Source organism: Bradyrhizobium arachidis, assembly GCF_024758505.1.
In the GTDB taxonomy this organism is placed as follows: domain Bacteria; phylum Pseudomonadota; class Alphaproteobacteria; order Rhizobiales; family Xanthobacteraceae; genus Bradyrhizobium; species Bradyrhizobium manausense_C.
In genome coordinates, this window is record NZ_CP077970.1 from 6479481 (window position 1) to 6593916 (window position 114436).

At 64.3% G+C, this 114436-nt stretch carries 106 protein-coding genes and 3 pseudogenes (2 of these 109 only partly in view); 43 read left to right on the forward strand and 66 right to left on the reverse strand.

Features of this window, described 5'->3' with window-relative positions; all coding sequences use genetic code 11:
• The 4 genes from KUF59_RS29920 to ltnD all read right to left on the reverse strand — a co-directional run.
• A protein-coding gene (locus KUF59_RS29920) for a methyl-accepting chemotaxis protein (protein ID WP_212455783.1) crosses the window boundary here: on the reverse strand, positions 1 to 271 show its beginning. It extends 1421 nt beyond the left edge of the window; only the first 271 of its 1692 coding nucleotides appear in the window; its start codon is at positions 269 to 271; its stop codon lies off the left edge, out of view.
• Positions 272 to 439: 168 nt separating this feature from the next.
• Complete coding sequence (otnK, locus tag KUF59_RS29925) at positions 440 to 1717, reverse strand: 3-oxo-tetronate kinase (protein ID WP_212455784.1); 1278 nt, start codon at positions 1715 to 1717, stop codon at positions 440 to 442.
• A complete protein-coding gene (gene otnI / locus KUF59_RS29930) occupies positions 1714 to 2496 on the reverse strand; it encodes a 2-oxo-tetronate isomerase (protein WP_212455785.1) in 783 nt (260 codons plus the stop codon). The genes otnK and otnI overlap by 4 nt, the downstream gene beginning before the upstream one ends.
• 16 nt (positions 2497 to 2512) lie before the next feature.
• On the reverse strand, positions 2513 to 3430 hold the full coding sequence (ltnD, locus tag KUF59_RS29935; protein ID WP_212455786.1) for an L-threonate dehydrogenase: 918 nt from the start codon (positions 3428 to 3430) through the stop codon (positions 2513 to 2515).
• 121 nt (positions 3431 to 3551) lie between these two features.
• Here ltnD and otnC point away from each other — a divergent pair, with 121 nt between their 5' ends.
• Positions 3552 to 4214, forward strand: coding sequence for a 3-oxo-tetronate 4-phosphate decarboxylase (otnC, locus tag KUF59_RS29940; protein ID WP_212455787.1), 663 nt, complete (start codon positions 3552 to 3554; stop codon positions 4212 to 4214).
• A 259-nt stretch (positions 4215 to 4473) separates the two neighbouring features.
• On the opposite strand, the gene KUF59_RS29945 is transcribed toward otnC, so the two are convergent.
• From KUF59_RS29945 to KUF59_RS29970, 6 genes are all read right to left on the reverse strand, one after another.
• Positions 4474 to 5178 carry an ABC transporter ATP-binding protein gene (locus KUF59_RS29945; RefSeq protein WP_212455788.1) on the reverse strand — a complete coding sequence of 235 codons (705 nt, stop codon included), beginning with the start codon at positions 5176 to 5178 and terminating at the stop codon, positions 4474 to 4476.
• Complete coding sequence (locus KUF59_RS29950; protein ID WP_212455789.1) at positions 5162 to 5893, reverse strand: ABC transporter ATP-binding protein; 732 nt, start codon at positions 5891 to 5893, stop codon at positions 5162 to 5164. The genes KUF59_RS29945 and KUF59_RS29950 overlap by 17 nt, the downstream gene beginning before the upstream one ends.
• Positions 5890 to 6867, reverse strand: coding sequence for a branched-chain amino acid ABC transporter permease (locus KUF59_RS29955; RefSeq protein WP_212455790.1), 978 nt, complete (start codon positions 6865 to 6867; stop codon positions 5890 to 5892). The genes KUF59_RS29950 and KUF59_RS29955 overlap by 4 nt, the downstream gene beginning before the upstream one ends.
• Before the next feature lies 1 nt (position 6868).
• On the reverse strand, positions 6869 to 7702 hold the full coding sequence (locus KUF59_RS29960) for a branched-chain amino acid ABC transporter permease (RefSeq protein WP_249140043.1): 834 nt from the start codon (positions 7700 to 7702) through the stop codon (positions 6869 to 6871).
• Between the two features lie 77 nt (positions 7703 to 7779).
• Positions 7780 to 9024 (reverse strand): ABC transporter substrate-binding protein, encoded by a 1245-nt coding sequence (locus KUF59_RS29965; protein ID WP_212455792.1) that lies wholly within the window; start codon positions 9022 to 9024, stop codon positions 7780 to 7782.
• Between the two features lie 85 nt (positions 9025 to 9109).
• Positions 9110 to 9925: a putative hydro-lyase gene (locus tag KUF59_RS29970; protein ID WP_212455793.1), complete on the reverse strand. Its 816-nt coding sequence runs from the start codon at positions 9923 to 9925 to the stop codon at positions 9110 to 9112.
• Positions 9926 to 10044: 119 nt separating this feature from the next.
• On the opposite strand from KUF59_RS29970, the gene KUF59_RS29975 reads away from it, so the two are divergent.
• From KUF59_RS29975 to KUF59_RS29990, 4 genes are all read left to right on the forward strand, one after another.
• A complete protein-coding gene (locus KUF59_RS29975; protein WP_212455794.1) occupies positions 10045 to 10962 on the forward strand; it encodes a LysR family transcriptional regulator in 918 nt (305 codons plus the stop codon).
• 116 nt (positions 10963 to 11078) lie between these two features.
• Positions 11079 to 12329 carry a Zn-dependent hydrolase gene (locus tag KUF59_RS29980; RefSeq protein ID WP_212455795.1) on the forward strand — a complete coding sequence of 417 codons (1251 nt, stop codon included), beginning with the start codon at positions 11079 to 11081 and terminating at the stop codon, positions 12327 to 12329.
• A 12-nt stretch (positions 12330 to 12341) separates the two neighbouring features.
• Positions 12342 to 13253 carry an NAD(P)-dependent oxidoreductase gene (locus tag KUF59_RS29985; RefSeq protein WP_212455796.1) on the forward strand — a complete coding sequence of 304 codons (912 nt, stop codon included), beginning with the start codon at positions 12342 to 12344 and terminating at the stop codon, positions 13251 to 13253.
• A 65-nt stretch (positions 13254 to 13318) separates the two neighbouring features.
• Positions 13319 to 13966, forward strand: a complete 648-nt coding sequence (locus KUF59_RS29990; protein ID WP_212455797.1) for a suppressor of fused domain protein — start codon at positions 13319 to 13321, stop codon at positions 13964 to 13966.
• Positions 13967 to 14143: 177 nt separating this feature from the next.
• On the opposite strand, the gene KUF59_RS29995 is transcribed toward KUF59_RS29990, so the two are convergent.
• The gene (locus tag KUF59_RS29995; protein ID WP_212455798.1) at positions 14144 to 15217 is read right to left on the reverse strand and encodes a tartrate dehydrogenase; all 1074 of its coding nucleotides are present in this window, start codon (positions 15215 to 15217) and stop codon (positions 14144 to 14146) included.
• Positions 15218 to 15383: 166 nt separating this feature from the next.
• Between KUF59_RS29995 and KUF59_RS30000 the strand changes: the two genes are divergently transcribed.
• Together KUF59_RS30000 and KUF59_RS30005 are read left to right on the forward strand one after the other, a co-directional pair.
• Positions 15384 to 16160 carry an SDR family oxidoreductase gene (locus KUF59_RS30000; protein ID WP_212455799.1) on the forward strand — a complete coding sequence of 259 codons (777 nt, stop codon included), beginning with the start codon at positions 15384 to 15386 and terminating at the stop codon, positions 16158 to 16160.
• Positions 16161 to 16310: 150 nt separating this feature from the next.
• The gene (locus tag KUF59_RS30005; RefSeq protein WP_212455800.1) at positions 16311 to 17732 is read left to right on the forward strand and encodes an amidase; all 1422 of its coding nucleotides are present in this window, start codon (positions 16311 to 16313) and stop codon (positions 17730 to 17732) included.
• 8 nt (positions 17733 to 17740) lie between these two features.
• On the opposite strand, the gene KUF59_RS30010 is transcribed toward KUF59_RS30005, so the two are convergent.
• The 3 genes from KUF59_RS30010 to KUF59_RS30020 all read right to left on the reverse strand — a co-directional run bounded on the left by KUF59_RS30010 (position 17741) and on the right by KUF59_RS30020 (position 21576).
• The gene (locus KUF59_RS30010; protein WP_212455801.1) at positions 17741 to 19171 is read right to left on the reverse strand and encodes an extracellular catalytic domain type 2 short-chain-length polyhydroxyalkanoate depolymerase; all 1431 of its coding nucleotides are present in this window, start codon (positions 19169 to 19171) and stop codon (positions 17741 to 17743) included.
• Between the two features lie 100 nt (positions 19172 to 19271).
• A complete protein-coding gene (locus KUF59_RS30015; RefSeq protein ID WP_212455802.1) occupies positions 19272 to 20372 on the reverse strand; it encodes an amino acid ABC transporter permease in 1101 nt (366 codons plus the stop codon).
• 1 nt (position 20373) lies between these two features.
• Positions 20374 to 21576 carry an amino acid ABC transporter permease gene (locus KUF59_RS30020; protein ID WP_212455803.1) on the reverse strand — a complete coding sequence of 401 codons (1203 nt, stop codon included), beginning with the start codon at positions 21574 to 21576 and terminating at the stop codon, positions 20374 to 20376.
• Positions 21577 to 21672: 96 nt separating this feature from the next.
• On the opposite strand from KUF59_RS30020, the gene KUF59_RS30025 reads away from it, so the two are divergent.
• Genes KUF59_RS30025 through KUF59_RS30040 form a run of 4 tightly spaced genes read left to right on the forward strand, consistent with a single transcriptional unit; the run spans position 21673 to position 25620 of the window.
• On the forward strand, positions 21673 to 22545 hold the full coding sequence (locus KUF59_RS30025; RefSeq protein WP_212455804.1) for a MurR/RpiR family transcriptional regulator: 873 nt from the start codon (positions 21673 to 21675) through the stop codon (positions 22543 to 22545).
• Positions 22546 to 22563: 18 nt separating this feature from the next.
• Entirely contained in the window at positions 22564 to 23913 is a 1350-nt protein-coding gene (locus tag KUF59_RS30030; protein WP_212456015.1) for an aspartate aminotransferase family protein, read from the forward strand.
• Between the two features lie 12 nt (positions 23914 to 23925).
• Positions 23926 to 24936, forward strand: coding sequence for an amino acid ABC transporter substrate-binding protein (locus KUF59_RS30035; protein WP_212455805.1), 1011 nt, complete (start codon positions 23926 to 23928; stop codon positions 24934 to 24936).
• A gap of 51 nt (positions 24937 to 24987) precedes the next feature.
• Complete coding sequence (locus KUF59_RS30040; protein WP_212455806.1) at positions 24988 to 25620, forward strand: aspartate/glutamate racemase family protein; 633 nt, start codon at positions 24988 to 24990, stop codon at positions 25618 to 25620.
• Here the strand turns inward: KUF59_RS30040 and KUF59_RS30045 are convergent.
• Positions 25617 to 26264 (reverse strand): TetR/AcrR family transcriptional regulator, encoded by a 648-nt coding sequence (locus KUF59_RS30045; protein ID WP_212455807.1) that lies wholly within the window; start codon positions 26262 to 26264, stop codon positions 25617 to 25619. The two genes, KUF59_RS30040 and KUF59_RS30045, sit on opposite strands and share 4 nt — an antisense overlap.
• A gap of 163 nt (positions 26265 to 26427) precedes the next feature.
• Here KUF59_RS30045 and KUF59_RS30050 point away from each other — a divergent pair, with 163 nt between their 5' ends.
• The 4 genes from KUF59_RS30050 to KUF59_RS30065 all read left to right on the forward strand — a co-directional run bounded on the left by KUF59_RS30050 (position 26428) and on the right by KUF59_RS30065 (position 29899).
• Positions 26428 to 26637: a ferredoxin gene (locus tag KUF59_RS30050; protein WP_212402241.1), complete on the forward strand. Its 210-nt coding sequence runs from the start codon at positions 26428 to 26430 to the stop codon at positions 26635 to 26637.
• Between the two features lie 64 nt (positions 26638 to 26701).
• Positions 26702 to 27919, forward strand: a complete 1218-nt coding sequence (locus KUF59_RS30055) for a cytochrome P450 (protein ID WP_212455808.1) — start codon at positions 26702 to 26704, stop codon at positions 27917 to 27919.
• A gap of 68 nt (positions 27920 to 27987) precedes the next feature.
• On the forward strand, positions 27988 to 28653 hold the full coding sequence (locus KUF59_RS30060) for a sulfite oxidase-like oxidoreductase (protein WP_258767289.1): 666 nt from the start codon (positions 27988 to 27990) through the stop codon (positions 28651 to 28653).
• Positions 28654 to 28675: 22 nt separating this feature from the next.
• On the forward strand, positions 28676 to 29899 hold the full coding sequence (locus KUF59_RS30065; RefSeq protein WP_212455810.1) for a bifunctional alpha/beta hydrolase/OsmC family protein: 1224 nt from the start codon (positions 28676 to 28678) through the stop codon (positions 29897 to 29899).
• Between the two features lie 10 nt (positions 29900 to 29909).
• Here KUF59_RS30065 and pdxR read toward each other — a convergent pair.
• Positions 29910 to 31339, reverse strand: a pseudogene (gene pdxR, locus KUF59_RS30070) (MocR-like pyridoxine biosynthesis transcription factor PdxR).
• Positions 31340 to 31440: 101 nt separating this feature from the next.
• Here pdxR and KUF59_RS30075 point away from each other — a divergent pair.
• Positions 31441 to 32247: pseudogene (locus KUF59_RS30075) on the forward strand (DMT family transporter); the annotation flags it as partial.
• A gap of 86 nt (positions 32248 to 32333) precedes the next feature.
• Here the strand turns inward: KUF59_RS30075 and KUF59_RS30080 are convergent.
• The 16 genes from KUF59_RS30080 to KUF59_RS30155 form a co-directional block, all read right to left on the reverse strand.
• Entirely contained in the window at positions 32334 to 33392 is a 1059-nt protein-coding gene (locus KUF59_RS30080; RefSeq protein ID WP_212456016.1) for a YeeE/YedE family protein, read from the reverse strand.
• Between the two features lie 12 nt (positions 33393 to 33404).
• Positions 33405 to 34409: a quinone oxidoreductase family protein gene (locus tag KUF59_RS30085; protein ID WP_212455811.1), complete on the reverse strand. Its 1005-nt coding sequence runs from the start codon at positions 34407 to 34409 to the stop codon at positions 33405 to 33407.
• Between the two features lie 63 nt (positions 34410 to 34472).
• Entirely contained in the window at positions 34473 to 35804 is a 1332-nt protein-coding gene (gene paaK, locus KUF59_RS30090) for a phenylacetate--CoA ligase PaaK (RefSeq protein WP_212455812.1), read from the reverse strand.
• Between the two features lie 41 nt (positions 35805 to 35845).
• On the reverse strand, positions 35846 to 36304 hold the full coding sequence (gene paaI / locus KUF59_RS30095) for a hydroxyphenylacetyl-CoA thioesterase PaaI (RefSeq protein ID WP_212455813.1): 459 nt from the start codon (positions 36302 to 36304) through the stop codon (positions 35846 to 35848).
• Between the two features lie 101 nt (positions 36305 to 36405).
• On the reverse strand, positions 36406 to 37488 hold the full coding sequence (gene paaE / locus KUF59_RS30100; RefSeq protein ID WP_212455814.1) for a 1,2-phenylacetyl-CoA epoxidase subunit PaaE: 1083 nt from the start codon (positions 37486 to 37488) through the stop codon (positions 36406 to 36408).
• A gap of 2 nt (positions 37489 to 37490) precedes the next feature.
• Positions 37491 to 37988: a 1,2-phenylacetyl-CoA epoxidase subunit PaaD gene (paaD, locus tag KUF59_RS30105; RefSeq protein ID WP_212455815.1), complete on the reverse strand. Its 498-nt coding sequence runs from the start codon at positions 37986 to 37988 to the stop codon at positions 37491 to 37493.
• Positions 37982 to 38758 carry a 1,2-phenylacetyl-CoA epoxidase subunit PaaC gene (paaC, locus tag KUF59_RS30110; protein WP_212455816.1) on the reverse strand — a complete coding sequence of 259 codons (777 nt, stop codon included), beginning with the start codon at positions 38756 to 38758 and terminating at the stop codon, positions 37982 to 37984. Before paaC ends, paaD begins: the two co-directional genes overlap by 7 nt.
• Entirely contained in the window at positions 38758 to 39045 is a 288-nt protein-coding gene (gene paaB, locus KUF59_RS30115) for a 1,2-phenylacetyl-CoA epoxidase subunit PaaB (protein ID WP_212455817.1), read from the reverse strand. The genes paaC and paaB overlap by 1 nt, the downstream gene beginning before the upstream one ends.
• Positions 39046 to 39056: 11 nt before the next feature.
• The gene (gene paaA, locus KUF59_RS30120; RefSeq protein ID WP_212455818.1) at positions 39057 to 40049 is read right to left on the reverse strand and encodes a 1,2-phenylacetyl-CoA epoxidase subunit PaaA; all 993 of its coding nucleotides are present in this window, start codon (positions 40047 to 40049) and stop codon (positions 39057 to 39059) included.
• A 77-nt stretch (positions 40050 to 40126) separates the two neighbouring features.
• A complete protein-coding gene (gene paaX, locus KUF59_RS30125) occupies positions 40127 to 40993 on the reverse strand; it encodes a phenylacetic acid degradation operon negative regulatory protein PaaX (protein ID WP_212455819.1) in 867 nt (288 codons plus the stop codon).
• 121 nt (positions 40994 to 41114) lie between these two features.
• Positions 41115 to 41885: an esterase/lipase family protein gene (locus tag KUF59_RS30130; RefSeq protein ID WP_212455820.1), complete on the reverse strand. Its 771-nt coding sequence runs from the start codon at positions 41883 to 41885 to the stop codon at positions 41115 to 41117.
• A gap of 194 nt (positions 41886 to 42079) precedes the next feature.
• Complete coding sequence (locus tag KUF59_RS30135) at positions 42080 to 43366, reverse strand: DUF445 domain-containing protein (protein WP_212455821.1); 1287 nt, start codon at positions 43364 to 43366, stop codon at positions 42080 to 42082.
• 178 nt (positions 43367 to 43544) lie between these two features.
• Complete coding sequence (locus KUF59_RS30140) at positions 43545 to 44000, reverse strand: phasin (protein WP_212402226.1); 456 nt, start codon at positions 43998 to 44000, stop codon at positions 43545 to 43547.
• Between the two features lie 219 nt (positions 44001 to 44219).
• Entirely contained in the window at positions 44220 to 44813 is a 594-nt protein-coding gene (locus KUF59_RS30145; protein WP_212455822.1) for a GNAT family N-acetyltransferase, read from the reverse strand.
• The gene (locus tag KUF59_RS30150; protein ID WP_212455823.1) at positions 44810 to 45892 is read right to left on the reverse strand and encodes a PHA/PHB synthase family protein; all 1083 of its coding nucleotides are present in this window, start codon (positions 45890 to 45892) and stop codon (positions 44810 to 44812) included. Before KUF59_RS30150 ends, KUF59_RS30145 begins: the two co-directional genes overlap by 4 nt.
• Entirely contained in the window at positions 45889 to 46272 is a 384-nt protein-coding gene (locus tag KUF59_RS30155; RefSeq protein WP_212455824.1) for a hypothetical protein, read from the reverse strand. Before KUF59_RS30155 ends, KUF59_RS30150 begins: the two co-directional genes overlap by 4 nt.
• A 190-nt stretch (positions 46273 to 46462) precedes the next feature.
• Between KUF59_RS30155 and KUF59_RS30160 the strand changes: the two genes are divergently transcribed.
• A complete protein-coding gene (locus KUF59_RS30160) occupies positions 46463 to 47383 on the forward strand; it encodes an alpha/beta fold hydrolase (RefSeq protein ID WP_212455825.1) in 921 nt (306 codons plus the stop codon).
• Between the two features lie 128 nt (positions 47384 to 47511).
• Positions 47512 to 47967, forward strand: a complete 456-nt coding sequence (locus KUF59_RS30165) for a nuclear transport factor 2 family protein (RefSeq protein WP_212455826.1) — start codon at positions 47512 to 47514, stop codon at positions 47965 to 47967.
• A gap of 21 nt (positions 47968 to 47988) precedes the next feature.
• Here KUF59_RS30165 and KUF59_RS30170 read toward each other — a convergent pair whose 3' ends face one another.
• The 6 genes from KUF59_RS30170 to KUF59_RS30195 all read right to left on the reverse strand — a co-directional run bounded on the left by KUF59_RS30170 (position 47989) and on the right by KUF59_RS30195 (position 55853).
• Positions 47989 to 48663, reverse strand: a complete 675-nt coding sequence (locus KUF59_RS30170) for a spermidine synthase (RefSeq protein WP_212455827.1) — start codon at positions 48661 to 48663, stop codon at positions 47989 to 47991.
• Between the two features lie 158 nt (positions 48664 to 48821).
• Positions 48822 to 52058, reverse strand: coding sequence for a bifunctional cytochrome P450/NADPH--P450 reductase (locus tag KUF59_RS30175; protein WP_212455828.1), 3237 nt, complete (start codon positions 52056 to 52058; stop codon positions 48822 to 48824).
• Positions 52059 to 52183: 125 nt separating this feature from the next.
• Positions 52184 to 53179: an alpha/beta fold hydrolase gene (locus tag KUF59_RS30180; RefSeq protein ID WP_212455829.1), complete on the reverse strand. Its 996-nt coding sequence runs from the start codon at positions 53177 to 53179 to the stop codon at positions 52184 to 52186.
• Between the two features lie 18 nt (positions 53180 to 53197).
• Complete coding sequence (locus tag KUF59_RS30185) at positions 53198 to 54748, reverse strand: wax ester/triacylglycerol synthase family O-acyltransferase (protein ID WP_258767290.1); 1551 nt, start codon at positions 54746 to 54748, stop codon at positions 53198 to 53200.
• A 47-nt stretch (positions 54749 to 54795) separates the two neighbouring features.
• Positions 54796 to 55596: an esterase/lipase family protein gene (locus KUF59_RS30190; RefSeq protein WP_212455831.1), complete on the reverse strand. Its 801-nt coding sequence runs from the start codon at positions 55594 to 55596 to the stop codon at positions 54796 to 54798.
• A complete protein-coding gene (locus KUF59_RS30195) occupies positions 55596 to 55853 on the reverse strand; it encodes a DUF6489 family protein (RefSeq protein WP_140981208.1) in 258 nt (85 codons plus the stop codon). Before KUF59_RS30195 ends, KUF59_RS30190 begins: the two co-directional genes overlap by 1 nt.
• Positions 55854 to 56245: 392 nt before the next feature.
• On the opposite strand from KUF59_RS30195, the gene KUF59_RS30200 reads away from it, so the two are divergent.
• From KUF59_RS30200 to KUF59_RS30260, 13 genes are all read left to right on the forward strand, one after another.
• Positions 56246 to 57841 (forward strand): ABC transporter substrate-binding protein, encoded by a 1596-nt coding sequence (locus tag KUF59_RS30200; protein ID WP_212455832.1) that lies wholly within the window; start codon positions 56246 to 56248, stop codon positions 57839 to 57841.
• Positions 57842 to 57942: 101 nt separating this feature from the next.
• On the forward strand, positions 57943 to 58923 hold the full coding sequence (locus tag KUF59_RS30205) for an ABC transporter permease (protein WP_212455833.1): 981 nt from the start codon (positions 57943 to 57945) through the stop codon (positions 58921 to 58923).
• Positions 58924 to 58934: 11 nt separating this feature from the next.
• A complete protein-coding gene (locus KUF59_RS30210) occupies positions 58935 to 59906 on the forward strand; it encodes an ABC transporter permease (RefSeq protein ID WP_212455834.1) in 972 nt (323 codons plus the stop codon).
• Between the two features lie 13 nt (positions 59907 to 59919).
• The gene (locus KUF59_RS30215; RefSeq protein ID WP_212455835.1) at positions 59920 to 60906 is read left to right on the forward strand and encodes an ABC transporter ATP-binding protein; all 987 of its coding nucleotides are present in this window, start codon (positions 59920 to 59922) and stop codon (positions 60904 to 60906) included.
• Positions 60903 to 61892, forward strand: coding sequence for an ABC transporter ATP-binding protein (locus tag KUF59_RS30220; protein WP_212455836.1), 990 nt, complete (start codon positions 60903 to 60905; stop codon positions 61890 to 61892). Before KUF59_RS30215 ends, KUF59_RS30220 begins: the two co-directional genes overlap by 4 nt.
• A gap of 88 nt (positions 61893 to 61980) precedes the next feature.
• Positions 61981 to 63783, forward strand: a complete 1803-nt coding sequence (locus KUF59_RS30225) for a gamma-glutamyltransferase family protein (RefSeq protein WP_212455837.1) — start codon at positions 61981 to 61983, stop codon at positions 63781 to 63783.
• A gap of 12 nt (positions 63784 to 63795) precedes the next feature.
• Positions 63796 to 64506: a DUF1028 domain-containing protein gene (locus KUF59_RS30230; protein ID WP_212455838.1), complete on the forward strand. Its 711-nt coding sequence runs from the start codon at positions 63796 to 63798 to the stop codon at positions 64504 to 64506.
• Positions 64503 to 65492, forward strand: a complete 990-nt coding sequence (locus KUF59_RS30235; protein WP_212455839.1) for an ABC transporter ATP-binding protein — start codon at positions 64503 to 64505, stop codon at positions 65490 to 65492. Before KUF59_RS30230 ends, KUF59_RS30235 begins: the two co-directional genes overlap by 4 nt.
• Positions 65492 to 66598: an ABC transporter ATP-binding protein gene (locus KUF59_RS30240; protein ID WP_212455840.1), complete on the forward strand. Its 1107-nt coding sequence runs from the start codon at positions 65492 to 65494 to the stop codon at positions 66596 to 66598. Before KUF59_RS30235 ends, KUF59_RS30240 begins: the two co-directional genes overlap by 1 nt.
• A gap of 22 nt (positions 66599 to 66620) precedes the next feature.
• A complete protein-coding gene (locus KUF59_RS30245) occupies positions 66621 to 68132 on the forward strand; it encodes an ABC transporter substrate-binding protein (RefSeq protein ID WP_212455841.1) in 1512 nt (503 codons plus the stop codon).
• Between the two features lie 145 nt (positions 68133 to 68277).
• On the forward strand, positions 68278 to 69219 hold the full coding sequence (locus KUF59_RS30250) for an ABC transporter permease (protein WP_212455842.1): 942 nt from the start codon (positions 68278 to 68280) through the stop codon (positions 69217 to 69219).
• Between the two features lie 3 nt (positions 69220 to 69222).
• A complete protein-coding gene (locus tag KUF59_RS30255; protein WP_212455843.1) occupies positions 69223 to 70110 on the forward strand; it encodes an ABC transporter permease in 888 nt (295 codons plus the stop codon).
• A gap of 402 nt (positions 70111 to 70512) precedes the next feature.
• Positions 70513 to 70848: a PilZ domain-containing protein gene (locus KUF59_RS30260; RefSeq protein WP_212455844.1), complete on the forward strand. Its 336-nt coding sequence runs from the start codon at positions 70513 to 70515 to the stop codon at positions 70846 to 70848.
• A gap of 159 nt (positions 70849 to 71007) precedes the next feature.
• Here the strand turns inward: KUF59_RS30260 and cnbZ are convergent, their stop codons facing one another.
• The 8 genes from cnbZ to KUF59_RS30300 form a co-directional block, all read right to left on the reverse strand.
• Entirely contained in the window at positions 71008 to 71751 is a 744-nt protein-coding gene (gene cnbZ / locus KUF59_RS30265; protein ID WP_212455845.1) for a 2-amino-5-chloromuconate deaminase CnbZ, read from the reverse strand.
• Positions 71752 to 71761: 10 nt separating this feature from the next.
• On the reverse strand, positions 71762 to 73012 hold the full coding sequence (locus KUF59_RS30270) for an adenylate/guanylate cyclase domain-containing protein (RefSeq protein ID WP_212455846.1): 1251 nt from the start codon (positions 73010 to 73012) through the stop codon (positions 71762 to 71764).
• The gene (locus KUF59_RS30275; protein ID WP_212455847.1) at positions 73009 to 73398 is read right to left on the reverse strand and encodes a response regulator; all 390 of its coding nucleotides are present in this window, start codon (positions 73396 to 73398) and stop codon (positions 73009 to 73011) included. Before KUF59_RS30275 ends, KUF59_RS30270 begins: the two co-directional genes overlap by 4 nt.
• Positions 73395 to 76100, reverse strand: coding sequence for an ATP-binding protein (locus KUF59_RS30280; RefSeq protein ID WP_212455848.1), 2706 nt, complete (start codon positions 76098 to 76100; stop codon positions 73395 to 73397). Before KUF59_RS30280 ends, KUF59_RS30275 begins: the two co-directional genes overlap by 4 nt.
• Positions 76101 to 76267: 167 nt before the next feature.
• Complete coding sequence (locus KUF59_RS30285) at positions 76268 to 79363, reverse strand: MexW/MexI family multidrug efflux RND transporter permease subunit (protein WP_212456018.1); 3096 nt, start codon at positions 79361 to 79363, stop codon at positions 76268 to 76270.
• A 75-nt stretch (positions 79364 to 79438) separates the two neighbouring features.
• Positions 79439 to 80629 (reverse strand): efflux RND transporter periplasmic adaptor subunit, encoded by a 1191-nt coding sequence (locus KUF59_RS30290; protein WP_212455849.1) that lies wholly within the window; start codon positions 80627 to 80629, stop codon positions 79439 to 79441.
• Between the two features lies 1 nt (position 80630).
• Positions 80631 to 81317, reverse strand: a complete 687-nt coding sequence (locus KUF59_RS30295; RefSeq protein ID WP_249139992.1) for a TetR/AcrR family transcriptional regulator — start codon at positions 81315 to 81317, stop codon at positions 80631 to 80633.
• Positions 81318 to 81415: 98 nt separating this feature from the next.
• On the reverse strand, positions 81416 to 82084 hold the full coding sequence (locus KUF59_RS30300; protein WP_212455851.1) for a GntR family transcriptional regulator: 669 nt from the start codon (positions 82082 to 82084) through the stop codon (positions 81416 to 81418).
• A 102-nt stretch (positions 82085 to 82186) separates the two neighbouring features.
• Between KUF59_RS30300 and KUF59_RS30305 the strand changes: the two genes are divergently transcribed.
• Entirely contained in the window at positions 82187 to 83176 is a 990-nt protein-coding gene (locus KUF59_RS30305; RefSeq protein WP_212455852.1) for a DMT family transporter, read from the forward strand.
• Between the two features lie 67 nt (positions 83177 to 83243).
• Here the strand turns inward: KUF59_RS30305 and KUF59_RS30310 are convergent, their stop codons facing one another.
• A complete protein-coding gene (locus KUF59_RS30310; RefSeq protein ID WP_212455853.1) occupies positions 83244 to 83834 on the reverse strand; it encodes a thiamine pyrophosphate-dependent enzyme in 591 nt (196 codons plus the stop codon).
• Entirely contained in the window at positions 83831 to 84364 is a 534-nt protein-coding gene (locus KUF59_RS30315; RefSeq protein WP_212455854.1) for a phosphonopyruvate decarboxylase, read from the reverse strand. Before KUF59_RS30315 ends, KUF59_RS30310 begins: the two co-directional genes overlap by 4 nt.
• Positions 84365 to 84468: 104 nt before the next feature.
• Here KUF59_RS30315 and KUF59_RS30320 point away from each other — a divergent pair, with 104 nt between their 5' ends.
• From KUF59_RS30320 to KUF59_RS30330, 3 genes are all read left to right on the forward strand, one after another.
• A complete protein-coding gene (locus KUF59_RS30320) occupies positions 84469 to 85689 on the forward strand; it encodes a cytochrome P450 (protein WP_258767292.1) in 1221 nt (406 codons plus the stop codon).
• Between the two features lie 30 nt (positions 85690 to 85719).
• A complete protein-coding gene (rocD, locus tag KUF59_RS30325; RefSeq protein ID WP_258767293.1) occupies positions 85720 to 86937 on the forward strand; it encodes an ornithine--oxo-acid transaminase in 1218 nt (405 codons plus the stop codon).
• 509 nt (positions 86938 to 87446) lie between these two features.
• On the forward strand, positions 87447 to 88973 hold the full coding sequence (locus tag KUF59_RS30330; RefSeq protein ID WP_258770040.1) for a Spy/CpxP family protein refolding chaperone: 1527 nt from the start codon (positions 87447 to 87449) through the stop codon (positions 88971 to 88973).
• A gap of 18 nt (positions 88974 to 88991) precedes the next feature.
• Here the strand turns inward: KUF59_RS30330 and KUF59_RS30335 are convergent.
• A pseudogene (locus KUF59_RS30335) lies at positions 88992 to 89197 on the reverse strand (sugar phosphate isomerase/epimerase); the annotation flags it as partial.
• A 241-nt stretch (positions 89198 to 89438) separates the two neighbouring features.
• On the opposite strand from KUF59_RS30335, the gene KUF59_RS30340 reads away from it, so the two are divergent.
• A complete protein-coding gene (locus tag KUF59_RS30340; protein WP_212455858.1) occupies positions 89439 to 89639 on the forward strand; it encodes a hypothetical protein in 201 nt (66 codons plus the stop codon).
• Between the two features lie 60 nt (positions 89640 to 89699).
• Entirely contained in the window at positions 89700 to 91853 is a 2154-nt protein-coding gene (locus KUF59_RS30345) for a B12-binding domain-containing radical SAM protein (protein ID WP_212455859.1), read from the forward strand.
• A gap of 90 nt (positions 91854 to 91943) precedes the next feature.
• Here the strand turns inward: KUF59_RS30345 and KUF59_RS30350 are convergent, their stop codons facing one another.
• The 10 genes from KUF59_RS30350 to KUF59_RS30395 all read right to left on the reverse strand — a co-directional run bounded on the left by KUF59_RS30350 (position 91944) and on the right by KUF59_RS30395 (position 101688).
• Positions 91944 to 92384, reverse strand: a complete 441-nt coding sequence (locus KUF59_RS30350; protein WP_212455860.1) for a retropepsin-like aspartic protease family protein — start codon at positions 92382 to 92384, stop codon at positions 91944 to 91946.
• A 21-nt stretch (positions 92385 to 92405) separates the two neighbouring features.
• Positions 92406 to 93269 (reverse strand): sugar phosphate isomerase/epimerase family protein, encoded by an 864-nt coding sequence (locus tag KUF59_RS30355; RefSeq protein WP_212455861.1) that lies wholly within the window; start codon positions 93267 to 93269, stop codon positions 92406 to 92408.
• Positions 93269 to 94459: a dihydrodipicolinate synthase family protein gene (locus tag KUF59_RS30360; RefSeq protein ID WP_212455862.1), complete on the reverse strand. Its 1191-nt coding sequence runs from the start codon at positions 94457 to 94459 to the stop codon at positions 93269 to 93271. Before KUF59_RS30360 ends, KUF59_RS30355 begins: the two co-directional genes overlap by 1 nt.
• A gap of 12 nt (positions 94460 to 94471) precedes the next feature.
• Positions 94472 to 95623 (reverse strand): Gfo/Idh/MocA family protein, encoded by a 1152-nt coding sequence (locus KUF59_RS30365; RefSeq protein ID WP_212455863.1) that lies wholly within the window; start codon positions 95621 to 95623, stop codon positions 94472 to 94474.
• Positions 95620 to 97029, reverse strand: coding sequence for an enolase-like domain-containing protein (locus KUF59_RS30370; protein ID WP_212455864.1), 1410 nt, complete (start codon positions 97027 to 97029; stop codon positions 95620 to 95622). The genes KUF59_RS30365 and KUF59_RS30370 overlap by 4 nt, the downstream gene beginning before the upstream one ends.
• A 7-nt stretch (positions 97030 to 97036) precedes the next feature.
• A complete protein-coding gene (locus KUF59_RS30375; protein WP_212455865.1) occupies positions 97037 to 97885 on the reverse strand; it encodes an ABC transporter ATP-binding protein in 849 nt (282 codons plus the stop codon).
• Positions 97882 to 98862: an ABC transporter substrate-binding protein gene (locus KUF59_RS30380; protein ID WP_408918039.1), complete on the reverse strand. Its 981-nt coding sequence runs from the start codon at positions 98860 to 98862 to the stop codon at positions 97882 to 97884. The genes KUF59_RS30375 and KUF59_RS30380 overlap by 4 nt, the downstream gene beginning before the upstream one ends.
• Before the next feature lie 69 nt (positions 98863 to 98931).
• A complete protein-coding gene (locus tag KUF59_RS30385) occupies positions 98932 to 99741 on the reverse strand; it encodes an ABC transporter permease (protein WP_212455866.1) in 810 nt (269 codons plus the stop codon).
• Positions 99742 to 100062: 321 nt separating this feature from the next.
• Complete coding sequence (locus KUF59_RS30390; RefSeq protein ID WP_212455867.1) at positions 100063 to 100770, reverse strand: TetR/AcrR family transcriptional regulator; 708 nt, start codon at positions 100768 to 100770, stop codon at positions 100063 to 100065.
• 69 nt (positions 100771 to 100839) lie between these two features.
• Positions 100840 to 101688: a VOC family protein gene (locus KUF59_RS30395; RefSeq protein ID WP_212455868.1), complete on the reverse strand. Its 849-nt coding sequence runs from the start codon at positions 101686 to 101688 to the stop codon at positions 100840 to 100842.
• Positions 101689 to 101905: 217 nt separating this feature from the next.
• On the opposite strand from KUF59_RS30395, the gene KUF59_RS30400 reads away from it, so the two are divergent.
• Together KUF59_RS30400 and rbsK are read left to right on the forward strand one after the other, a co-directional pair.
• The gene (locus tag KUF59_RS30400) at positions 101906 to 102799 is read left to right on the forward strand and encodes a sugar kinase (protein WP_212455869.1); all 894 of its coding nucleotides are present in this window, start codon (positions 101906 to 101908) and stop codon (positions 102797 to 102799) included.
• 18 nt (positions 102800 to 102817) lie between these two features.
• Complete coding sequence (rbsK, locus tag KUF59_RS30405; RefSeq protein WP_258767294.1) at positions 102818 to 103726, forward strand: ribokinase; 909 nt, start codon at positions 102818 to 102820, stop codon at positions 103724 to 103726.
• A gap of 79 nt (positions 103727 to 103805) precedes the next feature.
• Here rbsK and KUF59_RS30410 read toward each other — a convergent pair whose 3' ends face one another.
• Positions 103806 to 105026 carry an NAD(P)/FAD-dependent oxidoreductase gene (locus KUF59_RS30410; protein ID WP_212455871.1) on the reverse strand — a complete coding sequence of 407 codons (1221 nt, stop codon included), beginning with the start codon at positions 105024 to 105026 and terminating at the stop codon, positions 103806 to 103808.
• 234 nt (positions 105027 to 105260) lie between these two features.
• Here KUF59_RS30410 and KUF59_RS30415 point away from each other — a divergent pair, with 234 nt between their 5' ends.
• Both KUF59_RS30415 and KUF59_RS30420 read left to right on the forward strand, forming a co-directional pair.
• Positions 105261 to 106052, forward strand: a complete 792-nt coding sequence (locus tag KUF59_RS30415) for an enoyl-CoA hydratase/isomerase family protein (protein ID WP_212455872.1) — start codon at positions 105261 to 105263, stop codon at positions 106050 to 106052.
• Positions 106049 to 106630, forward strand: a complete 582-nt coding sequence (locus KUF59_RS30420) for a histidine phosphatase family protein (protein ID WP_212455873.1) — start codon at positions 106049 to 106051, stop codon at positions 106628 to 106630. The genes KUF59_RS30415 and KUF59_RS30420 overlap by 4 nt, the downstream gene beginning before the upstream one ends.
• Here KUF59_RS30420 and KUF59_RS30425 read toward each other — a convergent pair.
• The 4 genes from KUF59_RS30425 to KUF59_RS30440 form a co-directional block, all read right to left on the reverse strand.
• Positions 106623 to 107963 carry a TRAP transporter large permease gene (locus KUF59_RS30425; protein WP_212455874.1) on the reverse strand — a complete coding sequence of 447 codons (1341 nt, stop codon included), beginning with the start codon at positions 107961 to 107963 and terminating at the stop codon, positions 106623 to 106625. The two genes, KUF59_RS30420 and KUF59_RS30425, sit on opposite strands and share 8 nt — an antisense overlap.
• A complete protein-coding gene (locus KUF59_RS30430) occupies positions 107960 to 108544 on the reverse strand; it encodes a TRAP transporter small permease (RefSeq protein ID WP_212455875.1) in 585 nt (194 codons plus the stop codon). Before KUF59_RS30430 ends, KUF59_RS30425 begins: the two co-directional genes overlap by 4 nt.
• A 134-nt stretch (positions 108545 to 108678) precedes the next feature.
• Positions 108679 to 109686, reverse strand: a complete 1008-nt coding sequence (locus KUF59_RS30435) for a TRAP transporter substrate-binding protein (protein WP_258767295.1) — start codon at positions 109684 to 109686, stop codon at positions 108679 to 108681.
• Positions 109687 to 109749: 63 nt separating this feature from the next.
• Positions 109750 to 111456, reverse strand: a complete 1707-nt coding sequence (locus tag KUF59_RS30440) for an IlvD/Edd family dehydratase (RefSeq protein ID WP_212455877.1) — start codon at positions 111454 to 111456, stop codon at positions 109750 to 109752.
• A 186-nt stretch (positions 111457 to 111642) separates the two neighbouring features.
• On the opposite strand from KUF59_RS30440, the gene KUF59_RS30445 reads away from it, so the two are divergent.
• Both KUF59_RS30445 and KUF59_RS30450 read left to right on the forward strand, forming a co-directional pair.
• On the forward strand, positions 111643 to 112329 hold the full coding sequence (locus tag KUF59_RS30445) for a GntR family transcriptional regulator (protein WP_212455878.1): 687 nt from the start codon (positions 111643 to 111645) through the stop codon (positions 112327 to 112329).
• Between the two features lie 111 nt (positions 112330 to 112440).
• Positions 112441 to 112872, forward strand: coding sequence for a hypothetical protein (locus KUF59_RS30450; protein WP_212455879.1), 432 nt, complete (start codon positions 112441 to 112443; stop codon positions 112870 to 112872).
• Positions 112873 to 112970: 98 nt separating this feature from the next.
• Here the strand turns inward: KUF59_RS30450 and KUF59_RS30455 are convergent, their stop codons facing one another.
• Positions 112971 to 114059, reverse strand: a complete 1089-nt coding sequence (locus tag KUF59_RS30455; RefSeq protein WP_212455880.1) for a TRAP transporter substrate-binding protein — start codon at positions 114057 to 114059, stop codon at positions 112971 to 112973.
• Between the two features lie 119 nt (positions 114060 to 114178).
• Positions 114179 to 114436: the 3' portion of an NAD-dependent epimerase/dehydratase family protein gene (locus KUF59_RS30460; RefSeq protein ID WP_212455881.1), read on the reverse strand. Its footprint extends 567 nt past the window's final position; the window shows 258 of its 825 coding nt (coding positions 568–825); its start codon lies off the right edge, out of view; the stop codon is at positions 114179 to 114181.

Below are 114436 nucleotides of genomic sequence, written 5' to 3' on the forward strand. Positions count from 1 at the left end.
GGACGGTGCCGCCGGTCTTCTCGTTCGCGAGCTTGTCGTCAAGGTTCTCGGCCAGCATGTGCTGACGGACCACGTTGCGATAGGTGATGACGGCTGCACGGAGCTCGCCGAGCACCCGCACGCTGGGCATCCAGTTCGTGGTGATGTCGACGGTGTTGGCATTGATGGCCCGCATCTTCATGACGGCGAGCAGGCCCATGCCGGTCATCGCAACCAGCAGAAACGCCACGACGCTGATGATCTTGGCGCGGATCGAAATTTTGGCGAACATTATCGAAGTCTCATTATGCTGGCGCGGCTGCGCATCCGGGGATCTACCTATCAACCACAGGGAGTACCGCCGACATCGTGCACCAAAGCATCTGAGCAGATGTTAACTACGACTCCGTACGAGTACGGAACCCGAAAGAGATAAATAAGGACCTAAAGAGCCCTGCGCTCAGCGCATGAGCCCAAGCGCGTCGGTGAAAAACTCCGGTCCGCCGAAATTGCCTGATTTCAGGGCAAGCAACATGGGACCTTCTTCGGCACCGACCGCACGCAGCACCGGGACTCCCGCAGCGATCTCCGCGCCGACAAGGAAGCCGGGAATCTTCAGACGGTCGACGACGGCCCCCGAGGTCTCGCCGCCGGCAACGACCAGTCGGCGCACGCCCGACTGCACCAGGCCTTCGGCGATGTCGGCCATGGTCTGCTCGATCGCATGGCCGGCAGCGTCACGGCCGTAGCGCGACTGGACGGCGGCGACCGCCTCTGGCGTCGCGCTCGACGCAATGAGCAGCGGGCCGTCGGCAAGTCGCGGCCTCGCCCAGGCCAGTGCGCGCTGCGCTTCGTCCTTATCCTTAAAAATACGGATCGGATCGAGATGTAACACCGGCATGACACGCTCGGCATTCGCCATCTGCTGCAGGGTCGCCTGCGAGCAGCTTCCGGCGAGACATGCAGCCGGTCCGCCCACCGGCACGCCGGCGTCCGCACCTGACGCGTTCGAGGTCACCTTGCCGGAGGAGACCAGCGCGCGCGCGAGGCCAAGCCCGATGCCGGAGGCGCCGACCGACAGCCGATGCGCACCGGCGACGAGGCCGATGGTCTCGAGGTCGCGGTCGAACACCGCGTCAATCACGGCGGCGCCGATGCCCTTGGCTGCAAGTTCGGACAACCGCGCGCGGACGGCCTCAGTGCCGCGCGTCACGGTCGCGAGGTCGACGAGGCCGACCTTGGTCCTGCTCTGGCGCGCCAGCACGCGCACCAGATTGGAATCGTGCATCGGGTTGAGCGGATGGTTCTTCAGCGGGCTCTCATTGAGCGGCACGGCGCCGACGAAGAGGTTGCCCTGGTAGACGGTGCGCCCGGTCTCCGGGAAGGCCGGCGTCACCAGCACGATTGCCTCGCCGCAATCGTCGCGCAGCGCGTCCATGACAGGGCCGATATTGCCGGCGTCGGTGGAATCGAAGGTGGAGCAGATCTTGAACAGCACGTGCGAGGCGCCGCGGCCACGCAGCCACTTTTCCGCGGCACGCGAGCGCGTTACCGCAAGCCCCGCCTCGATCGAGCGGCTCTTCAGCGACACCACGACCGCATCAACCTCGGGAAGGGCAAGGTCGTCGGCGGGCACGCCGATGGTCTGCACGGTACGAAGGCCTGCCCGCGTCAGCGTGTTGGCGAGATCGGAGGCGCCGGTATAGTCGTCGGCGATGCAACCCAGCGCGAGTGTCACGACTTTGCTCCAGCGTAAGGCTTGAACCAGGCGAGACCGTCGGTGGTCTTGCCGCGCGGATTGTATTCGCAGCCGACGAAGCCGGAATAGCCGAGCCGGTCGAGCTCGGCGAACAGGAACGGATAGTTCAGCTCTTCGCCATCAGGCTCATTGCGCGAGGGGATGCTGGCGATCTGGATGTGGCCGATGATCGGCATCATCTCGCGCAGGTGCATGGTCACGTCGCCATGGATGATCTGGCAGTGATAGATGTCGAACTGGAGCTTCAGGTTCGGAATCTTCAACTCTTCGATCAGGCCGCGCGCGAACAGGAAGTCGTTGAGGAAGTAGCCGGGCACGTTGCGCGGATTGATCGGCTCGATCACGACGTCGAGACCGTGGGGTGCGAAGAACTCCGCGGTCCAGGCGACCGACTTGTAGAACTGCTCCACCGCGAGACGATCGCTGCGACTGGCCATGCCGGCCATCAAATGCAGGCGCTTGACGCCGGTCGCCTTCGCATAAGGAAGCGCCGTCTCGAGGCTGCGCTTGAGATCGTCGAAGCGCGCGGGGAGAGCCGCAAAGCCTTTTTCGCCGGCGTTCCAGTCGCCGGGCGGCAGGTTGAACAGCGCCTGCGTCAGGCCATTGCGCTTGAGGCGCGCGCCGACCTCGTCGGCCGGGTGCTCGTAGGGAAACAGGAATTCGACCGCGGTGAAGCCGGCCTTCGCCGCAGCGTCAAAGCGGTCGAGGAACGGCACCTCGGTGAACATCATCGAGAGATTTGCGGCAAAGCGCGGCATTGGGCTTTTCCTTTTCTTATTTCTCGCCGGGCAGTTTTACGCCGGTGACCTGCGCATACATGCGCGCGACCGATGCGTCGTCGTCGCGGCCCATGCCGGCGGCTGCAGTCATCAGGAACATCTGCAAGGCGGCAGCAGAGACTGGCACAGGAAAGCGCGCCGATCGCGCCATGTCCTGGATGATGCCGAGGTCTTTGACAAAGATTTCGACCGCGCTGCGCGGCGTGTAGTCGCCGTCGAGCACATGCGGCATCCGATTCTCGAACATCCAGGAATTGCCGGCGGAGGCCGTGATCACCTCATAAACCTTGCGGATATCGAGGCCCTGCTTGGCCGCAAAGGCTATCGCTTCCGACGCGGCAGCGATGTGCACGCCGGCCAGCAACTGGTTGATCATCTTGAAGGCTGCGCCCTGACCGGCGGCATCGCCGAGCTCGTAGAGCTTTGCCGCCATCGCGTCGAGCGCGGGACGCGCCTTGGCAAAGGCCGCCGGGCTGCCGGAAGCGAGGATCGTCAGTTCGCCCTGGGCTGCGCGCTGGGCGCCGCCGGAGATCGGCGCATCGAGATAATGCCGGCCGGTGGCCTCGAGCTGCTTTGCGAGGCGCCGTGCCACGTCGGGGTCCATGGTCGCGGACGAAATGAACACGCTGTCCTTGGGCATGGTCTCGGCTGCGCCGTCCTTGCCGAACAGGATCCCTTCGGTCTGCGCGGCATTGACCACCACGCTGACGACGATGTCGGCGCCCTTGGCCGCCTCCGCCGGCGTTTTGGCGCCCGCGCCGCCGTCCTTGACGAAGCGTGCGACCGCGTCAGCGGAGACGTCGCAGCCGGTCACGGCGTGGCCGGCGCGCTTCAGCGAGGTCGCCATGCCAAATCCCATCGAGCCGAGCCCGACGACGGCGATACGCTGCGTGTTTGACGTGGAGGCAGACATGAACACTTATCCCTTGGAACATTCCCTTACCGGCCGATCTGGGGCGGCCTCTCGACCCGAATAACACGGCTTGGCCGCGCTGCCAAAGCATGAGACAAGGCGGCAACAGGATAAGCCCGCCATGAGCAGCGAGACACGACTTCGCGACGATATCTGCCGTTTCGGGCGCTCGCTGTTCGAGCGCGGGTTGACGCCCGGCTCCTCCGGCAACATCAGCGTGAAATTGGAGGACGGCTGGCTGGTGACGCCGACCAACGCCTCGCTGGGTTTCCTCGATCCGGCACGGCTGTCGCGGCTCGACGAGACCGGACGCCTCGTCTCCGGCGACGCCCCGACCAAGGAGGTGCCGCTGCACACCGCGCTCTACGATACCCGCGGATCGGCGCGAGCGATCGTGCACCTGCACTCGACCCATTCGGTTGCGCTCTCGATGCTCCCGGAGATCGATCCCACCGCCGCGCTGCCGCCGATGACCGCCTACTACATGATGAAATGCGCGCCGACCGCGCTCGTGCCCTACTACCGTCCCGGCGATCCCGCGGTGGCGGATGCGATCAAGGGACTGGCCGGGAAATATTCGTCCGTGCTGCTCGCCAATCACGGCCCGGTGGTCGCCGGCGATACGCTGGAGGCGGCCGTGTTCGCGACGGAGGAGCTGGAGGAGACGGCGAAGCTGTACCTGCTGCTGCGCGGACTGAACCCGCGATATCTGTCGCCGGAGCAGGTGAAGGATCTGGTGAAGACGTTTGGGCTGACGCTGCCGGAGCATGACGACCACCACTAGAGTCGGCGTGTGATGGGCGGACTTTGTCCCCTCACCCACCGCGGTCATTCCCCGCGAAAGCGGGGAATCCAGTACGCCGCGGCCTCTCCGTATCCCTTCACTGCCTCTGGAATACTGGATCGCCCGCCTTCGCGGGCGATGACACCGCAAAAGTGGCACGCCTGTACCCTGATCTCGTCATTCCGAGCGCAGCGAAGCAATCCAGAGTCTTTCCGCGGTCACAGTCTGGATTGCTTCGCTGCGCTCGCAATGACAGCGCCTACAGCCCCAGATACGCCTTGCGCACGTCCGGGTTGGTCCTGATCTCAGCGGCCCGGCCCTGCATCAGCACGCGGCCGGTTTGCAGGATGTAGGCGCGGTCGGCGATCTCGAGGCATTCGGCCATGCGCTGCTCGACGATCAGCACGGTCATGCCGGCGTCGCGGATGCGCTTCACGGCCTGAAAAATCTCGTCGACGAGCTTTGGCATGATGCCTTGCGAGGGCTCGTCGAGCATCAACAGGCGCGGGCGCGTCATCAGAGCTCTGCCGATGGCGAGCATCTGCTGCTCGCCTCCGGACAGCGTCTCGGCGCGCTGCTCCAGGCGTTCGGACAGGCGCGGAAACAGCTTGAAGACGAGGTCGAGCGGTCCCTCGCGATCCGCCTCGCCGCGATAGAGATAGCTGCCGAGCCTGAGATTGTCGTGCACCGAGAGGCGCGGAAACAGGCGGCGGTTCTCCGGCACATAGGCGATGCCGGTCGCAGTGACCAGGTGCTGCGCCATGCCGACCAGTTGCTTGCCATCGAACGTCACGGTGCCCGAGCGCGGACGCTCGGCGCCGGCAATCGATTTGAGCAGCGTCGACTTGCCCGCGCCGTTGGCGCCGGCCACGCAGACGATCTCGCCCTTGGCAACGTCGATCGACACGGCGGAGATCGCGACCAGGCCCTGATAGGCGGTGGTGACTTCATGCACCCTGAGCATGACGATCTCCCAGATAAGCGCTGATCACCTTGGGGTCGCGGACGACGTCGGCAGGCTTGCCCTCGACCAAAACCTTGCCGAGATCGAGCACGATGGCGCGATCGACCAGCGGCATCACGATCTCCATGACGTGCTCGACCATCAGCACGGTGACGCCGGTGTCGCGCACCTTGCGCACGAGCTCGACGCCGGTCTGCGCCTCGGTCGGCGTGAGGCCGGTGAGGACTTCGTCGAGCAGCAGGAGTTTTGGCTCGGTCGCGAGCGCACGGGCGACTTCGAGGCGGCGCTTTTCCGCGGGCACGAGATCGCTTGCGAGCACGTCGGCGCGCCCCGCAAGGCCAGTGAATTCCAGCACCTCATGCGCCTTGCGGCGTGCCTCGCGCATCACGGTGGTTCGCACCAGCGCACCGACGATGACGTTGTCGATGACGGTCATGGTCTCAAAGCTCTTCACTACCTGGAAGGTGCGTCCCACGCCGCGCACGCAGCGCTCGGCGGCCGGCATGCGGGTGACGTCGACGCCATCGAACCAGATCGTGCCTTGCGTCGGCGGCAGCACGCCGGCAATGAGATTGAACAGCGTCGACTTGCCGGCGCCGTTGGGGCCGATCAGGCCGACGATCTCGCCGCGCCCGACCGAGATCGAGACGTCGGAGTTGGCGACGAGGCCGCCGAAGCGCTGCCAGACGCCGCGGGTTTCCAGCAGTGCGGTCATCGCGTGGCCTCCTTGCGACGCGAGAACAGGCCGATCAGACCTTCCGGGCGCGCCAGCGCGATCAGGATGATCAGCATGCCGTAGACGATGAGATCGACGCCGCGACCGGAGCCGCCGATATAGGAGCGCGTCAGCTCGGTGAGCGGAATCAGGATCACCGCGCCGAGCAGCGGCCCCCACAGCGTGCCGATGCCACCCAGCACCGCCGGCAACGCCATCAGCAGCGAGAACTGGAAGCCCATCACGCTGACTGGATCGATATAGGAAACATACATGGCATAGAAGCTGCCGCCGACCGAGACCAGGAAGGCAGAGACAGCCGCAGCCCCCATCTTGGAATCGAACACGACCACGCCGAGGCTCTGGGCTGCATCGGGATTGTCCTTCACCGCGCGCCACCAATAGCCCCATTTGGAATCTTCCAGCCACCAGGTGACGAACCAGGCGACGCAGGCGAGCGCCAGCGCGAAATAGAAGTACGGCAGCTTCGAGCGAGCAAACTGGAATTTCAGCCAGCTGTCGCCGCGCACGGGCATCTCGATGCCGAGGGCTGCGCCCGCCCATTCCCAGTTCTGGATCAGCAGCAATCCGATCTCGGCGATCACAATGGTGGCGATCGCAAAGTAGTGGCCGCCAAGACGGAAGCAGGGATAGCCGAGCGCCATTGCGATCAAGGCCGAGATGACGCCGCCGGCGAGCATGCCGAACCAGGGCGGCACGCCGAACTTCATGAACAGGAGCGTGGTGGTATAGGCGCCCAGGCCGAAATAGAGGGCGTGCCCGAGCGATATCTGCCCGCAATAGCCGGACAGGATGTTCCAGCTCTGCGACAGCGCCCCGAACATCAGCGTCAGAATCATGATGTTCTGGATGTTCGGATTCTTGACGAACAACGGCACCAGCGCCGCGGCGACCGCAAGGCAAGCCGCAACGAGGAGATCGCGGCGACGCCGCTCTGTGAAGCTCTTGTCCATCTCACATCGATCCGAACAGGCCGCGTGGCCGGATGAAGACCACGAGGAGATAGACGGCATAGATGCCGACCGACTTCAATGATGGAGGCAGCACGAGCGCAGTGGTGGCCTCGACGAGACCGACGACGATGCCGCCGGCGAAGGCGCCGAACACGCTGCCGAAGCCGCCGAGCGCCACCGTGACATAGGCGATCAGTGCAAAGGAGGCGCCGACGTCGGGATAGATGTAGAAGAACGTCGCCATGATTGCGCCGGCCAACCCGACCAGCGCGCCGCCAATGCCCCAGCCGAGCGCGAACACGCGGTTCTTGTCGATACCGACGAGGGCCACCGCACCGGGATCCTCGCGGGTCGCTTCCAGCGCACGGCCGAAATCGGTGCGGTTGATGAAGAGGTAGAGCCCGCCGAACGCGGCGATCGCGACCAGCGCGCCGAAGAGCTGCGGCTGCGGCAGGAATATACCGACGACCGATACCGTCTTGCCGCCGAGCCATGAGTTGGGGACGCTGCGATAGTCGGCCGTGAAGAACAGCTGTGCCAGTCCGCGCATCACGATCGCGAGGCCAAAGGTCGCGAAGATCTGCACCATGCCGACATTGGCCTTGGCACGCATCGCAAACCGCACGATCACGAGATAGACGGCCGCCCCCAGAACAAACAGGGCGGCGGCAGCCAGTGGCGCCGACAGCAGCGGATCGATCGCGAAGAACGTGAACAGGAAGAACGTCACGTACATCGCGAGCATCAGGAATTCGCCATGGGCGAAGTTGACGACGTCCATCAGGCCGAAGATCAAGGCCAGGCCGACGGCGATCAGTCCGTAGAGCAGCCCCATCAGGAGGCCGCTCGCTAGACTCTGGATAATGGTTTCGGCTGTCACGTTGCTTCGTCCCCCGCCCGCAACCTGATCGCTTACTTCATCGGCCAGATCGCATCGGCCACCGCCGCCTGCGACGGGAAGATGGTGACGAACTTGCCGCCGACATATTGCAGCAGCACCGGATCGGCATCGTTGTTCTGGCCCATCTCGTCGAACTTGACACGCTTCCAGGGCATGATGGTCTGCTCGCCCGACATCTCGGTCGCCGCCAGCGCGTCACGGATCTTCTCGCCGTCGGTGGATTTGGCGCGGTTGATGGCGTCCGCCATGATGATCATAGCCATGAACTGCCGCGAGGTGTTGTCGTTGAGGTCCTTGCCCGACTTCGCCTTGAACAGATCGTTGATCTTGCCGACCATCGGCCGCTTAGCGGCGAGATCGAGCGAGAAGCTGCCGCGGGTGATCGCACCCTCGAGCTTGTCGCCAACCGCGTCGTAGAGCGCCTTCTCGGAGAAGCCGGCGGCCTGCGCCACGATGGCGTTCGGCTTATAGCCGAGCTCGGCCATGGTCTTGACCAGCAGGATGCCGTCGGTGGTGTAGCTCGAAGGCATCAGCACGTCCGCATTGGCGGCCTTGAGCTGCTGCACCTCGGCCGAAAGCGACGGCGAGTTGGCGCGGTACTTGATGTCGGAAACGATCTTGTAGCCGCGCTCGGCGGCGAGCTTGGTCTGCGCGTTGGCGGAGTCGGTGCCGAAGATGGTGTCTTCGTGGAACAGCGCCAGCGTGTTGGCCTTGGCACCCTTCTTCTTCATCGCGTCGAGGAAGTCGAACATCCCGGCCGAGAACATCTCGTCATGCGGCGAGGCGCGGAAATAATACTTCAGACCGCGGCGATGCAGGCTCGGCGAGGAGTTGTCCGCCGACATGAACGGAATCTGATAGCGTTCGCAGATCTGGCTGATCGTGACTGCGACCGCGCTTTGATAGGAGCCGAGGATGGCGCTGACCTTTTCCTGCGTGATCAGGCGCTCGGCTTCAGCGCGCCCCTTTTGCGGGTCGCCCTGGGTGTCGGCATAGACGATACGGATCTTGGCACCCCCGAGGCCGGGCAGACCCACGCCCTTGGCGAGCGGAAGATCGAAGTCCTGGTCATTGTTGATGATGTCGATCGCGGTCTCGAACGCACGCTGCGCATCGACACCCACCTGCGCGCCGGAGCCCGACAACGGATAGGTCGCACCGATCACCACTTCGGAGGTCTGCGCGCGCGCCGCCAGCGGCATCAGCGCGGCGGTGGCTGTGGCTCCGAGCAAAAGATCGCGGCGAGTGATCGTCATGGCAGTCCCCCTGTTACAATTTCGGCTCATCGATGGAGCGATTGACGCGTACGGTAAAGCCTGAAGAAGCAGCATACGCTGCCCACTAAATCACGGCCATGTTCCGGTTCTTGAGATCCGTCACCAGCATCAGCCCCGGCGAATGCGTGATCGCGAACGGAAGTTTTGCGGCGTTGATCACCGATTGCGGCGTAACACCGCAGGCCCAGAACACCGGGATCTCGTCCTCGGCAACCGGCACCGGATCGCCGTAGTCGGGTTTTGCGATCTCCTTGATGCCGATGAGATGGGGATGGCCGAGATGCACGGGTGCGCCATGCACGGCCGGATAGCGCGAGGTGATCTGTATCGCGCGGATCGCATCCGCCGGCTTGAACGGACGCATCGACACCACCATGGGACCCGCGAACGGACCGGATGCGGAACACGCGATGTTGGTGCGGTACATCGGCACGCGGACATTGTGCTCGATGTGGCGGATCGGCATGCCCTCGTCGAGCAGCGCTTCTTCAAAGGAGAATGAGCAGCCGAGCACGAAGGTCACGAGATCGTCGCGCCAGTAGCTGGTCACGTCGGTCGGCTCGTCCACGACCTCGCCGTCGCGCCAGACGCGATAGCGCGGCACGTCGGTGCGGATGTCGAGGCCGGCGCCAAGTGCCGGTATGTGCGGGCTGCCGACATCGGACATGCCGATGATCGGGCACGGCTTTGGATTGAGCTGGCAGAAGCGGTGAAAGGCGCTGGCGTATTTTTCGGGGAGGATCGCGAGGTTACCCTGCACGAAGCCGGGGGCGATGCCGGCGGTGGAGGCGACCAATCCGCCGCGGTAGGCGAGGCGCGCCTCGCAGCTCGGAAGGGTGTCGGTTGTTTCAGTTTGCTGCGCTGCCACCAAAACAGTCATCTGTTCGACCTGCCTATAATCTCGACAAGGACAGCCAACACCAGGCGTGCTATAAAGTCTAATCTTCCTTTCTAATATAGATCGATAAATTCTGTTTATCGATCGGAAAAATCGTTCCAATGCTGGACTTCAGGTCGATCGAGACGTTCCTCTGGGTTGTGAAGCTGGGCAGCTTCCGCGGCGCCGCCCAAAGGCTCAACACCACCCAGCCGGCGATCTCCCAGCGCATCGCCCAGCTCGAACGCGAGATGGGCGTCAAGCTTCTCAACCGCGATCATCGTGTCGCATCGCCGACGCCGAGCGGACGGCAGATGATGGTCTATGCCGAGAAGCTGATCGGCCTGCGCGCGGAGATGATCGCAGAGATAGGCGATGCCTCCGCGATGCGCGGCGTGATGCGGCTCGGCGTCGCCGAAACCATTGTGCACACCTGGCTGCCGCGGCTCGTGAAGAGCGTGAACGAGATCTATCCGAACCTGTCGCTCGAGATCGAGGTCGACATCACGCCGAACCTGACGCAGCGCCTGCTGGCGCAGGAGATCGAGCTCGCCTTCGTGGTCGGGCCGCTGTCGGCCTCCGGCGTGCACAATCGCGCACTGGCAGATTATCCGATCGGTTTTCTCGCAAGCCCCTCCCTTGGGCTCGGCAACGGCCCAGTGACCAGGCACGACCTCGCGCGGTTTCCCATCATCACCTTTCCGCGCAAGACCCGGCCCTACGAAGTCGTGCGCGAGGTATTCGACCGGCCCGAGCTGCCGCCGATCCGCCTGCATGCGAGCGCGTCGCTCGCGACCGTCATCCACATGGCGGTCGAAGGCCTCGGCATCGCCGTCATCCCGGCGGCGATCGTCGAGAAGGAGCTCGCCGACGGCCGGCTTCAGCTCCTCAACACCGATTTGAAGATCGCACCCCTCACCTTCACCGCGAGCTGGCTCGCCTCGCCCGACGTCGTCGCGATCGAGCGCGTCGCCAATCTCGCAGGGCAAATCGCGCAGGGCAGTGCCGCGGTTGACGCGGCGGCGGCGGCGCGTCATTGAACGAGTGCCGGACCTTCTTCGTCATTCCGGGGCTCGCGTAGCGAGAACCCGGAATCTCGAGATTCCGGGTTCGCCCTTCGGGCGCCCCGGAATGACAGCTGAAAATGGACTGACGCATGAGCCGAGCCGCCACGAATCTGCAAATCGATTCCGCCCGCCTCTGGGGCTCCATCCACGAGACCGCGCAATTCGGCGCGACACAAAAGGGCGGCGTGCGGCGGCTGACGCTGAGCGCCGAGGACAAGCAGGTCCGTGACTGGTTCCGCAAGGCGTGCCTGGATGCAGGACTCGAGGTCCACGTCGATGCGCTTGGCTCGATGTTCGGCCTGCGCGAGGGCCGCGACATGTCGAAGCCGCCAGTGGGCATCGGCTCGCATCTCGATACGCAGCCGACCGGCGGCAAATACGACGGCATTTTGGGAACGCTCGGCGCGCTCGAGGTCATCCGCACGCTGAACGACGCCGGCATCGAGACCGAGGCGCCGATCTGCGTCGTCAACTGGACCAATGAGGAAGGCTCGCGCTTCGCACCTGCGATGATGGCGTCGGCCGCCTATGTCGGCGATTTCACCACCGACGACATTTTGTCGCGCAAGGACGCCGAGGGCATCACGGTCGGCCAGGCGCTCGACGGGATCGGCTATCGCGGCGACAAGCCGGTCGGCTTCCAGAAATTAGGTTGCTTCGTCGAACTGCATATCGAGCAGGGGCCGATTCTGGAGGCGGAGGAAAAGACCATCGGCGTCGTCGATTCCGGCCAGGGCGTGCTCTGGTACGACGGCCACATCACCGGCTTTGAAAGCCATGCCGGCTCGACTCCGATGCCGCTGCGCCGCGATGCGCTGGCAACCCTGTCGGAGATCGTGCTGGCGATGGAGAAAATCGCCAGCAAGCACGGACCGAAAGCGGTCGGCACCATCGGCGAAGCCGTGATCGCAAGCCCCTCGCGCAATGTCATTCCCGGCGAGATCGCCTTCACCGTCGACACCCGCAGCGCTGACGACACCATTTTGAACGCGCTCGATCGTGACCTGCGTGCGGCCGTTGCCGAGATCGCCGCGCGCCGCAAGGTCGAGGTGAAGCTCGATCTGGTCTGGCGCAAGCCGCCGACGCATTTCGACCCAAAGCTGATCGCGGCCGTGGAGAACGCGGCGAACACACTCGGCTATTCCAGCCGTCGCATCACCTCCGGCGCCGGCCACGACGCCTGCAATCTCAATACTGTCATGCCGGCGGCGATGGTGTTCGTGCCCTGCAAGGACGGCATCAGCCACAACGAGCTGGAGGATGCGACGCAGGCCGACTGCACCGCCGGCACCAACGTGTTGATGCATACCGTGCTGGCGCTCGCCGGCGTAGCATCGTGAGGGAGAAGCGCCATGCGCGGAGTGTTCGTCGACGCCAACGAGTCCCTCGCCGTGATCATGGAGCGGCTGGAAAAGCCCGGCGATCCCAAGGTGCGCATTCACCGCGACCCCGACATCAAGCCGGAGCAATATCCTGAAATCCTCGACGGCGCCGAGATCGCGATCGTAGATCACACCGCGCTGCCAACCGAGGTTGCGAAGAAGTGCACAGGCCTGAAGCACGTGGTGTTCCTCGGCACCGGCGCGCGCAGCTACATGAACCCCGAAGAGCTCGCCGACCTCGGGATCTCCGTGCATCTGATCAAGGGCTATGGCGACACGGCGGTCGCCGAATCCGCAATCGCGCTGATGTGGGCCTCGGCACGGGTGATCGCGATGATGGATCGCGAGATGCGCGCCGGGAACTGGTTGCGCGAGGACGGCATGCAGCTCACCGGCAAGACGCTCGGCCTCGTCGGCTTCGGTGGCATCGCCGCAGAGGTCGCACGCATCGCCTCCGGCAGCGGCATGAAGGTAATCGCCTGGAACCGTTCACCGAAGAGTTTTCCTGGCGTCGAGTTCACCGATCTCGACACGGTGCTGGCCAAGAGCGACGTCGTGTCGCTGCACCTGCTGCTCAACGACGATACCCGCGGCATGATCACGCGCGAGAAGATCGCAGCGATGAAGCCCGGCGTCATCCTCGTCAACACCGCGCGCGCCGCGATCGTCGACGAGAAGGCGATGATCGACGCGCTGAAGTCAGGCCACATCCGCCACGCCGGCCTCGACGTCTTCAACACCGAGCCGCTGCCGGCCGATCACGAGCTGACGCGGATTCCGAACGTCACGCTGTCGGCGCACTCGGCCTTCCGCACGCCGGAAGCGAGCGAGAACTTGATCGAGGCAGCGCTGGTGCATTGCCGGCGGATCGTGAAGGGGTAGAGCCGATTTGAACCGGACGGCGTGACCTCGCGACTATCGGGAACGTGCCCATCCCCGAGGTTCACATGCTGTCCCGTCTCACCCGATTCCTGTCCGGCTCGAGCGAGCCCACGCAATCGGCAAATTCCTATCAACAACGGCTCGCCATCTATGAGCAGGAGCTTGGCGAGCCCGAGCACAGTTTTGCGGACACGGGCGAGCTCCGCATTGACATCCACGCCTACGGCCGCGATTTCGTGCCGGACTGCGAAGAGGGCTCGGATGAGGGCTACGTTCTTCTGACCAACGGCATGAGCGAACGGCGAATGCCGCCGACGGACCGCGCCGACAAGATCAAGTCCCGCGCCGAACTGATGTGGTACGTCCGCGACCCGACGCAGGAGATTTGCACCAATCTGCGCTGGCTCGCACGCCTTCCCTTCATCGATAGCAAGAGCTTCGCTTTCGGCGACCGAGTGCCGTTGCCGACGCCGCCTCTCATTGGCTCGGAGTTCAGGACCTTCCTGTTCCTCACGCCGATCATCGGACCCGATCAGCGCACCGCGGAGGCGCTCACGATCGGTGGCGATGAGGTCGAGATTCTCACTGTCAATTTGATCTCCGACCGCGAGCTTGATTTCATCAAGACGCATGGCCTCGATGATTTCCTCGATCTTCTCGATGAGAATGACTACCCGCCGATCTTCGATCCGAAGCGGAAATCTTACGTCTGAACTCTCGATGTCGTCCCGGACAAGCGCGCCCAAAGCGCGCGCAGATCCGGGACCCATAACCACAGGACATGGTTATGCGAAGACTCGTGGTTGCCGGCTCGCTCCACAACATCTCCCTGGGGCTATGGGTCCCGGCCTTCGCCGGGACGACAAGGGAGCAAGTTGCACCAGCCTCCCCTAATCCACCATCTCCGCCACCGCCTTGCCGCAGGCCGTCGTGTCGGCGTTGCCGCCGAGATCCTTGGTACGCAGCGTGCGTTCGGCCAGCGTGCGCTCGATCGCGTCGACGATCGACTTGCCGGCTGCCTTCTCGCCGAGATGCTCGAACATCATCGCGCCCGACCAGATCATGCCGATCGGGTTGGCAATTCCCTGCCCCGCGATATCGGGCGCGGAGCCGTGCACCGGCTCGAACACCGACGGGAAATTCCGCTCGGGGTTGATGTTGCCCGACGGCGCGATGCCGATGGTGCCGGTGCAGGCCGGGCCGAGATCGGAGAGGATGTCGCCGAACAGGTTCGAGCCGACCACGACGTCGAACCAGTCCGGATGCAGCACGAAGTTCGCCGTGAGAATATCGATGTGGTACTTGTCCCACTTCACGCCCGGGAACTTCTTTGCCATCGCCTCCACGCGCTCATCCCAATAGGGCATGGTGATCGAGATGCCGTTCGATTTCGTCGCCGAGGTCAAATGCTTCTTCGGCCGCGACTGCGCGAGGTCGAAGGCGAATTTCAGGATGCGGTCGACGCCGACGCGGGTCATCACCGTCTGCTGCGTCACGAATTCGCGGTCGGTGTCCGGGAACATGCGCCCACCGACGGATGAATACTCGCCCTCGGTGTTCTCGCGCACCACCCAGAAATCGATATCGCCGGGCTTGCGGTTCGCCAGCGGCGACGGCACGCCGGGCATCAGGCGCACCGGGCGCAAATTGACGTACTGGTCGAACTCGCGGCGGAACTTGATCAGCGAGCCCCACAGCGAGACATGATCCGGGATCTTTGCCGGCCATCCGACCGCGCCAAAGTAGATCGCGTCGTGCTTGCCGATCTTGTCCTTCCAGTCATCGGGCATCATCTGCCCGTGCTTCTCGTAATAGTCCCAGGACGAGAAGTCGAAATGGTCGAAATGCACGGAAACGCCGTGTTTCTTCGCCGCCACCTCCAGCACGCGCAGACCCTCCGGCATCACTTCCTTGCCGATGCCGTCGCCGGGAATGACTGCAATCCGGTATTGCTTCTTGCTCATCGCGAAAATCCTGGTTGTGGGCGGGGCGGACCTTGCGGCCTGCGCCGCTTCTCCTGCAATGGACCAAACGCGCCGGCAGCGCAACGCTGCACTGCAATGTTGACCGTGGCGGCTTTGCCTGCCTACTGATTTCATCCAGTTCCTTCAACCGGCCCGAGTCATCCCCATGGATCTGCATCTGCGTGGCAAGCGCGTCCTGATCACGGGCGCGTCAAAGGGCATCGGCGCCGCAGCCGCCGAGGCGTTTGCCGAGGAAGGCTGCCATCTCCTGCTCGCGGCCCGCAGTGGCGACCAGTTGAAGGCGCTCTGCGAGCGGCTGCGATCCGCCCACCAGATCGACGCCGCCGCAAGCGTGGTGGACCTCCGCAAGAGCGAGGACATTGCGCGGCTCGCGAAGGAAGCGGCCGACATCGACATCCTCGTCAACAATGCCGGCGACATACCCGGCGGCTCGATCGACAAGATCGACGAGGCGACCTGGCGCCACGCCTGGGAGCTCAAGGTGTTCGGCTACATCAACCTCACCCGCATGATCTATGCGCAGATGAAAGCGCGCGGCCGCGGCGTCATCGTCAACGACATTGGCGCGGCCGGCGAAAAGTTCGACGCCAACTATGTCTGCGGCAGCGCCGGCAACGCCGCGCTGATGGCGTTCACCCGCGCGCTCGGCGGAAAGAGCCTCGCCGACAACATCCGCGTGGTCGGCATCAATCCGGGCCCGGTCGGCACCGACCGCCACGTCACACTGCTGAAGACCCGCGCAAAACATCAGTTCGGCGACGAGAACCGCTACAAGGAATTTCAGAAGGGCCTGCCGCTCGGCCGTCCTGCGCATGCGCGCGAGATCGGCGACCTGATGGCGTTTTTGGCGTCGGATCGTTCCGGCTACACGTCGGGGGTGATCTATACGGTCGATGGCGGCATCAGCGCCGGATGGGGATAGATCCGGCGCCGATTATGACCACGCTGCACGCCCCACACACCGTCATTGCGAGCGCAGCGAAGCAATCCAGAGTCCCTCCGCGGATACATTTCTGGATTGCTTCGCTGCGCTCGCAATGACGGAGCCTAGAGCAAATACAGGAGTACAGAATTGTCAGCTCAAGACCTGATCCGCGAAACCGCCTGCACCGTCGTTGAAAAACTTCGCTCCGGCGACGTCACGCCGCTCGAGCTGCTCGATGTCGTGGAAAAGCGCATCGGTGAAGTCGACGGCCAAGTGAATGCATTGCCGATCCTCTGCTTCGATCGCGCGCGAGCCAATGCCAAGACGCTGATGCAGAAGCCGGCCGGGGCGCGCGGACTGCTCGCAGGGCTCCCGGTGCCGATCAAGGACCTGACCGACGTCGCCGGTGTGCTCAACACGCAGGGCTCGCCAATCTTCAAGGATAACGTTCCCGCCCGCTCCGACATCCTGGTCGAAAATCTCGAAGGCAATGGCGCGGTCGTTTACGCCAAGTCGAACACGCCGGAATTCGGCGCCGGTGCCAACACGTTCAACGAGGTGTTTGGCGCGACTCTCAATCCTTGGGACATTTCGAAGTCGGCGGCGGGTTCCTCCGGCGGTGCTGCCGTGGCGCTTGCTACCGGCATGGCCTGGCTCGCGCACGGCTCCGACATGGGCGGCAGCTTGCGCAGCCCCGCAAGTTTTTGCGGCATCGTCGGCATGCGGCCCAGCATCGGTCGCGTCGCGCACACGCCCGCCGCCGGGATCGATCGCAATCTCGGGCAGCAGGGACCGATGGCGCGCAATGTCGAGGACCTTGCGCTCCTGCTCGACGCCATGAGCGGCGATTACGCGGCCGATCCGCTGTCGCTGCCCTCCCCGGCAACCTCGTTCCTGTCGGCGGCGCGCTCCGGCCACAAGCCGAGGCGCATCGCCTATTCGCCCAATCTCGGCATCACGCCCGTGGATCCAGAGGTCGTCGCCATCACCCGCAAGGCCGCCGAGCGGTTTGCCGAGCTTGGCGTGATCGTCGAGGAAGCGCATCCGGATCTGCGCGAGGCGCACGAATGCTTCCATGTACTGCGCGCGCTCGACTTTGCGATGAGCAAGGCAAAGCTGCTGCGTGAGAAGCGCGATCTATTGAAACCCGAGGTGATCTGGAACATCGAGGAAGGGCTAAAGCTCACCGTCGACCAGATCACGCGCGCCGAGGCGCAGCGCGTCGCGATGACTGCGCGGACCGTCGAGTTCTTCAAGACGTATGACCTCCTCCTGACGCCGACGACCATCGTGCCGCCGTTCCCGATCGAGAACCGCTACGTCGCGGAATGTGCCGGCAAGCGGTTCGAGAACTACGTCGAATGGCTCGGCATCGTCTATGCGCTCACGCTGGTCTGCTGTCCCGTGCTGTCGCTACCCTGTGGCTTCACCGCGTCCGGCCTGCCGGTCGGCGTGCAGATCGTGGCCGCGCCGCGCGGCGATGCGCAGGTGCTCGCCGGCGCGAAGATGCTGGAAGACATTTTGGGCCTGCGCGGCACGACGCCGATCGATCCCAAGGTGAAGAAGTAGGCTGCTCGCTATCGTGCAATCGGGCACGAGCCCGGGTTGTTGCAGCGAGGCGGCGGCGACTGCGTGGTGCCGATCGCATCCTCGGAGCTTGGCCCCTCCGTTCCATTGAGGATGGCCGAAACGCGCCAGCGATACGTCGTTTGCGGCGTCAGGCCGGACTCCGCAAAGCTCGCGCCCGTGACGTCGCCGATCTTCTGGAACGCGCCGTCGGGCCCCGCGCGCGAAACCCGATAGGTCGTGACGCCAGCAACCGGAGACCATGCGAGATCGACGCCGGTATCCGAGGTATCGATCACCGTGAGCCACTGCGGCACCGACAAGGACGGCTCGGTTGCATTTGCGGGCGCCGCAGCGCCGGCCGTGAGCGCATCAAGCATGGCCTTGATCGCCCTGATCTGCGCCCCGGACTTCGTCACGTAGCTGTCTTCATGGTCGACATAGCTCCACCAATCCCAGCAGGCCTGCGGGTTGCCGGGCGCGAATGGACTGGTCTTGGTCTGCGGATACAGAATGATCAGGCGGTTGGTATCGGCCCACGCATTGTAGCCGGCCTCGTCGACGAACCTGCGCCCGATATCGCCGACATCCTGCTTGCAGCCATGGAGCGCGACATGGACGCGACATGGAGCACCCTGCTCGCAATCCTGCGGTATGAACACATAGCCGGTGTCGCCCAAGCTCAGCGCGTCCGGCAGATGCGGCTTGGTATAGAGCGATTGATCAAAACTCTTCACCGAGCCGGCAAGCTGCGCCGGATTTGGCCGGTTCAATCGGCCGTAGATGTGTTGCAGGATGATGCCCGCCTGATCGTAACCGCACTGATCGATATAGGGCTCGGTGTTGGCCTTGCAGTCGTTAAGGCCGGGAGCGCCTTCCTTCGTCACGACGAAGGAGTGACCCGCACCGAGCGCGGTCTGATAGAAGAGATTGCCGCGATTGGCTGCACCCAGATAGTGGCGATAGAAATCAGCCGCGGCGTCGGTCGCGGCCTTGTCCACGATCGCGTCGTTATAGCCGTGGAAGAGATAGATCTTTTGCCGGCCCAGATTGCTGAGCGCATCGATCTCGCCGGCCGCCGCCTTTGCATCGGCCTTTGCCGTGAAGTCGCGCAGATCCAGATCAGACGCCGGCCCTTTCATGCAGGCACCCGTGGCCCGCCAGATCGGCCCCCAGTACCCGGTGACGGCGTCGAGCGCGTCCGCCTTCGCGCACCAATAAGGACCGCCCGCGACCACGCCGACGCCGCTGATGACCGATGACCAGGCCGTACCGAACTGAACGGCCATGAAGGCGCCGGACGAGATCCCCGAAATCGAGCTCTCGCCGATCGGCGCGTGATAGCCGCGCAGACCCGCGGGCTCAGCGGCAAGCGGCGACACATCGATCGCCGCAGCAACGATCAGAGCGACAATGTAACGCCGCCAAACGGCCGCGCGCATGACAACCTCGCCAGATCTTGCGTGGTATCAACCTCTGGTATTACAGCCCAAGATCAGCAATCAGGGCAAGCACAAACAAGCGGCACGATGCGACGAACTGTCATCGTCCCGTCGTCTGCGCCTCCAGGCTGCGGCTGTAGCGCGACATCGCGAAGCAGAAGGCGAAATAGATCATCGCGACGAAGATATAGACCTCGACCGAGAACTGCTGCCAGCCGGGATCGATGATCGCGGTCTTGGCCGTGGTGAGCAGGTCGAAGATGCCGATGATCAGGACGAGGCTGGTGTCCTTGAAGAAGGCGATGAAGGTGTTGACCAGCGGCGGGATGACGTGGCGGATCGCCTGCGGCAGGATGATCAGGCGGTGCTTGCGCCAGTAGGACAGCCCCAGCGCGTCGCCGGCCTCGTATTGTCCGCGCGGCACGGCCTGGAGGCCGCCGCGGATCACTTCGGCAAGATAGGCACCGGCGAACAGGATGATCGCGATCTGCGCCCGCAACAGCTTGTCGATGTTGAATCCACCCGGCATGAACAGCGGAAACATCACGCTCGCCATGAACAGGAGGCTGACCAGCGGCACGCCGCGGATCAGCTCGACATAGAGCACGCTGAGCGAACGGATCGCGGGTAGTTTTGAGCGCCGGCCAAGCGCCACGAGGATGCCCAGCGGGAAACCGAACGCGAGGCCAAACGTCGCGAGGATCAGCGTCACCGGCAGGCCGCCCCAGCGGTCCTGCGAGACGAAGGACAGGCCGAAGACGCCGCCCCACATCAGCACGCTGATCGCGGCCAGTGCGGCGATCCAGAGATAGATCAGCTCGCGCCGCCACCAGGAGCGGCGGGTCGAGATGTAGTAGAGTGCAATGAACAGCAGCACCGCCAGCGCCGGCCGCCACTGCTCGTCGAACGGATAGGTGCCGAACAGGATGAAGCGGTACTTTTCAGGGATCACGGCCCAGCAGGCGCCGACCCCGCGCACGGCGCGGCAGGCGCTGGAATCGTTGCCGGGCACGAGCCAGACCGCGTTCGCGATGCCCCATTGGACGAAACTCACCAGCGCCTTCACCAGCACGGCGCCCAGCACCACCGTGATGATGCCGTTCGGGATCGACGAGAACAAATTGGCGCGAACCCAGCGGATCGCGGGATTGCCGGCTTGCGGACGGCGGGCGGCGCGGGGTTCGTCAGTGATCGCGGCCATCTCAGCGCTCCACCAGCGCGATACGCGCATTGTACCAGTTCATGAAGAAGCTGATGCCGAGGCTGATGGTGAGAAACACCGCCATGATCAGCGCGATCGCCTCGATCGCCTGCCCGGTCTGGTTCAGCGTGGTGTTGGCGATCGACACCACGTCCTGATAGCCGATTGCAACAGCGAGCGACGAGTTCTTGGTCAGATTGAGGTACTGACTCGTCATCGGCGGCACGATGACGCGCAGCGCCTGCGGCAAGATGATCTGCCTCAGCATGAAGCTGCGCTTGAGGCCGAGCGCGTTGGCGGCGTCCCACTGCCCGCGCGGCACGGCCTGAATGCCGCTGCGCACGATCTCGGCGATGAAGGCCGAGGTGTAGGTGACGAGCGCGATCAGCAGCGCAAAATATTCCGGCGCGAGCGTCATGCCGCCGACGAAGTTGAAGCCGCGAAGTTCTGGCCAGGCGACGGACCAGGATACGCCCAGCGCCCATGAGACCAGCCCCGGCAGCAGGACGATGAAGCCGACCCCATAAGGCCAGGCGGGTCGCGGCCGGCCGTCACGCATCTGCTGCGCGATCAGATAGCGGCGCACCAAATAGAACGCGACGCAGCCGACCGCGGCCGTGCCGAGCACCCAAAGCTGCCCCTCGCCGACCGGGATCGACGGCAGGATCAAGCCGCGATTGGAGAGGAAGACGCCTTCGATCGGCCGCCACGCCGCGCGCGCCGCCGGCAACGCCTGCATCAGCACATACCAGAACAACAATTGCAGCAGCAGCGGAATGTCGCGCAGCACTTCGACATAGACGGCGGCGATGCGCGACAGCAACCAATTGGCCGACAGCCGCGAAATGCCGACGATCGTGCCCAGGATGGTCGCCAACACGATGCCGATCACGGCGACACGCAAGGTGTTGGTGACGCCGACCACGAAGGCCCAGAGATACGTGTTCTGCGGGCTATAGGAGAGCAGGCTGTCGGCGATCGGCATGCCGGCCTCGCGACCGAGGAAGGCGAAGCCGGTGGTAATGCGGCGGGCGGAGAGATTGGTGACCGTGTTGGACCAGAGGAAGGCGATGATCGCGACCGCGATGCCGACGACCAGGACCTGCCAGAACAGGCCTTTCAACTCACGGCTTCCGAGGGCGAAAGAGAAGCGCCGGCGCGGCGCCGGTCTTGAGCCATCGGTGGTTGGGCTATCGGTCGTCACGGCACAAATGTCCTCTCGCTGAAATAAAAGGAGCGATGTCCGGCGAAGCGCGCATCAACTGTTGCACCAAACCCGGATACGTGCAACAAATGTTTCATGGCCGAGCCCGCGAAATCCTCGCCCTTGAGCGAACTCCGGATTGCATTGCCATCGCTCCCCCTGCGCTTGCAGGAGGTCGGGCGGTTTGTCGCAGCCAATGATTACGACGCCACCACCCGCTCAATGCGCGATCTCGCCGCCGAAGCCGGCGCCGATCCCGCGGCGTTCACGCGGCTTGCAAAGGCGATCGGCTATTCCGGCTGGGACGAATTGCGGGCGGCGCTGACCGAAGCGCGCCGGCCGTCGCAGGCCGCGCCCTTCTCCGGCCGTGCAAAGATCCGGCGCCACGGCCCCCATGCCGACATCGCACTCGTTACCGACAAGCTCGACGCCGAAGCGGCCGGCCTTCCGCGCATCTCCGCGCCTTCCATCGTGAACGCCGCCAAGGCGCTGCATGCGGCGAAGCGGATCTGGATCACCGGCTTCCGGAGCTGCCGCAGCGTTGCGGAGCTGCTCAATTACGAATTGCGGCTGTTTCGCCCCGGTGAAGTACAGCTCGTTGGTGGCTCCGGCCCTGACGACCTCGACACCGGCGCCTTCTGCCCCGGCGAGGCCGTCGTGGTGATCGGCTTCACGCCCTACACCCATGCGAGCGTCCGGGTCGCGCAGGCCGCGCATCGCTCCGGCGCCACGCTGATCTCGATTGCCGACACGGTGACTGCACCGATGGCCGAGGGTGCGGACCACGTGCTGCTGTTCGAGGCGGCGGCCTCGCCCGGCTTCTTCCCGAGCCTCACCGGCGCGATCGCGATCGCGCAGTCGCTCGCGGCTGTGACGTTCTCACTCGGCGGCGCGGCGTCGAAAAAACGCCTCCAGCAAACCGAGGCGCGGCTCGCCGTCACCTCGACTTACGTCTCAGAGAAAGGTTGACCCATGGCCACTAGCGAAATGGGCACTCGCAAGAGCCGCGTGCTGCACCGCTCGTTGCGTGAGACGCCGCCCAAGGCGATCGGCGGCGAAGGCGTCTATCTCATCGCCGAGGGCGGGCGGCGCGTCATCGATGCGTCCGGCGGCGCGGCCGTTTCCTGCCTCGGCCATCAGCATCCCCGCGTGATCGAGGCGATGGCAAAGCAGGCATCGACATTGGCCTATGCGCACACCGCCTTCTTCTCGTCGGAGCCCGCGGAAGAACTCGCCGAGCGGCTGGTCGGCCATGAGCCCGGCGGCCTCGCCTACGCTTATTTCGTCAGCGGCGGCTCGGAAGCGATCGAGGCCAGCATCAAGCTGGCACGGCAGTATTTCATCGAGCGCGGCGAGCCGCAGCGCCAGCACTTCATCGCGCGGCGGCAGAGCTATCACGGCAACACGCTCGGTGCGCTCTCAGCCGGCGGCAACGCCTGGCGCCGCGAACCCTATGCGCCGCTGCTTTCGGCCGCCTTCAGCCATGTGACACCGGCTTTTGCCTATCACGAGAAGCGCGACAATGAGTCTGACGCGACGTTCGTGGCGAGGCTCGCGGCGGAGCTCGAGGCCGAATTCCAGCGGCTCGGTCCCGACACGGTCGCGGCGTTCCTCGCCGAGCCAGTCGTCGGCGCGACCGCCGGCTGTGTTCCAGCGCCGGAAGGCTACTTCAAGGCCGTCCGCGAGATCTGCAACCGCCACGGCGCGCTGCTCATCCTCGACGAAGTCATGTGCGGCATGGGCCGCACCGGCACGATGCACGCCTGGGAGCAGGAAGGCGTCGCGCCGGACATCCAGGCGATCGCAAAAGGCCTTGGCGGCGGCTACCAGCCGATCGGCGCGATGCTCGCGAGCGGCAAAATCATCGATACGATCCGCGAGCGATCAGGCGCGTTCCAGCACGGCCACACCTATCTCGCGCATCCACTGGCCTGCGCCGCGGCACTCGCCGTGCAGAACGTGATCCGCGAGGACAATCTGCTCGACCAGATCAAGGCGCGCGGCAGGCAGCTCGAGCAACGGCTCACCGAGCGCTTCGGCAATCACCGCCATATCGGCGACATCAGGGGCCGCGGGCTGTTCTGGGCGATCGAGCTCGTCGCCGATCGCGCAACGAAAACGCCGTTCGATCCCGCGCTCAAGCTCCATCAGAAGATCAAGGCATCAGCGTTTGCCGACGGCCTCGGATGCTATCCCGGCGGCGGCACCGTCGACGGACGCCGTGGCGACCACGTGCTGCTGGCGCCGCCCTATATCGCCTCGGCCGCCGAGATCGACCTGATCGTCGAAAAACTCGGCACGGCCGTCGACAGCGTATTGCGAAGTGTCAATCAGTGAGGGGAGAGTAAGATGAACAGAGTGATTATCGCCGCGGGCCTGCTCGCGGCATCGACGAGCCTGGTGTCGGCCGCAACGCTCGACACCGTCAAGCAGCGCGGCACGCTGGTGTGCGGCGTCAGCGCCGGCTTTGCCGGTTTCTCCGCGCCGGACTCGCAAGGCAATTACAAGGGCCTCGACGTCGACTATTGCCGCGCGCTCGCCGCCGGCGTGCTCGGCGACCCCAGCAAGGTGCGCTACGTCTCCCTGACCGCGCAGAACCGTTTCACGGCGCTGCAGTCCGGCGAGATCGACGTGCTCTACCGCAACTCGACGCAGACCTATCTGCGCGGTGTGACGCTGGGCCTGCGGCAAGGTCCGGTCAACTTCTACGACGGCCAGGGATTTGTCGTGAAGAAGGACCTCGGCGTGAAGGAGCTGAAGGACCTCAAGGGCGCCACCGTCTGCGTTGCGCAAGGTACCACCCATGAGGTGACGCTCGGCGACTACGGCCGCGCCAACGGCATCGACTGGAAGCCGCTGGTGTTCGACCGCGTCGACACCATGTACCAGACCTTCTTCGGCGGCCGCTGCGATGCCATGACCCAGGACGCCTCCGCGCTTGCGGGCGCCGTCACCACCGCTGCGCCGAACCCGGCCGATTACGTCGTGCTGCCGCAGACCATCAGCAAGGAGCCGCTCGGCCCCTTCACCCGCAACGGCGACGAGGTCTGGAGTGACATCATCACCTGGTTGCACTACGGACTGATCGAGGCGGAAGAGCTCGGCGTCACCCAGGCCAATGTCGATGAAATGGCGAAGTCACAGACACCCGCGATCCAGCGCCTGCTCGGCGCCTCCGGCGATCTCGGCTCACGGCTTGGCCTCGACAACAAATGGCTGGTCACGGCCATCAAGTCCGGCGGCAATTACGGCGAGATCTACGAACGCAATGTCGGCAAGGCCAGCCCGCTTAAGCTTGACCGCGGCCTCAACGGCCTCTGGAGCAAGGGCGGGTTGATGTACGCGATCCCGTTCAAGTAAGCGACTTAAGCTCCCTCTCCCCACACACGGGGAGAGGGAGAAGAGATAGCCATGCGCATTACGCTGATCCACGCCCTGAAGCACTCCATCTCGCCGATCGAGGCTGCGTTCGCGCTAGGCTGGCCGGACGTGCGGCTCATGAACCTGCTCGACGACAGCCTGTCGGCGGATCTTGCGCGTGACAGCAAATTGAACGATGCCATGACCGAGCGCTTCCTCGCGCTCGGCGATTACGCGGCCGCAACCGGGGCCGACGCGATTCTGTTCACGTGTTCTGCCTTCGGCCCCTGCATCGAGGCGGTTGCGCGCGCGCATGCGCCGATGCCGGTGCTAAAGCCCAATGAAGCCATGATCGAGCAGGCGGTGACGATGGGCAAACGGATTGGCCTGCTCTCGACCTTCCCGCCGACGCTCGCCTCGATGCCGCCGGAGTTTCCGGCCTCGGTCGAGATCGTGCCCAAGCTTGCCGAAGGCGCGCTTGCCGCGCTCGATCGCGGCGATCGTGCGACGCACGACCAGCTGATCGCGGAAGCCTCGCGCGACCTGCGCGACTGCGACGTCATCGCGCTCGCACAGTTCAGCATCGCATCAACCGCGCCGCTGGTGGCGGAAGCCACCGGCAAGCCTGTTGTCACGACGCCGGACAGCGCGGTCGCGAAATTGAAGAGGCTGCTGAAGGCCTAAGCGCCCGCCTTGTCGCGCCGCCGCGCGTCCTTGATGGCGGCATCGAGCGCGACCTTGGTCTCGGTCACAAAATCCTCGACAAGTTCCGCGCGCGTGGTGTGCGCGGCCTCGCCGGTCAGCATCCCCTGCTCGGCCAGCATCACCACGCCATGGAGCGCGGCCCAGATCTTGTACGCGTGCCGCTCGCGCAGATAACCGACGGCCGGTGCCTCCAGCGCTTCGATGACCAGTGCAAAGGTTTCGCTCGTGGCCTTGTGCAGCTCGCTGCCCTTTGCGGCGCAGGACACCGTGCGCGAGGCGAACATCAACCGATAGATGCCGTTACGGCGCAGGCCGAAGTCCAGCGTCGCCTGCGCAAGCAGCGACAGCTTTGACTGCTTCGACGGCTTCGCCATTGCCTCGCGCATCACGGATGTGAACTGCCGAAAAGCCTCCGCCGTCACCGCCGCGAGCAGCGCCTCGCGGTCGGCAAAGTGCCGGTACGGCGCCGGCTGCGACACGCCGAGTTCCCTGGCCAGCGCCTTGATGCTGATGGCTTCCGGCCCGCCCTGCTCGGCCTCGCGCAAGGCGGCCTTGATCAGAGCGTCGCGGAGATCGCCATGATGGTAGGTGTTTTGCGGCTTGCGGGCGAGTTGTGACGGCATGTTGCAGGGCAATCTATAAGTTTGCCCTTGACAGGGAAAGCCCGGCAATAATGTAATATACTATAACTTAGAACCTGCGGCGCAGACTGCAGACATAATCCAATCGAGGAACGCACCCTGGCCCCTGGCGGCCCCGCGTGCATACGACCGAGGAAACGCTGCAATGGCAGAACGACTGAGGGTTCACGTCGATCCCGACAAATGTCAGGGCCACGCCCGCTGCAAGGCGCTGGCGCCTGAGCTGTTCGAACTCGACGAGTATGGCAACGCCCATGAAGTCGGCGATGGCACCGTGCCCGCCGGCCTCGAGGACAAGGCCTGGCTTGCCAAATCCAACTGCCCGGAAATCGCAATTGAAGTGACTGAGGAATAGGCGTCCGGCGCCTGTCCGCGTGCGTGCTTTGGCCTGAACTCACCCTTCAGAGGAATTTGCAGAGATGTCCGACGTCAGCACTCCGACCGACCATCCGCCGGTGACCGACTGGGTCAACGATTTCGACCACACCGATCCCCGGTGGACCGAAAACCCTTTCCCGATCTGGGATGAGTTGCGCGCCGCAAGTCCGGTCGTGCGGACCGAGCGCTTTCTCGGCTGCTACCTGCCGACGACCTATGAGGCCGTGCGCGAGATCGCCAACGACACCGACCACTTTTCCTCCCGCCGCGTCATCGTCCGCGACGTCCGCCCGGAAGTGGCGCGAAATGCCGCACCGCCGATCACCTCGGATCCGCCCGAGCACAAGCCGGCCAAGCAATTGCTGCTGCCGCCCTTCACGCCAGATGCGATGAAGAAGCTGGAGCCGCGGGTCCGCGCCATCTGCAACGAGCTGATCGACGGTTTTATCGCCGACGGCAAGGTCGATGCAGCCGCGCGCTACACCAAATACATTCCGGTGCAGGCGATCGCGCACATGCTCGGCATCCCCGAGAGCGACAGCGATCTCTTCATCAACTGGATCCACATGATCCTGGAGCTCGGCATCAGGGACGAGAGCAAGCTGGTGCAGGCCGTTCAGGAGATGAGCGGCTACTTTGCGGGCCATGTCGAGGCACGCAAGGCGAAGCCGACCGACGACCTGATCTCCTACCTGATGAACGCGCGCGACAAGAACGGCCAGCCGCTCGAGGAGTCCCACGTGCTGGGCTCGCTCCGGCTGCTCTTGATCGCCGGCATCGACACCACCTGGAGTGCGATCGGGTCTTCGCTCTGGCACCTCGCCAAAACGCCGGCGGATCGCGAGCGCCTGCTGGCCGAGCCGGAATTGATTCCGACCGCGGTCGAGGAGCTGCTGCGCGCCTATGCGCCGGTGACGATGGCGCGCGAGGTGATGAAGGAGACGACGATCTCCGGCTGCCCCGTCAAGCCGGGCAACATGGTGCTGCTGTCCTTCCCGGCCGCCAACCGCGACCCAAAGATGTTTCCGAACGCCGACAAGGTCGTGATCGACCGCCGGGAGAACCGCCACGCCGCCTTCGGCCTCGGCATCCATCGCTGCGTCGGTTCCAACCTGGCGCGCATGGAGATGCAGGTCGCGATCGAAGAATGGCTGAAGCGGATTCCCGATTTCAGGCTCGACCCGGCCGGGTCAGTAACGTGGTCGCAGGGAACCGTTCGCGGCCCCCGCCAGTTGCCGGTCCTGTTCGGGAAGGCCTGAACGTTCGCCTCGCTTCATGCTAGCATGCGTGGCACCGCCGATGGCGGCGCCAACGCGGTGCATGAGAGATGGCCGACGACAACGATCTCCCGCCTGAAAGCAAGCTGACGCGCACCAAGGAGAAATGGGCGCGCGAGGGCCGCTTCCTCACCGGCAAAATCAGCCGCCCGGAAGATCGGCGCCTGCCGCCCGGCCAGCATTTGACCAGGGACTGGCCGGTGCTCGATCTCGGCGTCGTGCCGCCGGTGTCGCGCGAGCGCTGGCGGCTCGACGTCTACGGCGCGATCGACAACCCGGTGTTCTGGACCTTTGCCGAATTCTCCGCGCAGCCGCAGGTGCATTTCACCTCAGACGTCCATTGCGTGACGACCTGGTCGCGCTACGACAACCAATGGCAGGGGCTCGCGACCGGCGAGCTGCTCGCCGCCTGCCAGCCGCGTGACGATGCCCGCTTCGTCGTGCTGCATTCCTACGACGGCTACACGACAAACGTCGCGCTGGAGGATTTTGCGGCCGAGGACGCCCTGCTCGCTCATAGCTGGTCGGGCGAGCCGCTCTCGGACGAACATGGCGGCCCCGTACGGCTCGTCGTCCCGCATCTCTACTTCTGGAAGAGCGCCAAATGGCTGCAGGCAATCGAATTCCTGACCGAGGACGCACCCGGCTATTGGGAAGTCCGCGGCTATCATAACCGCGGCGATCCCTGGGCCGAGCAGCGCTACTCCGGGGACTGATCGAGATCAAACGGGGGTGACCATGGCGACGGAACGCTTTCAATTCGCGGGCGAAGGCGGCCATCAACTTGCCGCCGCACTGGAATTGCCGGATGGCGAGCCCACGGCCTATGCGCTGTTCGCGCACTGCTTCACCTGCGGCAAGGACACGCTCGCGGCCAAGCGCATCACGGTTGCGCTGGCGGCCCGGGGCATCGCCGTGCTGCGTTTCGATTTCACGGGGCTCGGCTCCAGCGAGGGCGAGTTCGCCAACTCGACGTTCTCCTCGAACGTCTCGGATCTCGTCCGCGCCGCCGATCATTTGCGCGCGACGCGCAAGGCACCGGCGATCCTGATCGGACACAGCCTCGGCGGCGCGGCGATTCTGGCGGCGGCCGGAAAGATTCCGGAGGCCAAGGCGGTCGCCACCATTGCGGCTCCCTCCGATCCCGCGCACGTCACTGGCCTGTTCAGGGAGCATCTCGACAATATTCGTCAGCAAGGCGAGGTCGAAGTGTCGCTTGCGGGCCGGCCGTTCCGGATCAGGCGCGAATTCCTCGACGACATCGTCGAGCATGAGCTGATGAAGGACGTCACCGGCCTGCACAAGGCGCTGTTGGTGATGCACTCGCCGGTCGACGACACCGTCGGCATCGACAATGCGACAAAGATCTTCGTGTCAGCCAAGCATCCAAAGAGTTTTGTGTCGCTGGACCATGCGGACCACTTGTTGAGCAAGCCCCGAGACGCCCTGTATGCCGCCGATGTCATCGCGGCCTGGGCCGGCCGTTACGTCGAACCTGCCGCGTCGCCAAAGGCGATGGATCTCGGTGAGGCGCCGCGCCAGGTCGTCGTGCAGGAGACACGCAAGAGCAAGTTCAACCAGATGATCGCGGTCGGACCGCATCGGCTGGTGGCGGACGAGCCGGTTGCGGCCGGCGGCGAGGATGCCGGCCCGGGCCCCTATGATTTCCTGCTCGCCGGGCTCGGCGCCTGCACCTCCATGACCATGCGGCTCTATGCCGACCGAAAATCCCTGCCGCTCGACCGCGTCACCGTCACGCTGAAGCACAGCAAGATCTACGCAAAGGATTGCGAGGAGTGCGAGACGCGCGATGGCATGCTTGACCAGATCGATCGGGTGATCGCGATGGACGGCAATCTCGACGCCGAGCAGCGCAAGAAGCTGATGGAGATCGCCGACAAGTGTCCGGTGCACCGGACGCTGACGTCGGAGATCCGGATCGTGACCAAGGCCGTAGACTAGCGCTCTTGCGCTAGAAGCACGACGCCATCGTCCGCACCGCTGTAGTAATCTCGTTTTCGCGCCAGGCCGCAAAACCGAGCAGCAGGCCGTGATCACGTGGACGATCGAGCGACAGGCTGGACAAGGCGCGCGTTTCAACGCCCGCCTCGATCAGCCGTTTGACTGCCGGCTGATCGGCATGACCGCGCTTGAGGCGTGCGACGAGCTGGATGCCGCCGGCGGGCACTTCGACCGAGAGTAGCTCGCCAAGATGGCGCTGCAGTCCCCGACGAGGTGATCGCGACGCGCGTGATAGAGCCGGCGCATCCGTCGCAGATGTGCGAGGAAATGCCCGTCGGCAATGAACTCGGCCAGCGCCTCCTGGATGTGGCTGGCGGCGATCAGGCCGATGTGCCGCTGTGCGATCTCCATGATGCCGACCAGTTGCGGCGGCACGACGAGGTAGCCGAGCCGGATATCCGAGGTCATCGCCTTCGAAAACGTTCCGACGTAGAACACGCGGCCATGGGCATCGAGCCCCTGCAAGGCCGGCACCGGCCGGCTGTCATAGTGAAACTCGCCATCGTAATCGTCCTCCACGATCCAGGTTTTGCCAGGCCTGCTCAGGCTCAGAAACGCAGTGCGGCGGGCCAGCGACATCAGCCGTCCGGTCGGGTGCTGGTGCGACGGCGTCATGAAGATCAGCGTCGGCGCTGCCAGTCCCGCAACCTGCCGCATACCCTGCTCGTCCAGCCTCATGCCAGTCAGGCGCGCGCCGGACGCGCGGAAGGCGGCAGCGGCGCCGGGATAGCCGGGATCCTCGACCCAGACGTCGTCGCCGGCCGTAACGACCACAGCCGCGATCAAGGTCAGCGCGGCCTGCGCACTCGGCAGGATCATGATCTGGTCTGCCGTGGCGCGGACACCCCTGCTGGTTGCCAGGTAATGCGCAAGCGCCTCGCGCAGGCGCGTCCGGTTGACCGGGCCGAGCTCACGTTTGGCTGCACGCACGGCGCTCCGGCGCAGACAGCGCGCCCAGACCTCGTTCGGAAATTCCCTGAAATCGCCGTGCCCCGGACGCAAGGGCCTTAGCGGGGCCTGATAGGACATCGGCCAATCCGACTGTTTGAGCCTCGAAGCCCAGGGTGAGAGCCGCGGCTTGCCGAAGCGCACGCCCGGCGTGCCGGCACCCGCCCCTCTGATGCGTTCGCCGCCATCGACCATGACCACCGGCCGGCGACCATGTGACGCTTCGAGATATCCCTCTGCAGCGAGCTGCTCGAACGCATAAGTGACGGTGTTGCGCGACACGCCGAGATCACTTGCAAGCCGACGGCTCGACGGAAGCACGCGGCCTTTGCCGAGCCGGCCGGTCGCGATCAGGCTTCGGAGCTGGCTCGTCAGTTGCGCCACCAGCCCCTCGTCGTCGGACCGCTTCAGGTCGATCAGGGCTGAAATCACCGCCTCGGAAACTGGCACCTCATTCCTTTCCAATCTGGCACTTTTTCAGGTGCCATTCGAGATGTTATCCGCGAGATCGGACCGCTTCAAGGACCTCCGAGATGAACTCCCTATCACCCCGCGCGGCCGTCGGCCTGTTCCTCATCGTCGTGCTGGCCTGGGGTGTGAACTGGTCGGTGACGAAGCAACTGGTGCAATTCGTCCCGCCCCTGTGGACCGCGGCGATCCGGAGCTGGATTGCACTGGTCGGCCTCACGGTGATCCTTGGACTGAGCAATAATCTGGTCATCCCGGAGCGGCGCGACATACCCGTGGTCATGAGCGTGGCGCTGCTGCACATGACGCTGTTCTCGACTCTGGTCGCGGCCGGCCTGCGCTTCCTGCCAGCGAGCAAAGGCATCGTGCTCGGGTACACCACACCGCTCTGGGTTGCGCTGGCCGCGCCTCTGCTTGGCAAGGACGTGCTGACGGCACCAAAGCTCGCCGGCGCCCTGCTCGGACTGATCGGGCTTGCCGTGATCCTGAACCCGGGATCGATCGACTGGACCAATGCGAACGTCGTGCTCGGCGCCGGCATGGTGATTCTGGCTGCGATCGCCTGGGCGGCGAACATCATCTATATCCGTTCGCATCGCTGGGTGGCGTCCCCACTCCAACTGCTGATCTGGCAGGTGCTCGTCGCAACGATCGTGCTGTCAGGATCGGCGGCGATCGCGGATGGCCTGCCGCACGTCGACTTGTCGCGGAAGCTCGTGTTGCTGTTCTTGTACTCCGGCCTGATCGGAACGGCGCTGGCCTACTGGGCAATGTCGATGGTCAACAAGAGCATCTCGGCGCTGACGACCTCGCTCGGCACCACCGCGACGCCGATCATCGGCATCGCCAGTGCTGCGATCCTGCTCGGCGAACCGATCGACTCCAGTCTTGCCGTCGCGGCCGGATTGATCGTCGTCGGCATCGGCCTTGCGACGCTCGGCGATCGGCTCTCGCGCGGTCAGGCCATCGCGAGCGGCTGGACTCGAAGCGCTCCGCGCAGGCCTGCGGTGGTGCCGAGCAGAATGCCGGCAACCGCGACAAGAGAGGCCAGCGACAGCGTCGAGAGGCCTGTGAGTCCCTGCCCGATCGAGCAGCCAAAGGCCATCACACCACCGATGCCCATCAGCGCGGCGCCGCCGGCCGAGCGCAGCATGTGCCGCGGCGAAGAATAGCCTTCGAGATGGAAGCGGCCCGTTGCGAGTGCCGTCACCAGACTGCCGGCAAATACGCCCGCGACGGTCGCAATACCGAAATTGAGTGTCAGTCCCGTCGACAGCATGGCGTACTGCAACGCGTCGGCTATCGGCGCGATGAAGGTGAGCGATGTCAACGGCACCGGGTTGAAGTCGTCGGCGCCGAGATAGCCGGTGACGTACCAGCCGCCGGCGACCAGAAGCCCGACCACGACGCCCGCCGCGATCTGTCCCGCTGACCGGCGGAAGCCGCCATGCGCGAACGCGAAGATGGCCAGGAGGCCCGCGACGACCAGCGCGGCAAGCGTCCGCGCGACGGCGTCGCTAAGGCCAAGCGCCGACACCAGCGCCGGCAGCGAATTCGCTGACATCGTGGTCTGCGACGACGACACCATGGCGATCCGTGCCGGGGCGATCAGGCCCTTCAGCGTCATCTGCGCGGCAATGGCGAGCACTATCACGACAACGAACGAGCGGAGATTGCCGCGACCGAGCAACACCAGCGCGCGCGAGCCGCAGCCATTCGACAGCACCATGCCGTAGCCGAACAGGAGACCGCCGAGGAACAACACCGGCACCGAGAAGGTCGATTGCAGGTAGATCGACTTGGCGACATCGACCAGGCCGCTACCGGCAAGAAGCTGGCTGGCGGCAATCGCAACTGCAATTGCCAGCGCATAGGTGCGCATGAGGCGGCCGTCGCCTTCGGCGAGGACGCCGCGCATGCTGCTCATCAGGCAAAAGCCGCTCAAGAGGCCTACTGCACCGTAGACAAGGCCGATGGCAAGGCCTGCGAGGACGACGAGTTGAGCGGTGGTTTCCATCATGGCGATGCGTTACGGCCGCAGGATCACGCGGTCCCGCGACGAACCGGCGACGGCAACATACGCTTCTTTGGCACGGTCCAGCGAATAGATCGCGTTTGCCTTGATCGGGAACGGCTTCAGATGCCCGCTGGCAAAGCCCGGCCCGAGATCGCGGAGCACAGCGCCGGTTGCCGTCGACGACAGCCCGAGCGTGTCGATGCCGACATAAGTGTGCTGTCCCCGGTAGAATTCGAGGATGTTGAACTGCACGATACGGTCGATCGCTGCGATCAAAATCTGCCGGCCGCGCAAGGCGAGCGACTTGTGCGCGGCCTGGAAATAGGGATCGCCGACGGTATTGAACACGATGTCCGCGCCCTTGCCGGACGTCAGTTCGCGCACGCGTGTGGCAATGTCGGTCGCGGAAGCATCGATCACTTCGATCGTCGCGTTGCTGTGACCTTCGTAGGCCTCGGCCTTGCGCACCACGCCGATGACGCGCGCGCCCTGCCAGGTCGCGATCTGCACGGCGGCCTGTCCGACCTTGCCGTTGACGCCCATGACAAGCACGGTCTCGCCCGCCTTCGGCACGCCGGCGCGGCGAAAACCTTCCATGGCGGTCACGAAAGGCACGCCGATCCCGGCGGCTTCCTCCCAGGAGATGGATGCCGGCTTCTCGACCACCGCGTCCGCCTCGACGACGAGATGCGTCGCATGGGTGCCGTCGCGGCGGATGCCGAGATCGCCGGACGAGCCGAACACCTCGCGTCCGATCGTACCGGCCGGGCCGTCGATGACCACGCCGGCATAGTCACGGCCCGGCGTGCGCGGGAATACGGCGTAGGGCATCAGCCCTGTCGCGGCCTTCACGTCGGAAGGATTGACGGCGGCGGCCTTCACCTCGATCAGGAGGTCGCTGGACCCACGCGCGAGCTCGTGCTGCTCGACGCTGGGTGCCAGCGCCGCGGCATTTTCGGCCTTGGCATTGAGGCGCACGCAGCGCGCTTCAACGGACTTAGTTTCGGTTCCTGACATCGGAAGGCCCGCTCTCTCTCGCGGGCCTTGTCGCCTTTGGGACCGGTCAAGTCAATCCGTGCTCTACTCCTTGGGCCGCTTGTCGAACAGCCTCTTGGCCTTGCCGAGCGAGCGCTCCAGCGTGGCGGGCGCAACCACTTTCACCTTGGATGAGATCCCGATCGTATTCTTGATGTGGGTCGAGATCCGGTCGGCATGGTCCACGAGTCCGCGGCCGTCCCAGCTCTCGGGCCGCGCCTCGGCGATGATGGTCAGCTCGTCCATGCGGCCTTCCCGCGTCAGTTCGAGGATGAAGTGGCCCCCGCACCAGTCGGTCGCGAGCAGCACCTCCTCGATCTGGGTCGGGAACAGGTTGACGCCGCGCAGGATGATCATGTCGTCGGAGCGGCCCGTCACCTTCTCCATGCGCCGCATGCCGGGTCGCGCCGTGCCCGGCAACAACCGCGTCAGGTCGCGGGTGCGATAGCGAATGACGGGGAAGGCTTCCTTGGTTAGCGAGGTGAAGACCAGCTCGCCCTTCTCGCCGTCGGGCAGCACGGCGCCGGTCTCGGGGTCGATTACTTCAGGATAGAAATGGTCCTCCCAGATGTGCAAACCGTCCTTGGTCTCGATGCACTCCTGCGCGACGCCGGGGCCGATCACCTCGGAGAGACCGTAGATGTCGGTCGCATCCATGTCGAAGGCATCCTCGATCTCGCCGCGCATCGCGTTGGTCCAGGGCTCGGCGCCGAAGATGCCCACTTTGAGCGAGCACTGCCGCGGGTCGAGCTTCTGCCGCTTGAACTCGTCGAGGATCGCCAGCATGTAGCTCGGCGTCACCGTGATGATGTCGGGGCGAAAATCGTTGATGAGCTGCACCTGCCGCTCGGTCATGCCGCCGGAGATCGGCACGACAGTGCAGCCAAGCTTTTCAGCGCCGTAGTGCACACCGAGACCACCGGTGAACAGGCCATAGCCATAGGCATTGTGGATGATCATGCCGGTGCGGCCACCAGCGGCACGGATCGAGCGCGCCATCACTTCCGACCAGGTGTCGATGTCGCGTTGGGTATAGCCGACCACGATTGGCTTGCCCGTCGTGCCCGACGATGCGTGTACCCGCACCAGTTTTTCGCGCGGGACCGCAAACATGCTGAAGGGATAGTTGTCCCGCAGATCCGTCTTCACCGTAAACGGAAACTTCGCGAGATCGGACAGCTCCTTGAAATCGGACGGGTGCACGCCGGCGTTGTCAAAAGCCTTCCGATAATGCGCGACGTTGTCGTAGGCGTGTTTCAGCGACCAGGCGAGGCGCTGCGTCTGCAACGTCCGCATCTCGTCGCGGGATGCGCGCTCATGTGCGTCCATCTCGGCGCTATAGGTGCCGCCGCCTGCCTTGAGCCTGGTCAGAGCCATCTGCGTTTCCCCACATCTGTTTTCTTGATGCTTTTCTTGGCTTAGTCTTTTTGATCTTGCGCCGGCGGCAGCCACGTGCCCGGTATGACACGCGAATGCCCGCGGAATTCGGCTATGACGGTGTCACCGACCGTGACGCGCACGTCATAGATGCCGGAGCGGCCGCCGCGGGTAATCTCGCGCGCTGTGGCGACGAGCCGGTCGCCGAGCCTGCCCGGCCTGATGAAGGTGATCTGCCCTTGTGCGGCGACCACACGCTCATTGTGCGAGTTGCAGGCAAACGCAAAGGCGGAATCGGCCAGCGTGAAGATGAAGCCGCCATGCGCAATGCGCTGGCCATTCACCATGTCCGGCCGCACCGTCATCGCCAGTGTCGCATGGCCCGGACCGATCTCGACGATCTCTATGCCGAGGCCCTTGGAGGCATCGTCCTCGGCCCACATCGCGTCAGCACAGGCGCGAGCGACATCTTCAGGCGACAAGGCTGCTTTGACGTTCACGCGTCTCTCCCGGCTGGATCTTTTCGCATGATGTTCTGCCGCCCGATCGATTGAGTCAAATAATGCGACGCATTTGCATCATGGGAGCCTGATCCGCCCTCTCAGACATGATCATAGTCGACCACGACCCGCTCGGACGAAGGCTTGGCCTGGCAGGTGAGGACGAAGCCGGCCTCCAGCTCCCACGGCTCCAGCGAATAATTGATGTCCATCGGCGCTTCACCCTCGACGAGCTTGGCCCGGCAGGTCGAGCACATCCCGCCCTTGCAGGCGAAGGGCAGATCGACGCCGGCACGCAACGCGGCATCGAGGATCGCCTCTCCTTCCGCGACCGGAACCTCGCGGCGCTTGCCGTCGATGATCAGCGATGCCACTGCCTTCGGCGGCGCGTCGGGAGCAACCACCTTCTTCGGCCGCGGCTTGCCGCCGAACTCGGAGACGAACCGCTCGACATGGATGCGGTCCTCGGCGATGCCGAGTTCGCGGCAGGTCGTCTCGATCTCATCGCTCATGCCGAGCGGACCGCAAACGTACACGTGGTCGACGCTCTCGGCCGGCACCAACGAGCGCAGCAGCACCCTCACCTTCTCACCGTCCAGCCGCCCGTGCAGGATCGGGATGTCCTGATCCTCACCGGAGATGACGTGGAATATCGAGAGGCGATCGATGAAGCGGTCCTTCAATTCCTCCAGCGCTTCGAGGAACATGATGTTGGCGCTCGCGCGATTGCCATAGAACAGGAAGAAGCGGCTCTTCGGCTCCCGCGCCAGCACGCCCTTGACGATCGACAGGATCGGCGTGATGCCGGATCCGGCGGCAAAGCCCACATGGGTGCGCGGCGTTTCCGTCGCCGGGATCACGCCAAAGCGGCCGGTCGGCGTCATCACGTCGAGTTCGTCGCCGCATTTCAGCTCGTCCGCGGCCCAGCTCGAGAATGCGCCGCCGTCGACCTTCTTCACGGCGATGCGCATCTCGCCATCATCGGGGCCGGAGCAGATCGAATAGGAGCGCCGCACCTCCTCGCCATCGAGCATCGTGCGCAGCGTGAGATACTGGCCCGGCGCAAAGCCGTAATCGTTCGCAAGCTCCGCCGGGACAGCAAAGGTCATCGACACCGCGTCGGACGCCTCGCGGCGGAGATCGCTGACGGAAAGGCGATGAAAGCGGGGAGCGGCTGCTGACATGGTCAATGACACTTGAAGTAGTCGAAGGGTTCGCGGCAGGACTTGCAGCGCCACAGCGCCTTGCAGGAGGTCGAGCCGAATTCAGACAGGAGCTCGGTGTCTGCGGCGCCGCATTGCGGACAGGCCACGCTCTGCTCGCCGAACAGCGCGCGACGCGAATTCGAGGCCTGTGGTGGCGCGATGCCATAATCCCGCAGCTTGCGACGGCCCTCTTCGCTCATCCAGTCGGTTGTCCAGGCCGGCGACAACACGGTGCGGACCCTCGGCTGGCGAAAGCCAGCGCGCTCCAGCGCAAGCTCGATCTCGAGCGCGATCATGTTCATGGCCGGACAGCCGGAATAGGTCGGGGTAATCGCGACCTCGACCCGGTCGCCCGCGAGCGCGACGTCGCGGAGCACGCCAAGGTCGGCGATGGTCAGCACCGGGATTTCGGGATCGACGACGCTCGCCGCCGCGTCCCAGGCGCGCTGACGCAGGTCGCTGTCTGTTACGGTCACCATGTCTGCCCCGGGAACGTGCGCTGCATCGATTGCAGCTCGCTCAGGAGATGGCCGAGATGCTCGCTGTGCCGGCCGAAGCGGCCACCCTGCTGCATCCAGTTGTTCTGCGGCAGCGTGAGCGTCGCCTCTGTCACCACGCTCGTGATCGTCTTCAGCCAGCGCTCGCGCAACGGGGCCGGATCGATCGCAATTCCGGCGTCGATCAGGCCGCGCTCGCTATCGTCGACCGCAAACATCTCGCCGGTGAAGGCCCAGAGCTGATCGATCGCGGTTTGTGCGCGGGCATGGCTTTCCTCAGTGCCGTCACCGAGACGGATGATCCATTCCGAAGCGTGGCGAAGGTGGTAGGCGCTCTCCTTTTCCGACTTGGCGGCGACAGCGGCGAGCGTCGCGTCGCTCGACGTCATCATCGCGCGCCAAAAAAGATCGGCGAAGGCCGAGTAGAAGAACTGCCGCACCAGGGTCTGCGCAAAATCGCCATTGGGCTGCTCGACCAGAAGCAGATTGCGGTACTGCCGCACGTCGCGCAAATAGGCGAACTTGTCCTCGTCGTTGTCCTTGCCCTCCGTCTTGGCCGCATAGCTATAAAGCTCGCGCGCCTGGCCGATCAGGTCGAGCGCGATGTTGGAGAGCGCCATGTCTTCTTCCAGCATCGGCGCGTGCCCGCACCATTCCGACAGCCTGTGACCAAGGATCAGCGCATCGTCGGCGCGGCGCAGTGTGTAGAGCACCAGCGGTGCTTCGGAGACCTGGATGTTGGCGACGGACATCACATGTGCCCCACTTCTTCGGGCACGTCGTAGAAGGTCGGATGCCGGTAGACCTTGGATTCCGCCGGCTCGAACATCATGCCCTTTTCGGCGGGATCGCTGGCGGTGATCACGGTCGACGGCACGACCCAGATCGAGAGGCCCTCGCCGCGGCGGGTGTAGATGTCGCGCGCGGCTTGCAGCGCCATGGTCGCATCGCTCGCATGCAGCGAGCCGACATGCTTGTGCGCGAGCCCGTTGCGGCTGCGAATGAAGACTTCCCACAAGGGCGTATTCGGCGTGGCCATTATGATTTCCTCTATTCGGCGGCTTGCGCGGTCTGACGATGCGCGCGCTTGGCCGCATAAGCGGCGGCGGCTTCGCGCACCCAGGCGCCTTCGTCATGCGCCTTGCGTCGTGCGGCGACGCGGTCGCGGTTGCAGGGGCCGTTGCCGGCAAGCACCTGCTTGAACTCGGTCCAGTCGATCTCGCTGTAGCGCCAATGGCCCTCGGCATCCTGCGTCATGCCGGGATCGGGAATGGTGAGGCCCAGATATTGCGCCTGCGGCACAGTGGCATCGACGAATTTTTGGCGCAGCTCATCATTGGAGAAGCGCTTGATCTTCCACTTCGCCGAGGTGTCGCTGTGCTGGCTTGCGGCATCGGGCGGGCCGAACATCATCAGCACCGGCCACCACCAGCGGTTGAGCGCGTCCTGCGCCATCGCCTTCTGCTCGTCGGAGCCGCGGCACAGCGTCAGCATGATCTCGTAGCCCTGGCGCTGGTGGAACGATTCCTCCTTGCAAACGCGGATCATCGCGCGCGCATAGGGGCCGTAGGAGCAGCGGCACAGCGGGATCTGGTTCATGATCGCGGCGCCGTCGACCAGCCAGCCGATGGTGCCGATGTCAGCCCAGGTCAGCGTCGGATAGTTGAAGATCGAGGAGTATTTTGCCTTGCCTGCGAGCATGGCGTCGACCAGCTCTTCGCGCGAGGTGCCGAGCGTCTCGGCGGCGGCATAGAGATAGAGCCCGTGGCCGCATTCGTCCTGCACCTTGGCAAGCAGCGCGGCCTTGCGGCGCAGCGACGGCGCGCGCGTAATCCAGTTGCCCTCAGGCAGCATGCCGACGATTTCGGAATGAGCGTGCTGGGAGATCTGCCGGGTCAGCGTCTTGCGATAGGCCGCCGGCATCCAGTCGTTCGGCTCGATGCGCTCCTCGGCATCGATGCGCGCCTGGAAACGAGCCGCTTGTGCCGCGTCCTCGAGGTTGCGGTCATCCGCCTCGGCCGTGTTGAGCGCCTGGGTGTACATGCGCGTCCTCCCGATTTATTGGGAGCCAATATATAACAAGAATCTATCGATGCAATATATTTCTGTAACATAAAAATTCAGATATCAAAGCGGCGTTCCAGCACCTTGCGCGCCGGCGGCAGCGGTCCCTTCTCATTGGTTCCGTGGCTATCAAGCCATTGTTCCGACGGCACAAGCAGCGCGCGATAGATCTCGCCGCAGAGCGCGCGGGCCGCCCTGCCTGGCCAATCCGCCGGCAGCAGGCTCTCCGGCAACAGGGGATCGCGCAGCACGACGCGGCGGTAATAGTGGATCAGGAGGATGCGTGCGGTGAAGGCGTCAGCATCAGAGAGAGCCGTCCCGCGACCGATCGCGGCGCGGAGCGGCTCGAACATCTTCATGAATTTTTGATAGGCGTCCGCCGTGCGATCGAGCGGCCAGCTCGCGCTGAGCAGGCGCCGGCCGCTGTCGTCCTCGGCGGAGACTTCGAGCCGGATCGCGCCCGCAGCTTCGTCCGGCACGGGCACGCCCGACGGCGCAACCCACACGCCGGGCAGCGGACTGCCAAAACCTGCATTGCGCAGCGCCTCGCGCGAGACGTCGCGGTCTTCGCCATTGCCGATCAGCAGCAGTTCGAAGCGCCCGGTCCAGTCGGATGGCGGCGGATCGTAGATATGGCGCGTGGCGGCCTCAAACGTCTGGTGCCCCTTCTCGGCGAGGCGATAGAAAGAGTTACGGCCGACTTTTTCGCGCGTCAGCCAGCCGTCGGCCGCGAGCCGTGACATCGCCGTGCGCACGACACCGCTGTCGATGTCGAGGCCGGCGAAGAATTCGAGCAGCGTGCCCAGCCACACCGAGCCGCCGCGCGGAACGATGGCATCGCCGAACAGGGTGATGACGATGGAGCCGGTGCGCGACGGCTCGCGCTTGAGCTGGTCGATGATGCGGGACAGCGGATGCGCCATGGACGAGGCATAGCGCGATTTGCGCTGATGCCAAAGCCGGGCTCCACAGCCTCTTTTCACTCTCCTCGCATCCGCCTTCTCTAAAGCTTCGGCGGACAAGGGCGGGGAGAGGCGAAGAAAGCTAGCGATGCGGGTTCAGGTACACCATGCTGCGCCAGCCGCTGCGATCAAACGGCTGCCACTCGCCTTCGTCCTGTGCGAGACGGTCGGCGACCGCATAGACGACGGCAGGGTGATGGCCCATGCCGCAATGGCTGCTTTCGACCTCGATGCTCTCGGTCTGCGCCGAGGTCTTTTCCATGCAGCCCTGCCAGGCACAGACGCCATCAGTGCGGCTGAAAATAGCGGTGGTGGGCACCGGCGGCGGCTCGGCGAGCGCGCCACCGAACCGCGGATCCTCCTCGTCGGCCTTGCGACCGCTCGCCCACTCATAGACGCGCCACGCGTTCGTCGAGCGCGGATCGCCGGCAAAGGGGCTACCGAGCGTGATCACCTGACGCACGCGCTCCGGCATCATCTTGGCGAGCTGACGCGCATAGAGACCGCCGAGGCTCCAGCCGACCAGGCTGACTTTGCGGCCGTGGGTGTCGTTGAGCTCGTGGACGAGATCGACCATCGCGTGCTGCACGCCCGGACGAAGGCCGTAGTTGCGGCCCTGGCGCCAGCCGCTGACGGCATAGCCCTTGCCTTTGAGGAAGCTGCGCAGCGGCCGTGTCGACATGTCGGAGGCAACGAGGCCCGGCAGCACCAGCACCGGATGGCCGTCACCGCGCGGCGCCAGCGAGAGCAGCGGCAGCGCGCCGAGGAATGCACCCAGCTCGTGAATCGCCCGCCCCTCCAGAAACATCAGGGTGCGGGACGGCGGACGCAGGGTCTGGGCAGTAGCGGTCATCAAGGTTTCCTCTGGAGAAGCCACCGGCCGCGAATCGGGACCGGCATATGGGTGAGAATTCCAATACGCCGGCTTCTTGATCGTTCCGCAGCGCAACATGAATCAGCTAGGCGGCCGGTTCCCGACATTCAAGCGGGTGAGGCCCAAGGCCACAATAGGCCCAGGCGTTAATGCTAACGTCCGTGACGTAATAGTCACAGCATACGAAGCAGGAATTCTACGGAGTAAAGCGCCAGTCCCGCGAGCCCACCGATCAGCGAACCGTTGAAGCGGATGTATTGCAGGTCGCGGCCGATGTTGATTTCGATCAGCGAAATCAACTGCGTCATATTCCACGATTTCACCTGATCGGAGATGAAGGTCGAGACGCCGCTCTTCTGGTCGGCGATGAAGCTGCGCAGCACCGCCACCAGCCCCTTGTTGATCTCGCCGCGCAGTTCGGCATCGCCAGCGAGTGCCTCGCCGGCCGCGACGAACATGCCCGCGAGATGATGCTGCAGCACCTGCGTTTCGCCGGACGCGCTGCGCTCGATGAAGGCGCGCGTGTTGGACCACACCGTGCGGGCGAGATCGGCGAGCTCCGGCCGTGCCAGCAGATCGCGCTTCAGGCCGTCAATGCGATTGATGTAGGTCGGGTCGGTGCCGAGCCGGTCGACGAAGCTCAGCACCATCCGATCGAACTCGCCGCGGAACGGATGTTTGGGATCGCTCTGCACCTCCTCGAAGAAGGCGGTCGCCGACGCCACGATCTTGTTCACCAGGAATTTGTCAGCGCGGTAGAACCGCAGCAGGGTCGGCAGCTCCGCGCGGATCTTTTCGCGGATCATCGCCATCGTCTCCGCGCCCGTCAGCGTGTCGTGCATCACGCGCAGGAGATCGTCGAACAGCACCTGATGCCGCCCCTCCTCCACGAAACCACGCAACGTGCCGGCGGCGAGCGGCGCGAGATCGATCGACTGGAGCTGTGACGACATGCGGCGGATGATGAAGGTCATCAGCCCGGAGGTCTCGGTCGCTGACACCGCCTCCGGCAACAGGCGCAGCGCAAAGCGCGCGAGGTCGTCGCTGCGCTTGCGGTCGCGCAGCCAGTCGGCGACGAAGGAGCCGAAGTCGATCTGCCTCAGCTTGGCTTCGACTGGGGCCGCTTCCAGAAAATGCACCTCGATGAACTCGCCGAGTTTTTCGGCGATGCGCTGCTGATTGCTCTGGATAATCGCGGTATGGGGGATCGGCAGGCCCAGCGGCCGCTTGAACAGCGCGACAACCGCATACCAGTCGGCGAGCCCGCCGATGGTCGCGGCTTCCGCAAACGCCGCGATGAAGCCGAACACCGGATGCACGTTCAACAGCCATTTTGCGACCACGAACAGCGCTAGCGTCGAGGCCAGCACCAGGGTTGCCAGCGCCTTCACGCGTCGCAGTTCCGCCGCGCGTTGCGCGTCGCCGGGCGTGTCGAAGATGAAGCTGGCGGGTGGGGTCATGACGTAAGCAGATTATCCGTCATTCCGGGGCGATGCGAAGCATCGAACCCGGAATCTCGAGATTCCGGGTTCGCCTCTTCGAGGCGCCCCGGAATGACTGGGAGAGCACGGCACAAAAAACAAGGCCCGCCGAAGCGGGCCCTGAAATCACAGTTTCAACTCAACTCACGCAACGCGATCAGGCGGTCTTGTTGTAGACCTTCGCAAAATTGTCCTGAGCGGACTTCGCGCTGTTGGCGGCGAGCTTGCCGAGATAGTCGGTGGTCGCCTTGGCGCGCGAGACGAACACTTCGCCACGGGCACGGAGCAGGTCCGACTGGATCTGGACGGCTTCGTTGAGCGACTTCGCGGAAGCGAGCTTCTCGATGCCGGCGAAGAACGCCTCGGCGTCCTGGAAGATCGCCTGCTGGATGTTGCGGCTGATCTTGCCCGCCTCGGTGACGGACTCCGTCGCCGCGTTCTCGATGGCGGCGGTCACCCGCTCGGAGCCAGCGAACACTTCGGCAGCGCGATCCTTCGCGGTGTTGGCGGTCTTCTTGACGAACTCGCGGGCAGCCTCCGGAACTTCCAGGTTCTGGATGTTCTTCAGGGCGTCCTTGATGCCGTCGAAAGCAGAATTGGTTTCAGTCGTCATGGGGTCTCTCCATCCTCATTGGGTTGAGCTATGGGCTCACCCCGTCCGGATTGGCCCGGGGCACCCCCTATATGGCACGGTTAATGGTGCGTCGCAACAATCGTGTTGCGTTGCGATATCACGAAATCGTGAACAGCCTTAACGGCAGGCAGGATGCTGCCTCGGTAGCCGATCGGGAACCCAGCGCGGCCAGCCGGCCCGAGTGCTGGACGGCGCTTTTCAGTGCTGGACGGCGCCTGGCAGCCCATAGGCCTCCATCTGGGCCTGGACCTGCGCGATGTTGTGCCCGAGTACGACGATGTCGTGGGTCTTGCCGTCGACGTCCCGGACATGGTCCCTCAACAGCGCCTCGGCCTTGAAGCCGAGGCTCTCGAACAGCGCGATCGCCGCCTGCTGGTCGACCGTCATCTGGACCGACAGCTTTTCCAGGCCGGCGCCAAGGGCCAGCGCAAACGTCTCCTGCGAGAGCGCCCGCCCGACCCCCTTCCCGCGCACGTCGAGCGAAACCACCATGCGGATCTCGCCGACATGCGGCGACCAGGAATGCGGATCGCGCACCAGCGTGCCGCAGCCCACGACCGTGCCGCCCCTAACGGCGAGCAGGCTCGTGATCGCGCCGCGCTCGATCTCCTTGACCCAGGCCGACAGCACTTTTGGCTGGCTGATGTTGCGCGGCAGGAACAGGAGATCGTGGGTCGGCAGCGCCTTGCCGAAGGCCAGCACCGCAGGCTCGTCTGGCGGTGACATCAGGCGGATCTCGATATCGCCAGCCTCGGTCTTGACGTGACGCGGATAGGAACGCGCTTCGCTCATGTCGATCTCTTTCCCAACCAGGAGTCCAGTTTCGGCCACAGCCGCTTGATGGCATTGGCGCCGGCGACAAGGGAGACGTGACCGCCTTTCAGCATCACCTCTTCCTTATCCGTCGATCCGATCTTGGTGATCAGATGTTTTGCCGCGTCATACGGCACGATGTGATCGTGCTCGGCCACCGCGTGCAAAATCGGCACCTTGATATTATCGAGCTTCGCCGCGCGCCCGCCCACCGACATGCTGTCGTTGAACAGCTTGTTGTCCCACATCAGGTCCTTGGTGATGGCGCGGAAATACTCGCCCGCGAGCGGCAGCGTGTCGGTCGCCCAACGGTCGAACATCCGGTACGACTTCACGAACTCGTCGTTCCAGATGTTCTCCCACAACTGGATCTGGCTGACGGTGCGAGAAGCCGGGCGCAGCATCTCGAAGGACGACAAAATCATCTCCGGCGGCACGTTGCCGACGCTGTCGACGAGGCGGTCGACGTCGAAATAGCGACGGTCGGAGAAATTGGAGAACAGCTTCATCTCGCGAAAGTCGATCGGCGTGGTGAAGCAGATCAAATTCTTCATCGGCCCGTCGTTGAAGATCGAGCCGTAGAGCAGCGAGAGCACACCGCCGAAACAATAGCCGATGACGGAGACGTCCGTCTCGCCGGAATCCTGCTGCACCCGGCGCACACAATCCGGGATGAAGTCGAGGACATAGTCCTCCATGCGCAGGCTCTTCTCCTCCGGGCGGGGCGCGGTCCAGTCCAGCATGTAGACGTCGTAGCCGCGCTTGAGCAAGAATTCGATAAAACTCTGGCCGGGCACGAGGTCGAGGATGTAGCCGCGGTTGGTGGTCGCCATCACGATCAATACCGGAATGCGGTAGACTTCGTCGGACTGCGGCCGGTAGTGATAGAGGCTCATCGTGCCGCGCGAATGCAGCACGTCCTTCGGCGTCGATCCGAGCGTCGGGCCCGAGGTCGAGAAATATTCGACGCCCTTGATGCTGCGCTGGATCGCGCGCTGTACCTCGGACTGGATGCGTTCCGGGATCGATGCGAAATCCAGCGTGGTCGATGCGTTCATTTCTGCTCTCCACCCTCGGACGGTGGACGCTTGGTGCGCGGCGGCCGCGGCGTGGTGTCGGTGCCCTGCGCCACGCCGGCACTCGCGACCATCTGGCTCAGCATCGATTTGATCTCGCCGATCTGGCCTTCGATGGATTGCAGCCGTTCTGCCAGGCTTGTGACCTGCTCGCGGCTCGGCAGGTTCATCGTGACGAGGTACTTCTCCATGAGCTCGCCGAGCTGCTTCTGAGCACCTGCAGCAACGCCTCCCACGCGGTTCATCGCCTGCGAGAATTCTGGCGAGGCCATGGCTTTGTTGGCGAAGGAGTTGAAGCCCTGCTCCATCTCGCCAACCATTTTTTGCCACATGGCAACGGGGTCGTTGATCTTGTCGGTCATCGGCGTCCTCCACTCACGAGGGCTTTTGGGATGCCCTTCTTTTTCCGCCATACGACACCGTTGCGGCGAGCCGGTCAACCCGGGAGAAGCGGCGGCGATAAGCGGCTCCATGTCGCGCGCGAGGCTTCTTTGCGGCGGCAAACCATGCGATAGAACGGAGGTCGTCCAACCGGTTTCCAAGGAGCGGTCCGTGAACGCCTCTGCCCATCAACCGCCGCAGATCGCGCGCGCCAACGGCATCGACATCTGCTACGAGATTTTCGGCGATGCGAATGCCGAGCCGCTGCTGCTGATCATGGGTCTCGGCGCCCAGATGATCCATTGGGATGATGCGTTCTGCGAAAAGCTCGCCGCACGCGGCTTTCGTGTGATCCGCTTCGACAATCGCGACATCGGCAAGTCCAGCCACATGACCGGCGGCAAGCGGCTGACGCCGTTCGAGCTGCTAAAGCTCCGGTTCCTCAAAATTCCGGTGGCAGCGACCTACAAGCTCATCGACATGGCGAAGGACACGGTCGGGCTGATGGATGCGCTCGGCATCAAGTCCGCGCATCTGGTCGGCGCCTCCATGGGCGGCATGATCGCGCAGGAGGTGACGCTATCGTTCCCGCAGCGCGTGCGCTCGCTCACCTCGATCATGTCGACCACGGGCAATCCGCGCGTGCCGCCGCCGACGCGGGAGGCGGCCGCGATGCTGATGGCACCCCCGCCGCGCAGCAAGGAAGAATATATCGAGCGCTTCGGCAGGACCTGGAAGGTGCTGCGCGTCGGAAGCTTTCCGGAAGAAGAAGCCCTCGATCCCGGCCGTGCCGAGCGCACCTTCGCCCGCGGCCTCAACCCCGCCGGGGTCGGCCGCCAGTTGCGTGCGGTGCTGGCCTCAGGCAGCCGCAAAGAGCGTCTGCACAAGGTGACCGCGCCGACGCTGGTGATTCACGGCACCGTCGATCCGCTGGTGCGCCCCGAAGGCGGCAAGGACACCGCGGCCTCGATCCCGAACGCAAAGCTGTTGATGATCGACGGCATGGGCCACGCGCTGCCGGCGCGCTTCTGGCCCGAGATCATCGGCGCGATCGACGAGCACGCCCATCGCGCGGCGGCGAAGGCGGCGTAGATCGACGCAGGCGGTCTCCTCACGGTGACCATGTGAGCTGCCGGTTACTCTCTTAACGTAAGCCGGTGCGAAAGCTATACAGGCCTCCCTCAATCGCAAGAAAGAGACTGCGGCCTCTCGGAGCTCACATGCATCTCATCGTCCGGCCGGCCGCCATGATTGCCGCTTCAATGCTCATGCTGTCCGGCGCCGCGATAGCCGCCAGCGCGCAAGAAGAGGCCAATCGCAAAACCGTGCTTGCCTTCTACGAGAAGGGGCTCAACCAGAAGGACGCGGATGCAGCCCTCGCCCATGTCGGCGACCGCTACGTCCAGCACAATCCGAACGCCGCCGATGGTCCCGACGGCTTCCGCAAATTCATCGGCTTCCTGCGCGAGAAATTTCCGAACTCGCACGGCGAGATCAAGCGTAGCTTCGTGGATGGCGACTATGTCATCCTGCACGTTCACGCGGTTCGCGAGCCCGGCACCAGGGGCAACGCGATCGTCGACATTTTCAAGCTGGAGAATGGCAAGATCGTCGAACACTGGGACGTCGTTCAGCCCATCCCCGAAAATCCGGCGAACAACAACACGATGTTCTGACGGGCGCGTTGGGCGACCACGTCAGGTCTTCGTCGCGATCCAGATCACGTGCCGGGCGCCGCCGCCTCGTCCGGTGGCGCGGACGGCGACTTCGTTGACGTCAAATCCGGCCTGTTGAAGCCGTCTCGTGAATTTCGGATGCGGGCCGGACGACCAGACGGCAAGGACCCCGCCGCGCCGCAACGCGGTGTGCGCAATTCTCAGTCCAGCGACGTCGTACAGCGCGTCGTTAGTCCTGCGGGTGAGACCTTCCGGGCCGTTGTCGACGTCGAGCAGGATGGCGTCAAATGTGAGCGGATGCCTTTCGATGACCCGTGCGACGTCGGCTTCACGAATCTCGACGCGGGGATCGTCCAGGCTGTCGCCAAAAATCTCCGCCATCGGCTCCCGTGCCCAGGCGACGACCTCGGGAACCAGCTCGGCCACCACGATCTTCGCCTGCTTCCCCAGCACGCCGAGCGCAGCACGGAGCGTAAAGCCCATGCCTAGGCCACCGATCAACACGCGCGGCTTAGCGACCTTCTCGATCTTCTTCGCTGCGAGCGTGGCGAGCGCCACTTCCGAGCCCGACAGACGGCTGTTCATCAGCTCGTTGGTCCCGAGCTTGATGGAGAACTCCTTGCCGCGACGCATCAGGCGGAGTTCGTCCTTGGTGCCGGGAATGCGCGCGGTGCCGAGTTTGAGCCAGGGAATCATGACACGCGTTCTAGCACGGCAGAGATTCGTAGGGTGGTTAGCCGAAGGCGTAACCCACCTCTTTGCTATCCGCGTCGACAGAAGCGGCGGGTTACGCCGCGCGGCCTGCGCTTCGCGCAGCCGCTCAGCTAACCCACCCTAGGAACCGCAATCCGCGGTCAGCCGCCGGCCCAGACGTCGAGCACGTAGCGGTTCTTCGCGCCGAGATCCTCGATCCAGCGGGCACCGGCGGCGGCATCGCTGCCGGTCTTCTCGCGATAGATCGCGACAAGCGCCGCCTTCACGTCCGGCTCCATCTTGCCGCCATCGCCGCAGACATAGATGATCGCGCCTTGCTCGATCAGGGACCAGACCTTGTCCTTCTGCGCGGCGAGCACATGCTGCACATAGGTCTTCGGTCCGTCGGCACGCGAGAAGGCCGTAAAGAGCTCGGTGATGCCGCCGGCCGCCAGCGACTTCAGCTCATCCGCGTAAAGAAAATCCTGATCAGGATGGCGGCAGCCGAAGAACAGCATCGCGGGCCCAAGCGTGGCACCCTTCGCCTTGCGCGCGGCACGCTCCTGGAGGAAGCCGCGGAACGGCGCCAGCCCCGTGCCCGGCCCGATCATGATGATCGGCACGGAGGAATCGTCCGGCAGGCGGAAGCCCGCCTTGGTCTCGCGCACGATGGCATAGATGGTGTCGCCGACCCGGCGATCGCACAGATAGTTCGAGCAGATGCCCTTGTAGGTGCCGCGGCCGGACGCCGCCGGCCCCTCGACAACACCAACGGTGACGCTGCAACGCGCGGGGTCCACCGAGGGTGAGGACGAGATCGAATAATAGCGCGGCGCCAGTAGCGACAGCATTTCCAGATAGGCATGGAACGGCAATTCGCAGGCCGGATATTCCAGCAGCAGGTCGAGCACCGATTTTCGCTTGGCGAGAATCCCGCTGCGATAGCGCTCGCTCGCCTCCGCATCGTCGCCGACGAAGGCGAGAAGTTTTGGCTTGGTCACGGGGCAGCGGGTGTGCTCCGACATGATCTGGATCTGCTTGCGGGTCGCGACCTGCTGGAGCTCGACGAAGTCGGTCAGGAGCTGGCCGACCGAGACGGTCTCGCCGACCGGCAATTGCGCGCGCCTCCCCTCGGCAACCCCGAGCCTGATCTGGTCGGCGGGCAGGAAGCCGAAGCGGCGGGCGACCGCATCGACCAGTGCAGGATCGTTGCGCGGCACGACGCTGAGGTGGTCGCCGACGCGATAGGTCACGCCCGGCGGCAACTGCACCTCGATGTGACGGGTTGAGCGCTCCGACGGGTTGGGACCTTCCTTGTTCTGGAGCTCGTCATTTGCGAGGAGCTTCATCGCCGCTGTGCCGCCGAGTGCCGCGATCGCATTGACCGCACCGGGCGCGACCGGCTCGACCTTGTAAAGCGGCTCGTCGTCTGCGCTGCGGCTGAAATTCGCGGCCAGCCCGAACTCCTTCATCGCCGCTGGCGCAACCGAGGCAAACCACTTCTCGAACTGGCCGTCGAGATCGCTGCGCGCATCGCCCTCACCGCGCGCATGGACGCTGCGCGCGCCGTGGGCGGCGAGTTGCTCGTCGATGAAGCGCGGCACGGATTGATAGGTCGCCGCCCAGTCGCTGTTGCCGCAGCCGAACACGGCATAGCGCACCTTTGCAAAGGCGTCCTTCGGCAGCTCGCCATGCAGCGACTTCACGAACTGCGTGGCATTGTCTGGCGGCGCGCCGTTGTAGGAGGCGCAGAAGATCAGCACGCCGCCCTCCGTCGGCAGCTTGCCGACATGATTGTCGAGCGGCGCGAGCTTGCTGGCGAAGCCGTTGACCTGTGCGAGGTCGGCGACGCGCGCTGCCATTTCCTCGGCGGTGCCGAGATTGGAGCCGTAAAGCACGAGCAGCGGCGTGTTGTGGCCCGGACGCGCGGTGGCGCGCGGCGTGGCCGCGCCTGTGCTCACTGTGGCCGCCGCCGGTCCCGCATAGGTGCCGCGCTCGCGGTCGGCGCGCGGGCGAACCTTGATCTTGAAGCCTTCCGGCTTCATCGTCAGCGTTTCCTTCAGATGCATCTGGTAACGCTGATGATCGACCAGCTTGAAACGCTGGAGGATCATGCCGAGCGCGAGTGCGGCCTCGTGCATGGCAAAACCGCGACCGATGCAGGCGCGCTGGCCGTTGCCGAAGGGTTTCCAGGCGTTGACCGGACGCTTTGCCTCCGCCTCGCGGCTAAAGTTCTCGGGATCGAAATTGTCGGGGTTCGGGCCCCAGACGCTGGGGTCGCGGTGCAGCGCCGTCACCAGGATCGTCGTGAAGGTGCCCTTCCTGAGCTTGTACTTGCCGCCGCCGATCGTCTCGTCCTTCAACGGCGAGATGCCATAGGCTGGCGCCGGCGGCCACAGCCGCAGCGCCTCCTTCAGGATCTGGGTGATGTATGTGAGCTGCGTCACCTGCTGATAGGTCGGCCGGGCATCGACATTCGGACCGAAGACGCGGTCGACCTCGTCATAGGCCTTCTTCAGGATATCCGGATGCTTGAGCAGCGCGTAGAGCGTGTAGGACAACAGCCCGCTGGTGGTCTCGTGGCCCGCAATCAGGAAGGTGTTGATCTGGTAGCGGATGTTAATGTCGTCGAGCTGCTCGCCGGTCGAGCGGTCGACGCCGGTCATCATGGCGGCCAGCATGTCCTTCTTGTCGTCGATCGCCTCCGCGTTCTTGCGGCGCTCGGCGATGATCTCGTCCACCATCTTATTCATGAAGGCGACGTCTTCGGCAAGCGTCTTGCGGCGCTTCTGCATCCAGATCTGCTCGAACGGCAGGCCGCGCGTCATCATGATGGTTTCGAGCGAGCGCACCAGCGACTCGACGAAGGGATGGTAGTCGGTCCGGTAGAACGAGTTGAAGCGGTAGTCGAAGCCGCACAGGCCGATGGTGTCGAGCGTCAGCGCGGTCATGTCATGGACGACGTCGATCTCGTCGTCGGCATTGAGCCGCTCCCATTTCTTGACGAGCTGCTCGGCGATATCGATCATGCTCGGGTGATAGGACTGCATGGCGCGGTTGCCGAACGGCTGCAGCAGGATGTTGTGCGCCTTGCTCCAGTTCGGCTCGTTGGTATCGGCCGTGAACAACCCGTCGCCGCCGACCGCGCGCACGCGCCGCAGCGCACCGCGCACCGCCTTGTCGAACCGCTTCTCGTCGGAGAGCTCGTCGACGAGGTCATGGCCGGAGACGATGACGAGCGGCGCGCCCATCATGTCGAGCCAGAAGATCGGCCCCAGCTCTTTGGCAAGCCGCGTCAGGTGCTGCACCGGTGCCGCCGAATCCAGCGACAGCATGTTGCCGACCACCGGCTTGGTGGGCGGATGCGGAATCGGGTTCAAACGATTCTTGGATGACATTGACCTGCGTATCCCCCTGCCTCGTTATTCAACGTCGTCATTGCGAGCGTAGCGAAGCAATCCAGAAATGTATCCGCGGTCGCAGATCTGGATTGCTTCGTCGCTTCGCTCCTCGCAATGACGAATTACCCGAACCGCCTTCTACGCCATTCGATCAGCTTGGCGCTGACCTCCTCCGGCTTTTCCTGCTGCGTCCAATGGCCGCTGTCCTTGACCAGATACTTCTCCAGGTCCGGCACGAGCCTCTCCATGCCGTCGGCTGCGGACGGCGGCAGCACGGCGTCGTTCTCGGCCATGATCATCAGCGAAGGCACGTGGACGTGATGGTCCAGTCCCGCCGAGCGCAGCCAGTTGCGGGTGAAGTTGCGGTACCAGTTGATGCCGCCGGTAAAGCCGGTCTTCGTGAAGGTGTCGACAAACACCTTCTTCTCCTCCGCCGACAGGATTGGCGTGCGCGGATCATGCTTCGCGTCGTAGTTCGCTATCATCTGCGGAAACGCCAGGTTGATCCGGGCCGAAGCGCCAATGCCGGCAATCGGCTCTTCCTCCGGCGCATCCGCAGGGCGCGCGACCGGTTTGCGCATGAACGCATCAAATGTCTGCTCGACGCGGCTGCCGAAAATCCGGTCGGGCGCACGCCCCGGATCCTGGAATTGGACAATGTACATGTGATCGCCGAAGCGCTGGCGGAACAGCGCGATCGGATCTGCCGGCGCGCGGTCCCAATGCGGCGTGTTGACGCCGACGACGCCGGCGACGCGTGCGGGATGCCGCAGCGGCATCTGCCAGACGACGAAGCCGCCCCAGTCGTGGCCAACGAAGATTGCCTTGTCGATTCCGAGCTGGTCGAGCAGGCCGACGAGATCGCCGGTCAGATGTTCGAGGTCGTAGTCCTCGACCGTATCAGGCCGGTCGGTCGCACCATAGCCGCGCTGATCGGGCGCGATCACGCGGATGCCGGCCTCGCTCAGCGCCTTGATCTGGTAACGCCAGGAGAAGGCGAGCTCCGGCCAGCCGTGGCAGAGCACCATCGGCGGCTTGTCGGTCTGCGGGCCAGCCTCGTAATAGCCCATGCGGATTCCGTTCGTCTGCACGAACTTGAGCGGCGGCATTTCAATCATCGCAAACGTCCTGACTTCCTATTCGGCGGCGCCCTTGATGTCGGCTGCCGGCGGGTCGTAGGCCGCCTCCAGCGCGGCGAACTCCTCCGGCAGCATGTCGCACATCACCTGCACATGCGGGATGATGTTGGCGCCGACGATGAAACCGAAATCGAGCTGATCGCGATAGCTCTGCACGGTGATGTTGAGCGCCTGACCGTGGGTCGAGATCGACACCGGGAAGATGTGCAACAGCTCCGCGCCCGCGGCATACAGCGTCTGCCGCGGCCCCGGCACGTTGGAGACCGTGATGTTCGCGGCCGGCGGCAGCACGTCCGACAGGTTGGAGCGGCTGTAGAGCAGAGCCAGGATCTGAACCATGATCGGCGCGCCGAGCATCGAGATATTGGAGACCTGCGGCATCAGCGCGCGCAGCGGATGCGACATCTCCTTGGACTTGGTCGACTGCGCGATGATCGCCTCCAGTCGCGCCTTGGGATCGTCGATATTGGTGGCGATCGAGCAGATCATGCCGAACACCTGGTTGTTGGCTTCGGTGTTGCCCTCCTCGCGCAGCGAGATCGGCACCGCCGCGGTCAGCGACTTCGGCGGCAGCGTGCCATATTGCTTGAGGTAGCGCCGGACCACGCCGGAGGCGAGCGCCAGCACGACGTCGTTGAGCTTGCCGCCGGCCCGCTTGGCGAGCGCCTTCGAGCGCGACAGCGAGATCGAGACACCGGCAAAGCTGCGTTCGGACGAGATCGTCTTGTTGAGAATGGTCGGCGGCGACACCATGCTCGCGAGGCTCTCGCGCGAATTGGGATCAGCGACCTTGCCGAGCACGTCCGAGACGCTCTTGAGCACCGTCGGGATGTTGCCGGCGAAGCGCACCGCGCTCTCGATCTGGTACATCGCATTGTCGAACAGGATCGAGCCGATGTCGCTCTTGCCGGTGCGCGGCAGTTGCAGATTTTTCGCCGCCGCCGACGCGTCGAGCGGCTGGCTGAAAAGCTGCTGGTAGGAATCGAGCAGATTGGCCGCGATGTCGCGCGGCTCCTGTCCGGTCTTGGCGCCGGCCGTCGGCGGTTCGACCGTCCGGGGGATCGGCGAGATGTCGTAGATCATGCTGGTCAGCGCCGCACCGGCACCGCCGTCGATGGCGGCATGGTGCATCTTGGAATAGAGGCCGACCTCGTTGTTCTTCATGCCCTCGAACACGTAGAACTCCCAGAGCGGGCGGGCACGGTTCAAGAGCTTTGCATGCATCCAGCCGACGATGCGCTCGAGCGTGGCGCGGTCGCGCGGCGCCGGAAGGCTGGCACGGAAGATGTGGCGGTCGATGTCGAACTGGTCGTCCTCGACCCAGGAGGGATGATCTATGTCAAGCGGCGCCTTTTCCGGCCGCGCCTTCAGGATCGGCGCGATGTGCAAGCGCGAGACGATCATCGCCTTGAAGTCTTCGAAGAAGTCGCCCTTGTAGTCGTCGGGTAGGCGGAAGATCGCCATGCTTCCGACATGCATCGGCATTTCCGGCGTTTCCAGATACAGAAATGACGCGTCCAGTGACGACAGCTTCTTACCGTCAGCCATAGTTCCCTCCCGAAAAATCTCAATGGGCGCCTTTCCGGCGCCTCTTCTCAAGCCGGTACTGTAGGGTCCGGCGGGGCATATGCAATGGCAAACGGGCCCGCCCGGTCAAATGGCCAGAACTCCCCCTCGGGCTGGGCCAGACGATCGGCCACCGCCCAGAGCGCCGCCGGGTTGACGCCGAGGCCGATATGGCTGGCGAACAGCACTTCGATGTTCTCGGCCCGCTCCGATGGATGCAACAGGCAGGTACGCCAGTTCACGATGCCGTCGCTGCGGGAATAGATCGAGCTGCACGGCACCGGCAATTCGCCGGCGATCGCGTCGCGCAGCTCGACATAGTCGTCGACCCGCTCGCCCGACAGCGCTTCGTAGAGCCGCGTCGCATTGGTCGCCCGCACGTCGTTGGCAAAGGGGCTGCCGAGCGTGACGACGTAGCGAACCATGTCGGGCGCCTGGAGCGCGAGGTCGCGGGCATAGACGCCGCCGAGGCTCCATCCGATCAGGCTGACCTTGCGCCCCGTCTCCTGATGGATCTCGGCAAGACGGGCCCGCAGCGCGTCACGGATACGCGCAAGCCCGCCGAGGTTGCGGCCCATCCGCCAGGCATGGGCGTCATAGCCGAGCTCACGGAGATAGCGGCGGATCGGCACCATCGAAAGATCGCTGGCGAGGAAGCCGGGCAGCGCCAGCACGGGATGACCGTCACCCCGCGGCGCGCGCATCAGCAATGGCGACAGAACGAGGCTGGCATTGAGCTCGAACAGCCCCCGCGCCTCCGCAAGCATGAGGCCGAGGCTCGGCGGACGAAGCCGGCTCGAGGCCCGCGCTTCGTGTGAGTCCGACGGCATTATTTCTTCTTGTCGCTGCTGCGCGTCCCGCCCAGGCCCGCCATGGTGATGAACATGTCCTGGAACCGTTCGGCGAGTTTTGGATCGAACGTGAACCAGCTCTGCAGCAGCGATTCAGGCGAGACCTTATCGATGTTGGACATCATCTGCTGCTGCAGCTTGTCCATCACGGCGGTCTGCATCGGCATCACATCGGGCAGGCCGAAGAACTGACGCGCCTCGAGGGGGGTGCAGTCGATTTCGATGTTAACCTTCATGTCCCCTCCAAAAGCGGATTCGAGCGGCGTGACACAGTATCACCGCGAGTTGTGGTGCGACGCAAGCGACCTGATGCCGGCCGCAGGCGGCCCTCCCCCCAATTGCCGGATATGGTCAATCAAATCGTGCCCTCCGGCATGTGCCACCCAACCGGTGATCGATGGCCGGCAGCGTCGCTCCCACCCCTTCATTCCGCACGGCGAAAGTCGAATGTCGCGCGCTCGGCTCTGCCTCTAAACCTTACAGGTCAGCATTGCTGCACAGCGGCGCAAGTTGGTGCGTTCCTTGCTGGAATCGCGCTTGCACGGGTCGAGAACTCTGGGCAACATGGATTAATCAGCTCCGCCGACAACCAAAAATCACCGGCGTAGCAGAGCGGAGAAGGTCAAGAATGTCAGTCGGTCGAAGTGTGTTTGCGGCGACGCTCGCCGGTATGCTTGCGTTGACGGTTTCGCCGGCGTCCAGCCAGACGCTGCGCTATGCCAACCAGGGTGACCTGAAGTCGCTCGATCCCTATACCCTCAACGAGAGCACCACCCACGCCCATCTCGGCCACGTCTATCAAGGCCTCACCGCGCGCGACAAGGACCTCAAGATCATTCCGGCGCTGGCAGAGAGCTGGGAAACTCCGGAGCCGACCCGCTGGCGCTTCCATTTGCGCAAGGGCGTGAAATTCCACAACGGCGACCCCTTCACCGCCGACGACGTCGTCTTCTCGGCCGACCGCGTCCGCAAGAAGGGCTCAAATATGCAGACGCGCCTTGCGGCCGACGTCAAGGTCGTCAAGGTCGACGACTACACCGTCGATTTCGTCCTGCCCTCGCCCAATCCCATCCTGCATAATGCGTGGGACGTCTGGTACATCATGGACAAGAAATGGGCCGAGGAGAACAACGTCGTCGATCCGACGCCGGTGGCGGCGACCACGCCGAGCTACGCCTCGCTGCACGAGAACGGCACCGGTCCCTTCACCATCGAAAGCCATCAGCCCGGCGTGAAGACGGTGTTCAAGGCCAACCCCAATTACTGGGGCAAGGTCGAAGGTAACCTGAAGGAGATCATCTTCACCCCGATCTCCTCCGATGCCACCCGCGTCGCCGCGCTGCTCTCGGGCGAAGTCGACGTCATCGAGCCGGTGCCGATCCAGGACATCTCCCGCGTCGATTCAAGCCCGAACGCCCAGGTGCTGAAGGGGCCTGAGCTGCGCACCATTTTCATCGGCTTCGATCAGGTCCGCGACGAGTTGCTCTACTCCAACGTCAAGGGCAAGAACCCGTTCAAGGACGTCCGCGTCCGCGAAGCCTTCTACAAGGCGATCGATATCGAGCTGATCAAGACGCGCGTGATGCGCGGTCTGTCGACGCCGTCGGCGCTGATGATCGCGCCCGAACTGTTCGCACTATCCAAGAGCTTCACGCGCCCGAAATTCGATCCTGATGGAGCCAAGAAGCTGCTGACCGAAGCCGGCTATCCCGACGGCTTCGAGGTCACCATGGACTGCCCGAACGACCGCTACGTCAACGACGCCGCGATCTGCCAGGCCGTGGTCGGCATGCTCGCCCGCATCGGCGTCAAGATCAATCTCCTGGCACAGCCCAAGGCGCAGTATTTCGCCAAGGTGCTGAAGCAAGGCAACTACCAGACCTCGTTCTTCCTGCTGGGCTGGACGCCAAGCACGATGGATTCCCACAACGTGCTCAATGACATCATGGGCTGCCGCGACGATGCGAAATCCTCGCGGGGCGAGGCCAATCTCGGCGGCTACTGCAACAAGGAGTTCGACGCCATCACCGACAAGGTGCTCGTCGAAACCGACACCGAGAAGCGCAACCAGCTGATCAAGGAGGCCTACGCGATCGGCATCAAGGACTGGTCCTACATCCCGCTGCACCAGCAGGCACTGGCCTGGGGCGTATCGAAAAAGGTCAACCTGCCGCAACGTGCCGACAATCTGGTCATGTTCCATTGGGCGACAAAGAAGGATTAGCGTCAGTTGAACACAGGGTCCCGGCAGCGTCAGGCTTCCGGGACCTTTCCTTTTCCGGCTGACAAAGACGTCGCCAGACACATTCAAGGAAAGTGGAAGGAATGCTCGCTTTCACTCTTCGCCGCGCCGTCCAGGCCATCGGCGTCATGTTCGCCGTCGGCATCATCGCGTTCTCGATGTTCCGCTTCGCCGGCGACCCCGTCAACCAGATCGTCTCGATCGACACGTCGGCGGCCGAACGCGAAGTCGTGCGCAAGTCGCTCGGCCTCGATGATCCGGTGCCGGTGCAGTTCGTGCGCTATTTCGCCGATGCCGCGCAATTCAAGTTCGGCGTCTCCTATCAGTTCCGCCAGCCGGTCGCGACGCTGTTGATGGAGCGTATGCCGGCGACGCTGGAACTGGCAGTCTGCGCGACCGTATTTGCAATGGTGCTCGGCATCCTGATGGGCGTCTATTCGGCGCTCAAGCGCGACACCGTGCTCGCCAAACTATTCCAGGCCGTTTCGCTGATCGGCATCTCGCTGCCGACCTTCCTGATCGGCATCCTCCTGATCTATCTGTTCGCGGTGACATTGGGCTGGTTGCCCTCGTTTGGCCGCGGCGAGGTGATCAAGCTCGGCTGGTGGACCACCGGCCTGCTCACGCTGTCGGGCCTGAAGGCGCTGATCATGCCCTCGATCACGCTCGGCCTGTTCCAAATGACCCTGATCATGCGGCTCGTGCGCGCGGAGATGCTGGAAGTGCTGCGGACCGACTATATCCGCTTCGCCCGCGCAAGGGGGCTGACCACCCGCGCCGTCCATTTCGGCCACGCGCTGAAGAACACCCTCATTCCCGTGATCACGGTGGCCGGACTTCAGTTTGGCTCGGTTATTGCATTTTCGATCATCACCGAAACCGTGTTCCAATGGCCGGGCATGGGACTTCTGTTCGTGCAGGCCGTGCAAAACGTCGATATCCCGATTATGGCCGCCTACCTGCTGATGGTTTCGCTCATCTTCGTCACCATCAATCTGGTGGTCGACATCCTCTACACCGTGGTCGATCCGCGCCTGCGCTCGACCGTCGGCCGCGCCGCATAAGGCAGCCCTGCATGTCCGACGCCATCGCCTCCAATTCCGACAAGCCGAACGCGCTGCCGACGCATGCCGCCCGCGGCTGGCTCAGCCGCGCGCTCGACAGCGACATCTTCCATTCGTTCCGCCGCTCCAAGCTGACCATGGTGGCAGCGGCCATCACCGTGCTGTTCTTCCTGCTCGCGATCTTTGCATCCGCGCTCGCGGTGCAGAACCCGTTCGATCCGGCGCAGCTGCAATTGATGAACTCGCGGATCTCACCGCTCTGGACCGCCGACGGCCAGAGCCCGTTCCTGCTCGGCACCGACGAGCAGGGCCGCGACGTGTTCTCCGCCATCCTCTACGGGCTGCGTATCTCGCTCGCCGTCGGCGTGGCCGGCGTGATCTTCGCCGGCGCGCTCGGCATCGCGCTCGGCCTGATCGCCGGGTATTTCGGAGGCGCGGTCGACGGCGTGATCATGCGGATCGCCGACGTGCAACTCACCTTCCCCGCGATCCTGATCGCGCTGCTGGTCAATGGCATCGCAAAATCGATCCTCGGCAACAGGCTGGATGCCAACAGCATGCTGGTGGTGCTGGTGATCTCGATCGGGCTGAGCTTCTGGGTGGGGTATGCCCGGACGGTGCGCGGCTCCGTGATGGTCGAGAAGAACAAGGACTACGTGGCAGCCGCGCAGCTGATCGGCCTGCCCGCACCGAAGATCATGGTGCGGCATGTCCTGCCGAACACGATGGGCCCGATCCTGGTCATCGCCACGATCAACCTCGCGCTTGCCATCATCACCGAGGCGACCCTGTCCTTCCTAGGCGTCGGCCTGCCCGACACAATGCCCTCGCTCGGCACTCTGATCCGGATCGGCAACAACTATCTGTTCGCCGGCGAATGGTGGATCGTCGCTTTCCCTGGCCTGGCGCTCGCCGCCTTGATCCTCTCCATCAACCTGCTCGGCGACTGGCTGCGCGACGCGCTCAATCCCAAACTCCGATGAAGTTGCCTCGCTCATGACCGACACCGTTCTCTCCGTGCGCAATCTTCAGGTCGAGTTCGCCTCGCGCCGCGGCACGCTGCGCGCCATCGACGGCGTTTCCTTCGACATCGCCAAGGGCGAGGTGCTGGGCGTGGTCGGCGAATCCGGCGCCGGCAAGTCCGTGACCGGGCTAGCGGTCATCGGTCTGATCGATCCGCCCGGCCGCATCGCCGGCGGCGAAATCCATCTGTCGGGCCGGCGTATCGACAATCTGCCGCCGGAAGAGATGCGGCGCGTGCGCGGAAAGCGCATCGGCATGATTTTTCAGGATCCGCTGACCTCGCTCAATCCGCTGTATCGGGTCGGCGACCAGATCGTGGAGACAATCCGCACCCATCTCAGCCTGTCCGAAACGGCCGCGCGCCGCCGCGCCATCGACCTGCTCGCCGAGGTCGGCATCCCCGCGCCGGAAAAACGCATTGACGGCTATCCGCACGAATTCTCCGGCGGCATGCGCCAGCGCGTCGTCATCGCGCTTGCGATCTGCGCCGAGCCCGAGCTGATCATCGCCGACGAGCCGACCACCGCGCTCGACGTCTCCGTGCAGGCGCAGATCATCTCACTGATCAAGCGTCTGGGCCGCGACCACGGCACCGCCGTGATGCTCGTGACCCACGACATGGGGGTGATCGCGGAAACCTCCGACCGCGTCGCGGTGATGTATGCCGGGCGTGTCGCCGAGATCGGCCCGGTGCAGGACGTCGTGAGGAATCCGCTGCACCCCTATGCCAAGGGCCTGATGGGCGCGATCCCGACGCTCGCGGGCGAGGACAAGCGGCTCGTACAGATTCCCGGCTCAATGCCACGCCTGTCGGCGATTCCGCGCGGCTGCTCCTTCAATCCGCGCTGCGCCTTTGCCTTCGACCGCTGCCGGGTCGATCGCCCCGAGCCGCTGCGCCAGGGCACGCAATCCGTCGCCTGCCATCTCTATGACACGGCACCCGCGGAGAACGCGGCATGAGCGCACCCTTCGTCCGGGCCAAAGACCTGCGCCGCGTCTTCGACGTCTCAAAACCGTGGCTCAACCGCGTGCTGGAAGGCGGGCATCTCGAATATCTCAAGGCCGTGGACGGCGTCACCTTCGAGATCAGGAAGGGCGAGACGTTTGCGCTGGTCGGCGAGTCCGGCTCCGGCAAGACCACGGTGGCGCGGATGATCGTCGGGCTGCTGCCGCCGAGTTCGGGCGAAGTGCTGATCGACGGCGTCTCGATGACTGATCCGAAACAGGCCCCCGCGCGACGGCGCCTGCGCCGTCGCATCCAGATGATTTTCCAGGACCCCTATGCGAGCCTCAATCCGCGCTTCCGGGTCGACGCCATTATCGCCGAGCCGATCCGCGCCTTCGACCTGATCCAGGGCGAGCGCGACATCCAGGCCCGCGTGGGCGAACTGCTGAGCCTCGTCGGACTGCATCCCGACGACCGGCTCAAATATCCGCATGAGTTCTCCGGCGGTCAGCGCCAGCGTATCGCGATCGCGCGCGCGCTGGCGTCCGACGCCGAGTTCATCGTCTGTGACGAGCCGACCTCGGCGCTCGACGTCTCCGTGCAGGCTCAGATCCTGAACCTGATGCGCGATCTTCAGGACAAGTTCGGCCTTACCTACATGTTCATCAGCCACAACCTCGCCGTGGTCAGGCACATGGCGAGCCGCGTCGGTGTGATGTATCTCGGCCGGATCGTCGAGATCGCCGAGGGGCGCGAATTGTTCGCCAGTCCCCGCATGCCCTACACCAAGATGCTGTTGGGGGCGGTGCCTGATCTGGCAATGTCCGGCCGGCAGCGCATCCCCGTGAAGGGCGAGATCCCGAACCCGATCGATCCGCCGCCCGGCTGCGCCTTCAATCCGCGCTGCCCGCTGGCCTTCGACCTCTGCCGCAAGGAGGCGCCAAGGCTGATCGACGGCGTCGCCTGCCATGCCGTCAACACCGCGCCGGTCCCGGCGTGACGCGCCCGTGCCATGCTTTGGGAACAATTGGCAGCAGGCTCCGCCTGTGATCAATTGCGCGCGCCGAAATTAAGAAAAGCGAACTGACATGGCCAATATCAATCCCGATCCTTTCACGACCCGGCCCGAGATCGAGGGCACGTTCGGGGTCGTCGCCTCCACGCACTGGATCGCCACGGCTGTTGGCATGGGCATTCTGGAAAAAGGCGGCAACGCTTTCGATGCCGGTGTCGCGACCGCCTTCACGTTGCAGGTGGTCGAGCCGCATCTGAACGGCCCTGGTGGCGACGTGCCTGTTATCGTGCATGACGTCAAACGCGGCCGCACCGAGGTGATTTGCGGCCAGGGTCCGGCGCCGGCCCGCGCCACCATCGCGCATTACAGGAGCGAGGGGCTCGACATGGTGCCCGGCACCGGGCTGTTAGCTGCCTGCGTCCCCGGCACCTTCGAATCCTGGATGATGCTTCTGCGCGACTACGGCACGCTGCGCCTGCGCGATGTGCTGGAGCCCGCGATATCATACGCGCGCGACGGCTACCCGCTGGTCGAGCGCGCCAGCGCCACCATCCAGACCGTCGAGCAATTGTTCCGAAAATATTGGCCGACCTCGGCCGCGGTCTATCTGCCCAATGGCGAAGTGCCCAAGCCCGGCACGCTCTTCACCAACAAGACGCTCTCTGAGACCTATGCACGCATCCTCGAGGAAGCCGAGAGCGGAGGCGGCAGCCGTGACGCCGAGATCGAGCGCGCGCGAAAAGCCTGGTCGCAGGGTTTTGTGGCCGAAGCCATCGACAAGTTCTGCCGCACCCAGGAGGTGATGGACGTCAGCGGCTCACCGCACCGCGGCGTGCTCTCCGCCGACGACATGGCGCGCTGGCAGCCGACGGTCGAGGCACCCCTCACCTACGACTACGGCCGCTACACCGTGTGCAAGGCCGGCGTCTGGAGCCAGGGCCCGGTGACGCTGCAACAGCTCGCGCTGCTCAAGGGCTTTGCGCTCGACGGGCTCGACCCCACGGGAGCCGAGTTCATCCATCTCCAGATCGAATGCGCAAAACTCGCCTTTGCCGATCGCGAGAAGTTTTACGGCGATCCAAATTTCAGCGAAATCCCGATCACGACGTTGCTGTCGGATGCATATAACGACGAACGCCGCAAGCTCGTCACCGACAAGGCATCGCTCGAATTCCGTCCCGGCTCCGTCGAGGGCTTTGGCGGCGTGGTCAAGCTGCGCCGCGCCGAAGGGCAACGCGAAGCGGTCGGCGCGCTCGGCGCCGGCGAACCCACGGTCGGCCGTTTCGGCGAGGTGCGCGGCGACACCGTGCATTTCGATATCATCGACAAGGCGGGCAACATGGTCTCGTCGACGCCGTCGGGCGGTTGGCTGCAATCCTCGCCCGTCATTCCCGAACTCGGCTTTTGTCTCGGCAGCCGGGCGCAGATGTTCTGGCTCGATGAAGGCCATCCGGGAGCGCTCGCACCCGGCAAACGGCCGCGCACCACGCTCTCGCCGACCATGGCGCTGCGCGACGGCGAGCCATATCTGGCCTGGGGCTCGCCGGGCGGGGACCAGCAGGACCAGTGGATCACGCAGTTCTTCCTGCGCCACGTCCACTGCAACCTCAATCTCCAGGAATCGATCGACGCGCCGGCCTGGCACTCCGAGCATTTCCCGATCTCGTTCTGGCCGCGTACGGCTCGCCCCGGCGTGCTCGTGGTCGAGAACCGCGTGCCCAAGGCGACGATCGAGACCCTGCGCGCACGCGGGCACATCGTCGAGGTCGGCCCCGACTGGTCGGAGGGCCGCCTGACCGCAGCCTCGCGCGTCGGCGTGCGCCGTCGTGCCGCCGCCAATCCGCGCGGCATGCAGGGCTACGCGGCAGGACGCTAACGGACAAACGCTATGACCTGGTCGATCATCGCGAGAGACAGCAGGACAGGCCAGCTCGGCATCGCGGTCGCGACCAAATTCTTTGCCGTCGGCGCGCGCGTGCCGTTCATCGCCGCGGGCCTCGGCGCCATCGCGACGCAAGCCTTCGTCAACCCCTATTACGGCATCGACGGCGTCAAACTGTTGCGCGAAGGCCTGAACGCGCAGGATGTTCTCGCCGCGTTGCTCGCAACCGATGACGGCCGCGAAAGCCGGCAGATCCACATCATGGACGCCAGCGGCGCAATTGCTGCACATACGGGGCGCGACTGCACAGAATGGTGCGGCCATCTCTCGGGCAGCGGCTTCTCCATCGCCGGCAACATGCTCGCGGGTCCCGACGTCCTCGACGAGACGGCCAAGACGTACATTGCCAACGACAGCCTGCCCTTCCCGCGCCGCCTGCTCGCGGCGATGCGCGGTGGCGAAGCGGCCGGCGGCGACAAGCGCGGCAAGCAATCGGCCGCACTCCTGATCCATGGCGAGGAGGAGTGGTCGGCGCTCGACCTGCGCGCCGACGACCATCCCGATCCGCTCGCCGAGCTCGAACGCCTCGAGCAGGTCAGCCACGAGCTCTGGGTCCACTTCCGAAGCTCACTGCCGACGCGACAGAATCCGGCCGGAAGCACCGACCGCAGCGTCATCGACGCCCGCATCGCCGCGGCGCGCACAGAACAATCATGACGGCCGGACCGCTGATCGAGATCGAGGGCCTGCGCGTCCGCTTCCACGGCGACGATGGCCGCGTCACTCACGCGGTCGACACCATCGACCTCAGCGTCGCCAATGGCGCGACGCTCGGCATCGTCGGCGAATCCGGCTGCGGCAAGAGCGTGACGTCACTCGCGATCATGGGGCTGCTGCCGAAGACGAGCGCGGAGGTCACAGGCAGCATCCGCTTTGACGGCTTTGACCTGCTGCAGGCACCCGACCAAACCCTGCGCGACCTGCGCGGCAATCGGCTCGCCATGATTTTTCAGGAGCCGATGACCTCGCTCAATCCGAGTTTTACCGTCGGTGACCAGATCGTCGAGACGATCCTTCGCCACCGCGGCGGCTCACGGCGCAGCGCGCGAGAGCGCGCAATCGAGCTGTTGCGCCGGGTCCATATCCCCTCGCCCGAGCGGCGAATCGACGAATATCCGCACAAGCTCTCCGGCGGCATGCGCCAGCGCGTGATGATCGCGATGGCGCTGGCCTGCGATCCGCGCCTGTTGATCGCGGACGAGCCGACCACGGCGCTCGACGTCACGCTCCAGGCGCAGATCCTGGAGCTGATGCGCGAGTTGAAGGCGGCGAGCGGCGCCGCCATCATTCTCATCACCCACGATCTCGGGGTCGTCGCCGAGGTCTGCGACGAGGTCGCGGTGATGTATGCCGGCGAGATCGTGGAGCGCGCGCCGGTGGATGAGCTGTTCGCAGCGCCTCAGCATCCCTACACGGTCGGCCTGCTCGGTTCGATCCCACGGCTCGACCATCGTGCCGAGCAGCTTGCGACCATCGAAGGCATGGTGCCGAACATGGCGCAGCCGCCAACGGGCTGCCGTTTTGCCGCGCGCTGCCCGTTCGCGCTGGAAGCTTGCACCAAGGCGCCACCACCGCTCGCCGACGTCAGCTCCGGCCATCTGTCGCGCTGCATCCGCGCGCCGCTCGAACGTCTGGTGTCGTGATGGCGCTGCTCGATGTCGAGGGCCTGGTCAAGCACTTCGTCGCCGAACGCTCCCTGCTCGGCCGCCCACGCGCGCATGTCAAAGCCGTCGACGGCGTGAGTTTTTCGCTTCAATCCGGCAAGACGCTGGCGCTGGTCGGCGAGTCCGGCTGCGGCAAGTCGACCGTCAGCCGCCTGGTGCTGCGTCTGATCGAGCCGGACGCCGGCTCAATCCGCTTCGACGGCCGCGATCTGCTTGCACTCGATGCCGGCGCGCTGCGTGCATTCCGCCGCCAGGCGCAGATCATCTTTCAGGACCCTTATGCCTCGCTCAACCCGCGCATGACCGTCGGCCAGATCTTGACCGAGCCGCTTGCCCTGCACGATCTCCTGCCGGCCGCGCAGCGTCGCCAGCGCGTCGAGGAGCTGTTGCGGCTGGTAGGGCTCGAGCCGCGGCTGGCGCGGCGCTATCCGCATGAATTCTCCGGCGGCCAGCGCCAGCGCATCGCGATTGCCCGCGCGCTCGCGGTCGAGCCAAAGCTGATCATCTGTGACGAGCCGGTCTCGGCGCTCGACGTCTCCATCCGCTCGCAAATCCTGAACCTGCTGCGTGAGCTCCAGGACAGGCTCGGCCTTGCCTATATTTTCGTCTCGCATGACCTCGCGGTGGTCAAGCACATCGCCGACCGCGTCGCGGTGATGAATCTCGGGCGCATCGTCGAGACGGCGGAGGCCGACGCGCTGTTCGCTTCCCCGCGCCATCCCTACAGCCGCGCGCTGCTGTCCGCGATCCCATTGCCTCAACCGCAAGCCAAGCGCAGCACGATTTTGCTTCAGGGCGAGATGCCGAGCGCGCTCAATCCGCCCTCGGGCTGCCGCTTCCACACCCGCTGCCCCTTCGTGGTCGACCGCTGCCGCGGCGAGGAGCCAATGCTCGTCGCCGACAGCACCGGTCACGCCGCCGCCTGCCATCGGGTCGCGGAACTGCCGCCGCCCGGCGCGATCCTCCCAAAAGGCGGCGGGTTCTCGCCCGCGCTTGCAAAATTGGTCGCGGCTTTCAGCCAAAAGACGGAAGGCGCTGAGGCCTCCGGGGTTGGTATACAAGGTGCAACGCCACCCGCGACGTAGCGGAAGCTAAGGGGACTGTCCGATGAAACACTTTCGCCTCGCCGCCACGGCCGCCGCATTGTTGCTGTCACTTGGTGCGGCCGGCCAAGCCCAGACCACGCTCCGCATCGGGCTCGCGGAAGACCCCGACATCCTCGATCCCACAATGGCGCGCACCTATGTCGGCCGCATCGTGTTCTCGTCGTTCTGCGACAAGCTGTTCGACATCGACGAGAAGCTCAACATCGTGCCGCAGCTCGCGCTGTCGAGCGAGACCGACGACGACGGCAAGGCCCTGGTCATCAAGCTCCGCCCCGGCGTGAAATTCCACGACGGCGAGCCGTTCAACGCGGAAGCCGCAAAGTTCTCGATTGAAAGGCACCTCACCTTCCCCGGCTCGTTCCGCAAGCCTGAGCTCGCCTCGGTCGATCGTGTCGAGGTGATCGATCCCCTCACCGTCAGGCTGGTGCTGAAGTCGCCGTTCTCGCCGCTGCTCGCGCAACTCACCGACCGCGCCGGAATGATGGTATCGCCGAAGGCCGCGAAGGAAGCCGGCGACAAGTTCGGGCTGCGTCCGGTCTGCGCCGGTCCCTACAAATTCGTCGAGCGGGTCCAGCAGGACCGCATCGTATTCGAGAAGTTTTCCGACTACTGGAACAAGGACAACGTCTTCATCGACCGCATCGTGTTCCAGCCGATCGTCGATGCCACGGTGCGGCTCGCCAATTTGAAGTCCGGCGGGCTCGACCTGATCGAGCGCGTGCTGGCCACCGACCTCAAGGAGGTACGGTCGGACTCCCGGTTGAAGGTCGCGACGGCGATCGAACTCGGCTATCAGGGCGTCACGCTCAATATCGGCAAGGACAAGGCCAAGGGCCCACTCAGCCAGTCCGCCAAGGTGCGGCAGGCGCTCGATCTTGCGATCGACCGCGACGCCATCAACCAGGTCGTGTTCAACGGCGAATTCCAGACCGGCAATCAATGGGTCAATCCTGATCATCCCTACTACCAAAAGGCCTTCCCCGTTCGGGCCCGCGACGTAGCGAAGGCCAAGGCGCTGTTGAAGGAAGCGGGCGTCACGCCGCCGGTCAGTGTCGACTTCCTGGTGTCGAAGGGCGCCGAGACCGAAACGCCAGCGCAGGTGATCCAGTCGATGGCATCAGAAGCCGGCTTCGACATGAAGATCCGCGTCACCGAGTTCGCGACCGGCCTGAAGCAGGCCGAGGCCGGCGACTTTCAGGCCTATATGCTGGCCTGGAGCGGCCGCGTCGATCCGGACGGCAATTCGTTTATCTTCCTGCACAGCAATGCTCCGCAGAACTACAGCGCGTGGAACAATGCGGAGGCCGACAAGGCGCTCCAGGAGGCGCGGCTCGTCACCGACCCTGTCAAGCGCAAGGCAACCTATGAGACATTGGCAAAGCTGGTGCAGGAGGAGGAGCCGCTCCTCTACCTCTACCATCGCCGCATCATCATCGCGCACAGCACGAAGCTCGAAGGCTACAGGCAGATGCCGGACGGGCTGGTGCGCGTCATCGGGCTGAAGCTGAAGTGACGAACGCGGCGAAGATTTCGTGTCCCGGATGCGATGCAGCGCGTCAGCGGTGCATTGCTGATCCGGGACCCATTGCAGTTACCTGGGTCCCGGTTCTGCGGCGCATCGTTGCACGCTGCGCCGCGCCCGGGACACGAGCGGCATCATGCTGAACTTCCTCGCCCGCCGCCTTGCGCAGATCGTGCCGACGCTGTTCTTCGTGTCGGTGCTGATCTTTTCGCTCCAGCAACTCTTGCCGGGCGATCCGGCGCTGGTGATGGCGGGTGAGGAGCGCGACCCGGCCGTGATCGAGCAGATCCGCCGTCAATACCGGCTCGATCAGCCGGTGCCCGTGCAGTACGTCTATTGGGTCAAGGGCGTGCTATCAGGCGATTTCGGGGAATCGCTGCGCAACAAGATGGCGGTGCGCGATCTGATTGCGCAAAAGCTGCCGGTGACGTTGCAGCTTGCCTCGATGGCGATTTTGATCGCCTTCTTCATCGGCATTCCCGCCGGGATCATATCCGCGGTCAAGAAAGGCTCGGCCTGGGACTGGGGCGCGAACCTGTTCGCGCTGTGGGGCATCTCGACGCCGAACTTCTGGCTCGGCATCATGCTGATCTTCCTGTTCTCGATCGAGCTCGGCTGGCTGCCGGCGTCGGGCTATGTTCCGCCCACCGAAAACTGGCGCGCGAGCCTTGCCGCCACCATCATGCCCGCCTTCGTGCTCGGCAACGCCATCGCCGCGATCCTGATGCGGCACACGCGCAGCGCGATGCTGCAGGTGCTGGAGAGCGACTACGTCCGCACCGCCCGCGCAAAAGGCCTGTTGGAGCGCACAGTCATCCTCAAGCACGCCATGCGCAACGCGCTGACGCCCGTCATCACGCTCGGCGCGCTGGAACTGGGAACGCTGCTGTCCGGCGCCGTCCTCACCGAGCAGATTTTTTCCATTCCCGGTTTTGGCAAGCTGATCGTCGATGCCGTCTTCAACCGCGACTATGCGGTGGTGCAGGGCGTGGTGCTGGTCACGGCGACCATCTACATCACGCTCAATCTGATCGCCGACATCGCCTACATCCTCGTCAATCCACGGCTGCGGGGCTAGGCCATGACCGACGCCGCACTGTCAGCCGCCCCCACCATCGACATCCACGAGTTGGAGAGCCCGGCGCGCCGGGCGCGGCGGCGCCTGTTCAAGCGCAAGGCCGCAGTGCTGGGGCTCGTGGTGCTCACGGCCTTCATCCTGCTTGCGCTGCTGGCGCCGTTGATCGTGCCTTACGACCCGATCGCGACGAGCTGGGGCCTGGTCCGCAAGTCGCCGACGGCGTCGCACTGGTTCGGCACCGACGAACTCGGCCGCGACATTTTGAGCCGCGTCGTCTATGGCGCGCGCGCTTCGCTGCTCGCTGGCGCCATTTCGGTCGCGATCGCGCTCGGCATCGGCGTGCCGCTCGGCCTGCTCGCCGGCTATCGCGGCGGCTTCACCGATGCGCTGATCAGCCGGATCACCGATGCGATGCTGGCCTGCCCGTTCCTGATCCTGGCAATTGCGCTTGCCGCATTCCTGGGACCGAGCCTCGGCAACGCCATGATCGCGATCGGCATCTCGGCAACGCCGATCTTCATCCGCCTCACCCGTGGCCAGGTGCTGAGCGTCAAGGCCGAGGACTATGTCGAAGCGGCGCGTGCGCTCGGAAATCCGCCCTGGCGGATTGCGCTCTCCCACATCCTGCCGAACATTCTCCCCGCACTCCTGGTGCAGGCGACGCTGTCGATCGCGGCCGCGATCATCGCGGAAGCCGCGCTATCGTTCCTCGGCCTCGGCCAGCAACCGCCGGCGCCATCCTGGGGCAGCATGCTCAACGCCGCACAGCGCTTCCTCACCCAGGCGCCATGGATGGCGATCTGGCCGGGCCTTGCGATCTTCCTGGTGGTGCTGTCGCTCAACCTGCTCGGCGACGGCCTGCGCGACGCGCTCGACCCGCGGCAGCGCTAAAGCGCGTGGTGGATTTGGGTCCGGCCATGGGCTTCCGGGGCCGGACAACAAAAATGTCGAAAACAACCCCATGCACAGTAGCCGGTTCGCCGGCACGAATGATTGCGGATTTTACGAAAATAACTTGACACGTCCGGCAAATCGCTATCGTGGTGAGGTCGACCTCCCGCTTCGAAAGCACGAACGTCCGTTTGAAAGGTCGGCGTCAAGCGTCCGAATTAACCACCAACTCCGATCCAATTTTAATAAGACAATAATACTGCTTGTTAGCCTAAGCCGCACAGATCAACGTTGCGGCTGTTTTCCGGGCGTCGGCGGGACCGGGAAACTGACTTCGTAAAGCGCGATCGCAATCGCTGCGGTCGTTCGATGGAGTTGCCTTCCCATTTGGAGCATCTCGCCATGATCGAACGTCGTGCAATGAAGCGCATACCGATCAACCGGGCGGCGCTGCTGTCATTTGATGAAATTCGTGGGACTCATCCATGCATGGTGCGCGATATCAGCGCCTTGGGGGCCTGCATCTCCGCGCCGTACTATATATTTGCCAACGAATTTGTGCTGTCGTTCGACGGCCATTCCGGAATCTTCATCTGCCGCGTCGTGTGGAAGAAGGAGACGCTTTGCGGCGTTTCCTTCCTCCTGCGTCGTCGCGCGCCGAAATTGGCGAACGATTCCGGCGAGCCCACAAATGTGGTGCGACTTGATCGCCAGATTGGGTGCCGCGGGCGTCGTTAGCTTAGAAGAGTCGGCATAACTCCTTGCGCACGCCGACGGGGCGATCGAATAGGCCCGGCCCACTTCCGGTGTTGGCCCCAAGGCCGACATGCGGCCATGTCGGCTTCAAGGTCGCCTTCTAAGAGCAAAGCGGACGCGACGAACTTATGAGTACACACCCTAGATCACCGCTTCCCGCACCACGCGCCGGCAATCCATCTCGTATTCGAGATCGACCACCGGCGGCCGCGCAAAGTGCCAGGTCAGGCCGGAGCGCAGCGCGCCGCGACGGACCAGCTCGTCGGCGAGCGCATGATGGAAGTCGCGGATCGAATAGGCCTGGACGCCGGTGGCGTCTTTCCAGCCAAAGCCGAACGCCGCCATGCGGTTTTCCATCTGCGACGTCGTGAAGCGCACCTTCTCCTTGATCGCATCAGGGCTCAGGTCGCGATAGCGCACGGTGCGCTCGACATAGCTGCCAGCCCCCTCGCGCGCCTCGGCCCCGCCAGCAATCACGAAGGTCGGTGTGCTGGAGCGCGAGGGCCGCGTGAAGGAGAATGCGTAGAACGACGGTTCGCTCGGCGGGTCGAGCTCGGGGCAAACATTGCTGCGCGCCACCGGATTGGTGGTGCCGTCAAAGATGCCCCATTCCGACAGCGTCTTGACGTAGTGCAGGTTGAAGGCGCGAAAGCCTTCTTCGGTGAACGCGGCCGGCGAGCGCAGCTCGCAGGCACAGAACGCCGTCAGCGGCCGCCCCGCCTCCTGGATGAATTTTGCCGCTCGTGCAAAGCCCTCGGCGAGCGGCAGCCAGCGGTCGAAGCGGACGCGCTCGATTTCGTAGCCGGGATCGGCGCACGCGCCAGCCGAATATTGGAATACCGAGGGGATGAAGCGATAATTGCCGGCCGTAAACTCGCGCGTCATTTCCAATTCCCTATTCCAGTTGCATACGGACGCCCTTGGCGCCGTTGAGCAGGCGCTTCAGATGGAAGCCGGCCAGTGCATCGTCGGCATGCATGCCGACCAGCGCGGCAAATGCGGGCATGGCGGCCACGTCGCCGGATTCCAGCTTGGCGAAAGCTTCCGAATATTGCGCCGTCGCGGGTGCATCGAACTTCTCGGCCTTCAATGGCTCGAACGCCCGCAGGGGCTCGCTGCGGCCGCGCAGGACGAGATCGCCGACGGGACGGCCGCGGAAATTTTCAGCCCCCTTCGCGATGCTGGCGCTGACGCAGATGCGGGTGCCCAGGTGCTTGTTCGCGGCTTCGAGCCGCGCGGCCGTGTTCACGGTATCGCCATAGGCCGTGTAATCGAAGAAGCGGTTGCCGCCGAAATTGCCGACCAGCGCGGGCCCGGCATGCGCCCCGATCCGGGTCGCGCCAAAGTCCACGCCCTTGGCCTTCCAGCGCTCGCGAAAGCCCTCGGCCCAGGCGTCGAGGTCGTGCGCGCAGGCAACCGCCCGCGTCGCAAAGTCCGGCTGATCGCCGGGCGCGTTGAACAGCACCTGGATCGCATCGCCGATGATCTTGGCGACGGTGCCTTCGTGCTCGAACACGATCTCGGTCATCCCGCCGACATATTCGTTGAGCAACTCGCCGAGCGTCTCTGGCGCCGCGCTTTCGACCAGCGTCGTGAAGCCGGTGATGTCGGTGAAGATGGTGGCGATCTCACGCCACTGCACCTCCATGCCGTTGCTCTCCCCGTGCGAGGCAAGGCGCTTGGCGATCTCAGGCGAGAAATAGCGCGACAGCGAGGCATGCGCCCGCTCGGCCTCCGCCTGGCGCCGCCGCGCCTCGCGCAGCATCTCGACATGGCGGATGGTCTTCTGGATCGTGGTCTCCAGGTCGGCAAAATCGATCGGCTTGGTCAGGAAGTCGAACGCACCGCGGTTCATGGCGGTGCGGATGTTGCTCATGTCGCCATAAGCCGAGACGATGATGGTCGACTTCTTGTCCTCGGCCTCCTGCAGCTTCGCAAGCAGGGACAATCCGTCCATCCGCGGCATGTTGATGTCGGAGACGACCATGTCGACATGCGGATGCTCCGCGATCGACTCCAGTGCCTCGACGCCGTCATGCGCAAATACGAAGCTGACGACGCCGTCGCGAATCTGCCTGCGGAATTTCTGGAGCACCAGCGCCTCCAGATCCGGCTCGTCGTCGACAACGAGGATGGTCGCGGTCATGCGGCTTGCCCGAGCCTCGAGTCGATCTCCTGCCGCAGCAGGGCGAAGTCGATCGGCTTTGTGAGGAGCCCGTCGGCGCCGCGCTCGATCGCCTTTTTGCGCGTCTCGGCGTCGCCATAGGCGGTGATCATGATGACGGGAACGTCCGGCCGCTCGGCGCGCACTTTTGGCAGCATCTCGAGCCCGCTCATGCCGGGCATGTTGATGTCGGACAGAATCAGGACCAGCGAGGGGTCGCGGACATCAGTTGCGCGCTCGATCGCCGCCGGCGCGGAGGGCGCGAACTCCATCTGGAATCGACCCGAACGCAGGTCCCGCCGAAACTGCTGTCGGAACAGCGTTTCAACGTCCGGCTCGTCGTCGACGACGAGGATGTAAACGTTCAATTCCTGCCTCCGGTATTGCCTTGTGCCGCCAGCATGCGCGGCAGCGTAATGATGAATTCGGTAAATGCACCCGGCTCGGTCTTCACCTCGATCGTACCGCCGTGCTGTTTCACGACGATGTCGTGGCTCATGGAGAGCCCGAGCCCCGTCCCCTCGCCCGCCGGTTTGGTGGTGAAGAACGGATTGAACATCTTCTCCTTCACCTCGGGCGGGATGCCGGTGCCGTTGTCGCGGATCCTGATCTCGACCTTGTTGCCGAGGCTTTTGGTCGACGCGCTCAGGGTCGGCTCAAAACCGCTGGCTTCGTGCTGCTTGCGCTTGGTCGCAGCATAGAAGCCGTTCGAGATCAGATTGAGGAATACGCGGGTGATCTCCTGCGGATAGATGTCGAGCATGCCCGCCGCCGGATCCAAATCGCGCTTGAGCGTAATGTTGAAGCCCGACTTTTCGGCGCGCGCGCCGTGATAGGCGAGATTGAGGCTTTCCTCGACGATCGCGTTGATATCGGCCTCGCGGTGCTCGCCCGAGCCTTCGCGCGAATGTAGCAGCATGTTCTTGACGATGGAGTCGGCACGCTTGCCGTGCTGCACGACCTTCTCGAGGTTGCCCTTGAGCATGTGGGTGAGTTCGTCGACCTCCTCCTTGGTCTTGTCGTCGAGCTTTGCCGCCTCCAGCACCTCGTGGAGTTCGTCGATCAGCTCGGTCGATACGGACGAGAAATTGTTGACGAAGTTCAGCGGGTTCTTGATCTCGTGAGCGATGCCGGCGGTGAGCTGTCCGAGGGAGGCGAGCTTCTCGGTCTGGATCAGGCGGTCCTGCGCGGTGCGCAAGTCGTCGAGTGATTGCGACAGCTCGGTCGTGCGCTCGCGCAGTTCATTCAGCAGCCGTGTATTCTCAATGGCGATGACGGCCTGATTGGCGAAGTTGGCGACCAACTCGATCTGCTTATCTGTAAAGCGCCTTACTTCTTGTCGAAAAATCGTGATCGAGCCGACCAACTGATCTTCCTTGAGCATGGGCACAATCACCAACGTGCGGGCGCCAGCAAGATCAGCGAGTGCACGGACGTTTGGATGACCGTCAAGGTAAGGCGGTTCCGTTCTAAGATCTTCGATCTGAACAGTTTGCCGCGTTCTTTCGACGACACTAAGTCCACTCTCCGGATGCGGCCGGATGAGCTTGTAGAGCTGGGTTTCGATGTATTCCCGTGGAGCGTTGTAAAGCGCGACCGTGCGAAAGCCGCCATCCTGGTACAACGTCATCGTCCCAAACTTTGCTCCGCAAATGCGGGTCGCATTTTCCAGCATCTTGTCAAAAACGGGAGTAAGTTCGCCGGCTGATGAGCTGATCGTCTCCAAAACCTCGGACGTTGCTGTTTGCTGCTGCAGGGACTCGGTGAGCTCCGCCGTGCGCTGCTCGACCTTCTTTTCCAGGTTGGCATAGGATTCCTGCAGCCGCGCGCCCATGTCGTTGAACTGATTGGCGAGCCCTTCGAGCTCGTCCCCCGTCTTGATCGAGATGCGCTGGGAGAAGTCGCCGCCGCCGATGCGCTCGGCGCCGGTGCGCAGCGCCTGGATCGGGCCGACCATGCGCCGCGCCAAGAAGATGCCGGCGAGCACGGCGAAGATCGACGCCGCAAGCAGCACGATGGCAAGCCGCTGCAGCGAGGCATAGAGCGAGGCATAGGCTTCCTCGACCGGCAATTCCACGAACATGGTCCAGCCGAGCGGCGCGATAGGGGCGGACGCGGTCAGCACCTCTTGGCCCTGGATGTTCAGCGACCCCTGCAGGGAGTCCGCGCTGCCGTCCGTCGTCGCAACCCGCGGCGGTGTTGGCAGCGGCGTTGCGCGCCCCCCGGAAGCGGTCTGCGCCGCTTGCGCTGCGGCTGCCTCCTCTGCCTGCGCCGCAATCGCTGCCTGCAAGGCCAACGCCGCCTGCACCTGAACCAGCCTGGACATGTCGGTGTTGCGCAGCACCAGGCTGATATCGGGATGCGCGATCAGGCGCCCCTCCGGCCCCACCACATAGGCATGGCCGTGCTCGCCGACCTTGATCTGGGAGACGACGTCCCAGATCAGCTTGAGATTCACCTCTGCAATGCTGACGCCGGCGTCCTTGCGCGTGCCCGCCAGCGCCAGAGTCATATAGGGCTCGGACTCCCGGCGGAAATAGACCGGACCGTAGTAAACCTTGCGGGCGACCGCCTCGGCGAATTTCGGATCCTTCGAGAAGTCGGCGCCACTATCGATGACATCCATGGCAAGGCGCGAGACGCGCAGCCGCTCCTTGCCGCTCGAATCGACCTGGGCGAGTTCCGTGATCGCCGGCACCTGGCGCAACAGCCTCAGCGCGTCGAACCGGCGCTGCTCGAGCGAGCCGGCCGACCAGGGGAGCTGCGTGGTCCAGCCGAGCTGGCTCTCGATCTCCTTGACGAACTGACCGATCTTGGCGGCGGCCGCCTCGGCCTGCTCGTGCTGGATCCGGATCAGCGCGGCCTTGTGCTCGCGATAATAGAAGAAAACCTCGAAGATGCCGTTGGCGAGCAGCGCCACGGCCACGACAGCCACGAACAGGGCGACATATTTGGCGAACAGGCGGGTGCGGATCCGCGGCCCCGCCCCAACCCCGGACGCATCGCTGCCCGGCGCCGCCTCAGGCAGCGCCCCGGCCCGGGGCGTGTCGGGGTGGAGGGACATGCTCATGCCCCCGAATCTAGCAAGAAGGCCGAAGCTTGTCTCTTGCAGGCCGGGCGAAAAGAACGACTTGGAGGCTGTCGCAGCGCGGAATCGCGGTCTCGCCGACCCGGTATGAAAAAGGGCGGCAACGGGATTAACCGTTACCGCCCTCCATATTCGGTTGGCTGTCGCCGTCAGGTCGGCCGCAGCGCCTTGTCTCCGATGTCCACGGCGTCGATCTGCCTGTTTCGCTCGGAATCCAGCTTGGCCCGGTGATCGGTCGCGAGCACCACATAGACGGCCGGCAGCACGAACAGCGTGAACAGCGTGCCGATCGACATGCCGGCGACGACCACGAGACCGATCGAGAAGCGACTGGCCGCGCCGGCGCCGGTCGCGGTCAGCAGCGGAATCAGGCCGGTGACCATCGCAGCCGTCGTCATCAGGATCGGCCGCAGACGAATGCGCGCCGACATTTCGATGGCCGAACGGCGATCCAGCCGCTCATTGACCTGGAGCTCGTTGGCGAACTCCACCATCAGGATGCCGTGCTTGGTGATCAGGCCGACCAGGGTCAACAGACCGACCTGGGTGTAGATGTTCATGGTGGCCATGCCGAAGAACAGCGGGATCAAGGCGCCGACGATTGCCATCGGCACCGAGATCATGATCACGAACGGGTCACGCAGACTCTCGAACTGCGCCGCCAGCACCAGGAAGATGATGATCAGCGCGAAACCAAAGGTGATCGCGAGTTGGTTACCCTCCTGGACGTACTGCCTGGAGTCAGCGAGATAGTCGTGGCTGAAGCCCTGCGGCAGCTTCTTGGCCTCGCTTTCGAGGAAGTCGACCGCGGCGCCGACGGTCACGCCGGGCATCGGCACGGCCGAGAAGGTCGCCGAGTTCAGCTGGTTGTAGTGCGTCAACGAATTCGGAGCGGTCGAGGTCTCGATCGACACCACCGTCGACAGCGGCAGCTGCTGGCCGGTGTTGGTCGCCACATAGTAGCTACCAAGCGCCTCCGGCGAGAGCCGTTTATCGCGCGGCACCTGAGGAATGACTTGATACGAACGACCTTCAAGGTTGAAGCGGTTGATGTAATTGCCGCCGCCCAGGACCGCGAGCGCGCTGCCGATGTTCTGCATGTTGATGCCAAGATCCTGCGCCTTGGCACGGTCGACCTTCACGGTCACCATCGGCTGATTGAAGGCAAGATCACTGTCCGAGACGATGAACATGCCGCTCTTGCGTGCGGCGGCCTTCAGCTTCTCCATCTGCTCATAGACGGCCTGGAAGCCGGCGGTCGAATTGATCACCATCTGCACCGGCAGGCCGCCCGGCCCACCCGGTAGTGCCGGCAGGTTGAAGGCGAACGCCTGCACGCCCTCGATCTTGCTGATCTCTCCCTGCACCAGCGGCTTCAACTGGATCGAGGACCGCTTGCGCTCATCCCACGGCTTGAGCAGCATGCCAGCGATGCCGCCCTGCGGCCCGTTGATGCCGTTGAGCACGAAACGCAAGTCGGTTTCCGGGAATTTCTGGAACGCCTTGTCGAGCTTGTCGCCATAGAAGTCGACATAATCGATGTTGGCGTATTTCGGCGCCTTGGTCACCGCGAACACGATGCCCTGGTCCTCGTCGGGCGCGAGCTCCTTCGAGGTGTGCATGTAAAGGAAGCCGACGAGGCCGAGGATCGTCACCGCGAACAGTCCCGTGATGGCCTTGTAGTCGAGCGAGCGGTCGAGTTTGCGGCCGTACCAGCGCGTCAGGGCGCCGAACACCCTGTTCACCAGCTTTGCAAACCGGCCCTCTTCCGCGTTCTTCAGCAGCATCGAGCACATCATCGGCGACAGCGTCAGCGCGATCACGCCGGACACGATCACCGAGCCCGCCAGGGTGAAGGCGAATTCGCGGAACAGCGAACCGGTGAGACCGCCGAGGAAGCCGATCGGCGCGTACACCGCCGCAAGCGTGATGGTCATCGAGATGACGGGACCGACGATTTCGCGCGCGCCCTCCAATGCGGATTGCACCGGCGACTTGCCCTCCTCCAGATGGCGGTGGATGTTCTCCACCACGACGATGGCGTCGTCGACCACGAGGCCGATCGCGAGCACCATCGCGAGAAGTGTCAGCAGATTGAAGCTGAAGCCCAGCGCCAGCATCATCGTGCAGACGCCGATCATCGACAGCGGAATGGTGACGACGGGGATGATGACCGAGCGGAACGAGGCCAGGAACAGGAAGATGACCACGATGACGATGATCACGGCTTCGCCGAGCGTCTTCTCCACCTCGTCGATCGAGGACTGGATGAACTTGGTCGAGTCGTAGGCGACCTTCATCTTCATCGACGGCGGCAGATTGCGCTCGAGCTCGGGGAACAGCGCGCGCACGCCCTTGACCAGCGTCAGCGGGTTGCCTTGCGGGGTCGCCTGTACGCCGATGAAGATGGCGTGCTCGCCGTTGAAGGCGACGCTGGCGTCCGTGCTTTGCGCGGCAAGTTCGACGGTTGCGATGTCCTCCATCCGCACGAAGCCGCCGTCCTTGGCCTTGACGATCATCTTCTTGAACTGATTGACGTCGGTGAGACCCGTGTTCGTCGTGATGTTCGAGACGATGAGATAGCCCTTGGTCTGGCCCGCCGCCGACTGGAAGTTGTTGGTGGCGATCGCGGCCGCCACATCGGCCGGCGACACATTGCGGCCGGCCATCTTCACGGGATCAAGCCACAGCCGCATCGCGAAGGTCTGGCCACCGAGGATGTCGGCCGAGGCGACGCCGTCGACGGTCGACAGCACCGGCTGCACCACGCGCGTCAGATAGTCCGAGATCGCCGAGCCCGACAGCTCCTCCGAGGAGAAGCCGAGATACATCACAGCCGTGGTCTGGCCGGTCGTCTTGGTCACGATCGGATCGTTCGATTCCTTCGGGATCAGGTATTTGACCGAGTTCGTCTTGGCGAGAACTTCGGTGAGCGCCTGGTTCGGATCAAAATTCAGCTTGATGTAGACCTGGATCGTCGAGGTGCCCTGCACCGACGACGAGGTGATGTAGTCGACACCCTCGGCGGACGCGACCGCCTGCTCGATCGGCGTGGTGATGAAGCCCTGGATCAGGTCCGCGGAGGCACCGGGATAGACGGTCGTGATGTTGATGACCGTGTTCGACAATTTTGGATATTGCCGGATCGGCAGCACCATTGCCGCGCGCAAGCCGATCAGCAGGATCAGCAGGCTGACGACGACCGACAGGACCGGGCGTTTGATGAAAATATCGGTAAATGCCATCGCGGCGATCTCGAATTCGTTGGCTTGAGAGGCATGATCCGGCCCGTGCCGGATCATGCTGCGTCTAGCGCGTTGTCAGTAGCGCGGCGGTTGCGCCGGGATGGGCGGAGCCGGATCGGTCGAAATCGACACGGCCGAGCCCGATTGCAGCTTGAGCTGACCGACGGCGACGACCTTGTCGCCCGGCTTCAAGCCCTTGAGAATCTCGGCGCGTCCATCGACCCGGTTGCCGGTCTGCACGAAGGTGCGCACCGCACTTAAGGTGGTCTTGCCGTCCTCTTCCTTCTTCTCGGTGATCAGGAAGACCGAGTCGCCGTACAGCGTGTAGTCGACCGACGTCTCCGGAACGGTGATGACCGGCGGCTTCTCCGGCAGCACGACCGTGGTGGTCACGAACATGCCGGGCTTCAGGATCTTCTCCGGATTGGCGATCGTGGCCTGGACGCGGATGTTACGCGTGTCGCTCGCGATCTGCGGCTCGATGGTGGTGATCCTGCCCTCGAAGACGCGGCCCGGATAGGCGTCGACCTTCAGACGGACGGTCTGTCCGACCTTGAGCTGACCGGAATCCTTTTCCGTCACGGTGAAGTTGGCCCACAGCTCCGAGAGATCGGTGAGAGAGACGATCGCCGTGCCCGCGGTGAGATACTGGCCGACCTCGACCTTGCGGACGCCGAGATCGCCCTCGAACGGAGCGCGCACCAGCTTCTGCGAGATCAGCGCCTCGGTCTTGGCGATGCCGGCCTGCGCCTGGTCGTACGACGCCTGCGCCTGGTCGACGGTCGCCTGCGGTCCGAACTGCCGCGAGGCGAGCTGCTTGGCACGCTCGAGCGACAGCGCGGCGACGGTCGACTGCGCCTTGAAGTTGGCAAGGTCGCCCTGCTCCGGCGCGTCGAAGAGCTGCACCAGCGGCATTCCCGCGGTGACATGCGCGCCCGGCTCGAACTTGATCTCGGTGACGCGGCCGTTGACGTCGGCGGTGACGTTGACCTGGTGGACGGCGGCGAGTTCGCCGACCGCGGTCAACAGGTTCGGCACCATCTCGGACTTCGCCTCGGCAACGCTGACGGCCACCGGCGGTGGCTTGTTGTTGGCGAAGAACTGCTTGATCATCTGGCCGCGGAAGGAATTGAACCAGACGAGTCCGCCCACGAGTGCGCCAAGCAGCACGCCGACAATCAAGAACCAGCGCACCGGCTTGACCGGACGCTGCGGCGCCTTGTCGATCGGTTCGCCCGATATTTTGTGTTCTGCCACGATGTTCATCTCATGCACTTTCTGCAATCGCCGTGTTGCCGGCACCCGGCGCCAAAACGCGGTCCAGATGCGAAGCAATTGCGGCGTCGTTAAGTCCGATACCTCTCAGGAGAAACTCACAGAGCTGACGTTCGAGATCGTTCGTCGTGCCGTAGGAGAGACACGGCGTCGCCGGCAACCTGGTCAGCGCGGCCGTCATCACGGCGTGATGCGCGAACCAGAACAGATTGAGCGGATCGCTGGCGCGAGGCGTCGCGTCACCGGCCGCAACCGCGCGCTCCAGCGATGCCACGAACACCGCCCCGATCAGTTTTTCGATCTTGGCATAGAGCAGACGGGCGAATTCGCCATCGTCCAGATGGCTGGTGACCATCAGCCGGAGGCGCTGCGCCTCCTCCTGATCCGGCCCGTCGGCGATCTGCACGAAGTGCTCGACCATGCCGCGGATCAGTTCGACGAGGGTCGCGGTCGACGGCTCGCGCTCGAGCAGATCCGTCAATGCGGGATCCGCCTCGCACTCCTCGGAGAGGATCTCGGCATAGAGCGCAGCCTTGGACGGGAAATGCTTGAACAGCAGCGCCTCGGAAATGGCAGCCGCGGCCGCCACGCTCTTGGTCGTGGTGCCGGTATAACCATGCCGTGCAAAGCAACGTTTTGCGGCACCGAGGATGAGTTGCCTCCTCAGGTCGCTCGTCATACGCAATGAGCTCATGTTAGTGAGTAAGCACTCACCCACGCAAAAGTCAAGCACTATGTTGCAGCGCAACCTAAATGCGCTGCAAATTCAGCGGGATATCAACGCGCTCCGACGATCGCGAAACCGCGGGCGCGCAGGCCCCGCCGATCCGCATCCAGCGACCGGAGCAGCCGATCCCTGGTATCACGGACATGCGCGCCAGCTTCGCGGGCCGCCTCATCCGGCTGCCTGTTCCGGATGAAGCCGAGGATGCGCCGGTGCTCGGCGAAGGCCTGCTCGCGGGATGCCTCGGTCCAGACCTCCAGCCAGCGGGCGCGCGAGAGCCTGGTCATCACCCCCTCGATCGCGCCGGCGAGAAACTTGTTGCCGCTGAGTCGGGCAATCTCGACATGGAAGTCGGTCCCGATCTTGTGCCACTCCTCGCGCGGCACATCGGGCCGGCAGGCATTGAGCATCTCCTCGACGGCGTCGAGATCGGCTGGCGCTGCGCGCTCGCAGGCCAGCCTCACGGCCGTCACCTCGAGCGGTTCGCGGTATTCGGAAAGCGCCTGGATTTCGCCGAGGTCGATCGGGGCAACGGCCCAATTCCGGCCGTCACGCTGCACCAGCCCCTCGCCCTCCAGCCGCGCCAGCGCCGCCCGGATCGGCGTGCGGGAGCTTTCGAATCGGCCCTCCAGCCAGCGCTCGCTCAGGCGCTCGCCAGGACCAAGGTCCAGCGAGAGGATCATGTCCCGAAGCTGATCGTGGATCAGCAGCATTTGCGACATGACAGGAACTCCCGAATTGTGCGCCCTGCTTTGGTATCCCAATTTGGTATCCCAATCAACACATTCATGGTATCCCAATTTGGTATTCCGGAGGAGGCAAGCATGACAGCGGCGACCGACCATGAAGAGGCGCCCGCCTCTGCCGAGACCGCCACGCGCCCGACATCCGCCAGCTACAGCCTCGTTGGCGTGGCACTGGCGGCGATTGCCGCGGTCGCGTTCTCGCTGCGCGCGATTTTCGTCAAGCTGGCCTATGAGGACATGAGCGACCCCGTGACGCTGCTGGCGTTGCGGATGATCTTCTCACTGCCGTTTTTGGCAGTCGCAGCAGTGATCCACCGCCGCTCTGCGCCGGCCAGGACATCACTCACGGCGCCGCTCACGCGACGCGATGCGCTGGCCCTCACCGCGCTCGGTTTCGTCGGCTATTATCTGTCGAGCTTCCTCGATATGGCCGGACTGCAATTCGTGGGCGCCGGAATCGGCCGCCTGCTGATCTTCCTGTATCCGACCATCGTCGTGATCATCTCTGCACTCGTGCTGGACAAGCGCATATCGCAACGGGAAGTCGTTGCGCTTCTGATCACCTATGCCGGCGTTGCACTGGTGCTCTCGGCCCAGTTCAACAGGCCGAGCGAGAATTTCTGGCTCGGAGCGGGGCTCGTGATGTCGAGCGCCATCACCTTCTCGATCTATCTCGTGGGCAGCGGCGAAGTCGTAACAAGACTTGGGCCGATCCGCTTCACGGCTTACGCGACCGCTGCCGCCAGCGTGTTCTGCATCATGCAATTCCTGTTGCTGCGTCCCCTCAGCGCGCTTGCGTTGCCGCTACGCGTCTACGAACTTGCGCTGGCGATGGCGTTGTTCTCGACGGTCATGCCGCTGTTCATGATGGCAGAAGCGTTGCGCCGCATCGGTGCGAGCAGGGTCGCGATGGTCAGCGCGCTCGGGCCCGCCGCGACGGTCGTCTCCGGCTACCTTGGCCTCGACGAGCGGATGACATGGCTCCAGACGATCGGCGGCGTCCTGATCGTCTCGGGTGTGTTGATCGTTGCCGCTCACGTGCGCCGGATGGACCGGAAGCAGCGCTAATCGCGCCTTAGCTTTTTTTGAGCATGATCTTTTCGGAAAACCGCCGTACACTTCTCCGGATCATGCTCTAGATCGGCGCAAAGCCGAGATCGCTGCGCATGCGGTTGACGATGTAGGTGCCGTCCCGCGTGGGCAGGATGCGTTCCACCTCGGCGCTGTCGACCTTCACATTGGCAAAGCGCGGCCCGGCCACGACGTCGTGGACGGATTTTGCGAACGCCTCGACCTCGGCCATGGTCGAGATGCTGCGGCTGTCCGCGATGCCGCAGGATTTTGCCACGCCGACGAGATCGGCGGCCGCGGAGGTGTGGCTGGTCTGCCCGCCGGTCTCGCCATAGCGTTCATTGTCGAGCACGAGGATAGAGAGGTTGGCCGGCTTTTGCAGGCCGATAGTGGCAAAGCTGCCCAGGCCCATCAGCATCTCGCCGTCCCCGGTGATGACCAGCACCGGCAGCTTCGGCTGCGCCAATGCCAGCCCCAGGCCGATCATGGCGGCGCCACCCATGCCGCCCCAGAGGTAGAAGTTGCGGGCGTGGTCGCCGGCGGCGCAGATGTCGTTGGTCGATGCGCCGAGGCCGCCGATCGCAACCACGTCCTTGCGGTTCGCAAGCAATGCGGAGACGACCTCGCGGCGGTTGAGGAGATTGGCCTTGCTCATTTGGTGAAAACCTTGGCGCCGATCAGGCGCTGGGACAACAGGACGGCGGTCGGGGTCAGCGCGTTGTAGGCTTGCGCGGCGGCGGCCTGCAGCACGTCGGGCACCTCCTGCGCATTCGATGCGCGCAATACCTGGACGCCGGACAGTTCGAAGACGCCCCGCGTAGTCGAGCCCATCGGCACCTGCCAGGGATTGAACTCGCCCCACTCGCCGCGCATGGTGACGAGTGTCAGGAAGGGAAAGCGCAGGATCGGGATCAGCGACAGCATGTTGATGCAATTGCCGACGCCGCTCGACTGCATCAGCAAGACGCCGCGCTGTCCGCCGGCCCAGGCGCCGGCCATTAGCGCTATGCCCTCCTCCTCGGTTGTCAGCGGAATGCCGCGCATGGTGGAGGAACCCAGCACACGCTGGATAAGCCTGGAATGCCCGGCGTCTGGCACGTAAGGCACCTGACGGACCTCGAAGCGCTCAAGCGTGGAGTAGATCGCCTCCGGCCAGTCGGAAGATGTTTTGCTATCAGCGAGCATGGGCCTTTCCAGAGAAGAATGCGAGCGGCAGCGGACTGTAACGCGCAACCACCTTTCCGGAAGACGAAAAACGGCATATCAGTTTTCGAAAAGAGAATGGCAGCATGACAGGAAACGCACGCGACCTCGCCGCCCGCTTCGATCTCGAGAAGCTGACGCCGGAATTCTACGACGATCCCTATCCGACTTATCGTGCACTGCGGGAGAACGAGCCGGTCAAGCGGCTGCCGAACGGCACGGTGTTCCTCACCCGTTACGACGATCTCGTCACGACCTACAAGAACACGAAGTCGTTCAGCTCCGACAAGAAGAAGGAGTTTGCGCCGAAATACGGCGACACCCTGCTCTACGAGCACCACACCACGAGTCTGGTCTTCAACGATCCGCCGGCGCACACCCGCGCGCGACGCCTGATCATGGGCGCATTGTCGCCGCGCGCCATCGCAGGGATGGAGCCCGACCTCATCAAGCTGATCGACAGCCTGCTCGACGGGATCGCCGCCAAGGGCGCTTGCGAGCTCATCGACGATTTTGCCGCCTCGATTCCCATCGAGGTGATCGGCAATCTGCTCGACGTCCCCCATGACGAGCGCACGCCGCTGCGTGATTGGTCGCTGGCGATTCTTGGTGCGCTCGAGCCGGTCGTGTCGACGAAGGCCGCCACGCGCGGCAACAAGGCTCTCAAAGACTTTCTCGCCTATCTCCAGACGCTGGTCGAACGCCGGCGCGAGAGGCCCGGCAATCCGGAACGTGACGTGCTCACCCGCCTGATCCAGGGCGAGGAGAATGGCGAGCGACTGACCGAGAAGGAGCTGCTGCACAATTGCATCTTCCTGCTCAACGCCGGCCACGAGACCACCACCAATCTGATCGGCAACGGCCTCGTCACGCTCCAGAAGAATCCCGAGCAGAAGCAGCGGCTGATCGATAACCCCGACCTGATCAAGACGGCGGTCGAGGAGATGCTGCGCTATGAAAGCTCGAACCAGCTCGGCAACCGCATGACCACCGAGCGGATCGAGCTCGGCGGCGTGATGCTTGATGCCGGCACCTCGATCACACTCTGCATTGGAGCTGCCAACCGCGACCCGGCGCAATTTCCGGACCCTGAAACCTTCGACATCGCGCGCACGCCGAACCGGCACCTCGCCTTTGCCACCGGCGCGCACCAATGCGCCGGCATGGCGCTGGCGCGTCTCGAAGGCGCCATCGCGATCTCCCGCTTCCTGGCGCGCTTCCCGAACTATGCGCTAAGCGGCCGGCCCGTGCGCGGCGGCCGCGTCCGCTTCCGCGGATTTTTGAGCGTGCCGTGCATTATCGGCTAATATGCCTGAGATAAGCTGGAGTGACGAAAGATGAGTAGTCCGCCAGTCGCCGATTTCATCGCGAGGGAAGCGCGCTTCGGCGCCCGCAACTACGAACCGCTCGGCGTCGTCCTGTCGCGCGGCGAAGGCGTCTTCGTGTGGGATACCCAGGGCAATCGCTATCTGGATTGCCTCTCCGCCTATTCGGCCATCAACCAGGGCCACTGCCACCCCAAGATTCTGGCCGCGATGATCGAACAGGCAGGCCGGTTGACGCTGACCTCGCGTGCATTCCACAACGACCAACTCGCCCCGTTCTACGAGCAGATCGCGGAACTGACCGGGTCCCACAAGGTGCTGCCGATGAACAGCGGCGCCGAGGCAGTGGAGAGCGCCATCAAGTCCGTGCGCAAATGGGGTTATGAGGTGAAGGGAGTGCCCGACGGGCAAGCCGAGATCATCGTCTGCGCCAACAATTTCCACGGACGCACTCTTGGCATCGTCGGCTTCTCGACCGACCCGGCAACGCGCGAGCATTTCGGGCCATTCGCGCCGGGCTTCAGGATCATTCCGTTCGGCGATGCCGCAGCACTGGAGCAGGCGATCACGCCGAACACCGTTGCCTTCCTGGTCGAGCCGATCCAGGGCGAGGCCGGCGTCATCATTCCACCAGCGGGCTATTTCACTGGGGTACGCGAGCTATGCACCGCGCACGACGTGATGCTGATCCTCGACGAGATCCAGACCGGGCTCGGCCGCACCGGCAAGCTGCTTGCGGAACAGCATGAAGGCATCGAGGCCGATGTGACACTGCTCGGCAAGGCGCTGTCCGGCGGTTTCTATCCCGTCTCGGCCGTGCTTTCGAACAACGAGGTCCTCGGCACGCTGAAGCCTGGCCAGCACGGCTCGACATTCGGCGGCAACCCGCTCGCCTGTGCAGTGGCGCGGGCGGCACTCCGCGTGCTCGTCGAAGAAGGGATGATCGAGAACGCTGCGGTGCAGGGTGAGCGTTTTCTGGAAGGCTTGAGGAGCATCCGCGCCAACACGGTCCGCGAGGTGCGCGGACGCGGGCTGATGCTGGCGGTCGAGCTTCATCCTGAGGCCGGCCGCGCACGTCGCTACTGCGAGGCGCTGCAAGCCAAGGGCATCCTCGCCAAGGATACCCATGAGCACACGATCCGCATCGCCCCGCCGCTGGTCATCACCAGCGACCAGGTCGACTGGGCGCTGGAACGGCTCGCCACCACGCTGACGCAGGATTTCGCCTAAGGCTGCCTGCGTCGGAAGACCGCAATGCCGGCCGCGGTCGACCACGAACGATTCCGGTACTCGCGCGTTGACAATTGCGGGCGACTGGGACGAGCGGAGCCGCAATCATGCTTCCGCGTGACGTTTGCCTTTCGGCCTTTTTGGTCGGTGTTGCGGTGCTGGCAGTGAGCGCCGGCGCGTCCGCCCAAGGACCTGGAAAAGGTGGACCGCCGGGGCCAGCCGCGGCTCGGCCGGCAGCACCACCTGCAATGGCCCGTCCGGCGGCACCACCAGCGATGGCGCGCCCCGCCGCACCGCCAGCGATGGCGCCGCGCCCAATGCCGCAGGTCGCTGCTCCGCCGCCACGTCCGGCACCGCACATCGCCGCACCGCCGCCGCGAGCAACCCCGCACGTGGCGGCGCCGCGGCCTGAAATCCCTCGGGCGCCGACGGCTCCGCAACGTCCGGCCGTGACGCCACGGCAGCCGCCCGATATCGCCGCCCCCTCACGCCCAAGCGCACCGCCGGCCGTGAGCGAGCGGGCGGGGCCGCGCGAGGGGCTTTCGCGCCAATCGGCGGAACGCCAGGGCCGCGTCGACCGCTTGCAGCAGCGCGTGCAGCAACTGCAGTCGCAAAAGCCGGAAGGCCCGCGTGCGCAACGCGAGCAACAACGGTTGCTGCAGTCGCAGAGTCGTCTGCTTGGGCGTGAGCAGCATGTGCAACAGCGCCAGCAGCAGATCGAGCAACGCCAGCGCGAGACGCTGTCGCGCCAGACCACGGAGCGCCAGACCCGCATCGATCGCTTGCAGCAGCGCGTGCAGCAACTCCAGTCACAGAAGCCGGAAGGCGCACGGGCACAACACGAGCAGCAGCGGATGCTCCAGACGCAGAACCGCTTGCTCGCGCGGGAGCAGCGCGCACAGCAAGGTGACCTGGCGCGCCAGCAGCGGTTGGGCGTGCAGGGTCCGGCTGCGCGAGCCACCGCCGCGGCCGCCGCCATGCAGGCCGCCGAGCGCGGGCGATTTGCGGCGCGCTTCCGCGAGCAGGCTGCGGTGCAAACGCAGCCGGCACTCGTCACCCGCCAGAGCGGCTGGGCTCCGCGGCAGGCCTGGCGGCACCGCCATCCCGCAGCCTTCGTGGCGTGGCTTGGGCCGGTGTTCTGGCCGTATGCCTATTCCGACATCTTTGATTACACGTTCTGGTCCTATGCCTACGAGCCCGGCTATTGGGCGTACGCGTACGACGACTTCGTCGACACCGTGTTCTGGGGTTATGACAGCCCCTACTCAGCCTATGCCAGCATCAACCCGCACGACTATCCGCAAGCCGGCGGCGGCTACCGGGCGCGCCAACGCGCCGGCGTGAGTTCGCAGATGCCGGGGCAATTGTGCGGCGATCCGGACAAGGGCGTCACCGCGTGGCCGCTCGCCGATATTGAGCGGGCGGTGCGGCCGACGCCCGAGCAACGCGCGTTGCTCGACGAGTTGAGGGCCGCCGCTGCAAGGGCTGCCGATGTGTTCAAGGACTCCTGCCCGGAGACTTATGCGCTGACACCGCCTGGCCGCCTGCGGGCGATGATGAACCGCGTCAACGCGACGCTGGAAGCGGTCAAGATCGTGCGACCGGCCCTGGAGAATTTCTACAACTCGCTCAATGATGAGCAGCAGGCCAGCTTCAACGCACTCGGCCCCAATGTCGGCGAGCGCTCGCCGCAGCAGCAGGAGGCCAGCGCCGAGGGCTGCGGCGATCCGAAGTCCAGCCTGACCCAACTGCCGATCGAGAGGATCGACACCGTGCTCCATCCCGCGGGCAAGCAGAAGGAAGCGCTTGACCGCCTGGGCGAGGCGACGGCGAAGGGCGTTGAGGGGCTGCAGGCGGCCTGTCCGAACGACGTGCCACTGACGCCGGTCGGCCGGCTGGAGGCGATGCAGCGCCGGCTCGAGGCCATGCTGAGCGCTGCGAAGTTGGTCGAGCCCACCCTGGACGAGTTCTATGCAACGCTGAGCAGCGAGCAGAAGGCGCGCTTCAACACGCTGCAACGGGTCGCGAGCCCGTGAAAGCAGCGCGTGTAGAACCTACACCATCGTGCGATGCCGTTCGATGCAGGTCCGCAGCACCTCATCCATCGGCCGGCCCCACCAGTCGTTAAAGAATTCTCGATCTCCGAATAACCGGAATTGCCTTGCGCCTCGACGGCGGCGCGCGCCGATTTGATGTCGATCACGCCGTCACCCGTCAGGCCACGGTCGTTGAGGATGTCCTTCGACAGGACAAGCCAGTCGGAACGCCAGCAGGCCGCCGCTCGCGCAACAGTTGCAAAACTGCGACAAAGTTGACAATTCTATACAACACAACCTATTGTTGACGAACTCCGGCAGCAGGCTTATAAAGCCGGCTCGCGATATTTGCGACACTGCGACTTCGATAGGTCATTGCGCTTTCGCTCATACCGGCACCCTGAGATTGCGATCCTGCCGGACCGTTGACGAAAGATCTCTCCCAACCCGGCGAGGAGGCATCCTATGGCAGCAGCCAAAAATACCGAGCATAAGGTCGTTTTGACGATTCCCGATATCGGGCTGAGCAAGGCTCAGATCAATTCACTCAAAAAGAATTTCAAGAACGAGGTCGTCACTCACCTCGGCGGTGCCGAGGCTCTGGCACGACGCCGCATCGTCGTGGTGGTCGTCGTCGTGATCGTCTTCCAGCGAGCGAAAGTCTGACGGGTTGCGAACCGGCGCGCTGGCGTCCAGCACCGCCCGCAACGTCGAAGGCGGCGAGCCATGATGCATGATCGATCGGTGGCGCTTGCTCAGGCGGATCATCCGGTGCCGCGCGCTCATCGCGGCGGCGCGCTGAAGATGTGCCTGGTCGGTCCGCCGACCGTGACCGACTTCGAGGATCCCGAGGTCGCGGAAAGCGAAGCCATCCGTCTCATCGCCGAGCACGCCCCGATCGGCGTGCTCAGCCTTGCCGCGGTTCTCGAACGGCACGGTGTGGCGCCGCAGATCGTCGACCTCAACCGGCTCTACTACGCCTATTTGCGCGCACCCGGCGAGGCGGCTGCGAAGCCCGACTTTTGCTCCTACGTTGCCGCGGAGCTCGACAAGCTCGACTTCGACGTCCTCGGCTTCAGCTCGATCTGCAGCAGCTATCCGCTGACCATCCGCATCGCGCAGGACATGAAGCGGCGGCGCCCGGACGTTCCCATCATCTTCGGCGGCCCGCAGGCGTCCGTCGTCGACGTGCCGACCATGCAAGCCTATCCATTCGTCGATTTCGTCGTCCGCGGCGAGGCAGAAGAGACGCTGCCAGCCTTGATCAAGACCATCGCGGCGGGTGCGTCGCCTGCCGGCATACAAGGCCTCACCTATCGCGACGGCGACAGGCTGGTGCGCGCGCCAAACGCGCCGATCATCGCCGACCTCGACGCGATCCCGCTTCCCGCCTTCCACCTCTATCCCGAGTTGAAGGACTGCCACTACGTCCCCCTCGAGCTCGGGCGCGGCTGTCCGTTCGCCTGCACCTTCTGTTCGACCAATGACTTCTTCCGGCGCAAGTTCCGCCTCAAGTCACCCGAGAAAGTCATCGAGCAGATGCGGCAGGTCCGCGACGTCTACGGCATCACCACCTTCGACCTGATCCATGACATGTTCACCGTCGACCGCAAGCGTGTCATCGCGTTCTGCGAGGCCGTGATCGCGACGGGCGAGACATTCTACTGGAATTGCAGCGCCCGCACCGACTGCATCGACGACGACATGATCGCGACCATGGCGCGCGCCGGCTGCAAGGCGATCTTCTTCGGGATCGAGACCGGGTCGGCGCGCCTGCAAAAAATCGTCAAGAAGAACATCGACCTCAATGAAGCCACGGCGCGCCTCGTGGCCACGGATGGCAATCAGATCACGACCGCCGTCTCGCTGATCACCGGCTTCCCCGATGAGACCATGGAGGACTTACGCGACACCGTGCACTTCTTCGTGGACTCGCTGCGGTTCGATTTCGCCGAGCCCCAGCTTCACATCCTTGCGCCGCTGGCCGAGACGCCGCTGGAATCCCGTTTCCGCAGCCAGTTGGTGTTTGACGACATCCTCTCCGACATGTCGCACCAGGGCTGGCGCCAGGATCCGGTCGACCGTGAGATGATCCAGCAGCATCTCGACATCTTCCCCAACTTCTACTCGATCCCGACGCCAGCGCTCGATCGCGCCTATTTGCGCGAGTTGCGCGACTTCCTGCTGAATGGCTCCGCCCGGTTCCGGTGGCTCCTCGTTGCCTTGCACCAGGATTCCGGTGACGTGACGAAAGCGTTCGAGGCCTTTCGCAACTGGTATGCGGCAACTCCCGACAAGGGGCCGCGACCCGGCCTGCAGGAGAGCCGCTACTACGCCTCGATCACGTTCCGGGACGACTTCTTCGAATTCGTGCGCGACGTCTACGCCCCGCGCCTCGCCCGCACGCCGCGCGTGCTGCATTCGATCATGGACTATGAGCGCGCGCTGATCGCCGAAACGCCATTGCCCGCGGACACTGCGATCGACGGCCACGATGTCTCCGACATCACGCTGGTGCCAAAACTCGTCGACGGTGTCGTGCTTACCGAATGCGCCGCCGACTATCAGCGCATCATCCGCTGCCTGCGGCGCAAGGGCGATTTGCGCCGCATTCCCCGGAAGCCAGCGACCATCGCCACCCGCCAGCACGCCGACAAGCGGCTCGACGTGGTCTTGCTCAGCCCGCTCTCGGCGCAACTGCTCAAGCTCTGCGACGGCGAGCGGGCCATCTCCGAGATTGCGACCCGGCTCGTCCCGGCCAGCCGGTCGATGGCAAATATCCCGACCGACAAGGTCTGCATGTTCGGGCTCGAGGTGCTGCGGCAGCAAGGGCTGATCGCACTGCACCGCGAGTCCGCGATCAGCGCTTCGCAGGCTTAAAGCGCGACGGCTTTAGGTTGAATCGTCATCGCGCTTTAGCTCTTTGTTTGAGCATGATCTTTTCGGAAAACCGCTGCGCACTTTTCCGGATCATGCTTTACGCGTCCTGACCGCGCGAGGCTTGAGCCGCAGCAGGCCGCTTGGATAATCCAGCGTCACAACGAAAGACTTCAGGAAATTGTAGCCGACGAGGCCTGCGACCTGGACGCCGAGTCGCTGCTCGACATGGTCGAGCGCCATGATCGCGACGCCGAGGTTCCGGACGGTGTGGGAGCCGAGCCGGAAGCTTTTGAGCTTGGCGAGGCTGGCTTCGATGCGGCCGCCCGCGCCGATCGCCGTCGGCTTTTTGCCGGCTGGCTTAAGGCCGACCGCGGCGGCGGTATCCGGCGTGACCACGCAGAACGACGCGCCGGTATCGAGCACGAAATTGAACGGGCCCTGTCCGTTCACCTCGGCTTCGACCATCAGGAGCGGCCGGGCGGGACTGATGCGGAAGCGGATTGCTCCGCGCGGCGCTGACGTCCTGGCCATCTGACATCCTCAAGGTCGCATTCAGACCACCGTGCGATGCCGGGCGATGCAGGTTTGCAGCACCTCATCCATCGGCCGGCCCCACCAGTCGTTGGAGAATATCTCGATCTCAGAATAGCCGGAATAGCCTTGCGCCTCGACGGCCGCTCGCGCCGATTTGATGTCGATGACGCCGTCGCCCATCATGCCGCGGTCGTTGAGGATGTCCTTGGTCGGCACCAGCCAGTCGCAGACGTGGAACGCCAAGAGGCGATCTTGGCCTGCGCGCGCGATCTGGGCCGTCAGCTCCGGGTCCCACCAGATGTGATAGACGTCGAGCGCGACGCCGAGCACGCCGGTTCGACCAGGATCGAGCCGGTCGCAGATATCGAGCGCCTGCTTTGTGGTGTTCACGCAGGCGCGGTCGGCGGCGTAAGCCGGATGCAGCGGCTCGATCGCGAGCGGCACCTTGGCCTGTTTGGCATAATCGAGCATCTCGGCGAGGGCATCCTCGACCTGCCCGCGCGCCGCGACGATGTCCTTTGACGCACCGCTGCCGGGCCGCGAATATTGCGGCAGGCCGCCGACGACGAGCACGATGCTGGATGCGCCCAGCGCCTTGGCCTCATCGACGCAGCGGCGATTGTCGTCGCGCACCTCGGTGCGGCGCGCCGCATCCGAGGTGAACATGCCGCCGCGGCAATAGCCTGACAGCTCGAGCCCGGCATCGCGCACCGCGCGCGCGGCGCGATCGAACCCGACCGCGGCGACCTGGTCGCGCCAGGGATCGATGGCGCGGATGCCATGCCGCGCGCAGGCGTCGATGATCTCGGTCAGGCTGCCCTGCTTACGGACCGTCGCCGTGTTGAGCGACAGCCAGCGATGGTCGGACGAAAAATCGCGCATCAGGATTCGATTCCGCGCAGCGCAAGCACGGTCTTCATCCGCCGCGTCGCAAGTTCGGGATTGGCGAGCAGTCCCGCCTGATCAGCCAGGCGGAACAGCTCGGCGAGATGCAGCGTCGAGCGCGTGCTCTCCTGCCCACCGACCATGGTGAAGTGATCCTGGTGGCCGTTCAGGTAAGCCATGAACACGACGCCGGTCTTGTAGAACCGCGTCGGCGCTTTGAAGATGTGGCGCGACAGCGGCACCGTCGGCCCCAGCACGTCGTGGAAACCGGCCTGATCGCCGGCAGCCAGCCGCGACAGCGCGTAGGACGCCGCCGGCGCGATCGCGTCGAAGATGCCGAGCAGCGCGTGCGAAAAACCCTGGTCGTCGCCGGCGATCAGCTCCGCATAGTTAAAATCGTCGCCGGTGTACATCTTGATGCGCCTGTCGAGACGGCGGCGCATGTCGATCTCGCGCTGCTTGTCGAGCAGCGAGACCTTTACGCCATCGACCTTGGCAGCGTTGCCGTTGATGATGGTAACGGCTGTATCCATCGCCTTGTCGAGATCCTTGGTGCCCCAGTAGCCGTTGAGCGCCGGATCGAACATGTCGCCGAGCCAATGGATGATGACGGGCTGAGCGACCTGCGACAGCACGCGGTCATAGACTTTTGCGTAGTCCTCGGCACTGCGCCCGAGTTTTGCCAGCGCGCGCGAGGCCATCAGGATGATGCGGCCACCGACCTTCTCGACGGCGGAGATCTGCTCCTCATAGGCGCGGATCACGTCGTCGAGGCTCTTGGCGTCCTCGACCGCAAGATGATCGGTGCCTGCCCCCGAAAACACCAGCGCATTGCGGCGCTTCGCGGCCGCAACCGAGCGCGTGATCAATTCCAGCGAGGTCGGCCAATCCAGCCCCATGCCGCGCTGCGCGGTGTCCATGGCTTCGGCAACACCGAGGCCGAGATCCCAGACATGCTCGCGGAAGGCGATGGTCTTGTCCCAGTCGACCGCAGCCGAGAGCCAGGGATCGTTGTCGGCGAGCGGATCGGCCACCATGTGCGCGGCCGAGAACGCAACGCGGTTCAGCGTGCCCTCGAGCTTAGCAGGGAAGCTGCGCGAGGCAGCAAGCCGATAGGTCTCGATCGAGCGATCCGCCCTGGGCAGCCTGAGCGACAATGACGACGTCGGCGGGACTGGCTTGTTCATGGCTCCCTCCTCTCAGACGTTGATTGGCGCGACGTCGACCCAGCGCCGCTCCTTCCAGCTCTTCAGCGCGCATTCGGCGAGCTGCACGCCCTTGGCACCTTCGAGCAACGTGAACTTGTAGGGCGCGTCCTCGCAGACGTGGCGGATGTACATTTCCCACTGCTCCTTGAAGCCGTTGTCATAGGCGACATTGTCAGGGACCTTCTGCCAGTCGCCGTAGAAGTCATGCGTGCGCTTCTCGTCCGGATTCCATACCGGCCGCGGTGTCGCCTGCCGCGCCTGGATCATGCAGTCGGAAAGACCGGCGACCGCCGACCCGAGCGTGCCGTCGACCTGGAAGGTGACGAGGTCGTCGCGATAGACGCGCGTCACCCAGGACATGTTGATGTGGGCGATGATGCCGCCCTTGAGCTGGAAGGTCGCGTAGGCGGAGTCGTCGGCGGTCGCCTTGTACTTCACGCCCTGCTCGTCATAGCGCTCGGGGATGTCGGTGTTGCCGATGCAGACCACGCTCTCGACATCGCCGAAGAGATTGTCGAGCACGTAGCGCCAGTGGCAGACCATGTCCAGAATGATGCCGCCGCCGTCCTCGCCGCGATAGTTCCAGGACGGCCGCTGCGCCTCCTGCCAGCCGCCTTCGAACACCCAATAGCCGAACTCGCCGCGCACCGAGATGATGCGGCCGAAGAAGCCGGAATCGCGCAGGAAGGCGAGCTTCTTCAGGCCGGGCAGGAACAGCTTGTCCTGCACCGTGCCGTGCTTGACGCCCTTGGACTTGGCGAGCTTGACGACCTCGAGCGCCTCCTCGAACGTCGTGGCGATCGGCTTCTCGCAATAGACATGCTTGCCGGCGTTGATGGCGCGAGTCAGGAGGCCCGGCCGCGCCTGCGTCGTCGCAGCGTCGAAGAACACCTGATCGTTCTTGTCGGCGAGCGCGGCGTCGAGATCGGTTGTCCAGCGCTGCACATTGTATTGCTTCGCGAGGCGCTCGACCTTGGCGGCGCTGCGGCCGACCAGGATCGGATCCGGCATCACGCGATCGCCGTTCTTCAGCTTGACGCCGCCCTGCTCGCGGATCGCGACGATGGAGCGGATCAGATGCTGGTTGAGCCCCATGCGGCCGGTGACGCCGTTCATGATGAGGCCGAGGCGTTGGGTGGTCATACCGATTTCTCCCAGAGTGATTTTGGCGATGCAAGCGGGGCGAGCGCCGACCAGTCCGGATGGACCGACGTCGCAAACCCCGTCGTGGTGAGCGATCCCGTCAGGAGATCGCCGTCGTGAATCCTGAGTCGAACGCCATGGCCGGCGTCGGCGTAGAGATCGGAATGCGCAGCGGCAAACGCGCGCGCCTCTGTTGCGGGCGTCTCGCCAAAACCGTCGACATAGTGATGGCCGTTGCGCTCGGCATGCGTGATGCCGAGGAAGGCGCCGAGCGCGAGATCCTGCTGCACGGCGAGGCCGGCCTGGCAGGTGAGGTCCTCACCCGTCACGAAGAAGCTTTCGCCATCCACGCTCCACTTGGCCGCGCGCGTGGCGTTGACGACCGATTTGTAGAGACCCTTGCAGGATTTCGAGGAGATGCCGTGATAGCCGAGCGCCCGCGATAACGGGAATGCGTCGTAGGAATCGTCGGCCTCATCAACGATGAAGCCGCGCGCCGCAAGCGAGCCGATCGGCGCTTGCCTTGTCACATCGCGCGGCATCGGCTGCTCGATGTAGAGTAACCTTTCCGCAATCGGCCGCAGCGCCACATCGCGGTCGAGGCGATCGACCAGCGCACGGAGCGCCGCGAGGTCGGCATACTGCTCGTTGGCATCGAGCGTGACCTTGAAGTCATGGGCTAGCTTGCCGAGCTCGTTGCCGATGCGCACCAGCCGCGCGGTATCGGCTTGCGGATCGCCCGACAGTTTTAGCTTGAAATAGCGTGCTCCGGCATTTTCGCGCGCATCGGCAACGCCGCCCTCGCCTTCGATCTTGTCGTCGAGACCAACTGTGTGCCTGACCGCGACCCGTGGCAGCGGCTGACGGCCCGCCAGAAACCGCGTGATGTCGGCGCCGGCCAGATCGGGCGACAGCCGCGCGTCGATCCCTGCAATGTTTTGCGCCATGGCGTCGAAGAAGCTGATTCCGGCGGCGCGCAACAGGGCGTCAAGGATCGCCTTGTCGATCTCGGCTGGACCATAGGCTGCCGCGAGCGGCGGAATATCCTGTTTCGCGCAGGCTGCAACCTGCGCGCCGACGCAGGTGGCATGGAGCCCGAACGCGGTGTCAAAACCTGTCTGCGCCAGATAGAGTCCGCGCGCGATCTCCAGCGCGCGCCGCAGCCCATCAACCGTCTGCTCCGGCGTGAGCTGCGGCCGCTTGTCGAACCATTTTGGCACCAGCAGTTCGGCGCTCGCGCCAACGGCGGTTCCCTTGCCCTGGCCCTTGCCCTCGACCTCGATCTCGGCGCGCACGAAGAGCTGCGGCGTGGCGTTGATGGTGACCGCGCCGAAGCGGAACGGTCGCGCGAAACGCACGGGACGTTCGAAGAATGCGATGTCTCGCAGCTTCAGGCGCGGCGCCATGGGTCTTTCAGTCCAGTGAGCCCTGTGAGAAGAAGTGCTTGCGGATGCGCTGCACGAGCTCGGTGAAGACAGGATCGGCCATCACGTCGAGCGAACGCGGGCGCGGCAGCGGCACGTCGTAGATCGCGGCAATGGCGCCGGGACGTTCGGTCATGACCAACACGCGGTCGGCCAGGAACACGGCTTCCGGTATCGAGTGCGTGATCAGGAGCACCGTCTTGCCGGTCTCGCGCTGGATCCGCATCAGCTCGACATTCATGCGCTCGCGCGTCAGCGCGTCCAGCGCGCCGAACGGCTCGTCCATCAGCATGATCTTTGGATCGTGCACCAGCGCGCGGCAGATCGAGGCGCGCTGCTGCATGCCACCGGAGAGCTGCCAGGGCAGCTTCTTCTCGAAACCCGAGAGGCCGACCAGCTTCAATAATTGCTTCGCGCGCTCCAGATATTTCGCGCGTGGCAGCCGCTTCATGTCGATCGGCAGCATCACGTTGGAGAGGATGTTGCGCCAGGGCAGCAAGAGCGCGTTCTGGAAGACAATGCCGACATTGCCATGCGGCTTCGTCACCTTCTCGCCCTCGACCAAAACCTCGCCTGTCGTGGGCGGCAACAGCCCCGAGATCAGCTTGAGCAGCGTGGACTTGCCGCAGCCGGACGGGCCCACCACGACGAAGAACTCGCCCTCGTTGATCTGGAAGTCGAGCGGCCGCAGCGACGGCACGTCGCCGTCGCGCGTCCGGTAGGTTTTTGACACGCCGGACAGTTTGATGCCCGACGTGTCGATTCCCGCGCGGTCGCCCACCACTCTCAAATGCGCGCTCGGCTGCACGGGGTCATTGGGTCGTGCCGCTGATTTCACGAGTCGCCCTTCGGCAGATAGTCATTGGTGTAGAAGGCTTTCGGGTTGTCCTTGGCCTTGGCATCGAGCCCGCCATATTCGACCAGCAGATTGACCGTGTCGGTCATGTTCTGGTCGGTGACCTGGAACGGCCGCTTGGTCTTGGTCTCCGCGGTCCGATAGAGCGGAATGGTCAGCTCAAAGCCTTGCGTGAGCGTATCGATCTTGCCGCCCTTCGGGTTGGCATCGAGGATCGCCTGCGCGGCCGCCTGGGCGTCCTTCTCGGCGGCCTCGACCGCCTTCGTCGTCGCCGCCATGAAGCGGCGGACGAGATCGGCATTGGCCTTCACATAGTCGGTGTTGGCGATGATGCCGGAGGAGACCATGTTGATGCCGTAGTCGGCGAACTTGATCGGATAGACGTCCTTGCCGGTAGCGTCCTTGATCTTCATCGACTGGTCCATGACGTAGCCGAGCAAGAGGTCGGCCTGGCCGTTGATCACGGCGTTGAGCTTGGTCTGGCCGTCACCGGCAACCGTCTGGAAATCGCTCTCCTTCAGACCCGTCTTCTTCAGGAACAACGGCCAGATCTGGGTCATGGAGTCGGCAGGCGTGATCGCCACCGTCTTGCCCTTGATGTCCTCGGGCTTCTTGATGTTCTTCTCGACAAAACCCATCGCGGACATCGGGCTGGTCTGGAGCAGCACGCCGGTCGCGACCACGGGCGCGCCCTTGATCGCCGCGCGCATCATGGTGGGGACGTCGACATAGCCGAAGTTCGCGGTCTTGGCCGCGACGGCCTGCGTCGTTGCGGCCGAGCCGCGACCTTCCTGGATCTCGAGGTCGATGCCTTCGGCGGCGTAGATGCCCTTGGCCTTGCCGTAGTAGAACGGCGCGTGCTCGCCGTAGACGTACCAGTTCAGCATCAGCACGACCTTGTCGGCGGCCTGCGCCGGCACCGCCATCAGCGTCGCCAGCACCACCGAAACAGTAGCCATCAACCGCATCATCGCTCGTTCTCCCTTTTGCTTGTCTTGTTCGTTGCGCGGCTTACGGCCGCTTGCTTGTCATGAGGCGAAAATAACGTCCTCGCGCTGGCTGACGTGCCAGGGAATGACCAGGCGCTCGATCCGGTCGACGATCCAGAACAGCACCACGCCGAGCAGCGCCAGGATTACCAGCGCGGCGAACATCGTTGGCAGGTCAAAGGTTCCGATCGAACGCTGCATCACATAGCCGATGCCGGAATTGGAACCGACGAATTCGCCGACCACCGCGCCGACCACGGCGAGCGTCACCGACACCTTCAGGCCGGAGAAGATCGCCGGCAGCGCATGTGGCAGGTTCACCGCGCGGAACACCTGCAGACGGCTCCCCTGCATGGCGCGGGCGAGATCGACCATGTCGGGGTCGACAGACTTGAAGCCTTGCACGGCCGAGACCACCACGGGGAAGAAGCCGAGCAGGAACGCCGAGATCACCTTCGGGATGATGCCAAAACCGAACCAGACCACGAACAGCGGCGCGATCGCGATTTTCGGCACCGACTGCGAGAACACCAGCAGCGGATAGACGTAGCTCTCCACCGTCTTCGAGCCCGCGATCAACATGGCCACGGGAATGCCGAACAGCGCCGACAGCAGGAAGCCGCAGACGGTCGCATAGGTCGTCGGCCAGGACTGTCGCAGCAGTTCCGGCCATTCCGTCCGGAGCACGGCGACGACGTCCATGGGTGCCGGGATCTGATAGGCAGGGATGCTGAAGACACGGATGGTCACGTCCCAGGCGACCACGATGAACACCAGGAACAGGAACGGCCGCACCCACGCGGCATTCACAGTCCTGGATATCAGGCCCTGCGCTTTGGCCTCAGCCACACGTCTCTCCCGGTTGTTCTTGTTGGTTCGGGCGAGAAATTAACTCGTTGGATAAATACTGTCCAGCGCTTTCCCCTGTGACGTTTTGTGCTGGTTCCGCGGGCGTGGCGAGCTGTGGCGGCGCGCCGGCTCCGCATTCTCGATGTCGTCCTGGCGAAGGCCAGGCCCCCGAGCGAGCGCTTTGCGCTCGTCGCGATAACCCCAGGCAGCAGTTTGGCTACGGCTGGTCGTTCGGGATTAGCATCACACGCAATCGATAGATCACGCGGTATGGGTCCTGGCCTTCGCCAGGACGACGTTGGGGAGATGGCGTGCCCCCGGCTAAACCGGCTGATGCTGCACGGCGCGCGACTTCGGCGCCTTGATCACGTCGAACAGCGCGGCCGATCGCCCTGTGAGCGCTGCCAGCACCAGGCCGACCATGTGGGCGAGACGCTCGTCCTTGGCGTCCTTTGCGAGCAGGTCGCGGCCGAAGATCACGCTCAGCGTGGCGCAGTTGGAGAGATAGAAGAAGCTGAGCGCTGCGACCGAGATGTAGAGCTGCACCGGATCGATCGCGACCTGGAAGTCGCCGCTCTCGACGCCGCGCCGGACCACAGTGCGGATCATCTCGACGAAGGGCGAATGCATCGATTTCACCTTGGTCGAGCGCTTCAGATGCTTTGCCCGCACCAGGTTTTCGGTCTGCAGCAACGACAGGAATTCGGGATTGCGCAGAAAGTAATTCCAGGTGAATTCGATCAACCGCTTGATCGCCTCGGGCGGATCGAGATGCTCGAGATCGAGCCCCCGTTCCTCGCCGCGGATCTTCTCATAGGCGCCTTCGAGCACCGCAAGGTAGAGGTCGTCCTTCTTCCCGACGTGATAATAGAGCATGCGCTTGTTGGCGCCGGCCTTGGCAGCGATCCGGTCGACGCGCGCGCCGGCGAGACCGTGGTTCGAAAACTCCTGCTTGGCAGCCTCGAGGATGCGAAGCCGCATGCCCTCGGGGTCGCGCTGCCATTTGAGATTTCGCTTTGCCTTCGCCAAACCGGGTGCCCGCTGCTTGCTCAACCAGACAGCACTATCATGCATGCGGCGGTTTGAGAATGCGAGCCCTCACGCCGCCGGCCTCGGCGACTGCTCCAGCAAAATCGTCTGGATGCCGCAGGTGCCGTTTCGTACCGTCATCACCCGCGTGCCCGGCTTCCTGCCATTGCGGACATCGCTGACGTCGACGCCTGCAGCCGTCAGCCGGGTGCGGGTGGCGTCGATGTCGCCGACGCGCCAGCTGAAACCCCAGAGACGATCATGGCTGGCATCGCCGCCGGCAACCGGCCGGCGCACCACCTCGACGACGAGGTCGCCGCAGCGGAAGAACATGAGCTGGCCCCAATCATGATGCGAACGGTCGAGCGCCATGTCGAGGCCGAGCCGAGCGCCATAGAGCGCGGCTGCACGTTCGGAATCCTCGGTCGCGACCACGACGTGGTCGAGTGCGAGGACCGGGCCGGCATCGGTCACGGCGGAGAGCGGACGCTCCGCACCGAGCTCCAGGAAGAACATGCGCACGCCGCGCGTCAACTCGGTCGCGGCGCGAGTGCGCTTCCAGTGCAGCACCGCGCCCGTCGTGTCGTCGCGGCTTTCGACCTCGGCGACCGCATCCGGCTTCAGCGCCACCCGGTCGAGCCGCCGGTGCATCTTGTTAATGTCGGCGACACGAAAGCACAGGCTCGCGAGCATGCCCTCGCGGTCGTCGAGCAGCTCCCGCATCCGGTCTGCCGTCGCGCTCGCGCCGCTCGGCGCCATCAATTCGATCGACATGTTCTGGAGCGTGAACAGCACGCGGTCGGCGCCATCGCCAAAATTCTGCCAGGACGGCGCGCGGCCGAGCAGCGTCTGATAGGCCGCCTTGGCGGCGCCGATATCCCTGACGAGGGCGACGACGTGGTCAAGACCGGCGATCATGAGCCTCCCTTTCGCTTGTGCCGGAACTGAAAACCGAAACGCGGCGTTAGGTCCGACTGGGCTCTGTTCGCGGCCCGACCTTGGTCGTATTCCGGCCCCATGCCGACCTCAAGCGTTGACCGGGGCGGCGTTGCGAATAATTTCGGCGTCCCTTCCGGGGAACCGGTGCTAAGGTATGGCCGCCGGCCGGGACCACCCAGCGCATCACGGGAAGACTATGCAGGCTCTCTTTATCGGACAGACCTATATCGACGTCACCTTCATCACCGACCACATGCCGACCGGCGACGAGAAGCACGTGGCCTCCGCCTATGCGGTCTCCTTCGGAGGCAATGCGGTGACCGCGGCGTTCTGCTGCGCCAAGCTGGGAATCGTGCCGGACCTGATCGCGACCGTCGCCAATGACTGGCTGGGACGGATGTTCCAGGACATGTGCGCGAAATACGCGATCTCGCTGCATAACCGGAAGGTGGCGACGTCCTCGCTTTCCTTCATCATGCCCAAGGACGGCAAGCGCGCCATCGTCCGCTGCCGCGACGACGAGCACATTCACCCCTTCCCGATCCTCAATCTCGGAAAATGCCGCGCGCTGCATGTCGACGGCCACCAGCCGGACGCTGCGATCCACTACGCAAAAGTGTGCCGCGAGGCCGGTGTGCTGACCTCGCTCGACGGCGGCGGCCTGCGCTCGAACACGCATGAGCTGCTCGAGTTCATCGACGTCGCGATCGTGGCCGAGCGCCTGTGCGAGCAGATGAACCTGACGCCGCCGCAGATGCTCGAATATCTCAAGAGCCGCGGCTGCCGCATCGGCGGCATCACCATGGGCGAGAAGGGCCTGCTCTGGTACGGCGAGACCGGTGCGGTCGAAACGCTGCCGGCGATGCCGATCCCGCGCGAGCTCGTCATCGACACCAACGGCGCCGGCGACGTCTTCCACGGCGCCTACATCTATTCCTATCTCGCCCATCCCGGCAAAAGCTGGCGGGAGCATTTTGACTTCGCCCGCGCGGCCTCGACCCACAAGATCCAGCGCCTCGGCAACGAAGCGGGCCTGCCGACCCTTGTCGACATCGCCAAAGTCAGGCACGAGTTCGAAGTCAGGGCCTAGACTTTACAGGATTATCACATGGGACGCGTCTTCGTCGCCGGCAGCATCAACATGGATGTGGTGGCGACGGCCGACCGGCATCCACGGGTCGGCGAGACCATTGCCGGCAAGGAGGTGCTGTACTTCCCCGGCGGCAAGGGTGCGAACCAGGCCGTCTCGGCGGCACGGCTCGGTGCCAAAACCACGCTGATCGGCCGGCTCGGCAAGGATGCGTTCGGCGCGGAGCTGAAGGCGTTTTTGTCCGACCAGGGCATTGATCTCGGCCATGTCCAGGAGACGTCAGAGGCACATAGTGGCACTGCCATCATCACGGTCGCGGAGGCCGACAACACCATTGTCGTCATTCCCGGCAGCAACGCGCTCGTTGGCGAGGATGACGTCTCCGTCGTACCGCTGGTGAAGGGCGACGTCGCGGTCAGCCAGTTCGAGATTCCACTTTCGACCATTGCCGCGTTCTTCCGCCGGGCGCGGGCGGCGAGCGCAACGACGCTGCTCAACCCGGCACCGGCGCAAAAGTTCAGCCGCGAGCTCTTGGAGCTCGTCGACATCCTCGTGCTGAACGAGACCGAGCTCGGCCTGCTGTCCGGCGCCGCACTCTCCGAGAGCACGGATCACGCAGGGATCATCGAGGCCGCGCGACGGCTTCAGGCGAGCACGAGTCAGATCATCTGCGTCACGCTCGGCAAACGCGGCGTGCTCGCGCTTGCAGGGAGCGAGGAGATGATCGTGCCGGGCCGCGCGGTGCAGGCGGTCGACACCACAGGCGCCGGCGATTGCTTCGTCGGCGCGCTCGCCTCGCAACTTGCCGACGGCGTCGCGTTGCGCGAGGCGCTTCGTTTCGCGAACGTCGCCGCCTCGATCTGCGTGCAGCGGATGGGCGCCGGCCCCTCGATGCCGACGGCGGAAGAAGTCGCTGCGGTGATGTAGCGAAGGACGCCGCGGCCCTTTTCGCCTCTCCCCGCAAGCGGGGCGAGGGAGCAGACTGCCGACGCGGGAGCTCCGCGCCTCAAGCCAACGCGCCCTTCAGGTCAAAGCTCTCGTCGGCTGCGTGCTCCGGCGCGAGCGAGCGGTGCATGCCGAGCAGGCGTCGGCCGAACATGTGATCGCCGGCGCGGTTGATGGATTCGATGCCGAGAAGTTCTTCACCCTTGTAGCAGAACGCCGAAAACGCCTTGTTGGCGGGATCGCCGCGCAGCACGACCTTGTCGTAGCCCGTGGTGAGCCCCGCGATCTGGAGCTTGTCGTCGCCCTGATCGCTCCAGAACCAGGGCTGGCCGTCATACACCTTCTTGTCGCCCGTGAGCCGCGCGGCGAGGCAGCGGGCGTGATCGGTCGCGTTCTGCACCGACTCCAGCCGCAGCGAGCCGCCGAAGCGCGGGCTGTTGAACAGCGCGCAATCGCCGATCGCCGAGATGTTGGGATCGGCGGTCGCAAGATATTCGTCGACGATGATGCCGGAGGCGACCGGCAGCCCTGCCTCCGCCGCGAGCTCGATATTCGGCAGCACGCCGACGCCGACCACGACAAGATCCGCCGGCAGATGCCGGCCGTCGCTCAAGGAGACGCCCGTGACCTTGCCGCCCTCGGCCTCGATGCTGGTCGCCTGCACGCCGAGGTGAATGCGGATGCCCGCCTCGCGATGGCGCGCCTGAAAATATTCGGACACCTCGGCCGTGACCGCTCGCGCCATCACACGCGGGGCGAGCTCGAGCACGTCGACCTCGAGCCCCTTGATCCGGGCGGTGGACGCGAATTCGAGGCCGATGAAGCCCGCACCAATGATCACGGCGCGTTTCTTCGACGGCATGATCGCGCGAAGCGCCTCGCTGTCATCGAGGATGCGAAGATACTTTACGTCGGGCAGGTTGGCGTTGGGCAGGTCGAGCAGGCGATTGCGCGCGCCGGTCGCGAGCACAAGATGCCCGTAGTCGAGGGCTTCGCCGGACGCGAGTTTGACCTTGCGCGCCGCGCGGTCGACCGCGGCAACACGGCCCGCGATCAGCTCGATCTTCTGGTCCTGATAGAATTTTTCCGGCCGGAACATCAGGCTCTCAGGGCCCGCAGCCCCCTTGATATAGGCCTTGGACAGAGGCGGCCGCTGATAGGGCAGATGCGCCTCGTCATTGATCAGGCAAACGCGGTCGGAAAAGCCGGCCTGACGCAGGGACGCGGCGAGCTGATAGCCGGCATGGCCCGCACCGACAATGATCACCGGACCATCAGTCATCGGAACAACCCAGCTGTTGGGACACAGGCGCTACCCATGTCGTCTCCTCTCTCTGATTTTGGCTTGCTGGCCTTGTCGGTCGAGGAGTCGGCGCTCGTGTCCGTCCCTAAACGATGGCTGAGCACATTTGAGCCTATCGCCCGGCATTAGGCAAGAGCCCCGGCCCCCGGGGATTGTCACCCCTCGCCTTCTGCGATTTAGTTGCAGCAAATGACCTTTTGCCGGGGATTTTCCATGTCAGCCACCACTGCTTCCGACGATCCCGCCCTGCTCAGAATCGAAGGCCCGATCGCGACCATCACGCTGAACCGCCCAGCTGCCTATAACTCGATCAACCTCGGGATCGCGCAAAAGCTCGAACAGCTCGCAGCGCAAATCGAAGCTGACAGCGCTATCAGGGTTATTGTCATCGAGGGCGAAGGCCGCGCTTTCTCGGCCGGCGGCGATCTGCAGACCATTGGTGCCGCCGCCGAGGCCAACACGGTAACGCCGGTCGTGGGCGAATTGCTGAAGCACTATCACTCCTTCATCGAGACGCTGCGCCGGATGCCAAAGCTTTCGCTCTCAAGCGTGCACGGCTCGGCGGCCGGCGCCGGCATGGGGCTCGCCTTCGTCACCGATCTCTGCATCGCGGCCGAGGACGCAAAATTCACACCGGCCTATGCCAAGATCGGTGTGTCGCCGGACGGCGGCAGCACGGTCGGCATCGTCGGCACGGTTGGAACCCGCCGCGCGCTGCAGATTTTTCTCGCCGAAGACACCTTTACGGCGCAGCAGGCCTATGAGTGGGGCCTGGTCGCAAAAGTCGTCCCCGCGGCCGAGCTGAAGGCCGCGACGCGGCAGCTCGCCGCGCGGCTAGCGCAAAACCCGGACGCGGCCATCGCCGGTACCAAGTCGCTGGTCTACCAGGCCGCCACCACGCCGGTGAAGCAGCAGCTCGACTCCGAAGAGCACAAAATCATCATGGCTATGAACACGGAGGAGTTTCGTATCGCCGTGAAGAAGTTCACGAGCAAGTCGAAATGAACGCGCTGACGCCCGCGCGCTCGTTCTACGGCCTCCGTCACGGCGCGACCGACTGGAATCGCGCAGGGCGATTCCAGGGCCGGACCGACAACCCGCTGAACGAGGACGGTCTCCGGCAAGCGCACGAGGCCGTGCACATGTTGCGCGGTATCGGCATCAGCCGCATCGTCGCGAGCCCGCTGCTGCGCGCGGCGAAAACGGCCGAGATCATCGCGGACGCGATCTCGGTGCCGCTCACGATCGATGACGGCATCATCGAGTTCGATTTCGGCAGCTTCGAGGGTCTCCCTGTCCGCGACCTCATGATCAAGCACGGTGTCAAGTCGGCCACGGGCCTCGTCTCGATCCTGCCCGCCGACGGCGAGAACTGGGACGCCATGACCGAACGGTCGCTGGCTTGCGTCTCTGCGTGGCTCGACCGTTATCCCGACGACGACCTCCTGTTCGTCTGCCATGACGCGGTCATGCAGGGCATGGCAAAAACGCTCTCTGGCAGCTACTTCAAGAACAGCCACGGCACACCGTTTCGCTACGTACGCGACGCAGCCGACTGGCGCATCGAGCAAGTCGCTATTTAGGGCAGATGTAGCCCGTGCCTGCCGGCGACTTGAAGCAGCCGACCGACTCCGGCAGCACGTGCCGCGGCAGCCACAGCACCACGCTCGGAAAATAGATCGCAAACGCGATCGTCGCCAGAAACACCACATAGATCGGCAGGGCCGCACGTAGCGCCTTGGCAAAACTGATGCCGACGAATTTCGACGCCATCAGCAAGACCAGGCCATAGGGCGGCGTGATCAGGCCGAAGGCGAGCGTCGCGATCAGCACCACGCCCATATGCACGGCGTTGACGTCGCCGGCCTCGGTCAGCGCGTTCACCAGCGGCATGAAGATGATGATGGTCGGCACCGGCTCGATGAAATCGCCGACCACGGTGAAGAGCAGCACCATCAGCAGCATGATCAAATGCGGATCGTTTCCGGCGATGGAGGTGATCAAATCCGCGATGTAGGTCGCGCCGCGCAAATAGGCGAGCATCCAGCCAAACGCGTTGGCGGCGCCGATGGTGATCAGCGGCAGCGAGAAGATCAGGCCCGCAAGACAGAAGTCGTACGGGATCTTCATGAAATGCCCGCGGTTGAGCGCGGGGATCACCACCAGGATGATCCAGACCACGGCGACGACGCCGGCCTCCGTCGGCGTGAACCAGCCGGTCAGGATGCCGCCGAGCAGGATCACCGGGATCATCAGCGGCAGGGCCGCATCTCCAGCGGCAAAGGCAACCTGGCGCAGCGGCGCACGTGGCTTGCGCAGGCCGGACGGGCCGAAGAAATAGCAATAGATCATCAGGCCGAAGCCGATCATCAGGCCCGGTACCACGCCTGCCATGAACAGGCCGGCGATCGAGACGTTGCCGACCGCGCCATAGACCACTGCCGTGATGCTCGGCGGCACCAGCGCCGCAATGGTCGAGGCCGACGCGATGATCGCAGCGATGAAGGCGGGCTCGTAGCCTTCGCGCTTCATCGGGCCACCGAGCGCGCGGCTCATGACCGCGACGTCGGCGGTGGTCGAGCCCGACATCTCCGAGAAGAACATGCTGAAGACCACGACGACCTGCGACAGCCCGCCCCTGATGTGCCCGACCAGGGACACCGACAGATTGGCTATTCGCACCACCACATTCGCCGAGCTCATGAGCTCGCCGACCAGCAGGAAGAACGGGATCGCGAGCAGCGCCTCGGAATCCACGCCGTCAAAGATCTTCTGGATGATCGCGGCGAGCGAGACGTCGGACAGGATCGCACCGATGAAGACGCCCGCCATCAGCGAGAACGGCACGGGCACGCCGAGATAGCCGAAGAACAGGAAGCAGACCGACATCAGGGTCAGGACAATGGGTGCACTCACGGCTGCGCCCTCACCTGCGCCTCGCTGACGGGCACCGCAGGTACGGCGTCCTCGTCCGGCGGCTCGGGATGGTCAAAGCCGTTGCGCAGGCCGTTGACGAGCTGCTCGACGGTGAACAGGCCGATCAGAACTCCCGACAGCGGAATGATGGCGTAGAGCGAGGCGATCGGCGTGCCCGACGGCAGGCGAAAACTGCCGAAGCCGCGGAGATAGTTTTGATAGCCGTACCAGATCAGGCAGGCGGCGACGCCCAGCACGGCGGCACGGATGATGATCTCGACGATCAGCCGCGAGGTACCGTGCATCGCCTCGGAGATGGCGGTCAGATAGAGATGGTCGTTGCGCCGGGTCGCGGCCGCCGTGCCGATGAAGATCGCATAGATGAACAGCGTCGAGGTGACCTCCTGGAGCCAAAGCCAGGGATGGCCGATGGTGCGGGTGACGATGTCGGCCGTCACCGAGAGCGAGAAGCCGAAGCACAGCAGCCCGCACAGGATCATCAGCGCAACCTCGAGCCAGTCGAGCCAGCGCCATTTGAGGTGACGCTGCCGTTGCACCAGCAATTTGTCGGCGATGGACATCAACGTACCCCGCAATCCGGCATTTGCCTCTCGTCATGGCCGGGCTTGACCCGGCCATCCACGCCTTTGGCGTACGGCTCGAAGAAAAACGTGGATGCCCGGGTCAAGCCCGGGCATGACGACTGGCTGAGACCTTAGTTCACCGACCGGATCAGATCCTTGATCTTCACCGCATGCGGGCCGAGGTCCTGGGCGAGCTTGTCGAGATAGGGATCGGCGATCGTCGTGAAAGTCTTCTTGTCGACGTTGTCGACGATCTTGACGCCCATCTTCTTAAGCTTGTCGGCCGCCGTGCGCTCCAGATCGAACGCCTTTTGCGGCTCCTTGGAGCTGATCTCGTTCCCTGCGGCCTGCACCCAGCCCTTCTGCTCGGCCGACAGGCTCTGCCAGAGCTTGTCGGAGATGAACACCAGCGCGTTGTTGGCTTCGTGCTCGGTGATGTTCAGGACCGGCGCCACCTCATAGTGCTTGTTGACGAGGTAGACGTTGATGCTGTTCTCGGCGACGTCGACGACGCCGGTTTGCAAGCTTGTGTAGACGCTGCCGAACGGCATGTGCACGGTCTGGGCGCCATAGGCCGGGAACATGGTGTCCTCGGTCGCGGTCGCCTGCACGCGCACCTTCAATCCCTTGATGTCGCCGACGTTGTGAACCTCCCGCTTGGAGTACATGTGGCGCACGCCCTGCGAGCCGGTCGCGATCACGTGCAGGCCCTGCGTGGTCTCGTCAATCATGGTCTTGAGCGCCTCGAACACGCGGGGATCGGCGAGCCCCTTGACGACGTGGTTCTCGTCGCGGAACAGGAAGTGCAGCGACATGACGCCGGCCTGCGGCGAGATCGTCGCGGTGTTGGCCGAGGAGATGATGGCGAATTCGACATCGCCCGCCTTCACGAGCTGAAGCACCTGCGGCTCCTGGCCGAGCTGGGCGCCGGGGTACTGATCGATGATCATGGTACCCTTGCTCAGCTCCTTGAGTTTTTCGGCAAGGAGGTCGCCGGCGATGGAATAGCCGGTGTTGCGCGGCTGGTCGTAGGCGAAGCGATAATGCTTCACCTCCTGTGCCGATGCGCCGGTGACGAAGAGAACAGCGGCCGTTGCCGCCAGTGCCTGTAAGAATCTCGGCTTGGATCGTGCAATCATCGTTTCCCCCTGTTTTATGTTCGCCGCTTTAGCGGTCTGAACGTCGTCGTAGCGGGTGGTTCGTCACCCCTTCCCAGTCCTCTGCATGAAATCGAAGTCGCAGCCCTCGTCGGCCTGCAAAATGGTCTCGTTGAACAACCAGGCATAACCGCGCCTGGCTTCGTCGGGCGCAGCAGCGGGTTTGAGCGCGGCGCCCCGCCGCTCCAGCTCGGCCGCATCGACCAGAAGCTCGATGCTGCGTTTTCCGACATCGAGCCGGATCATGTCGCCGTTCTTCACCAGCGCCAGCGGGCCGCCGACGGCGGACTCCGGCGTGATGTGGAGCACGATGGTGCCGAACGCCGTGCCGCTCATGCGGGCGTCCGAAATGCGCACCATGTCCTTGGTGCCGCCGCGTGCGAGCTTTTTCGGGATCGGCAAATAGCCGGCCTCGGGCATGCCCGGCGCGCCCTTCGGTCCCGCATTGCGCAGCACCAGCACGTCGTCGGCGGTGACATCGAGATCTGGATCGTCGACCCGCAATGTCATGTCCTCGACGGATTCGAACACCACCGCGCGGCCGGTGTGCTGCAGCAGCTTTGGGCTTGCGGCCGATTGCTTGATCACGGCGCCGCGCGGCGCGAGGTTGCCGTGCAGGATGGCGAGGCCACCTTCGGACTTGATCGGATTGTCACGCGGGCGGATCGCGTCCTGGCCCGGGACCTCCTCGGCGTCAGCAACAACGTCACGCAGCGTCTGCCCGGTAACGGTCTTCGCATCGAGATCGACGAGGTCGCCGAGCTGCGCCAAAAGTTTCGGCACGCCGCCGGCGTGATGGAAATGCTCCATGTAATGTTCGCCGGACGGTTTTAGATCGACCAGCACGGGCACCTCGCGGCCGAGTTGGTCAAAGGCTTCGAGGTCGAGCCGGTGCGGCGAGCGATGCGCCATCGCCGTGAGATGGATCAGGCCGTTGGTCGAGCCGCCGATCGCCTGGAGCACGACCTGCGCATTCCTGAACGAGGCCGGCGTCAGCAATTCGCTCGGTTTCGGCCCCTTCGCCTTGGCCATCTCGGCCGCGACCTTGCCGCTGGCCTCCGCCAGGCGGAAACGCTCAGCATGCGGTGCAGGGATCGTCGCGCTCATCGGCAGCGACAGGCCCATCGCCTCGATCATGCAGGCCATGGTGGAAGCCGTGCCCATCACCATGCAGGTGCCGACCGACGGCGCGAGGCGTCCATTGACGGCCTCGATCTCGGCGTCGTCGATATCGCCGGCGCGATACTTTGCCCAGAGCCGCCGGCAGTCGGTGCAGGCCCCCAGCACCTCGCCCTTGTGATGGCCGACCACCATCGGTCCGACCGGAATGACCACCGTCGGCAGATCGGCGCTGATGGCCGCCATGACTTGCGCCGGCAGCGTCTTGTCGCAGCCGCCGATCACGATCACCGAATCCATCGGCTGGGCCCGGATCATCTCCTCGGTGTCCATCGCCATCAGATTGCGCAAATACATCGAGGTCGGATGCGCAAAGCTTTCGGCGATCGAAATCGTCGGAAACACGAACGGCATCGCGCCCGACAGCATCACGCCGCGCTTCGCCGCTTCAATGATCTGCGGCACGTTACCGTGGCAGGGATTGTAGTCGCTATAGGTGTTGGTGATGCCGACGATCGGGCGCTCCAGCGCATCGTCGGAATAGCCCATGGCCTTGATGAAGGCCTTGCGCAGGAACAGCGAGAAGCCGGCGTCGCCGTAGCTCGTCAGGCCTTTGCGCAAGCCGCTGCTCATCATGCCACTCCATTCCAGGTTACCATTGTCGTACAGACTGCCCCCGTATTGTCAATAACCCTGCAGGATATTTGGCGCCTTTCGCGCTGAAACGCGCTCCTTTGGGATAGATTATTGACAATCCACGCCTTCCCTGCTCCACAGGAGCGTCTTGACCTTGGGCCTTGCCGGCCGGGAGGCGAAGGGATGGCCGACACTTCAAGCGCCGAAATGCCGACGCTCCGGCGCGACGACCCGGATGACGTGGTCGGCCGGCTGGAGGAGGACATCATCTTCGGCCGTTTCGCGCCGGCCGCGCGGCTGACCGAGGACGCCCTGATGTCGCGTTACGGCACGTCGCGCCATTTCGTGCGCCAGGCGCTGGTGGAGATGGAGCGGCGCGGCATCGTCCGCCGCGAGAAGAACGTCGGTGCCACCGTACGGTTCTATTCGGCCGAGGAGGTGCGGCAGATCTACGAGGTGCGGGAGATGCTGACGCGGCAGGCCGCGCTGATGATCCCGCTGCCCGCGCCACAAAGCCTGATCGAGGAGCTCAGCGAACTGCAGCGGCAATATTGCGCCAGGGCCGACGCGCACGATTTGCGCGGCATCCACGAAACCAACGACGCCTTCCACGTCGCGCTGTTTGCAGCCTGCGGCAATCCCTACCTGGTGCGCTCGCTGCAGGACTACATGAACCTGACGCTGCCGATGCGCGCAAAAAACCTCGCCGACCGCGAGGGCCTCGCGCAGTCGCGCCGTCAGCACGAATTGATGATCGAACTGTTGAAGGGCCGCGATAGCTGGGCGCTGGCGCAGCTCTGCGTCGACCACATGCAGTTCAGCAAGTCGGACTATCTGGCGCGGATCGCAGGCGATGAGGCCAGGCGCTAGCGCGCTTTGCCCGGGACCGGATGAACCCTGCGCTCGGAATATGCGACCAATATCGCGCCCGGCGCCGATCGAAACCGTCGCCCATGACCTCACATCTATCGATCAACCCCAGTGACCAGCCTGCTCCTCCTGTTCGGAATGTTCTACGCCGCGTGCGGGCTGGTGCTCAGCCTCGCTATGAACGTGACATCGTTCACCAGCGTCAAACTCGGCGACAGCATCTTGTTTCCTGCGCTCACGTGGGGAATCTTCCCCGCGTTTTTGGCGGTCATCCTTATCTCGATTTCGGAAAGGAAGAGGCCCCGCAGTGCGAATCACGAGATCGACGAATGGGAGCTCGTATCAGCGGGATGTCCCACGTTGATGAAACGCATCTTCTGGACGTGTTTCGCTTATGCATGGGTGACCGGCATGGCGCTCGCCATATTGACGCACGAGCCCAACCTGATTTTGCGCTGTATCTCTGCCTTTTGGATGACGTTCTACGCGCTGGGACTCGCGGTGATCACAGCCGCCTATCTTCGCCGCCGCGCCCCGCAATAGCAGGAAGATCGTGGATGGCCGGGACATAGCTAGCGAAAGCCACGCCGTCCTTCGGGCGGCTGGCCCGGCCATGACGGCGTGGAAGCAATGGCGCCCGCTCAGCCCTTACGCGTCTTGCTGAGCAGATAGTTGTCGTAATAGTTCTCGGCGATCTGCGTGTAGAACAGCACTTCCTTCATATAGGCGTCGTGACTTTCCTTGGTCTTCTTGAAGAGCGGGCTCTTCTCGGCGATCTCGTTCAGATAGTCCTGCGTCGCCTTGTAGCTCGCTTCCATGACCGGCTGCGGGAATGCACGCAGCTCGGCGCCGCCGGCGATCAGCCGCTTCAGCGCGGCGGGATTCACGCTGTCGTATTTCTCGATCATCCAGCCGCCGGCCGCAGCACCCGCCTGGTTGAGGATCGCCTGGTACTGCTTGGGAAGCGCATTCCACTTCTCGTCGTTGACGACCATGTGCAGCATGGCACCGCCCTCCCACCAGCCGGGAAAGTAGTAGTACTTCGCCACCTTGTAGAAGCCGAGTTTTTCATCGTCATAGGGACCGACGAACTCGGCGGCATCGATCGAGCCTTTCTCCAGCGCTGAATAGACCTCGCCGGCGGCGATCTGCTGCGGCACGATGCCGAGCTTGGCGAGCACGTGGCCACCCATGCCGGCGATGCGGAATTTGAGGCCGTTGAGATCGTCGACGGTCTTGATCTCCTTCCGGAACCAACCGCCCATCTGCGTGCCGGAGTTGCCGCACAGGATGGCGTGCGCCTTGAACGGTCTTAGCGCCTCGTTGCAGAGATCGGCGCCGCCGCCAAAGCTCCACCAGGAGTGCTGGTGACGGTGGTTCATGCCGAACGGCGCGCCGGTGGCGTAAGCCAGCGCCGGCTCCTTGCCGATGTAGAAATAGAGTGGCGTCTGCGCGATCTCGACCGTCGCCGAGCTCACGGCGTCGAGCGCCTGCAGGCCCGGCACGATCTCGCCGGCCGCAAAGGTCTGGATCTGAAACTTGTTGTCGGTGGCATCAGCAACATATTTCGCAAAAGTCTGCGCCGTGCCGAAGATCGTATCGAGCGATTTCGGGAAGCTCGAGGTCAGCCTCCATTTGATCTCAGGCGCGCTCTGCGCAATCGCAGGCGCCGCAACCAGCGTCGTCGCGCCGGCAAAGGCACTTCCCTTGAGAAATGTACGACGTTTCATGATGTGCTCCCTGGATAGCAATTGCGTCGGCCGGGGTACGATGAACCGCCCCCGACCGCATTGACCTTCATCATAGCGGGCGTCACGGTGGGCCGGAAAGGTGTCGCCGTGACGCGCGGCTAGCGCTTGGTCCAGTCGATGATGCGGCTGTTGTCGGCATCGAACTCGATGCTGCAGAACGTGCCGCCCTGGTAGTGGTCGCCGACCGGATCGGGCTTGAGCTTGGCCTGCTCCGCCATCGCGTGCTCGCGGAAATCCTCGGCGCGGCCGGTCGGGCGATAGCCGAATTCGTAGGCGCGGTGATTGTCCCACCAGGCGCGTTCGTTGAAGGAGGCGCCGTAGAAGACCTCGAAATGGACGTCGGGGTGCTCGAGCCC

Coding starts and splice junctions, on each gene's coding strand:
- otnI (WP_212455785.1), bottom strand. CDS start 2,496: ATGCCGCGCTTTGCCGCAAATCTCTCGATGATGTTCACCGAGGTGCCG.
- ltnD (WP_212455786.1), bottom strand. CDS start 3,430: ATGTCTGCCTCCACGTCAAACACGCAGCGTATCGCCGTCGTCGGGCTC.
- otnC (WP_212455787.1), top strand. CDS start 3,552: ATGAGCAGCGAGACACGACTTCGCGACGATATCTGCCGTTTCGGGCGC.
- KUF59_RS29945 (WP_212455788.1), bottom strand. CDS start 5,178: ATGCTCAGGGTGCATGAAGTCACCACCGCCTATCAGGGCCTGGTCGCG.
- KUF59_RS29950 (WP_212455789.1), bottom strand. CDS start 5,893: ATGACCGCACTGCTGGAAACCCGCGGCGTCTGGCAGCGCTTCGGCGGC.
- KUF59_RS29955 (WP_212455790.1), bottom strand. CDS start 6,867: ATGGACAAGAGCTTCACAGAGCGGCGTCGCCGCGATCTCCTCGTTGCG.
- KUF59_RS29960 (WP_249140043.1), bottom strand. CDS start 7,702: ATGGGGCTGCTCTACGGACTGATCGCCGTCGGCCTGGCCTTGATCTTC.
- KUF59_RS29965 (WP_212455792.1), bottom strand. CDS start 9,024: ATGACGATCACTCGCCGCGATCTTTTGCTCGGAGCCACAGCCACCGCC.
- KUF59_RS29970 (WP_212455793.1), bottom strand. CDS start 9,925: ATGACTGTTTTGGTGGCAGCGCAGCAAACTGAAACAACCGACACCCTT.
- KUF59_RS29975 (WP_212455794.1), top strand. CDS start 10,045: ATGCTGGACTTCAGGTCGATCGAGACGTTCCTCTGGGTTGTGAAGCTG.
- KUF59_RS29980 (WP_212455795.1), top strand. CDS start 11,079: ATGAGCCGAGCCGCCACGAATCTGCAAATCGATTCCGCCCGCCTCTGG.
- KUF59_RS29985 (WP_212455796.1), top strand. CDS start 12,342: ATGCGCGGAGTGTTCGTCGACGCCAACGAGTCCCTCGCCGTGATCATG.
- KUF59_RS29990 (WP_212455797.1), top strand. CDS start 13,319: ATGCTGTCCCGTCTCACCCGATTCCTGTCCGGCTCGAGCGAGCCCACG.
- KUF59_RS29995 (WP_212455798.1), bottom strand. CDS start 15,217: ATGAGCAAGAAGCAATACCGGATTGCAGTCATTCCCGGCGACGGCATC.
- KUF59_RS30000 (WP_212455799.1), top strand. CDS start 15,384: ATGGATCTGCATCTGCGTGGCAAGCGCGTCCTGATCACGGGCGCGTCA.
- KUF59_RS30010 (WP_212455801.1), bottom strand. CDS start 19,171: ATGCGCGCGGCCGTTTGGCGGCGTTACATTGTCGCTCTGATCGTTGCT.
- KUF59_RS30015 (WP_212455802.1), bottom strand. CDS start 20,372: ATGGCCGCGATCACTGACGAACCCCGCGCCGCCCGCCGTCCGCAAGCC.
- KUF59_RS30025 (WP_212455804.1), top strand. CDS start 21,673: ATGGCCGAGCCCGCGAAATCCTCGCCCTTGAGCGAACTCCGGATTGCA.
- KUF59_RS30030 (WP_212456015.1), top strand. CDS start 22,564: ATGGGCACTCGCAAGAGCCGCGTGCTGCACCGCTCGTTGCGTGAGACG.
- KUF59_RS30035 (WP_212455805.1), top strand. CDS start 23,926: ATGAACAGAGTGATTATCGCCGCGGGCCTGCTCGCGGCATCGACGAGC.
- KUF59_RS30040 (WP_212455806.1), top strand. CDS start 24,988: ATGCGCATTACGCTGATCCACGCCCTGAAGCACTCCATCTCGCCGATC.
- KUF59_RS30045 (WP_212455807.1), bottom strand. CDS start 26,264: ATGCCGTCACAACTCGCCCGCAAGCCGCAAAACACCTACCATCATGGC.
- KUF59_RS30050 (WP_212402241.1), top strand. CDS start 26,428: ATGGCAGAACGACTGAGGGTTCACGTCGATCCCGACAAATGTCAGGGC.
- KUF59_RS30055 (WP_212455808.1), top strand. CDS start 26,702: ATGTCCGACGTCAGCACTCCGACCGACCATCCGCCGGTGACCGACTGG.
- KUF59_RS30060 (WP_258767289.1), top strand. CDS start 27,988: ATGGCCGACGACAACGATCTCCCGCCTGAAAGCAAGCTGACGCGCACC.
- KUF59_RS30065 (WP_212455810.1), top strand. CDS start 28,676: ATGGCGACGGAACGCTTTCAATTCGCGGGCGAAGGCGGCCATCAACTT.
- KUF59_RS30080 (WP_212456016.1), bottom strand. CDS start 33,392: ATGGAAACCACCGCTCAACTCGTCGTCCTCGCAGGCCTTGCCATCGGC.
- KUF59_RS30085 (WP_212455811.1), bottom strand. CDS start 34,409: ATGTCAGGAACCGAAACTAAGTCCGTTGAAGCGCGCTGCGTGCGCCTC.
- paaK (WP_212455812.1), bottom strand. CDS start 35,804: ATGGCTCTGACCAGGCTCAAGGCAGGCGGCGGCACCTATAGCGCCGAG.
- paaE (WP_212455814.1), bottom strand. CDS start 37,488: ATGTCAGCAGCCGCTCCCCGCTTTCATCGCCTTTCCGTCAGCGATCTC.
- paaD (WP_212455815.1), bottom strand. CDS start 37,988: ATGGTGACCGTAACAGACAGCGACCTGCGTCAGCGCGCCTGGGACGCG.
- paaC (WP_212455816.1), bottom strand. CDS start 38,758: ATGTCCGTCGCCAACATCCAGGTCTCCGAAGCACCGCTGGTGCTCTAC.
- paaB (WP_212455817.1), bottom strand. CDS start 39,045: ATGGCCACGCCGAATACGCCCTTGTGGGAAGTCTTCATTCGCAGCCGC.
- paaA (WP_212455818.1), bottom strand. CDS start 40,049: ATGTACACCCAGGCGCTCAACACGGCCGAGGCGGATGACCGCAACCTC.
- paaX (WP_212455819.1), bottom strand. CDS start 40,993: ATGGCGCATCCGCTGTCCCGCATCATCGACCAGCTCAAGCGCGAGCCG.
- KUF59_RS30130 (WP_212455820.1), bottom strand. CDS start 41,885: ATGACCGCTACTGCCCAGACCCTGCGTCCGCCGTCCCGCACCCTGATG.
- KUF59_RS30135 (WP_212455821.1), bottom strand. CDS start 43,366: ATGACCCCACCCGCCAGCTTCATCTTCGACACGCCCGGCGACGCGCAA.
- KUF59_RS30140 (WP_212402226.1), bottom strand. CDS start 44,000: ATGACGACTGAAACCAATTCTGCTTTCGACGGCATCAAGGACGCCCTG.
- KUF59_RS30145 (WP_212455822.1), bottom strand. CDS start 44,813: ATGAGCGAAGCGCGTTCCTATCCGCGTCACGTCAAGACCGAGGCTGGC.
- KUF59_RS30150 (WP_212455823.1), bottom strand. CDS start 45,892: ATGAACGCATCGACCACGCTGGATTTCGCATCGATCCCGGAACGCATC.
- KUF59_RS30155 (WP_212455824.1), bottom strand. CDS start 46,272: ATGACCGACAAGATCAACGACCCCGTTGCCATGTGGCAAAAAATGGTT.
- KUF59_RS30165 (WP_212455826.1), top strand. CDS start 47,512: ATGCATCTCATCGTCCGGCCGGCCGCCATGATTGCCGCTTCAATGCTC.
- KUF59_RS30170 (WP_212455827.1), bottom strand. CDS start 48,663: ATGATTCCCTGGCTCAAACTCGGCACCGCGCGCATTCCCGGCACCAAG.
- KUF59_RS30175 (WP_212455828.1), bottom strand. CDS start 52,058: ATGTCATCCAAGAATCGTTTGAACCCGATTCCGCATCCGCCCACCAAG.
- KUF59_RS30180 (WP_212455829.1), bottom strand. CDS start 53,179: ATGATTGAAATGCCGCCGCTCAAGTTCGTGCAGACGAACGGAATCCGC.
- KUF59_RS30185 (WP_258767290.1), bottom strand. CDS start 54,748: ATGGCTGACGGTAAGAAGCTGTCGTCACTGGACGCGTCATTTCTGTAT.
- KUF59_RS30190 (WP_212455831.1), bottom strand. CDS start 55,596: ATGCCGTCGGACTCACACGAAGCGCGGGCCTCGAGCCGGCTTCGTCCG.
- KUF59_RS30195 (WP_140981208.1), bottom strand. CDS start 55,853: ATGAAGGTTAACATCGAAATCGACTGCACCCCCCTCGAGGCGCGTCAG.
- KUF59_RS30200 (WP_212455832.1), top strand. CDS start 56,246: ATGTCAGTCGGTCGAAGTGTGTTTGCGGCGACGCTCGCCGGTATGCTT.
- KUF59_RS30205 (WP_212455833.1), top strand. CDS start 57,943: ATGCTCGCTTTCACTCTTCGCCGCGCCGTCCAGGCCATCGGCGTCATG.
- KUF59_RS30210 (WP_212455834.1), top strand. CDS start 58,935: ATGTCCGACGCCATCGCCTCCAATTCCGACAAGCCGAACGCGCTGCCG.
- KUF59_RS30215 (WP_212455835.1), top strand. CDS start 59,920: ATGACCGACACCGTTCTCTCCGTGCGCAATCTTCAGGTCGAGTTCGCC.
- KUF59_RS30220 (WP_212455836.1), top strand. CDS start 60,903: ATGAGCGCACCCTTCGTCCGGGCCAAAGACCTGCGCCGCGTCTTCGAC.
- KUF59_RS30225 (WP_212455837.1), top strand. CDS start 61,981: ATGGCCAATATCAATCCCGATCCTTTCACGACCCGGCCCGAGATCGAG.
- KUF59_RS30230 (WP_212455838.1), top strand. CDS start 63,796: ATGACCTGGTCGATCATCGCGAGAGACAGCAGGACAGGCCAGCTCGGC.
- KUF59_RS30235 (WP_212455839.1), top strand. CDS start 64,503: ATGACGGCCGGACCGCTGATCGAGATCGAGGGCCTGCGCGTCCGCTTC.
- KUF59_RS30240 (WP_212455840.1), top strand. CDS start 65,492: ATGGCGCTGCTCGATGTCGAGGGCCTGGTCAAGCACTTCGTCGCCGAA.
- KUF59_RS30245 (WP_212455841.1), top strand. CDS start 66,621: ATGAAACACTTTCGCCTCGCCGCCACGGCCGCCGCATTGTTGCTGTCA.
- KUF59_RS30250 (WP_212455842.1), top strand. CDS start 68,278: ATGCTGAACTTCCTCGCCCGCCGCCTTGCGCAGATCGTGCCGACGCTG.
- KUF59_RS30255 (WP_212455843.1), top strand. CDS start 69,223: ATGACCGACGCCGCACTGTCAGCCGCCCCCACCATCGACATCCACGAG.
- KUF59_RS30260 (WP_212455844.1), top strand. CDS start 70,513: ATGATCGAACGTCGTGCAATGAAGCGCATACCGATCAACCGGGCGGCG.
- cnbZ (WP_212455845.1), bottom strand. CDS start 71,751: ATGACGCGCGAGTTTACGGCCGGCAATTATCGCTTCATCCCCTCGGTA.
- KUF59_RS30270 (WP_212455846.1), bottom strand. CDS start 73,012: ATGACCGCGACCATCCTCGTTGTCGACGACGAGCCGGATCTGGAGGCG.
- KUF59_RS30280 (WP_212455848.1), bottom strand. CDS start 76,100: ATGAGCATGTCCCTCCACCCCGACACGCCCCGGGCCGGGGCGCTGCCT.
- KUF59_RS30285 (WP_212456018.1), bottom strand. CDS start 79,363: ATGGCATTTACCGATATTTTCATCAAACGCCCGGTCCTGTCGGTCGTC.
- KUF59_RS30290 (WP_212455849.1), bottom strand. CDS start 80,629: ATGAACATCGTGGCAGAACACAAAATATCGGGCGAACCGATCGACAAG.
- KUF59_RS30295 (WP_249139992.1), bottom strand. CDS start 81,317: ATGACGAGCGACCTGAGGAGGCAACTCATCCTCGGTGCCGCAAAACGT.
- KUF59_RS30300 (WP_212455851.1), bottom strand. CDS start 82,084: ATGTCGCAAATGCTGCTGATCCACGATCAGCTTCGGGACATGATCCTC.
- KUF59_RS30305 (WP_212455852.1), top strand. CDS start 82,187: ATGACAGCGGCGACCGACCATGAAGAGGCGCCCGCCTCTGCCGAGACC.
- KUF59_RS30310 (WP_212455853.1), bottom strand. CDS start 83,834: ATGAGCAAGGCCAATCTCCTCAACCGCCGCGAGGTCGTCTCCGCATTG.
- KUF59_RS30315 (WP_212455854.1), bottom strand. CDS start 84,364: ATGCTCGCTGATAGCAAAACATCTTCCGACTGGCCGGAGGCGATCTAC.
- KUF59_RS30320 (WP_258767292.1), top strand. CDS start 84,469: ATGACAGGAAACGCACGCGACCTCGCCGCCCGCTTCGATCTCGAGAAG.
- rocD (WP_258767293.1), top strand. CDS start 85,720: ATGAGTAGTCCGCCAGTCGCCGATTTCATCGCGAGGGAAGCGCGCTTC.
- KUF59_RS30340 (WP_212455858.1), top strand. CDS start 89,439: ATGGCAGCAGCCAAAAATACCGAGCATAAGGTCGTTTTGACGATTCCC.
- KUF59_RS30345 (WP_212455859.1), top strand. CDS start 89,700: ATGATGCATGATCGATCGGTGGCGCTTGCTCAGGCGGATCATCCGGTG.
- KUF59_RS30350 (WP_212455860.1), bottom strand. CDS start 92,384: ATGGCCAGGACGTCAGCGCCGCGCGGAGCAATCCGCTTCCGCATCAGT.
- KUF59_RS30355 (WP_212455861.1), bottom strand. CDS start 93,269: ATGCGCGATTTTTCGTCCGACCATCGCTGGCTGTCGCTCAACACGGCG.
- KUF59_RS30360 (WP_212455862.1), bottom strand. CDS start 94,459: ATGAACAAGCCAGTCCCGCCGACGTCGTCATTGTCGCTCAGGCTGCCC.
- KUF59_RS30365 (WP_212455863.1), bottom strand. CDS start 95,623: ATGACCACCCAACGCCTCGGCCTCATCATGAACGGCGTCACCGGCCGC.
- KUF59_RS30370 (WP_212455864.1), bottom strand. CDS start 97,029: ATGGCGCCGCGCCTGAAGCTGCGAGACATCGCATTCTTCGAACGTCCC.
- KUF59_RS30380 (WP_408918039.1), bottom strand. CDS start 98,862: ATGGCTACTGTTTCGGTGGTGCTGGCGACGCTGATGGCGGTGCCGGCG.
- KUF59_RS30395 (WP_212455868.1), bottom strand. CDS start 101,688: ATGATCGCCGGTCTTGACCACGTCGTCGCCCTCGTCAGGGATATCGGC.
- KUF59_RS30400 (WP_212455869.1), top strand. CDS start 101,906: ATGCAGGCTCTCTTTATCGGACAGACCTATATCGACGTCACCTTCATC.
- rbsK (WP_258767294.1), top strand. CDS start 102,818: ATGGGACGCGTCTTCGTCGCCGGCAGCATCAACATGGATGTGGTGGCG.
- KUF59_RS30410 (WP_212455871.1), bottom strand. CDS start 105,026: ATGACTGATGGTCCGGTGATCATTGTCGGTGCGGGCCATGCCGGCTAT.
- KUF59_RS30415 (WP_212455872.1), top strand. CDS start 105,261: ATGTCAGCCACCACTGCTTCCGACGATCCCGCCCTGCTCAGAATCGAA.
- KUF59_RS30420 (WP_212455873.1), top strand. CDS start 106,049: ATGAACGCGCTGACGCCCGCGCGCTCGTTCTACGGCCTCCGTCACGGC.
- KUF59_RS30430 (WP_212455875.1), bottom strand. CDS start 108,544: ATGTCCATCGCCGACAAATTGCTGGTGCAACGGCAGCGTCACCTCAAA.
- KUF59_RS30435 (WP_258767295.1), bottom strand. CDS start 109,686: ATGATTGCACGATCCAAGCCGAGATTCTTACAGGCACTGGCGGCAACG.
- KUF59_RS30440 (WP_212455877.1), bottom strand. CDS start 111,456: ATGAGCAGCGGCTTGCGCAAAGGCCTGACGAGCTACGGCGACGCCGGC.
- KUF59_RS30445 (WP_212455878.1), top strand. CDS start 111,643: ATGGCCGACACTTCAAGCGCCGAAATGCCGACGCTCCGGCGCGACGAC.
- KUF59_RS30455 (WP_212455880.1), bottom strand. CDS start 114,059: ATGAAACGTCGTACATTTCTCAAGGGAAGTGCCTTTGCCGGCGCGACG.